General features: G+C 62.7%; 108 protein-coding genes, 2 other RNA genes and 1 pseudogene (2 of these 111 only partly in view). 64 read left to right on the top strand and 47 right to left on the bottom strand.

The window, feature by feature from the left end; genetic code table 11:
* On the top strand, positions 1-476 hold the 3' portion of the coding sequence (locus ABMA32_RS11670; RefSeq protein ID WP_349013928.1) for an ABC transporter permease. The gene continues 286 nt to the left of window position 1, outside the view; the window shows 476 of its 762 coding nt (coding positions 287-762); the start codon falls outside the window, past its left edge; the stop codon is at positions 474-476.
* Here ABMA32_RS11670 and ABMA32_RS11665 read toward each other — a convergent pair.
* Both ABMA32_RS11665 and ABMA32_RS11660 read right to left on the bottom strand, forming a co-directional pair.
* The gene (locus ABMA32_RS11665; protein ID WP_349013927.1) at positions 473-793 is read right to left on the bottom strand and encodes an alpha/beta fold hydrolase; all 321 of its coding nucleotides are present in this window, start codon (positions 791-793) and stop codon (positions 473-475) included. The two genes, ABMA32_RS11670 and ABMA32_RS11665, sit on opposite strands and share 4 nt — an antisense overlap.
* Entirely contained in the window at positions 794-1,234 is a 441-nt protein-coding gene (locus ABMA32_RS11660) for a glyoxalase superfamily protein (RefSeq protein WP_349013926.1), read from the bottom strand.
* 254 nt (positions 1,235-1,488) lie between these two features.
* Between ABMA32_RS11660 and ettA the strand changes: the two genes are divergently transcribed.
* The gene (gene ettA / locus ABMA32_RS11655; RefSeq protein WP_349013925.1) at positions 1,489-3,138 is read left to right on the top strand and encodes an energy-dependent translational throttle protein EttA; all 1,650 of its coding nucleotides are present in this window, start codon (positions 1,489-1,491) and stop codon (positions 3,136-3,138) included.
* A 61-nt stretch (positions 3,139-3,199) separates the two neighbouring features.
* On the opposite strand, the gene ABMA32_RS11650 is transcribed toward ettA, so the two are convergent.
* From ABMA32_RS11650 to ABMA32_RS11640, 3 genes are read right to left on the bottom strand one after another with little or no spacing between them, the layout of a single operon-like run.
* On the bottom strand, positions 3,200-4,012 hold the full coding sequence (locus ABMA32_RS11650; protein ID WP_349013924.1) for a hypothetical protein: 813 nt from the start codon (positions 4,010-4,012) through the stop codon (positions 3,200-3,202).
* Positions 4,013-4,049: 37 nt separating this feature from the next.
* Positions 4,050-4,310 (bottom strand): phosphopantetheine-binding protein, encoded by a 261-nt coding sequence (locus ABMA32_RS11645; RefSeq protein ID WP_349013923.1) that lies wholly within the window; start codon positions 4,308-4,310, stop codon positions 4,050-4,052.
* Entirely contained in the window at positions 4,303-5,232 is a 930-nt protein-coding gene (locus ABMA32_RS11640) for a hypothetical protein (RefSeq protein WP_349013922.1), read from the bottom strand. Before ABMA32_RS11640 ends, ABMA32_RS11645 begins: the two co-directional genes overlap by 8 nt.
* A 257-nt stretch (positions 5,233-5,489) precedes the next feature.
* Here ABMA32_RS11640 and ABMA32_RS11635 point away from each other — a divergent pair, with 257 nt between their 5' ends.
* The gene (locus ABMA32_RS11635) at positions 5,490-6,107 is read left to right on the top strand and encodes an MOSC domain-containing protein (RefSeq protein ID WP_349013921.1); all 618 of its coding nucleotides are present in this window, start codon (positions 5,490-5,492) and stop codon (positions 6,105-6,107) included.
* Positions 6,108-6,130: 23 nt separating this feature from the next.
* Here ABMA32_RS11635 and ABMA32_RS11630 read toward each other — a convergent pair whose 3' ends face one another.
* Together ABMA32_RS11630 and tsaA are read right to left on the bottom strand one after the other, a co-directional pair.
* Entirely contained in the window at positions 6,131-6,445 is a 315-nt protein-coding gene (locus ABMA32_RS11630) for a DUF2293 domain-containing protein (protein WP_349013920.1), read from the bottom strand.
* Positions 6,442-6,951 carry a tRNA (N6-threonylcarbamoyladenosine(37)-N6)-methyltransferase TrmO gene (gene tsaA, locus ABMA32_RS11625; RefSeq protein WP_349013919.1) on the bottom strand — a complete coding sequence of 170 codons (510 nt, stop codon included), beginning with the start codon at positions 6,949-6,951 and terminating at the stop codon, positions 6,442-6,444. The genes ABMA32_RS11630 and tsaA overlap by 4 nt, the downstream gene beginning before the upstream one ends.
* 122 nt (positions 6,952-7,073) lie before the next feature.
* Between tsaA and ABMA32_RS11620 the strand changes: the two genes are divergently transcribed.
* Both ABMA32_RS11620 and metF read left to right on the top strand, forming a co-directional pair.
* Positions 7,074-8,072 carry a metalloregulator ArsR/SmtB family transcription factor gene (locus ABMA32_RS11620; RefSeq protein ID WP_349013918.1) on the top strand — a complete coding sequence of 333 codons (999 nt, stop codon included), beginning with the start codon at positions 7,074-7,076 and terminating at the stop codon, positions 8,070-8,072.
* The gene (metF, locus tag ABMA32_RS11615; RefSeq protein ID WP_349013917.1) at positions 8,072-8,986 is read left to right on the top strand and encodes a methylenetetrahydrofolate reductase [NAD(P)H]; all 915 of its coding nucleotides are present in this window, start codon (positions 8,072-8,074) and stop codon (positions 8,984-8,986) included. The genes ABMA32_RS11620 and metF overlap by 1 nt, the downstream gene beginning before the upstream one ends.
* Positions 8,987-9,383: 397 nt before the next feature.
* Here metF and ABMA32_RS11610 read toward each other — a convergent pair whose 3' ends face one another.
* Positions 9,384-10,265 carry a DMT family transporter gene (locus ABMA32_RS11610; RefSeq protein ID WP_349013916.1) on the bottom strand — a complete coding sequence of 294 codons (882 nt, stop codon included), beginning with the start codon at positions 10,263-10,265 and terminating at the stop codon, positions 9,384-9,386.
* 249 nt (positions 10,266-10,514) lie between these two features.
* Between ABMA32_RS11610 and ABMA32_RS11605 the strand changes: the two genes are divergently transcribed.
* On the top strand, positions 10,515-11,735 hold the full coding sequence (locus ABMA32_RS11605; RefSeq protein WP_349013915.1) for an alanine racemase: 1,221 nt from the start codon (positions 10,515-10,517) through the stop codon (positions 11,733-11,735).
* 6 nt (positions 11,736-11,741) lie between these two features.
* Here the strand turns inward: ABMA32_RS11605 and ABMA32_RS11600 are convergent, their stop codons facing one another.
* From ABMA32_RS11600 to ABMA32_RS11575, 6 genes are all read right to left on the bottom strand, one after another.
* Positions 11,742-13,502 (bottom strand): saccharopine dehydrogenase family protein, encoded by a 1,761-nt coding sequence (locus tag ABMA32_RS11600; RefSeq protein WP_349013914.1) that lies wholly within the window; start codon positions 13,500-13,502, stop codon positions 11,742-11,744.
* Positions 13,478-14,227, bottom strand: coding sequence for a glycoside hydrolase family 25 protein (locus tag ABMA32_RS11595; protein ID WP_425475540.1), 750 nt, complete (start codon positions 14,225-14,227; stop codon positions 13,478-13,480). The genes ABMA32_RS11600 and ABMA32_RS11595 overlap by 25 nt, the downstream gene beginning before the upstream one ends.
* A 248-nt stretch (positions 14,228-14,475) precedes the next feature.
* Positions 14,476-15,132 (bottom strand): class I SAM-dependent methyltransferase, encoded by a 657-nt coding sequence (locus ABMA32_RS11590; RefSeq protein ID WP_349013912.1) that lies wholly within the window; start codon positions 15,130-15,132, stop codon positions 14,476-14,478.
* Positions 15,132-16,376 (bottom strand): BtaA family protein, encoded by a 1,245-nt coding sequence (locus ABMA32_RS11585; protein ID WP_349013911.1) that lies wholly within the window; start codon positions 16,374-16,376, stop codon positions 15,132-15,134. Before ABMA32_RS11585 ends, ABMA32_RS11590 begins: the two co-directional genes overlap by 1 nt.
* 68 nt (positions 16,377-16,444) lie before the next feature.
* The gene (locus ABMA32_RS11580) at positions 16,445-17,005 is read right to left on the bottom strand and encodes a cupin domain-containing protein (protein ID WP_349013910.1); all 561 of its coding nucleotides are present in this window, start codon (positions 17,003-17,005) and stop codon (positions 16,445-16,447) included.
* A gap of 71 nt (positions 17,006-17,076) precedes the next feature.
* The gene (locus ABMA32_RS11575) at positions 17,077-20,721 is read right to left on the bottom strand and encodes a hydantoinase B/oxoprolinase family protein (protein ID WP_349013909.1); all 3,645 of its coding nucleotides are present in this window, start codon (positions 20,719-20,721) and stop codon (positions 17,077-17,079) included.
* A 101-nt stretch (positions 20,722-20,822) separates the two neighbouring features.
* On the opposite strand from ABMA32_RS11575, the gene ABMA32_RS11570 reads away from it, so the two are divergent.
* Positions 20,823-21,344 carry a winged helix DNA-binding protein gene (locus ABMA32_RS11570; RefSeq protein ID WP_349013908.1) on the top strand — a complete coding sequence of 174 codons (522 nt, stop codon included), beginning with the start codon at positions 20,823-20,825 and terminating at the stop codon, positions 21,342-21,344.
* Positions 21,345-21,472: 128 nt separating this feature from the next.
* Entirely contained in the window at positions 21,473-21,745 is a 273-nt protein-coding gene (locus ABMA32_RS11565) for a hypothetical protein (RefSeq protein WP_349013907.1), read from the top strand.
* Between the two features lie 33 nt (positions 21,746-21,778).
* On the opposite strand, the gene ABMA32_RS11560 is transcribed toward ABMA32_RS11565, so the two are convergent.
* The gene (locus ABMA32_RS11560) at positions 21,779-22,717 is read right to left on the bottom strand and encodes a DMT family transporter (protein WP_349013906.1); all 939 of its coding nucleotides are present in this window, start codon (positions 22,715-22,717) and stop codon (positions 21,779-21,781) included.
* A gap of 126 nt (positions 22,718-22,843) precedes the next feature.
* Here ABMA32_RS11560 and ABMA32_RS11555 point away from each other — a divergent pair, with 126 nt between their 5' ends.
* The 4 genes from ABMA32_RS11555 (at position 22,844) to rnpB (ending at position 25,612) form a co-directional block, all read left to right on the top strand.
* A complete protein-coding gene (locus ABMA32_RS11555) occupies positions 22,844-23,551 on the top strand; it encodes a TerB family tellurite resistance protein (RefSeq protein WP_349013905.1) in 708 nt (235 codons plus the stop codon).
* The gene (locus ABMA32_RS11550; RefSeq protein ID WP_349013904.1) at positions 23,548-24,312 is read left to right on the top strand and encodes an N-acetylmuramoyl-L-alanine amidase; all 765 of its coding nucleotides are present in this window, start codon (positions 23,548-23,550) and stop codon (positions 24,310-24,312) included. Before ABMA32_RS11555 ends, ABMA32_RS11550 begins: the two co-directional genes overlap by 4 nt.
* Positions 24,313-24,499: 187 nt before the next feature.
* Positions 24,500-25,159 (top strand): lytic transglycosylase domain-containing protein, encoded by a 660-nt coding sequence (locus ABMA32_RS11545; protein WP_349013903.1) that lies wholly within the window; start codon positions 24,500-24,502, stop codon positions 25,157-25,159.
* Between the two features lie 54 nt (positions 25,160-25,213).
* Positions 25,214-25,612: RNase P RNA component class A (gene rnpB / locus ABMA32_RS11540), an RNA gene on the top strand.
* A gap of 94 nt (positions 25,613-25,706) precedes the next feature.
* Here rnpB and ABMA32_RS11535 read toward each other — a convergent pair.
* Positions 25,707-26,816 (bottom strand): cystathionine gamma-lyase, encoded by a 1,110-nt coding sequence (locus ABMA32_RS11535; protein WP_349013902.1) that lies wholly within the window; start codon positions 26,814-26,816, stop codon positions 25,707-25,709.
* A 391-nt stretch (positions 26,817-27,207) separates the two neighbouring features.
* Between ABMA32_RS11535 and mraZ the strand changes: the two genes are divergently transcribed.
* From mraZ to ligA, 20 genes are all read left to right on the top strand, one after another.
* Entirely contained in the window at positions 27,208-27,678 is a 471-nt protein-coding gene (gene mraZ / locus ABMA32_RS11530) for a division/cell wall cluster transcriptional repressor MraZ (protein ID WP_349013901.1), read from the top strand.
* On the top strand, positions 27,675-28,691 hold the full coding sequence (rsmH, locus tag ABMA32_RS11525; RefSeq protein ID WP_349013900.1) for a 16S rRNA (cytosine(1402)-N(4))-methyltransferase RsmH: 1,017 nt from the start codon (positions 27,675-27,677) through the stop codon (positions 28,689-28,691). The genes mraZ and rsmH overlap by 4 nt, the downstream gene beginning before the upstream one ends.
* 5 nt (positions 28,692-28,696) lie before the next feature.
* Positions 28,697-29,089: a cell division protein FtsL gene (ftsL, locus tag ABMA32_RS11520; RefSeq protein ID WP_349013899.1), complete on the top strand. Its 393-nt coding sequence runs from the start codon at positions 28,697-28,699 to the stop codon at positions 29,087-29,089.
* Positions 29,086-30,792, top strand: coding sequence for a peptidoglycan D,D-transpeptidase FtsI family protein (locus tag ABMA32_RS11515; RefSeq protein ID WP_349013898.1), 1,707 nt, complete (start codon positions 29,086-29,088; stop codon positions 30,790-30,792). The genes ftsL and ABMA32_RS11515 overlap by 4 nt, the downstream gene beginning before the upstream one ends.
* A 62-nt stretch (positions 30,793-30,854) precedes the next feature.
* Positions 30,855-32,306: a UDP-N-acetylmuramoyl-L-alanyl-D-glutamate--2,6-diaminopimelate ligase gene (locus ABMA32_RS11510; protein WP_349013897.1), complete on the top strand. Its 1,452-nt coding sequence runs from the start codon at positions 30,855-30,857 to the stop codon at positions 32,304-32,306.
* Complete coding sequence (locus ABMA32_RS11505; protein ID WP_349013896.1) at positions 32,303-33,736, top strand: UDP-N-acetylmuramoylalanyl-D-glutamyl-2,6-diaminopimelate--D-alanyl-D-alanine ligase; 1,434 nt, start codon at positions 32,303-32,305, stop codon at positions 33,734-33,736. The genes ABMA32_RS11510 and ABMA32_RS11505 overlap by 4 nt, the downstream gene beginning before the upstream one ends.
* An 18-nt stretch (positions 33,737-33,754) precedes the next feature.
* Positions 33,755-34,837: a phospho-N-acetylmuramoyl-pentapeptide-transferase gene (gene mraY, locus ABMA32_RS11500; protein WP_349013895.1), complete on the top strand. Its 1,083-nt coding sequence runs from the start codon at positions 33,755-33,757 to the stop codon at positions 34,835-34,837.
* 6 nt (positions 34,838-34,843) lie between these two features.
* Complete coding sequence (gene murD, locus ABMA32_RS11495) at positions 34,844-36,247, top strand: UDP-N-acetylmuramoyl-L-alanine--D-glutamate ligase (RefSeq protein ID WP_349013894.1); 1,404 nt, start codon at positions 34,844-34,846, stop codon at positions 36,245-36,247.
* 47 nt (positions 36,248-36,294) lie between these two features.
* Positions 36,295-37,449 carry a putative lipid II flippase FtsW gene (gene ftsW, locus ABMA32_RS11490; protein ID WP_349013893.1) on the top strand — a complete coding sequence of 385 codons (1,155 nt, stop codon included), beginning with the start codon at positions 36,295-36,297 and terminating at the stop codon, positions 37,447-37,449.
* 1 nt (position 37,450) lies between these two features.
* Positions 37,451-38,566, top strand: a complete 1,116-nt coding sequence (gene murG / locus ABMA32_RS11485) for an undecaprenyldiphospho-muramoylpentapeptide beta-N-acetylglucosaminyltransferase (RefSeq protein WP_349013892.1) — start codon at positions 37,451-37,453, stop codon at positions 38,564-38,566.
* Positions 38,563-39,990 (top strand): UDP-N-acetylmuramate--L-alanine ligase, encoded by a 1,428-nt coding sequence (gene murC / locus ABMA32_RS11480; RefSeq protein WP_349013891.1) that lies wholly within the window; start codon positions 38,563-38,565, stop codon positions 39,988-39,990. The genes murG and murC overlap by 4 nt, the downstream gene beginning before the upstream one ends.
* Positions 39,987-40,952 carry a UDP-N-acetylmuramate dehydrogenase gene (murB, locus tag ABMA32_RS11475; protein WP_349013890.1) on the top strand — a complete coding sequence of 322 codons (966 nt, stop codon included), beginning with the start codon at positions 39,987-39,989 and terminating at the stop codon, positions 40,950-40,952. Before murC ends, murB begins: the two co-directional genes overlap by 4 nt.
* 392 nt (positions 40,953-41,344) lie before the next feature.
* Positions 41,345-42,271 (top strand): D-alanine--D-alanine ligase, encoded by a 927-nt coding sequence (locus ABMA32_RS11470; protein WP_349013889.1) that lies wholly within the window; start codon positions 41,345-41,347, stop codon positions 42,269-42,271.
* Entirely contained in the window at positions 42,259-43,197 is a 939-nt protein-coding gene (locus ABMA32_RS11465) for a cell division protein FtsQ/DivIB (protein ID WP_425475522.1), read from the top strand. The genes ABMA32_RS11470 and ABMA32_RS11465 overlap by 13 nt, the downstream gene beginning before the upstream one ends.
* Complete coding sequence (gene ftsA / locus ABMA32_RS11460; protein WP_349013888.1) at positions 43,194-44,501, top strand: cell division protein FtsA; 1,308 nt, start codon at positions 43,194-43,196, stop codon at positions 44,499-44,501. The genes ABMA32_RS11465 and ftsA overlap by 4 nt, the downstream gene beginning before the upstream one ends.
* A gap of 69 nt (positions 44,502-44,570) precedes the next feature.
* Positions 44,571-46,262: a cell division protein FtsZ gene (gene ftsZ, locus ABMA32_RS11455; RefSeq protein ID WP_349013887.1), complete on the top strand. Its 1,692-nt coding sequence runs from the start codon at positions 44,571-44,573 to the stop codon at positions 46,260-46,262.
* Between the two features lie 283 nt (positions 46,263-46,545).
* Positions 46,546-47,502 carry a UDP-3-O-acyl-N-acetylglucosamine deacetylase gene (gene lpxC / locus ABMA32_RS11450; protein ID WP_349013886.1) on the top strand — a complete coding sequence of 319 codons (957 nt, stop codon included), beginning with the start codon at positions 46,546-46,548 and terminating at the stop codon, positions 47,500-47,502.
* 258 nt (positions 47,503-47,760) lie between these two features.
* Positions 47,761-48,648 (top strand): outer membrane protein assembly factor BamD, encoded by an 888-nt coding sequence (locus ABMA32_RS11445; protein WP_425475539.1) that lies wholly within the window; start codon positions 47,761-47,763, stop codon positions 48,646-48,648.
* A gap of 88 nt (positions 48,649-48,736) precedes the next feature.
* Positions 48,737-50,404: a DNA repair protein RecN gene (gene recN / locus ABMA32_RS11440; protein WP_349013884.1), complete on the top strand. Its 1,668-nt coding sequence runs from the start codon at positions 48,737-48,739 to the stop codon at positions 50,402-50,404.
* A gap of 869 nt (positions 50,405-51,273) precedes the next feature.
* Entirely contained in the window at positions 51,274-53,442 is a 2,169-nt protein-coding gene (gene ligA / locus ABMA32_RS11435; RefSeq protein ID WP_349013883.1) for an NAD-dependent DNA ligase LigA, read from the top strand.
* Between the two features lie 18 nt (positions 53,443-53,460).
* Here the strand turns inward: ligA and ABMA32_RS11430 are convergent, their stop codons facing one another.
* The gene (locus tag ABMA32_RS11430) at positions 53,461-54,309 is read right to left on the bottom strand and encodes a VOC family protein (protein ID WP_349013882.1); all 849 of its coding nucleotides are present in this window, start codon (positions 54,307-54,309) and stop codon (positions 53,461-53,463) included.
* Positions 54,310-54,446: 137 nt separating this feature from the next.
* On the opposite strand from ABMA32_RS11430, the gene ABMA32_RS11425 reads away from it, so the two are divergent.
* A complete protein-coding gene (locus tag ABMA32_RS11425; protein WP_349013881.1) occupies positions 54,447-55,184 on the top strand; it encodes an AzlC family ABC transporter permease in 738 nt (245 codons plus the stop codon).
* Complete coding sequence (locus ABMA32_RS11420; RefSeq protein WP_349013880.1) at positions 55,181-55,477, top strand: AzlD family protein; 297 nt, start codon at positions 55,181-55,183, stop codon at positions 55,475-55,477. Before ABMA32_RS11425 ends, ABMA32_RS11420 begins: the two co-directional genes overlap by 4 nt.
* Before the next feature lie 3 nt (positions 55,478-55,480).
* On the opposite strand, the gene ABMA32_RS11415 is transcribed toward ABMA32_RS11420, so the two are convergent.
* The 4 genes from ABMA32_RS11415 to ABMA32_RS11400 all read right to left on the bottom strand — a co-directional run bounded on the left by ABMA32_RS11415 (position 55,481) and on the right by ABMA32_RS11400 (position 59,060).
* Entirely contained in the window at positions 55,481-57,325 is a 1,845-nt protein-coding gene (locus ABMA32_RS11415) for an aminopeptidase P family protein (RefSeq protein WP_349013879.1), read from the bottom strand.
* Between the two features lie 94 nt (positions 57,326-57,419).
* Positions 57,420-58,292: a 50S ribosomal protein L11 methyltransferase gene (locus ABMA32_RS11410; RefSeq protein WP_349013878.1), complete on the bottom strand. Its 873-nt coding sequence runs from the start codon at positions 58,290-58,292 to the stop codon at positions 57,420-57,422.
* Positions 58,292-58,870: an SCO family protein gene (locus ABMA32_RS11405; protein ID WP_349013877.1), complete on the bottom strand. Its 579-nt coding sequence runs from the start codon at positions 58,868-58,870 to the stop codon at positions 58,292-58,294. The genes ABMA32_RS11410 and ABMA32_RS11405 overlap by 1 nt, the downstream gene beginning before the upstream one ends.
* A gap of 28 nt (positions 58,871-58,898) precedes the next feature.
* On the bottom strand, positions 58,899-59,060 hold the full coding sequence (locus tag ABMA32_RS11400; RefSeq protein WP_349013876.1) for a hypothetical protein: 162 nt from the start codon (positions 59,058-59,060) through the stop codon (positions 58,899-58,901).
* A 112-nt stretch (positions 59,061-59,172) separates the two neighbouring features.
* Between ABMA32_RS11400 and ABMA32_RS11395 the strand changes: the two genes are divergently transcribed.
* Positions 59,173-59,655, top strand: a complete 483-nt coding sequence (locus ABMA32_RS11395) for a CreA family protein (RefSeq protein ID WP_349013875.1) — start codon at positions 59,173-59,175, stop codon at positions 59,653-59,655.
* Positions 59,656-59,697: 42 nt separating this feature from the next.
* Positions 59,698-60,333, top strand: coding sequence for a DapH/DapD/GlmU-related protein (locus tag ABMA32_RS11390; RefSeq protein ID WP_349013874.1), 636 nt, complete (start codon positions 59,698-59,700; stop codon positions 60,331-60,333).
* A 5-nt stretch (positions 60,334-60,338) separates the two neighbouring features.
* On the opposite strand, the gene ABMA32_RS11385 is transcribed toward ABMA32_RS11390, so the two are convergent.
* Entirely contained in the window at positions 60,339-61,199 is an 861-nt protein-coding gene (locus ABMA32_RS11385; protein WP_349013873.1) for an SDR family NAD(P)-dependent oxidoreductase, read from the bottom strand.
* A 255-nt stretch (positions 61,200-61,454) separates the two neighbouring features.
* On the opposite strand from ABMA32_RS11385, the gene ABMA32_RS11380 reads away from it, so the two are divergent.
* Entirely contained in the window at positions 61,455-62,075 is a 621-nt protein-coding gene (locus tag ABMA32_RS11380; RefSeq protein WP_349013872.1) for an aspartyl/asparaginyl beta-hydroxylase domain-containing protein, read from the top strand.
* 67 nt (positions 62,076-62,142) lie between these two features.
* Positions 62,143-62,424: a hypothetical protein gene (locus ABMA32_RS11375; RefSeq protein ID WP_349013871.1), complete on the top strand. Its 282-nt coding sequence runs from the start codon at positions 62,143-62,145 to the stop codon at positions 62,422-62,424.
* Between the two features lie 42 nt (positions 62,425-62,466).
* Here ABMA32_RS11375 and ABMA32_RS11370 read toward each other — a convergent pair whose 3' ends face one another.
* From ABMA32_RS11370 to ABMA32_RS11345, 6 genes are all read right to left on the bottom strand, one after another.
* Positions 62,467-63,843 carry a DUF2778 domain-containing protein gene (locus tag ABMA32_RS11370; RefSeq protein ID WP_349013870.1) on the bottom strand — a complete coding sequence of 459 codons (1,377 nt, stop codon included), beginning with the start codon at positions 63,841-63,843 and terminating at the stop codon, positions 62,467-62,469.
* Positions 63,844-64,123: 280 nt separating this feature from the next.
* Positions 64,124-66,679: an ATP-dependent helicase gene (locus tag ABMA32_RS11365; protein WP_349013869.1), complete on the bottom strand. Its 2,556-nt coding sequence runs from the start codon at positions 66,677-66,679 to the stop codon at positions 64,124-64,126.
* Between the two features lie 131 nt (positions 66,680-66,810).
* Positions 66,811-67,365, bottom strand: a complete 555-nt coding sequence (locus tag ABMA32_RS11360) for an OmpA family protein (protein WP_349013868.1) — start codon at positions 67,363-67,365, stop codon at positions 66,811-66,813.
* Positions 67,362-68,039: a L,D-transpeptidase gene (locus ABMA32_RS11355; RefSeq protein WP_349013867.1), complete on the bottom strand. Its 678-nt coding sequence runs from the start codon at positions 68,037-68,039 to the stop codon at positions 67,362-67,364. The genes ABMA32_RS11360 and ABMA32_RS11355 overlap by 4 nt, the downstream gene beginning before the upstream one ends.
* Positions 68,040-68,156: 117 nt before the next feature.
* Complete coding sequence (locus ABMA32_RS11350) at positions 68,157-68,357, bottom strand: hypothetical protein (RefSeq protein ID WP_292764333.1); 201 nt, start codon at positions 68,355-68,357, stop codon at positions 68,157-68,159.
* Positions 68,358-68,528: 171 nt separating this feature from the next.
* Positions 68,529-69,011 carry a thioesterase family protein gene (locus ABMA32_RS11345; RefSeq protein WP_349014721.1) on the bottom strand — a complete coding sequence of 161 codons (483 nt, stop codon included), beginning with the start codon at positions 69,009-69,011 and terminating at the stop codon, positions 68,529-68,531.
* A 99-nt stretch (positions 69,012-69,110) separates the two neighbouring features.
* Between ABMA32_RS11345 and ABMA32_RS11340 the strand changes: the two genes are divergently transcribed.
* The gene (locus ABMA32_RS11340) at positions 69,111-70,532 is read left to right on the top strand and encodes an FAD-binding oxidoreductase (RefSeq protein ID WP_349013866.1); all 1,422 of its coding nucleotides are present in this window, start codon (positions 69,111-69,113) and stop codon (positions 70,530-70,532) included.
* Positions 70,533-70,612: 80 nt separating this feature from the next.
* Positions 70,613-74,686 carry an AsmA family protein gene (locus tag ABMA32_RS11335; RefSeq protein ID WP_349013865.1) on the top strand — a complete coding sequence of 1,358 codons (4,074 nt, stop codon included), beginning with the start codon at positions 70,613-70,615 and terminating at the stop codon, positions 74,684-74,686.
* Between the two features lie 5 nt (positions 74,687-74,691).
* Here the strand turns inward: ABMA32_RS11335 and ABMA32_RS11330 are convergent, their stop codons facing one another.
* The 5 genes from ABMA32_RS11330 to ABMA32_RS11310 form a co-directional block, all read right to left on the bottom strand.
* Positions 74,692-74,949 (bottom strand): ribbon-helix-helix domain-containing protein, encoded by a 258-nt coding sequence (locus tag ABMA32_RS11330; protein ID WP_349013864.1) that lies wholly within the window; start codon positions 74,947-74,949, stop codon positions 74,692-74,694.
* Entirely contained in the window at positions 74,946-75,140 is a 195-nt protein-coding gene (locus tag ABMA32_RS11325) for a DUF4169 family protein (protein WP_349013863.1), read from the bottom strand. Before ABMA32_RS11325 ends, ABMA32_RS11330 begins: the two co-directional genes overlap by 4 nt.
* Before the next feature lie 10 nt (positions 75,141-75,150).
* Positions 75,151-75,699 carry an SspB family protein gene (locus ABMA32_RS11320; protein ID WP_349013862.1) on the bottom strand — a complete coding sequence of 183 codons (549 nt, stop codon included), beginning with the start codon at positions 75,697-75,699 and terminating at the stop codon, positions 75,151-75,153.
* A gap of 76 nt (positions 75,700-75,775) precedes the next feature.
* Positions 75,776-76,471: a hypothetical protein gene (locus ABMA32_RS11315; protein WP_349013861.1), complete on the bottom strand. Its 696-nt coding sequence runs from the start codon at positions 76,469-76,471 to the stop codon at positions 75,776-75,778.
* 82 nt (positions 76,472-76,553) lie between these two features.
* The gene (locus tag ABMA32_RS11310) at positions 76,554-77,201 is read right to left on the bottom strand and encodes a TetR/AcrR family transcriptional regulator (protein WP_349013860.1); all 648 of its coding nucleotides are present in this window, start codon (positions 77,199-77,201) and stop codon (positions 76,554-76,556) included.
* Between the two features lie 163 nt (positions 77,202-77,364).
* On the opposite strand from ABMA32_RS11310, the gene ABMA32_RS11305 reads away from it, so the two are divergent.
* Positions 77,365-78,573, top strand: a complete 1,209-nt coding sequence (locus ABMA32_RS11305; protein WP_349013859.1) for a multidrug effflux MFS transporter — start codon at positions 77,365-77,367, stop codon at positions 78,571-78,573.
* 11 nt (positions 78,574-78,584) lie between these two features.
* On the opposite strand, the gene ABMA32_RS11300 is transcribed toward ABMA32_RS11305, so the two are convergent.
* Both ABMA32_RS11300 and ssrA read right to left on the bottom strand, forming a co-directional pair.
* Positions 78,585-79,130 carry an AAA family ATPase gene (locus ABMA32_RS11300; RefSeq protein WP_349013858.1) on the bottom strand — a complete coding sequence of 182 codons (546 nt, stop codon included), beginning with the start codon at positions 79,128-79,130 and terminating at the stop codon, positions 78,585-78,587.
* A 64-nt stretch (positions 79,131-79,194) separates the two neighbouring features.
* Positions 79,195-79,550: a transfer-messenger RNA gene (ssrA, locus tag ABMA32_RS11295) on the bottom strand.
* Positions 79,551-79,650: 100 nt separating this feature from the next.
* Between ssrA and folD the strand changes: the two genes are divergently transcribed.
* From folD to ABMA32_RS11260, 7 genes are all read left to right on the top strand, one after another.
* Complete coding sequence (gene folD, locus ABMA32_RS11290; RefSeq protein WP_349013857.1) at positions 79,651-80,514, top strand: bifunctional methylenetetrahydrofolate dehydrogenase/methenyltetrahydrofolate cyclohydrolase FolD; 864 nt, start codon at positions 79,651-79,653, stop codon at positions 80,512-80,514.
* A 100-nt stretch (positions 80,515-80,614) separates the two neighbouring features.
* Entirely contained in the window at positions 80,615-81,412 is a 798-nt protein-coding gene (locus tag ABMA32_RS11285) for a thymidylate synthase (protein ID WP_349013856.1), read from the top strand.
* Positions 81,412-81,933, top strand: coding sequence for a dihydrofolate reductase (locus ABMA32_RS11280; RefSeq protein WP_349013855.1), 522 nt, complete (start codon positions 81,412-81,414; stop codon positions 81,931-81,933). Before ABMA32_RS11285 ends, ABMA32_RS11280 begins: the two co-directional genes overlap by 1 nt.
* Positions 81,934-82,049: 116 nt before the next feature.
* Complete coding sequence (gene hflK / locus ABMA32_RS11275; protein WP_349013854.1) at positions 82,050-83,156, top strand: FtsH protease activity modulator HflK; 1,107 nt, start codon at positions 82,050-82,052, stop codon at positions 83,154-83,156.
* On the top strand, positions 83,156-84,151 hold the full coding sequence (hflC, locus tag ABMA32_RS11270) for a protease modulator HflC (protein ID WP_349013853.1): 996 nt from the start codon (positions 83,156-83,158) through the stop codon (positions 84,149-84,151). Before hflK ends, hflC begins: the two co-directional genes overlap by 1 nt.
* A 9-nt stretch (positions 84,152-84,160) precedes the next feature.
* Entirely contained in the window at positions 84,161-84,346 is a 186-nt protein-coding gene (locus ABMA32_RS11265; protein ID WP_349013852.1) for a DUF2065 domain-containing protein, read from the top strand.
* 176 nt (positions 84,347-84,522) lie between these two features.
* Positions 84,523-85,980, top strand: coding sequence for a DegQ family serine endoprotease (locus ABMA32_RS11260; RefSeq protein ID WP_425475538.1), 1,458 nt, complete (start codon positions 84,523-84,525; stop codon positions 85,978-85,980).
* 27 nt (positions 85,981-86,007) lie between these two features.
* Here the strand turns inward: ABMA32_RS11260 and ABMA32_RS11255 are convergent, their stop codons facing one another.
* Positions 86,008-86,568, bottom strand: a complete 561-nt coding sequence (locus ABMA32_RS11255) for a GNAT family N-acetyltransferase (protein ID WP_349013850.1) — start codon at positions 86,566-86,568, stop codon at positions 86,008-86,010.
* Positions 86,565-87,452: a phosphoserine phosphatase SerB gene (gene serB / locus ABMA32_RS11250; protein WP_349013849.1), complete on the bottom strand. Its 888-nt coding sequence runs from the start codon at positions 87,450-87,452 to the stop codon at positions 86,565-86,567. Before serB ends, ABMA32_RS11255 begins: the two co-directional genes overlap by 4 nt.
* Between serB and miaA the strand changes: the two genes are divergently transcribed.
* Positions 87,436-88,389, top strand: coding sequence for a tRNA (adenosine(37)-N6)-dimethylallyltransferase MiaA (gene miaA / locus ABMA32_RS11245; protein ID WP_349013848.1), 954 nt, complete (start codon positions 87,436-87,438; stop codon positions 88,387-88,389). The two genes, serB and miaA, sit on opposite strands and share 17 nt — an antisense overlap.
* A 67-nt stretch (positions 88,390-88,456) precedes the next feature.
* Complete coding sequence (locus tag ABMA32_RS11240; RefSeq protein WP_349013847.1) at positions 88,457-89,248, top strand: GGDEF domain-containing protein; 792 nt, start codon at positions 88,457-88,459, stop codon at positions 89,246-89,248.
* 43 nt (positions 89,249-89,291) lie between these two features.
* Here ABMA32_RS11240 and ABMA32_RS11235 read toward each other — a convergent pair whose 3' ends face one another.
* Entirely contained in the window at positions 89,292-91,118 is a 1,827-nt protein-coding gene (locus ABMA32_RS11235; RefSeq protein ID WP_349013846.1) for an ATP-binding protein, read from the bottom strand.
* Positions 91,119-91,481: 363 nt separating this feature from the next.
* Between ABMA32_RS11235 and ABMA32_RS11230 the strand changes: the two genes are divergently transcribed.
* Positions 91,482-93,278 carry an acetolactate synthase 3 large subunit gene (locus ABMA32_RS11230; protein ID WP_349013845.1) on the top strand — a complete coding sequence of 599 codons (1,797 nt, stop codon included), beginning with the start codon at positions 91,482-91,484 and terminating at the stop codon, positions 93,276-93,278.
* Between the two features lie 59 nt (positions 93,279-93,337).
* Complete coding sequence (gene ilvN, locus ABMA32_RS11225; protein ID WP_292764397.1) at positions 93,338-93,910, top strand: acetolactate synthase small subunit; 573 nt, start codon at positions 93,338-93,340, stop codon at positions 93,908-93,910.
* A gap of 19 nt (positions 93,911-93,929) precedes the next feature.
* On the opposite strand, the gene ABMA32_RS11220 is transcribed toward ilvN, so the two are convergent.
* Positions 93,930-94,679, bottom strand: a complete 750-nt coding sequence (locus ABMA32_RS11220; protein WP_349013844.1) for a hypothetical protein — start codon at positions 94,677-94,679, stop codon at positions 93,930-93,932.
* Between the two features lie 140 nt (positions 94,680-94,819).
* Between ABMA32_RS11220 and nthA the strand changes: the two genes are divergently transcribed.
* Genes nthA through ABMA32_RS11205 form a run of 3 tightly spaced genes read left to right on the top strand, consistent with a single transcriptional unit; the run spans position 94,820 to position 96,454 of the window.
* Positions 94,820-95,449, top strand: a complete 630-nt coding sequence (gene nthA / locus ABMA32_RS11215) for a nitrile hydratase subunit alpha (protein WP_349013843.1) — start codon at positions 94,820-94,822, stop codon at positions 95,447-95,449.
* Complete coding sequence (gene nthB, locus ABMA32_RS11210) at positions 95,446-96,105, top strand: nitrile hydratase subunit beta (RefSeq protein ID WP_349013842.1); 660 nt, start codon at positions 95,446-95,448, stop codon at positions 96,103-96,105. Before nthA ends, nthB begins: the two co-directional genes overlap by 4 nt.
* A 19-nt stretch (positions 96,106-96,124) precedes the next feature.
* Positions 96,125-96,454 carry a nitrile hydratase accessory protein gene (locus tag ABMA32_RS11205; RefSeq protein WP_425475537.1) on the top strand — a complete coding sequence of 110 codons (330 nt, stop codon included), beginning with the start codon at positions 96,125-96,127 and terminating at the stop codon, positions 96,452-96,454.
* A 9-nt stretch (positions 96,455-96,463) separates the two neighbouring features.
* Here the strand turns inward: ABMA32_RS11205 and ABMA32_RS11200 are convergent, their stop codons facing one another.
* Positions 96,464-97,168 (bottom strand): gamma-glutamylcyclotransferase, encoded by a 705-nt coding sequence (locus ABMA32_RS11200; protein ID WP_349013840.1) that lies wholly within the window; start codon positions 97,166-97,168, stop codon positions 96,464-96,466.
* Between the two features lie 159 nt (positions 97,169-97,327).
* Here ABMA32_RS11200 and ABMA32_RS11195 point away from each other — a divergent pair, with 159 nt between their 5' ends.
* The gene (locus ABMA32_RS11195; RefSeq protein WP_349013839.1) at positions 97,328-98,455 is read left to right on the top strand and encodes an ATP-dependent DNA helicase; all 1,128 of its coding nucleotides are present in this window, start codon (positions 97,328-97,330) and stop codon (positions 98,453-98,455) included.
* Here the strand turns inward: ABMA32_RS11195 and ABMA32_RS11190 are convergent.
* A complete protein-coding gene (locus ABMA32_RS11190) occupies positions 98,418-99,281 on the bottom strand; it encodes a glycosyltransferase family 25 protein (protein WP_349013838.1) in 864 nt (287 codons plus the stop codon). The genes ABMA32_RS11195 and ABMA32_RS11190 overlap by 38 nt on opposite strands.
* Positions 99,282-99,455: 174 nt before the next feature.
* Here ABMA32_RS11190 and ABMA32_RS11185 point away from each other — a divergent pair, with 174 nt between their 5' ends.
* Positions 99,456-101,372 carry a potassium transporter Kup gene (locus tag ABMA32_RS11185; RefSeq protein WP_425475521.1) on the top strand — a complete coding sequence of 639 codons (1,917 nt, stop codon included), beginning with the start codon at positions 99,456-99,458 and terminating at the stop codon, positions 101,370-101,372.
* 50 nt (positions 101,373-101,422) lie between these two features.
* On the opposite strand, the gene ABMA32_RS11180 is transcribed toward ABMA32_RS11185, so the two are convergent.
* The gene (locus ABMA32_RS11180) at positions 101,423-102,310 is read right to left on the bottom strand and encodes an SDR family oxidoreductase (protein WP_349013837.1); all 888 of its coding nucleotides are present in this window, start codon (positions 102,308-102,310) and stop codon (positions 101,423-101,425) included.
* A gap of 129 nt (positions 102,311-102,439) precedes the next feature.
* Here ABMA32_RS11180 and ABMA32_RS11175 point away from each other — a divergent pair, with 129 nt between their 5' ends.
* The 3 genes from ABMA32_RS11175 (at position 102,440) to ABMA32_RS11165 (ending at position 105,536) form a co-directional block, all read left to right on the top strand.
* A complete protein-coding gene (locus ABMA32_RS11175) occupies positions 102,440-102,844 on the top strand; it encodes a winged helix-turn-helix transcriptional regulator (RefSeq protein WP_349014720.1) in 405 nt (134 codons plus the stop codon).
* A gap of 65 nt (positions 102,845-102,909) precedes the next feature.
* Complete coding sequence (locus ABMA32_RS11170; RefSeq protein ID WP_349013836.1) at positions 102,910-104,199, top strand: adenylate/guanylate cyclase domain-containing protein; 1,290 nt, start codon at positions 102,910-102,912, stop codon at positions 104,197-104,199.
* A 119-nt stretch (positions 104,200-104,318) separates the two neighbouring features.
* Positions 104,319-105,536 (top strand): FAD-dependent oxidoreductase, encoded by a 1,218-nt coding sequence (locus ABMA32_RS11165; RefSeq protein WP_349013835.1) that lies wholly within the window; start codon positions 104,319-104,321, stop codon positions 105,534-105,536.
* A 9-nt stretch (positions 105,537-105,545) separates the two neighbouring features.
* Here ABMA32_RS11165 and ABMA32_RS11160 read toward each other — a convergent pair.
* Positions 105,546-105,893: pseudogene (locus ABMA32_RS11160) on the bottom strand (ribbon-helix-helix domain-containing protein); the annotation flags it as partial.
* 29 nt (positions 105,894-105,922) lie between these two features.
* Positions 105,923-106,516, bottom strand: coding sequence for a DJ-1/PfpI family protein (locus ABMA32_RS11155; RefSeq protein WP_425475520.1), 594 nt, complete (start codon positions 106,514-106,516; stop codon positions 105,923-105,925).
* A 196-nt stretch (positions 106,517-106,712) separates the two neighbouring features.
* Here ABMA32_RS11155 and ABMA32_RS11150 point away from each other — a divergent pair, with 196 nt between their 5' ends.
* Positions 106,713-107,360, top strand: a complete 648-nt coding sequence (locus ABMA32_RS11150) for a TetR/AcrR family transcriptional regulator (RefSeq protein ID WP_349013833.1) — start codon at positions 106,713-106,715, stop codon at positions 107,358-107,360.
* A 25-nt stretch (positions 107,361-107,385) separates the two neighbouring features.
* Positions 107,386-108,405 carry a ketol-acid reductoisomerase gene (ilvC, locus tag ABMA32_RS11145; protein WP_349013832.1) on the top strand — a complete coding sequence of 340 codons (1,020 nt, stop codon included), beginning with the start codon at positions 107,386-107,388 and terminating at the stop codon, positions 108,403-108,405.
* A 119-nt stretch (positions 108,406-108,524) separates the two neighbouring features.
* On the opposite strand, the gene ABMA32_RS11140 is transcribed toward ilvC, so the two are convergent.
* Positions 108,525-108,818 (bottom strand): PilZ domain-containing protein, encoded by a 294-nt coding sequence (locus ABMA32_RS11140; RefSeq protein ID WP_349013831.1) that lies wholly within the window; start codon positions 108,816-108,818, stop codon positions 108,525-108,527.
* Positions 108,819-109,064: 246 nt separating this feature from the next.
* Between ABMA32_RS11140 and ABMA32_RS11135 the strand changes: the two genes are divergently transcribed.
* A complete protein-coding gene (locus ABMA32_RS11135; protein ID WP_349013830.1) occupies positions 109,065-110,177 on the top strand; it encodes an endonuclease/exonuclease/phosphatase family protein in 1,113 nt (370 codons plus the stop codon).
* An 11-nt stretch (positions 110,178-110,188) separates the two neighbouring features.
* On the top strand, positions 110,189-110,899 hold the full coding sequence (locus ABMA32_RS11130; RefSeq protein ID WP_349013829.1) for an NUDIX domain-containing protein: 711 nt from the start codon (positions 110,189-110,191) through the stop codon (positions 110,897-110,899).
* 7 nt (positions 110,900-110,906) lie between these two features.
* On the opposite strand, the gene ABMA32_RS11125 is transcribed toward ABMA32_RS11130, so the two are convergent.
* Complete coding sequence (locus tag ABMA32_RS11125; protein ID WP_349013828.1) at positions 110,907-112,115, bottom strand: ABC transporter permease; 1,209 nt, start codon at positions 112,113-112,115, stop codon at positions 110,907-110,909.
* Positions 112,115-112,117, bottom strand: partial view of an ABC transporter ATP-binding protein gene (locus ABMA32_RS11120; RefSeq protein ID WP_349014719.1) — the 3' portion only. The gene runs 714 nt beyond the window's last position; only the last 3 of its 717 coding nucleotides appear in the window; the start codon falls outside the window, past its right edge; its stop codon occupies positions 112,115-112,117. The genes ABMA32_RS11125 and ABMA32_RS11120 overlap by 1 nt, the downstream gene beginning before the upstream one ends.

Below are 112,117 nucleotides of genomic sequence, written 5' to 3'. Positions count from 1 at the left end.
CGGTGTCGTTCATCGAAGTGGTCATGGCCTATGTCGGCGCGGCGGCCACCAAGTCGATCATGATCGGCCTGATTATCCTCGCAACCGCTTTCGTCTTCGTGCCGATGCGCATTGAGCATCCCGGCTTCATGTTGCTGTTTCTCGTGTTGACTGCCGTCACCTTCAGCTTGTTTGGCTTCATCATCGGCATCTGGGCTGACAATTTCGAGCGGCTGCAGCTCATCCCGCTGCTCGTCGTGACGCCGCTCACATTTCTTGGCGGCAGCTTTTATTCCATCGACATGCTGCCGCCGGCCTGGCGCACGATCAGCCTTTTCAACCCGGTGCTCTATTTGGTCTCGGGCTTCCGCTGGAGCTTCTTCGGTGAATCCGACGTCAGCATAGGGATCAGCCTCGGCATGACATTCGGCTTCCTGGCCGCCTGCATTGCCTTCGTCTGGTGGATTTTCAAGACCGGTTGGCGGATCAAGAGCTAGAGCGGCGCGAAGCTGGATCTGATCGCCTCGGCTACAAGCGCCGGCTGTTCCCAATGGACATTGTGGCCGCGGTCTTCGAGGCGAACGACGGACGCGTTCGGGAAGGCCTGCGCCAGTGCTCGCTGTTGCTCATCCCCGAAAAGGGGATCGTGCCCGCCGCCGATCATGAGCGGAGAAAACTTCCCAAGTTTTCCGGCCGAATCGACAAGATTGGCATTCTGGATCGCTCCAGGATACCTCTCCACCGTGCGGCCGGCATGTTTGACGCTTCCTCCGCGGGCCGGCAGATAGAGCGCCGCCGGTTCCTGCCATCTCATTCAGGCCCGCGCCACACGCATGTGCGGATGGCCGTCGCTGGTCTTTGCCGCCGAAACTCCGTCTGAGCCGATGGTTGCGGTGACGCGATGACGAAACGCCGAGAAGCTGTCGAAGGTCACGACGTCAACCGGTTCGTCGAACTGCAGCGTGATCTCGTAGGAACCGCCGCCATAGACTTCTCGTACGCCAAGGACGCGACCCGCGAAGGGCTTTTTCAAATAGCTGCCGGCAACCCGGTCTCCGACCTGCAACGGGACTTCGGGCAGGTTGGAAAGCCGCGCCGAAGCGGTGTTCCAGTCTCGATAGCCGAGTTCCGCGGCGACCTTTTCGAGCGCCGCGGAGTGGCTGATGGCTACGTTTCTGGCCGCGTGCTCGGCACGTATGGCCTGGGCGCGCAGTTTGGCTTGTTCCCGCGTCGCGGGCAGGGTTGGAGTATGCATGGCAAGCTTCCGTCATCCATGCGGTCGATGTCGCGGGTGCTCGCCTTGCCGCATGACCGCGATGATCGGGTCTCGCGAAGATTGGCCGGCGTTTGCCGGGAGGCTTCACCCTCGGAGCAAGTCCGGCGAGCGGCAGGCGCCTCTGGCCCGGCGCTCAGATAGGCTGATGCGATGGTGCCGTCAACCATTGCCGTTCTGCCCGCCATCGCCTAAATAGCGCGCAACTCTCCATCCAGATCAGGGATATCGCGCGCGTGGCACGCCAGTTCATCTATCACATGGCCGGGCTGAACAAGGCCTATGGCACCAAGAAGGTCCTCGACAACGTTCACCTGTCCTTCTATCCGGACGCCAAGATCGGCATTCTCGGCCCGAACGGCTCGGGTAAATCCACGATCCTGCGCATCATGGCAGGTCTGGACAAGGATTTTCAGGGCGAGGCATGGCTGGCCGAAGGCGCGACCGTCGGCTACCTGGCGCAGGAGCCGCAACTCGATCCGACCAAGACGGTTTTCGAGAACGTCATGGACGGCGTCGCCAAGAAGACGGCCATCGTCGAGCGCTACAACGAATTGATGATGAACTATTCCGACGAGACGGCGGAAGAGGGCGCTAAGCTCCAGGACGAGATGGACCGGCTCAACCTCTGGGATCTCGAGCAGCAGGTCGAGATGGCCATGGAGGCGCTGCAGTGCCCGCCGGGCGACTCCGAGGTTACCAACCTCTCGGGCGGCGAGCGCCGCCGCGTCGCGCTCTGCCGTCTGCTGCTCGAACAGCCAGACCTGCTGTTGCTCGACGAGCCGACCAACCATCTCGACGCCGAGACGACGCAGTGGCTGGAAAAGCACCTGCGCGACTATCCCGGCTCGGTGCTGATCATTACCCACGACCGCTACTTCCTCGACAATGTCACCGGCTGGATTCTCGAGCTTGATCGCGGCCGCGGCATCCCCTACGAGGGCAACTACACCAAATATCTCGACGCCAAGGCCAAGCGCCTCATCCAGGAAGGCCGCGAGGACGACGCCCGCCAGAAGGCGATCTGGCGAGAGCGCGAGTGGATCGCGTCGTCGCCCAAGGCGCGCCAGACCAAGTCGAAGGCGCGTATCAGCGCCTATGAGGACCTGCTGGAGCAGGCGCAGAACCGCAAGCCGACCGATACGCAGATCGTCATCCCGTCGTCCGAGCGACTCGGCAACCGCGTGATCGAACTCGAAGGCGTCAACAAGGGCTTTGGCGAGGAGCAACTGATCGAGAACCTGTCGTTCCGCCTACCGCCGGGCGGCATTGTCGGCGTCATCGGCCCCAACGGCGCCGGCAAGACCACGCTGTTCAAGATGATCACCGGGCAGGAAAACCCGGACGCGGGAAAGATCACCGTCGGCGAGACGGTGAAGCTCGGCTATGTCGACCAGAGCCGCGACGCGCTAGATCCCAACAAGACCGTCTGGGAAGAAATCTCCGGCGGCGCGGAGGTTATCAAGCTCGGCAAGCACGAGGTGAACAGCCGCGCCTACTGCTCGTCCTTCAACTTCCGCGGCGGCGACCAGCAGCAGAAGGTCGGTAACCTCTCGGGCGGTCAGCGCAACCGCGTGCACCTCGCCAAGATGCTGAAGAACGGCGGCAACGTGCTGCTGCTCGACGAGCCGACCAACGACCTCGACACCGAAACGCTCGGCGCGCTCGAAGACGCGCTGGAAGCCTATGCCGGCTGCGCCGTCATCATCAGCCACGACCGTATGTTCCTCGACCGCATGGCGACCCACATGCTCGCCTTTGAGGGCGATGCGCATGTCGAGTGGTTCGAGGGCAATTTTGAGGACTACGAAAAGGACAAGGCCCGCCGGCTCGGCCCGGAGGCAATGGTCCCCCACCGCATGACGCACAAGCGTCTGACGCGCTGAGGTTCGAAGAGGCCGGGAATTCCCGGCCTTTTCTTTTTTTGGCCTTCGCGACCGACGCACGTCAGATATCGAAGTAGAACGTTCGGCGTGGATCGAACCGTGACCTCTTCCTGACCAGCCCTTTCAGGACCTCCGCATCAGGCTTGCGGTCGAGGTCGAACAACTGGCGGTGGTATTCGTCCAGCCGCCGCGCCTTGTGCATCTCCTGAGGGAAGTTGTGCTCGTCCGATTGGATCGGCACTATGGTGCAGGCGGGAAAAACAGCTTCCAGGCGTCGCGCGTCTTCGGCGTCGTCGGCATCGCTCTCGCTGAACAGCGCGTAGCTCTCCACCGTCGAGTCTTGCCTGCAATGGCACAGGAGGTCGAACGACTGGGCGTAGGGCCTCCCTTGCAACATCCTGCCAATATTCCAGCTAAAGCGCCCGCCGGCGCTTATGGCGCGGTCGGCCTTCATCAACTGCCCCATCCGCAGGCCGACCAGTCCTCCATTGCTGATGCCGTAGGTTACGACCCGAGAATATTGTTTTGCCTCGGCGAATGTAGACAGACGATCGGCAAGCTGTGGAAGGGAGAGAGCGTAGCCCTGTACGCCCTGGTCGTACTGGACGTTGCGCGGATCCCACACCGTCAGCAGGTCTAGGCGCTTGTAGTCCAGGGTCTGCAGAATCGCGCCCACCGGAAGAAACAACCTGTTACCGCGTCCGCAAAATCCGATGATCAATGTCTTTGCTTCGCGATCGGCGGTGTAGAAGTTCACGTTGGCGGACAAGGTCTCCCGGCGGTATGGCTTGACCTGCCAAGGCATGACGAGCGGTCTGTGGCCGAACGAATGGCTCCAGACTTTCCTGTCCCGGTAAAGCTCCTGCGGCGTCATCAGCCCGACGTCGAAGGACTGGGGCTGTCGCTTGAAATTAATCACGCTTGGCAGCGTCGATCAGCGCCACCAAATCACGAAGGTTTTTGCAGCCGTTCACGGCTTCTTCGTTCAACTCCACCTCGAACGTCTCTTCGACCGCCATGATGAACTCCATGGTATCGAGGCTGTCGATGCCGAAGGACTCTATCGCCGCCGAGAGAATATCTTCGTCCGACATAGCGGCGCCGCGTTTTGAAACGTCCAGCCCGGTGATCTTTCGAAAGATTCCGACGCTGGTAACTGCGGTGTCATTCATGAATGCTGAGCTTCGCATGTTCAGGATAGGTGAAGGCGTAGTCTCCACGCCTCAATGTCATTTCGCCGAGCGTGAACTGCAAGGGAAGCGATGACAGCGCCTTGGTGACGCTGCGCCAGATGATAAGCGTCATAGGCTTGCCGATGCAGAGGTGCCTCCCTTTGCCAAAGAACAGATCGGCTTCGTCCCCCGTTACCTGCCGGGAGGTCGCGTCAATCATCAGGCGCACCTTCTGGTCTTTCGCGACCTTGAGTTCACCCATCTCGACGTCACGGTTTGCGACACGCTCGATGAAAGGGACACTGGTGGCTGGCAGGTTGGCAGGGAACGCGATGTCGCATAGGCGCACGCCGGGATTTTGCTCGAAAACATGCCAGAGGGAGAGCACAAGCGTACCCATCAGCGCGTCGTTGCCGAGGACATTCATCGCGACGGCGAATTCCGGTGTTGTCGGTATGAGATCGCGTCGTTCGGCAAAGGCGCAAGTAAGGTGCCGCAGGTCATGATTGACCTTCTTGCGTCTGTTCAGGCTCATGGCGCCGTCGAAAACCTGGGAAATATTCGTCTCCTTCAGGAACTCTCGTTCGTCGACCTTGAGCCAGCGGGAAAAAAGTTCGTAGAAAATCGGCCTTGCGAGGTGTCGCACCATCTCGATGTCCGCGCCGGCAACAAAAAGCGTCTCGGTCAAATCGCCTGCGAACTTTTCCATACCGTCGACGTTTTTGCGTGAGTCGGCGGACACGACCGCCATCATCTCTGTTCTCAGCCTTCGGTGCTCATCGCCTTCCTTGGAGAAAGGAATGTGGTCGAGCGCATCGATGGAGGCTTGCAAGTCGAGGCCGGTACGATCCGCAATCGTCCGATAGTGGTCAGCAAAGGCATTGATCCGGAAATCTTCTGACCGGAAGATGGCGGCGATCAAGTCCTTGTCGTATACGCAGATCAAGCCAAGGCTCTCGTCAAACCGAAAAGGCCTCAGCGCCGCATAGCGCTCCCGTCTGTCGGGTTGATGGTGCAGTGTGAGCATGCCTTGGGGGGACAGCCTGCTGGTTGTGGGCGGTCGCAAGTTAGCCTTTGAACCATCGAGGTGCAATCGCCGCCAACGGATCGATCAATCCATTTGGCTGGACCTAACCGTTGCAGTCTTCCATTTTTGGGGAATGAAACTCGAGACCCAACATGCCCGCTACTCTTTTTCCATCCGGCGATACGATCCGGATCGCGCCGGCCCGCAAGCTTGCGGCTCGCTTGGCCGGTCTTTATGCGGCTTTCAAGGGTAGCTTTCAGACCGAGCCGGTCGCCGAACTCGTGCTCGGCTTCGACGGGATCGCCGGCGACTACCATGCCGGAGAAACCCGGCGCTCGGGCGGGCGCGAACCCTGGTACGCGCGTGGCACGGAAATCCGCAACGAGCGACAGTTTTCGATCGTCTCAGCCGAAGAGCTTTCCGTCATCGCCTCGCGCATGGATCTGGCCGAACTGAAGCCGGAATGGATTGGCGCCAACCTCGTCATCGACGGCATTCCACATCTTTCCATGCTGCCCGCGGGCACCATGCTGTTTTTCAAAGGCGGCGTTACGCTCAAGATTGATGGGCAGAACCATCCGTGTCGGCTGGCGGGCCGTTCCGTGGCCGACAATGCCGGCATGGCCGACCGGGAGGCGGGGTCGCTGCTCTTTCCGAAGGCGGCAAAGCGCCTGCGCGGTCTTGTCGGCTGGGTCGAAAAGCCTGGAACGGTTGCGACAGGCGAAGAGATTTCCGTCCGCATACCCGAGCAATGGATTTACCACGCCTAGATGTGCGGGGAGGACGGCTGGACTTAAGCGCCCTCGTCGTCCGGATCGAGCAGGCGGGTGGCCCGCCACGAGGTCAGAACCTCGTTGGTGCGCTCCACCACAAAGAAGCGCGCCGAGTCGCGATCATAGCCTTCTGCCAGCAACTGCTCGTAGTCCGTGTGCTGATGGCGCACATGGGCGACCGTCGAAAGCCACACCGCGATCGAGGGCGGCAGGTCGCGCTTGTGCTTCGTGCTGGCTTCGGCGCGGATCGCCTCGATGTCGGCATAGGGCGCACCGGGCAACAGCAGCGTCAGCGCTTCCGCGATTGCCTTGCGGCGTTTCGTCGTCGCGATCACGGCGCATCCCTGTGGCGCGGGGGCATGGCTTCGGGGAAGCTTTCGGTCGATGCGAAGTAAGGCTTGATGTCAACAACGGGCGTGCCGTCGAGCGCGTCGATTGCATCGAGCGTCAGCAGCCCGGCGGCTTCGTCGAGGTAGACAAGCCCCACGACGTGCAGGCCGATCGGGTTTGGCCGTACCGGCGAGCGCAACGCGAAAACGCCTTTTGCTTCAGCCGCGTGGCGCGGTTTCTGGATGATCAGATTCCGCGCTCCTTCGCCCAGCCAGGACAGCACCACGATATGGCTGACACCGGCCAGTCCGCGCAGTCCCGGTCTGTAGGGCGGGTCGATCGCCAGCGTCGCTTGCCGGCCGGTCGCGCGGGCCGCGACCATGTTCTTCGGGCATTCGCCGCGCGTCTGCCAGGGCGAGCGGATGCGGCCGATGAAGATCAGTCCGGCATCGGATGACATTCCCGCCGGGTCTTCTTTCAGGGCGACCTCGCCCTCGCGCTGTTCAGCCATGCGCCGTCGTCCTCCGGAGCATTCGCGCCATTTTCTTGTCAGCAAACGACATTTGGGATTGCCATTTTGATGTTATCGACATAAAGATATGTTTATATGTCAATTGAACGGATCGCAACGGTATGACTTCAACCCTCGACGGGCTGGTCGATACGCTCAAGGCTGCGGCGGAGACAAGCCGTCTGCGCATCCTTGTCCTCCTTTCGCGCGGCGATCTCACCGTGTCCGACCTGACCGAAATCCTCAACCAGTCGCAGCCGCGCGTTTCCCGCCATCTCAAGCTGCTGCTGGAGGCCGGGTTGATCGGCCGCTATCAGGAAGGCTCATGGGCTTTCTTCCGCATCGCCGACGACGAGGCGGCGCGCGACTTCGTGCATGGCGTCGTGACACGCATCGACGGAGGCGACCCGCAGGTAGAGCGGGATTTCGAACGGCTTGCCGCCGTCAAGAATCGCCGGCAGGCGAGGGCCGCCGAGTATTTCTCCGCGAACGCCGCAAGCTGGGACGAGATACGCTCGCTGCATGCTTCTGATCGCGCCGTCGAGGCCGCGCTGCTGAAGCTCGTCGGCAAGCGGCCGTTCCAGTCCATGCTCGACCTCGGTACGGGTACCGGTCGCCTGCTCGAAATCTTCGCGCCGCTCTACAGGCGCGGCGTCGGCATGGACATGTCGCGTGAGATGCTGGCTGTGGCCCGCGCAAATCTCGACAGGGCGGGCGTCGCCCATGCGCAGGTGCGGCAGGGCGACATTTATGCGCCGCCCTTCGAGCGCGACAGTTTCGACCTCATCACCATCCACCAGGTGCTGCACTATCTCGACGATCCCGCGCTGGCGATCCGCGAGGCTTCACGCCTGTTGCGGCCTTCGGGACGCCTGGTCATCGTCGATTTCGCAAGCCACGCACTGGAATTTCTGCGCGAAGAGCACGCCCACATGCGCCTCGGCTTCTCCGATCGCCAGATCGCCGACTGGCTCGCTGAGAGCGGCCTCGATCTGGAAGCCAGCGAGGAGTTCGAACCGCGCGGCGGCGGCGAAGACCGCCTGACGGTGAAGTTGTGGCTCGCCCGCGACCGCCGGCTGCTCATCGCCGAACCCGCACGAGCAGAGAGGGAAACGGTCTGATGAACGCGCCTCGCCTGTCCCGGCGCTCCGACATCGGCGCAAAGCTGCATGTCTCCTTCGAGTTCTTCCCGCCGAAGACCGACGAGATGGAGGCGCGGCTCTGGGACACCGTCCAGCGCCTGGAGCCGCTGTCGCCCGAATTCGTCTCTGTCACCTATGGCGCGGGCGGTTCGACGCGCGAGCGCACGGAGCGCACCGTCCGGCGCATCCTGACCGAATCGAGCCTCATCCCCGCCGCCCATCTCACCTGTGTCGATGCGACCAGCGCCGAAGTCGACAAGGTGATCGGCGAGTTCGCCGACATGGGGGTCAGGCGCTTCGTTGCGTTGCGCGGCGACCCGGCTGCCGGCGTCGGCGAGCGCTACCATCCCCATCAGGGCGGCTACGCCAACGCAGCCGCATTGGTCGCGGCGCTTAAAAAGGCCGGCGAGTTCGACATCTCGGTCTCGGCCTACCCGGAAAAGCATCCCGAAAGCCCGGACTTCGCCACCGACATCGAGATGCTGAAACGCAAGGTCGACAACGGCGCGACGCGGGCGATCACCCAGTTCTTCTTCGACAATGATCTTTACGAGCGTTACGTCGAACGTGTCCGGCGGGCGGGCATCTATATCCCGATCGTGCCAGGCATCCTTCCGATCCACAATTTCGGGCAGGTCGCGAACTTCTCCGCCCGCTGCGGCGCGCATGTGCCGGCTTGGCTTGCCGAGCGCTTCGATGGTTTGCAGGGCGATCCCCAAACCCATGCATTGGTGGCCTCCGCCGTCGCGGCTGAACAGGTTATGGACCTGATCGAGCGCGGCGTTTCCGATTTCCATTTCTACACGATGAACCGCGCGGACCTGGTTTTTGCCGTCTGCCACATGATCGGCATCCGCGCCGCGCATTCCGATGGCGCGATCGCTGCGGCCTGAGCACCGTATCCCAATACGAAAAGGCCGGGCGCGAGCCCGGCCTTTCTGATTTCCCAGCTATTCCGAAGCTGCAGCTTACGGAATTACTCCCATTATGAGGGCGCCAATAAAAGCAAACGCAGCGCAAATCATCAGTGCATTGATCGGCCGTGTCAGTCCCATGCTCTAGCCTCCTCATTAGAGAACTATGTCGCGAGTCTAGGGGACAATGAGCAACAGGCAAGCGCAAATTTTGCTGCATTGCGGCGTGATTATGGAAAAACCTCCCACCTCGGGCGCATAAGTCTAGGGAATTTATAGACAATCGCGTTTATGGCGGTTGTGGAAAAAATTTGGCGGGACTGAGGCAGCGCTGCCCATGAGTCACGGAATGCCGTTGGGGGAGGAGCAATAATTTCTAGTTTCGACGGAGAATCCTTCTGTCGATCGTCACGAGGCCGAGCCCGATCAGCACCATGCCGGCGACCTCGAACGTCTCCAGCCGCTCTCCCAGGAAGATGAAGCCCAGCAGGATGGCGCTGACCGGGACGACGAGCGTCACGAGTGACGCGTTGGTCGCGCCCGCCGATCGAATCAGGCCGAAATAGAGGATGTAGGCGAAGGCGGTTGAAATGAGCGCCAGTGCCAGCACTGCGGCCCAGACATGTGGGCTTGCTGCAAGCAATCCCGATGGACCGTTCCAGATCAGCACGACCGGCAGCATGATCGCGGCCGAGGCCGTCAACTGACCTGCCGCAACGATGATGGGCGGAATCGCCTTGAACCGCCGAGCGAAGATCAGCGCGAAGGCGTAGGAAAGCGATGCGCCGACCATTGCGAATTTCGCCCACACGGGACCGCCAAGGCTCGCGACAAGCCCTGGTCCAACCATGACGGCCACGCCTGCGATGCCAAGCAGGACGCCGACAACCTTGTTCCAGGAGAGCTTCTCGTCGGCGGTCAACGCGTTGGCCAGCATGATCGTCCAGAACGGTGTCGTCGCGTTGAGAACAGAGGCGAGTCCAGCGCCCATTGCGGTCTGGCCGGCAAAGATCAGCGAGAAGGGAATCACGTTGTTGATCAGGCCCATCAGCAGGAAACTCCCCGCCAGCGGCAGCGCCAGCCGAAAGGATGGTCCCCTGACCGCCAGGTAGACATGAAGCGCCGCGGCGGCGATTGCCACGCGGAACAGAACCAGCGTCAGCGGGTGCATCTCGGCGACCGCGATGCGTGCGAAGAAGAACGAACCGCCCCAGACGCCGCCGAGAAGAAGCAGCTTGGCCCAGTCCAACGCGGACATGCCCCTTTGCACAGGCGATGCTGGATTGACTGGCGTCACGGCGTTCTCACGGGCTGCTAACCCAGCTAACAGCGACCATGCCTGGCTTGCCACCCGTTTCAGGTGCCTGCCGCAATAGTTTTCAGTCGGTGGCCTTCCGCATCGGCAAATGTCATCAAGGCGTCGTCCAAGCCGTTTCTTTCCATCTTGGGCGCATTGCCCTAGATTCCGCCGCCGGTGCGGAAATCCGGCGATCCTCGGGAGAAGTCATTGCAGCGATTCGAGAATGCCCGCGAGGCGGCCCTGAAGCTTCGTCCGGATGAGCCCGTCTACTGCTTCCGGCCGGACGTCCTGAAGGCCGATGCACGGCAGTTCATGGACATGTTCCCCGGCAAAACCGCCTATGCCGTCAAGACCAATGGCGAGCAGATCGTCCTGAAGGCGCTGGTCGAGGCCGGCGTTACGGCTTTCGACGTTGCCTCGCCTGGCGAGTTCGCCGCCGTTCGCGCCGTATCAGCTGATGCCGAGATGCTGTACATGCACCCGGTCAAGGCGCAGTCCGACATCCGGCTTGCACTGGAAAAATACGCCATCCGCGTCATCGCGATCGATCATGAGGACGAGATCGCGAAGCTGACGCGGGTCGTGCGCGCCCTCGACATCGACCCGGGATCGCTCGACGTTTTCGTCCGTATCCAGACCAAGGGGTCGGCGGCCTACGAACTGTCGAAGAAGTTCGGCGCTGGACCGGCAAACGCCGTGGAACTCGCGGAGCGGCTCAATCGTAGCGGTTACAGGGTCGGCCTCTGCTTCCATGTCGGCAGCCAGATCGAGGACCCCGACACCTACGAGCGCGCGCTCGCCACTGCCGATTGGATCCGCAACCGGCTGACCTTTCCACTTGCAGGTCTTGATGTCGGCGGCGGCTTTCCCGCCGAATATGGCAACGACCCGAACCGCAAGCAGGTCGAGATGCCCTCGCTCGGGCAGATCATGTCGCGGCTGTCAGGCGATCTCAGGGAATACGGCTTCGACCAGATGCCGCTGGTCGCCGAGCCGGGCCGGGTGATCGTCGCGCGCTGCCTGTCGCTCATCGTGCGCGTCCTGCTGCGCAAGGGCAGGCGGCTCTACATCAATGATGGCATCTGGGCGTCGCTGTCAGATTCATGGACGGGCAAGATCACGCTGCCCGCCCGCTTCATCCCCGACCCGGCAATCCGCTCGCGTAACGGCAGCGAGAAGAACATCGTGCCGTTCAAGGTCTGTGGCGCGACCTGCGATTCGGTCGACATCCTGTCGCGGCCATTCTGGCTGCCGGAAACCGTCGATACCGGCGACTGGATCGAGATCGGCCATATCGGCGCCTATTCGCTATCGCTACGGACTCGCTTCAACGGCTTCTATCCCGACACGTTTGTCGAGGTGACGACGCCGTTCGACGAAGGCGACGCCCCGCAGGGCTTTGCCAGCCTGGAGACGATGGCCGACTGACGCCGCTCAGTCTGTAGCGGGCTCGAGCCTGCCTTTGTAGGCGACGATCAGGCCGATCAGCGGCATTGATATCTCGACGTTGAAGCAGAACTGCCCGTCTTCCTCCGCTTCGAAGGTCGACCCGCCGGGCAGCAGGAAGCGCGGCATCGGGATCCCGAGCACCGACCATCGTCGCGGAACAAGAAAGAGGCGACCCTCCTGCACCACAAGGGCGAGTGCGAAGGTCGCGATCCCAAAGCGCTCCATCAGCAGGTGTTCGTTCCTGCCGGTCCCTGCCCATTGCAGCGATGAGAAGGACTTGCCGTCGAAGGTGCGGGTCCAGCGTTCGGCATCGTTCTCCGGTGTAAAGGCAACCGTCACAGGCACGCGCGCCGCCGCTTTCGGAAATCCGACGAATGCCGCAGCGAGCGCGGCCAGAGGGCCGCGACCTCGCCGCACCTCGGCAAAGCCCCTCCATTGGCGGGGCTCTGTGCTGTCGTGCAATTGCTGCAGACGCGGAGGAAGTGCTGAGAAGGCCGTGCCGAGGACCTTGCGATAGAGCGGTGCATCTGCAATGCGCTCGCGAAAGCCGGTGAAGATGGTCCGTCGCCGAAACAGCGCGTCGTAGTCGGCGAGTTCAAGCGCGCGAACCGCCGACCGCGCGCCCGGCGCCGGCCGTTCGCCAGACAACATTTTGCGGATGACCCCTTCGGCAGCCATGGAAGGAATGTGCGGCCCCGCATCGCCCTCGGCCAGCATATGCCAGCTTCGCTCGACCTCTCGGCCATCCGCGATGCCGCGCGCCCGCGCGAACATGCCGCCGCGATGTTCGCCGAAGCGCATCCGGTTCAGCACCCAATGGAACAGCCCCGACAAAGGCTCCAATGAAGGAAGCCGGAGCCTGTATCGCGCTTTCGCAATCATGTTCAGGGCGCGGAGCAGGGTTTCGGGCATCGTACCTGCCCCCATCCAGATGTCCGTCATGGCAGGATGTTCGGGCGGTATGACCTGCAGGTCTGGCACGTCGACCAGCGAGAAACGGGTGTTGCGCAGCGGCAGTCGGCCCGGAACGGCGATCGTGAACCGCATGCTCTCGGCCAGGCCGATGCCGTACGATGGCCTTCCGTTCCGGCGCAGCTTGACTGGAGCGCCGGCGTAGCTCGTCACTGCACGCATCACGTTGAGCCCGATGCCAGCGCGAGGCGAGGGTGCGACGCCACCTTCGACCGATACGATATCCATGGTCTTCGCAATTTCGCGCAGGACTGCCGCCGTCAGCACCGGAAAGCTGCTGACCCCCGACAGCACGAAGGTGCCTGCGTCCTTCGCCGCACCGTCGAATTGCGACACGCCAGCCACGAAATCGGAGGCATCGGCAAAGTCGAGATAATCGATGCCTGCTTCGATGCAGGCCGTTATCACCCGATAGCGATCGGCCCCATAATCCTGGAATGGTCCGGACGCATCAACGACGAGATCAGGTTTTTGGGTACGCAGCGCCTTCACAATGTCGGCACGGTCCAACGCAAGTGGATGAACTTTGGCCGCGCCCTTGTACTGTGCGCAGAACGCGTCTGCCCGCGCGAGGTCGCGCCCGCAAATGATGAGATTGATGCCGGGGATGTCGGCCAGGAGTTCCGCAAGCCGCCCGCCGAAGACGCCGTAGCCTCCGAGGATCAGGATTTTCAGATGTGGACTGCGCGCTTGGCTGGAAGTTGTGTCGGCCCGACCCGCAAAACCATGCTGTTTTGCGGCAGTCTCCGTCACGTCGAATGCGCTTTCAGCCATTTCCTCCAGGCGGCCATGTCGCCGTTGAAGACGTTGATGTCGGCGTTGCCGCGTATGCCCGGAATGACGCCGGTGCCGGTGTACTGCCAGAAGGTGAAGGGGTGGTCGCCGTATTTTTCCGTCGGGTGGCCCGCCACCGAGCGCAGCCAGTAGGGATAGCCGCGAAACTTGGACAGTTCGTTGTCGTCGAAGAAATCGATCGATGTGTAGATGATCGGCTTCTTGCCGTAATGCTTCTCGACGATGTCGAGGAAGATCTTCATCTCCTTGCGCACCGTCTCCGCGTCGGGCCTCAGCTTGCAACTCGGCGACGTGTGGTTCCATTCCATGTCGAGCACGGGCGGCAGCGAGCCGCGTTCCCTAGGCACATGCTGGATGAACCAGCGCGCCTGCTCGGCGGCCGGCCGGCAGAAATAGTAGAAGTGGTAGGCGGAGCGCGGGATGCCGGCGGCTCGGGTGGCGCGCCAGTGTTCATCGAAATAGTCGTCGACGCGGTCGCCGCCTTCGGTCGCCTTGATGAAGGCGAACGAAATACCGCTCGCCTTTGCCTGCTGCCAGTCGACCGAGGTCTGGTATTTCGAAACGTCCGTTCCGTGCACGGCATAGTTCCAGGGCGCTCCGCCTTCCCACTCATGCGGGTCGGTGTCGCCGAAGCGCGGATTGCTGACGGCGACCTGTCCTGACGGGACCGACGTGGGTGCTGCTGAGGGCGTCGGCGAATCCATCGCCGAACAGCCGGCGAGGGCAAAAAGCGCGGCGACAGCGAGGGCGCGCCATCGCACGTCGCGTACGATATCAGCCATACCGTCGAAATGCCCTTGCGACATCCGCCCCCGACCCGCCTGCGGAACGAAACGTTCCGGTGCCTTCCGTGATCGGCCATCATGGTTGATTTTCCGTTGATGGCATGCCGGAAGGCCGCAAATTGCCAGAGGCAATGTCGACAAATCGATGGCGGAAGAATGGCGGCGGATTATGCTTTCGTCAGCACCGAATGCACCGCGTAGCCGCGATAAAGCGAATCAAATCTGAGGCTTTTGCCGGCGCGGCGCGATTCCGCTTCAAGCACTTCACGCAATGAATCGCGGGGCGAAACGTGGAATTTCGCCAGCCAAGCCCGCAGCGCGCCCTTGAACCAGCCGGGCAGGCGCTCCTGCCGTCCGAAGTCGACGACATGCAGCGAGCCGCCTTCGTTCAGCGCCTCGAGCGCGGCCGCGATGGTGCGCCGCCATTCGGGGATCATGGACAGCGAGTAGGAGATGAAAATCCGATCGAAGCCGGCGAGACCAAAAAGCTTTTCGGGATCGAAGGCCGTTGCATCGCCGCGGGCGAGGCCTACGCGCGAGGACAGGTCACGCTTGCCGATCGACACAGCAGCCGTCTCCAGCATCTCTGCCGAGATATCGAGGCCGTGAAAACGGGCGTCCGGATAAGCCTGCGCTGCCTGGATCAGGTTGCGTCCCGTGCCACAGCCGAGTTCGAGAACCGATCCACCTGGAGGGGCGTCCAGCCGATCGATCAGTCGATCGCGGCCGAGCAGGTAGTATTTGCGGGTCAGGTCGTAGAAATGGCGCTGGTGGCGATAGACGCCGTCCATCAGTTCGGCGTGGGAATGTTCGATGGCGCTCATCACGCGGCCTTTTCGTAGAGGTGGAAACCGCCATAAATCGCCGAGCGGTCCCGCGCATGGAAGCTGCGCGAATCCTCCTCGGCGTAGCGCCACTGCGCCAGCAGCGACTCCGAGATGCGGCCGGGCAGGACGCTGTCTTCGGCGGCTGTGCGGAAGATTACGCGCGCGCCGGGTGCCGCCGTGCGGCTGATCTCCGTCCACAGCGCGTTGAGCTGGTCGTCCGTCATCCAGTCCTGCGCATCAAGCAGGACGTAGCGGTCGACTGACGCGGCGGGCTTCTTCGCCAGCAATTCGGTGAAATTGATGTGATGGACGACGACGCGACCCGCGTTGGTTCTGATCTTGTCGTAGTTCTGCTTGTCGAGATACGCGGGCAGGGTGCCTTGGCCTTGCGCAGGGTAGCGGCGCGCGAAAGCCTGCCAGGCGAAATAGTTGTCCTTCAAGGGAAAGTCGCAGGCGAGCTTTTCCAGCCGCGCCTTCAGCACGCTCGCCATCGTCCCGTCGCCCGAGGTGATCAGCGAGTCATACTGCGCCGGCGGAATGCCGAGACCGAACAGCGAGGATTTGCGCGACAGGATCATCTTCATCAGTCGCTTCTCGAAGACCGGCGCCAGTTCCTCCTCGAAGAAGCGGCGCTGGGTCTCAATGTCGTTTGCCTTGAGAATTTCCGAAGGATCGACGCCGTACAGCTTCGCGGCGCGATGGCCGGCCGCGATGAACAGGCCAAGCAGGCCGGTCTGGTAGAAATTGCGATTAAAGGTCTCGATGCGCCGGCGTCCGCGCAGGTTGCGCTTTTCCCAATAGCGCCTTGTGGCGGCGTCGAGCTTTGGCGCGAGGAAGCGATCGTAAGCGACGGAATTGGTGCTGGTGCCGGCTTCGCCGAAGAAGCGGAAGAGGTCCGCCTGTGCCGGCAGGTGCGTCACAGCCGCGAGCTTCAGCTTGTTGAGCGCGATATGCGCGGTGTTGAGGTCAACCGCGTCGATTTGCGCCGGCGAGCGCGTGAGATAGGCGAGGATGTTGCAGCCGCCGGATGCGATCGTGACGATGCGATGGCCTTCGGCCAGTTCCATCGCCTCCATGTCGATATCCGGGTCTTCCCAGATTTGCGGGTAGACGAGACCGGTGAAGAGCAGCGCGAAAAGCCGCTCCGAGAGGCCTGCGCGCGACAGCGCCCTGTTCTGGTAGACGGCCTTTCCGAGATGGCGGTTCCTGCGGAAGCGAAGCTCGCTCGAAACGTCGGTCATGGAGGCCCGAATCCCCGTTGCACGTTCCGCAAGCGGGTATCGCGGGCCGATGACAGCCGCGTGACAGGCTAGGGCAGTGCTTCGTCGCAGCCGAGCAACGCCCTCAGCAATGGCCCGTCGTCACCCCAGACCGGATCGGTCAACGGCTTGGCGATGGCTTTGATCTGCCTGAGCATGGCATCGTCATAGCCAGAAGAATCCCGCACGACGGTGTAGTTCCCCTGGCCCGGGGGATACGCTCCGCAGATCAGGAAACCATCGCGCATTGCAAGGCGCCGGTGGCCGAAGCCGGGCGGCAGGATCATCACATCGCCGGCTTTGACTTCGACGGTCTCACCCTGCGGCCCGCCGAGCATCAGCGTCGCCGACCCTCGCGCGACCGCCAGCGCTTCGAAGGCATCGGGATGGAAATGATGATAGTCGAAGACGATCCAGCTCCACGTGTGGCCCCAGCCGTTGTGTTCCATCAGTCCGCGCACGGCCCGCTCGTCGTGCGCGCCTGCGAGCACGTTTCGTGCGATGACGGCCGGATGGTCAGAGTTGTTGGGTACCCGATCGCCCGCCGGAATTTTCAGGCGGACGATCTCGACCTGATCGATAGGCCGGGGAAGGGGGATTTGCTGGTTCATCCACGCATCCTCCGTCAAATCCCCTTGCAACTGCAACCCACGCAAATGACAGCGTTGCTGTCCGCTGCCGTCTAGGCTTTGCCGAACCCGCCCGCCGTTGGGGTCGTGACGATCACCGCCTCGCCGCGTTGCAGTACAGTCTGGTCGCAGGCCTTCAGAGTCTCTATGCGACCGTCAGCTCTGCGTACCTCGGTCTTGCCGGGCATGCCGTTGCCGCCGCCTGCGATCCCTTCCGGCGGGCGGTTGCGGTGCGACGAGAGGATCGCGCATTCCATCTTCTCGAGGAAGCGGATCGTGCGCTTGGTGCCGTCGCCGGCGCTCCACTTGCCCTTGCCGCCGGAGCCCTCACGGATGTGGAAGTCTTCCAGCAGCACCGGGAAGCGCAGTTCCAGCACCTCCGGGTCGGTCAGGCGCGAGTTGGTCATGTGCGTGTGTACGCCCGACGTGCCGCCAAAACCACGGCCGTCGTTCATCTGGCCGGCCGGCGAGCCCGAGCAGATCGTCTCGTAGTACTGGTAAGTCGCGTTGCCGTAGGTGAGGTTGTTCATCGTGCCCTGCGCATTCGCCAGCGCGCCCATCGCGCCGAACATGGCGTTGGTAACGTGCTGCGATGTCTCGACATTGCCGGCGACGACGGCGGCCGGATAGGACGGCCGCAGCATGCAGCCTTCGGGGATGATGATGTTGATCGGCCGCAGGCACCCCGCGTTCATCGGGATGTTGTTCTCGACCATGACGCGGAATGCATAGAGCACGGCCGCGCGCGCGACCGGCTCCGGCGCGTTGAAGTTGTTCTTCATCACCGGCGACGTGCCGGTGAAATCCACCGTCGCCTCGCGCTTGCTGCGGTCGACAGTGATCTTCACCCGGATCGCCTGGCCGGTGTCGGTCGGATATTCGTATTCGGAGCTGTCCGGCAGGCGTTCCAGCACGCGGCGCACGCTCTCGGCGGCGTTGTCCTGGACGTGGCCCATATAGGCTTCGACCACGTCCAGCCCGAAATGCGCGACCATCTTCCTCAGTTCTGCCACGCCCTTCTCGTTGGCGGCGATCTGCGCCTTCAGGTCGGCGATGTTCTGCGCAGGGTTGCGGCAGGGGTAGGGGTGGTCGGTCAGGATGCCGTGCAGTTCCTGCTCCATGAAGGTACCGCGATCGACGATGCGGAAATTGTCGATTAGAACGCCTTCCTCGTCCACCGTGGTCGCCAGCGGCGTCATCGAACCCGGCGCGCTGCCGCCGACATCGGCATGGTGACCGCGCGAGGCCGAATAGAAGAGGATTTCCTTGCCGGCGTCGTCGAACACAGGCGTCACGACCGTGATGTCGGGCAGGTGGGTGCCGCCATTGTAGGGCGCGTTTAGCGCGAACACGTCGCCCGGATGGATATCGCCCTTGTTCAGGCGGATGATCGTCTCGACCGATCGGTCCATCGATCCCAGGTGCACCGGCATGTGCGGGGCGTTCGCGACCAGCGCGCCGGTCCGGTCGAACACGGCGCAGGAGAAGTCGAGCCGCTCCTTGATGTTCACCGACGATGCCGTGTTCTGCAGCGTCACGCCCATCTGCTCGGCGATCGACATGAACAAGTTGTTGAACACTTCCAGCATGACCGGATCGGCTTCCGTGCCGAGCGCGGCCTGCCGTTGTTTCCTTTCCGTGCGTGACAGCAGCACATGGTCCTTGGCGGTGATTTCCGCGCCCCAACCGGGCTCGACGACGATGGTCTGGTGGCTCTCGATGACTAGCGCCGGCCCGGCAATCTTCTGGCCCGGCTTCAGCGCCTCGCGGCGGAACACGGCAGTATCGTGCCATTCGCCGGCGCAGAACATCTTGCGCGTCTCGGCCGCCTTGGCGGTCTCGCTGGAAATCTCCCGGTCGGTTTCGTCGCGACCCGAGACGCGGCCGTCCTGGCCCTGGATTTCCACGGTTTCGATCACCAGCTTCCGGTCCGGGTAGGTGAAGCCGAACTGTGCCTTGTGCGAGCTCTCGAACGCCCTGCGGGCGCCGGCTACAGAAAGGCCGGCATAGTTGATCGGCAAGGCCGTATCGGTGCCGTCGTAGCGAACATGCAGAATCGGCCGCCACGAGACCATGTCTTCCGGGACGCCCTGCGCTCCGAGTTCCGCAAACACTGGCTCACGCAGCGCGTCGATCGCGTCGTCGATCTCGACAGCGGTTTCGGCGGCCAGCGGCCGGATGAAGCCCTGCTGGCGTGACGCGAAGACGCCGGACATGCCGATGCCGTAGGCCGACAGCAGGCCTGAGAACGGATGGATCAGCACCGACTGCATGCCGAGCGCATCGGCCACGAGGCACGCATGCTGGCCGCCGGCCCCGCCGAAGCAGTTCAGCAGGTAGCCGGTCACGTCATAGCCGCGCTGCACGGAGATTTTCTTGATGGCGTTGGCCATGTTCTCGACGGCGATGGTCACGAAACCTTCCGCCACCGCCTCCGGCGTCCGCCCGTCGCCGATCTCGCCCGCAAGTGCGGCGAATTTCCCGCGCACCGTTTCGGTGTCCAGCGGCTGGTCCTGTCCGGGACCAAAGATCGCCGGGAAGAAGTCTGGTTGCAGCTTGCCGAGCATCACGTTCGCGTCCGTGACTGCCAGCGGCCCGCCGCGCCGGTAGCAGGCAGGGCCGGGGTTGGCTCCGGCTGAATCCGGACCGACACGAAAACGTCCCGCATCGAAATGCAGGATCGAGCCGCCGCCGGCTGCGACCGTATGGATCCGCATCATCGGCGCGCGCACGCGCACGCCGGCCACCTCGGTGTCGAAGGCACGCTCGTACTCCCCGTCATAATGGGCGACATCGGTGGACGTGCCGCCCATGTCGAAGCCGATCACCTGCTCGAAGCCGGCAAGCTTCGCCGTCTCAACCATGCCGACCACGCCGCCCGCCGGCCCCGACAGCAGCGCATCCTTGCCCTGGAACATGTCCGCCGCCGTCAGCCCGCCCGACGACATCATGAACATCAGGCGGGGGGTATCGGCTGAGTTGGAGACACCCAACTCTCCCGCCACCTGGCTTACATAGCGGCGCAGGATGGGCGACAGGTAGGCGTCCACAACCGTCGTGTCGCCGCGACCGACGAGCTTCACCAACGGCGACACCTCGTTGCTGACCGAAATCTGCGAGAAGCCCGCCTTGCGGCAGACCTTCGCGACCGCCTTCTCGTGGTCGGGGAATTTCCAGGCATGCATGAAGACGATCGCTACCGCGTCGATGCCGTCTTTCTTGGCCTGTTCGATCGCCGGTTTGACCGCCTCAATGTCGAGCAGCTTTTCCACGGTGCCGTCGGCGCGTACGCGCTCCTCGACCTCGATCACCCGCTCATAGAGCTGTTCGGGCAGGATGATCTCCTTGGCGAAGATGTCGGGCCGCGCCTGATAGGCGATGCGCAGCGCGTCGCGGAAACCCTTGGTGATCAGCAGCAGCACGCGGTCGCCCTTGCGCTCCAGCAGTGCGTTGGTAGCCACCGTCGTGCCCATCTTGATCTCGCCGACCGCACCGGCGGGAAATGCCTCGCCGGATTTCAGGCCGAGCAGGTCACGGATGCCCTGGATGGCTGCGTCGCGATAGGCCTCCGGGTTCTCGGAAAGCAGCTTGCGCGCATGAAGCCCGCCCTCTGGGTCACGTCCCACAATATCCGTGAACGTGCCACCGCGATCGATCCAGAAATCCCAGCTGCCTGAATCCCGGTTACTGGTCGACATCAGCGCTCTCCGAATGTCCCGTTGATTTTCTCGAGAAGTGGCGTACAAAGCAGAACGACGACATTTCGTCAACAATTTGTCGATAAAACGTGATTGTTGCCATGGCCAGATCAGCTTCCCCTCTCGGTCCCGTCGTGTCGGCCGCTCATCTGGCCGACGGCCAGATGCCTGCCTTGTCTGAGATCGAGTTCGCGCTGACCGTGCTGCACAACGCGTTCCAACGCTGGACGGTGCGGTGCATGGCTGCTGCCGGCGTGCCGGGACTTGCGCCCGTCGACATCCTCGTCCTGCACGCCTCCAACCATCGTGACCGCGAAAAGACGCTGGCCGACATCTGCATGATGTTCAACATCGAAGACACGCATGTCGTCGCCTACGCAATGAAGAAGCTTGAGGGGATGAAGCTGATTTCCACCGGCCGTCGCGGCAAGGAGAAGACCGTGAAGGTGACCAAGGCGGGCGCGGAAGCATGCCGTCGGTATCGCGAGGTTCGCGAAGGACTGCTGGCTCCCAGCGTCAAGGGCCTGTCCTTCGACGAGGAAGACATGAGCCATGTCGCCGCTCTCATGCGCACTTTGTCCGGTCAGTACGATCAGGCTGCGCGGGCTGCCGCAAGTCTTTGAAGGTTCCTTTCCGGGATTAACGAATTGTTAATTTCGGCAACCCGATGTGACGCAACGTACGCCCGGCTTCATCATTTCTAGCTTCGAACGCCCGCCTGACTGGGGGCGTCCCATGAAGGAGATATGTCATGAAAAAGCTTGTTCTCGCATCCGTATCGGCCTTGGCTCTGTTTGGCGTGGCCGCGTGCAGCGACGCCACCGACAGCACCACCACGCAGAGCGTTCCGGATACCACGGTGCAGCCGGCTCCGGTCCCTGCTGATCCGACCCCCGCAACGCCCCCGGAAGTCGATGACTCGACCACGCAGAGCATCACGCCTGCCCCGGATGCCGGCGAAATGCCTGATGTCGAGCCTGCTCCGATGGAACCCACTCCGGTTCAGCCGGCACCGGCTGAATAAGCTCTCGACCGTCACATCAGAAAGCCGCCGGCTTCAGGCCGGTGGCTTGTCGTTTGCGCGTAAACGATCGCCGTGAGTTGGGCGAGCCCAACGTCCAACCGAGACCACTGCCACGACCGCGAAGGCGAACAAAAGCGTCTCGCCGGTGACCACCTCTCCGAGCAGCACTGCCGAGATGGCGATCGTCACAAATGTCTGCAGCAGTTGCACTTGGCTGACATGCGCGATCCCGCCCATGGCGAGCCCGATGTTCCAGGCAAAGAAACCCAGCAGCATCGAACCCAGCCCTAGGTAGAAAAATGCTGCGATCTCCGCATGGGTGGCGGTGACGAATTCAGGCCGCCAAGAAAGCCAGGTTCCGACGATCGAAAATGGAGCCGAGATCACCAGCGCCCAGCATATCACTTCCCATCCCGGCATCTTCTTCGACAGTTTGCCCGAGACGACATAACCGAGACTGGCGGCGAGACAGGAAAGCAGGAGCCAGATGTCGCCCTGCGACAGCTGCATTCCTTCGTCGCGCAGCGCGAACAGCACGACCAGCACGGCGCCTACAACGCCGCATGCCCAAAAAAGCGGCGAGGGGCGTTCCCCGCTGATCAAAGCCGCGAACAGGCTGGTCGTCAGCGGCAGGATGCCGAGCACGACTCCGCCATGCGCCGCCGGAACGGTTTGCATTGCAATCGATGACAGGATGGGAAAACCGAACACAAGCAACAGTTCGATCAGGGCGAGCGCGCCGGCGTCCTGGCGTGGAAAGCGACGCTTGAGCACGAGCAGCAGGAGAACTGCCGCTGCCGCCGCCACTGTTGCGCGCCCAAAGGTAACGAACCCCGGATTGAACACACCTAGCGCAATGCGTGTCGCCGGCAGCGTGCCGCCAAAGACAAGCACGCCGAGAAAGCCCAGCGCGAGTCCTGCCGTCTCCCGTCGGACGCTCGGCTTGTTCTCTATCTTTCCGTCATTAGACATCGGCGCGATGGTTAGCGCCGTGGAGGCTATCGCGTCGCGCCAATTCGCTTGGGCCAGAACGCACGAGCCGCGCCGTGCGGCAATCGCTCCCTCGCCAAATCATGCGTTTCCCCTTAAGGAAACGACATGTCCATCTGGCAGTTCGTCAAGCGAGTCACGGCCTCCACCTCGTCCGGGATCGGCAGCGTGGTCGATGCGGTTCGCACGCTCTTCGGCGCCGATCCCGAACTGCGCAGGCGCGTCGCCTTCTCGGTCGCCATGATCGCGCTGTCTGCCAAGATGGCGAAGGCCGACGGCATCGTCACCCAAGACGAGATCCGCGCCTTCCAGCAGATATTCGAGATACCAGCCGCCGAACGTCATAACGTCGCGCGGCTCTACGATCTCGCCAAGCAGGATGTCGCCGGTTTCGAAAGCTATGCCGAGAAGATGGCTGGGCTATGCGGTTCAGGCCATACGAATTGCGCCATGCTCGAGGACATTCTCGACGGCCTCTTCCATATCGCGAAGGCAGACGGCGTGCTGCACGATCGCGAGAACGCCTATCTGCATCGCGTCGCCGAAATCTTCCGCATCGACGAAAACCATTATCAGAGCATCCTGGCGCGCCATGCCATTCTCGGCGAGGTGGATCCGTGGCTGGTGCTTGGGGTGGAACGCGGCAGCCCCTTCGCGGAAGTGCGCAAGCGCTATCGCTCGCTTGTCGCCGCCAACCATCCCGACAAGCTCATCGCCCGCGGCGTTCCTGAGGAGTTCATCAAGATCGCCACGACGCGGATCGCCGCAATCAACGCGGCCTATGAGATGATCGAGCGCGGCCTCAAGGTGATATGAGCGGTTTTTCGCCAGACCATTCCAAGGCCGAGGTGCGGGTATCTCCCAACTTCGGGCCGCGCGTCGGTGTCGCGCGACCGGACATGATCATCGTCCACTATACCGGCATGAAAACGGGCGAGGGTGCAGAGGCTTGGCTGTGCGCTCCGGAGTCGCAGGTCTCGTCTCATTATCTCGTGCACGAGGACGGCCGCATCGTGCAGATGGTGCGCGAAAGCGACCGGGCATGGCATGCCGGAAAAAGCTTCTGGGCCGGCGCCACCGACATCAACTCGCACTCCATCGGCATCGAGATCGTCAATCCCGGCCACGAGTTTGGTTATCGGTCCTTTCCTGCGAGGCAGATCGCGTCCGTGATAGACCTTTGCCGCGGCATCATCGGCCGCTATCCGATCCCGCCTCGACGAGTGCTCGCGCATTCCGACGTGGCTCCGGGCCGCAAGGTCGACCCCGGCGAGCGGTTTCCCTGGCGTCAGCTTGCCGATGCCGGCGTTGGTCATTTTGTCGCGCCGGCCCGCGCTGGCGGTAAACCCGTGTTGGCCGAGGGCGACAGCGGAAGCTCGGTCGAGAAGCTGCAATCGATGCTCTCTCTCTACGGTTATGGCATCGAGATAACCGGGTCGTTCGATCAGCAGACCGCTACATTAGTCTCTGCTTTTCAAAGACATTTCCGCCCGCGACGTGTCGACGGCCTGGCGGACCGCTCGACCGTCGACACGCTTTCGCGGCTTCTGGAAGCGTTGCCGGCTACGCAAACCTGAAGCCCGAAGTTCGTTCACGTATTTATTGCAGGATGTAACGTTTTGTTACTTTTCCGGCCTTTTTTGCCCCAAGGTTGATCGCCACTTCGCCCATTGAGCTTGCCGGCGACTGGTATCCGCGGTCCCGGTGTAAATTCCAAAGCGTCGCGCGCTTCCCCCTTTGCGCGGCCGGATAACAAAGGGACTCATGAAAAATCTGACCGTTTTAGCGGCAGCGCTGGCTGCCGGGCTGACGACTTTTGCCGCCTATGCCCAGGAGGAGGGGGTGTCCGTCGCGAATGTGCCGGGTGTTGGCGTCTGGACAAGCGACGCTGGCAAGGTGGAAACGAACGTTGCCGCGACCACGCGTGGATTGACCGCAGAAGAGGTTTTCCACGCCATCGAGGCGGTCGAGGAGGAGAAGAAACTCGCCGCCGCCACGCCTGAGGATCGCTACAAGCCTTTTATCGAGAAATACGCGCTGGAGAACGACGTACCCCTCGAACTGGCGCATGCGGTGATCACCGTTGAGAGTAACTACAAGGTCTATTCGCTCGGCAAGGCCGGCGAGGTCGGCCTCATGCAGATCAAGCCGACGACGGCGAAGATGATGGGCTATGAGGGGTCGACCACCGGCCTCTTCGATCCGGAGACCAACATCAAGTTCGGCATGAAGTATCTTGGCAAGGCCCGCAAACTCGGCGGCGGCACGACCTGTGGAACGATCCTGAAGTATAATGCCGGCCATGCCGCCAAGCGTATGAATGCCACTTCCCGCGACTATTGCGCGAAGGTGAAACGCCACCTGACCACGGCCGACGCTTCGACCCATTTCGTTTCGGAGCGCGAACTCGATCGGAGCGCTTAACTTTAACGTCGCGACCATATTGCCTTTCGGCCGGCGAACGCCTTTATACGCCTGCCAGCCGGCCGGGCGGCCGCACCCGCGAGAACCGAAAGGTTGCGGGTGAGGAAAGTCCGGGCTCCATGGAGACACGGTGCCGGCTAACGGCCGGCGGGGGCGACCCCAGGGAAAGTGCCACAGAAAGCAAACCGCCTCGATTCCTCGGGGTAAGGGTGAAAGGGTGGGGTAAGAGCCCACCGCGCGACCGGCAACGGAAGCGGCAAGGCAAACCCCACCGGGAGCAAAACCGAATAGGGGCGGTCGAGGGGCGACCCTCAGGGCTGTTTCCGGCCCACCGCCCGGGTAGGTTGCGTGAGGCCGTCGGCAACGACGGTCCAAGATGAATGGCCGCCACGTTCTCTGGTCCGCAAGGGCTGGAGGGCCATACAAAACCCGGCTTACAGGCCGGCTGGCATTTTTTCGAGATCGGCAAAAGCGGAGTCGCAGCAACATGTTGCCGCGATCCGCCAATCTTTTGATTCAACTCTGCCCCGGCTGTTGGGGGTAAGGCTTAGCTCCGCTCGAGCGCTTCTTCCAGCGCCCGCCACAGTTCCTCCACCGGCTCGCAGCCGACAGACAGCCGGACGAAGCCCGGCGCAACGGCGTCGCCCCAGCGGGCGCGCCGCTCGGCCGACGTGTGGACCCCGCCGAATGATGTCGCCGGCTGGATCAGATCACAGCCGTTTATGAAGGCCTCCGCGGCTTCTTCCGTTTCCAGCGTCAGGCCGATCAGGAAGCCGAACCGCTGCATCTGGACCCTGGCAAGATTGTGCGACGGGTCATTGGCAAGGCCGGGGAACCGCAACGCCTTGACCTTGGGATGCGCTAGCAGCCGCGCGGCGATCGTTTCCGCCGACGAGCACATGCGGTCGAAGCGCAGTTCCAGCGTTTCCAGCCCGCGATGCACCAGCCACGCCTCGAACGGGCCGGGGATAGCGCCTGACAGCTTTCGCCAGTCCTTCACGGCCGCGACGATCTTCTCGTCACGGCTGGCGACGTGGCCAAAGAGAGCGTCTGAGTGGCCGTTGGGGGCCTTGGTGTCGGCCGCCACGACGATGTCCGCGCCGAGGTCGAGCGGCCGCTGACCGTAGGGCGTCATCGTCGTGTTGTCGGCGACCACAGTTGCGCCTGCCGTGTGCGCGGCCTTGCAGGCCGCCGCGATGTCGCAGAAGTCGAGGCCGGGGTTGGCCGGCGTCTCGATGAACACCAGCCGGTAGCCGTCGAAGCCACCGTCGAGGAACGCGCCCGTCGGCCGCAGGTCGAACGTCACGCCCAACGGCTTCAGGAAGCGCGCGGCCAGCACGCGCGTCGTGTAGTAGCCATCGGAGGGCAGCAGCACGCGGTCGCCGGTCTTCAACTGGCTGAAGAACACCGCCGAGATCGCCGCCATGCCCGAGGGAAACGCCACCGCCTGCGCGTCCTCCAGATGCGACAGCATCTCTTCGACCGCATCCCATGTCGGGTTGTCGAAGCGGCCATACTGCGCGAACCCGGCCGGGGTGCCCGGCAGGTTGAACATCGACGCCATGGTCAATGGCAGCGCGACCGGATCTCCCTTCTTCAGTTTCCGCCGGCGCAGATGGGTTAGCTGGGCGGCACGGGCGTTCGGGTTGTCGGTCATGGTCGTTATTCCAGCTTGGCACTTGCCACCGCTATGCGCCGCGACTGCACGATCCGCAAGGTGGAGCAGAGCGCTCAAACAGGCCACTAACCGTTCGTTAGGCTTAATGGAGCATAAAGCGGTGGATGCCCGGGATTGCCTTTGCAGGCAGTTTCCGGGCGTGTGTACCTGTTGTTCCCGTTGACGCCCATATTGCCCCATGTTATCCCATACACACAATCAAGTTCCTGTTCCGGTCGAAGGTCAATCGAGCGCCAAGCGTGCGGCTGTCGGGTCGCGCGACGTGCTTTCGCATGGTCTCGAGCGGCACAGGCTTTGCGGCAGGGGCCGCGCCTCGGAGGCGCGGGCGAGATGACCGGATGGTTTTCGACGGAGACGGCTGTAGCGCGTGATGAGCCGGTTTCTGTCCAGTGCGGTGAACAGGATCGACGCCAAGGGACGGGTGTCCGTGCCAGCGCATTTCCGTTCGGTCGTGCAGCAGAGGGGCTACTCGGAACTCTATGCCATTCGCCAGTTGGACATACCGGCGCTCGACGTCGGCGGGCTCGACCTGCTCGACCGTTACGAGGCACGGATGAATCAGGAAGATCCGTTCCTGCAGACTGCGGACGACATGTCCTTCTTCGTGCATGGGGACGGCGCCTTCCTGAAGCTGGACCAGGATGGACGCATCACGGTGACCGATTTCATCCGCGAGCATACGGGGATCACGGCAGACGTGGCCTTTGTGGGGCGCGGCAATTTTTTCCAGATATGGGAGCCTTCGAAGCTTGCCGCCTATGGCGCGCAGGCGAGGGCGCGGCTTTCAAGGCTTCGGCAGGGGATGAAGGCCGGAGGGGAGACCGGGGAGCAACCGGAATGATGGCGGGCAACAGCGGGGGAGACCCTGCGGTTGGCGGACCGGCCCGCCACATTCCGGTTCTCCTCGCCGAGGTTGTCAAGGCGCTGCAGCCCGCGCAGGGCAAGACCATCATCGACGGCACGTTCGGTGCCGGTGGCTATACCAGGGCCCTGCTCGACGCAGGCGCGTCGGTCGTCGCGATCGACCGCGACCCCGATGCCATCGAGGCCGGCCGCGCGCTCGAAAAGGAGATGGGCGGCAGGGTCCGGCTTGTCCATGGCCCGTTCTCAGAACTTGACGCCGCGGTCGACCAGGTCGACGGCGTCGTGCTCGACATCGGCGTATCCTCGATGCAGTTGGACGAGGCCGAGCGCGGCTTCTCGTTCCGCTTCGACGGCCCGCTCGACATGCGCATGGCGCAGTCGGGTCCGAGTGCTGCCGACATCGTCAACCGTTTCAAGGCGAACGATCTGGCCCGTATCTTCGGCCTCCTCGGCGAGGAGCGTCATGCCGGCCGCATCGCGCGCATGATCGAAAAGCGCCGCGACAGCCGTCCGTTCGAACGCACTCTCGACCTTGCCGACGCCATCGAGACGCATGTCGGACGCAAGCCGGGCGACCGGATCCATCCCGCGACCCGCGTCTTCCAGGCGCTGCGCATCTTCGTCAACGACGAGCTTGGCGAACTGGCGAACGCCCTTTTCGCGGCCGAGCGCGTGCTCTGTCCCGGCGGCCGTCTCGCGGTCGTCACCTTCCACTCGCTGGAGGATCGCATCGTCAAGCGCTTCATCGCCGATCGCTCCGCAAATCCCGCAGGCTCGCGCCACCTACCGCAGACCCAGTTCCGGCCGGCGACTTTCGACAAGGCTGGCGGTGTGATCGACCCCGGCGAGGAAGAGATCGAACGCAATCCGCGCGCCCGCTCGGCGAGGCTGCGCGTTGCGGTTCGCACCGACGCGCCTGCGCGTGCGTCGGATCTGTCGCTCTTCGGGCTTCCGAAGCTTCCTGAAATCCGTGTGTCGGCTGAGAGGTAGTTCCAGTGTTTCGTACCAGCGACATCGTCCTGATTGCCGCAATGGTCGCGGCGGCGGCGTTCACCTACAAGACCAAGCACGAGGCGGAGGACCGCCAAACCCTCCTGCGCAAGACCGAGCAACAGATACGCTTCGAGGAAGACACGCTCGACTTGCTCAAGGCCGACTGGAGCCTTCTCACCCAGCCGTCGCGCCTGCAGAAACTGTCGGAGACCTATCAGGCCGAGCTTGGGCTGGCGCCGCTGGAAGCGCGCCAGATCGTCGGGCTCGCCGAACTGCCGGCCAAGCCCCTCAACATCGAGGACCTGTCGAGCCAGAATCTCGGCGGCATGGCGGACGGCGGCGCAGCCGCTTCGCCTGGACAGGATAACATCGTCACCGGAGGCGTCGTGCAATGATTTCGCTGTTGCGTGGGCGCAGGAAACCCGCTGGCGAAGCCTCGATCGTTGTCGAAGGCTCGCGAAAGGCGACCGGCGGCAAGCAAAAGAACCGCGTCGTCATGACGATGGCGGTCTTCTTCGGTATCTACGGCGCGATCGCAGGGCGTCTGGTCTATCTTGGCATTCAGGATCCCGAGAGCAGCGGCCCGCCCGCCAGCCGCGTGACCGCCGCGCGCCCGGATATCGTCGACCGCAACGGCGAGGTGCTAGCGACCGATATCAAGACGGCTTCCCTGTTCGCCGAACCGCGCCGCATCGTCGACGCAGACGAGGTGATCGAAAAACTTTCGACCGTGCTTCCCGACATCGACGTCGAGCAGACCTATCACAAGCTCAGGAGCGGAGCGGGCTTCGTCTGGCTGAAGCGCCAGCTCACGCCGCGCCAGCAGGCGGAAATCTTCCAGCTCGGCCTGCCAGGCATCGGCTTCCGAACCGAGAAGCGCCGCTTCTATCCGGCCGGCTCCACCGTCTCGCATCTCATCGGTCTGACCAACATCGACAATCAGGGCATCTCCGGCCTCGAAAAATACATCGACGACCAGGGACTGGCTGACCTTCAGGCATCCGGGCTTGCCGTTGCGAAGGACCTCCAGCCCGTCAAGCTTTCGATCGACCTGCGCGTCCAGCACATCGTTCATGACGAGATCACCCAGGCGCTGGAGCGCTACCATTCGATCGCGGCAGGCGCCGTGGTGCTGAACGCCAAGACAGGCGAGATCGTCGCCATGGCGTCGGTGCCGGACTACGATCCGAACAATCCCTACAACGCTCATGAGAAGGACCGGCTGAACCGCATTTCGGCCGGCACCTACGAGATGGGCTCGACCATCAAGAGCTTCACGACCGCCATGGCGCTGGATTCTGGCCTTGCCAATCTGGAAAGCCGATTCGATGCCTCGCGTCCGTTGCGCATCGGCCGCTTCACGATCAAGGATTTCCACGGCAAGGGCCGCGTTCTGACGCTGCCGGAAGTCTTCATCTATTCGTCCAACATCGGTTCGGCGAAGGAAGCCGACATGGTCGGCATCGAGGGACACCGCGAATTCCTGAAGCGGCTCGGCCTGCTCGACCGCCTGCGCACAGAACTGCCGGAAGTCGCGACCCCGACCGAACCGAAGGAATGGAAGAAGGTTAACTCCATCACGATTTCCTTCGGCCACGGCATGTCCACGACGCCGCTGCAGACGGCCGTTGGCGCGGCGGCGCTGATGAATGGCAGGCTCTTGCCGCCTACCTTCCTGCCGCGCACGGAAGCGGAGGCGGCCGAGGTCGGCCATCAGGTCGTCAAGGACAGCACGGTGGAGCAGATGCGCTATCTCTACCGGCTGAACGCCGAAAAGGGTTCCGGCAAGCGGGCTGAAGTTCCCGGCTTCCGCGTTGGCGGCAAGACGGGTACGGCCGAAAAGGTGGTCAACGGGCGGTATTCCAGCGACAAGCGGTTCAACGCCTTTCTGGCAGCCTTTCCCATGGATGATCCGCAATACATCGTGCTTTCCATCATCGATGAGCCAAAGCCCGAAAAGCCCGGGATGGCGGCCACTTCGGGCCTGAATGCGGCCCCGGTCGTGGCAAACATCATCCGTCGGGCCGGCGTCCTGCTTGGCGTAACGCCGGAATTCGGTCATGAAAGCGCCGCGACGGTCGTATCCTATCGCGATTGATTCTAGGGCGGCCTTGGAGAGGGTGGCCTGTTTTGGCTGTTTTTGATCGGACATTGCTTTAGATGAAGCTTAACGACCTCGCCGGCCTGATCAGCGCCGAAGGTGGCACAACCGCTGCCGAGGTTACCGGGGTGACTTCGGATTCCCGCAAGGTCGCACCGGGCGTTGTTTTCGTCGCCGTGCCCGGTGCGAAGGCAGATGGCGCTTCATACGCTGCCGATGCCGCCGCGCGTGGCGCTGCGGCAATCGTCGCCGCAAAAGGCGCGCAGATTGCGGCTGGCCCGACGCCCGTGTTCCTCGTCGACGATCCGCGTCTCGCGCTGGCGAAACTCGCCGCGAAGATATTCCCGCGCCAGCCGGAAACCATGGTCGCGGTCACCGGCACGAGCGGCAAGACCTCGGTCGCGTCCTTCACGCGCCAGATCTGGGAGCAGACAGGGCAGGCCGCAGCCAGCATCGGCACCACCGGCGTCGTCGCCCCCGGCCGCGACGAATACGGCTCGCTCACGACGCCCGACCCCGTCGCCCTGCATATCCTGCTCAACGAGCTTGCTGACGCGGGCGTCACGCATGCGGCGATGGAAGCTTCCAGCCATGGACTCGACCAGCGCCGGCTGGACGGCGTCAGGCTCTCGGCCGGCGGCTTCACCAATCTCGGCCGCGACCACATGGATTATCATCCGACCGTCGAGGAGTATCACCGGGCCAAGCTCCGGCTCTTCGACAGGCTTCTGCCGAAAGGCGCGCCGGCCGTCATCTTCGCCGACGATCGCTGGTCGCAACCGACGATCGATGCCGCAAAAGCCGCCGGCAATCATGTGCTGACTGTCGGCCGGCATGGCGACTTCCTCACGCTGAAGCGCGTCGAGCATGAGCGCTACCGCCAGCGCGCCGAAATCGTCGCCGGCGGCACGCTCTACGAGATCGACCTGCCGCTGGCTGGCGACTTCCAGATATTCAACGCGCTGGTCGCCGCCGGCCTCGCCGCCTCCACCGGCACGCCGGTCGCCAAGGCGCTGATGGCGCTCGAGCATCTCAAGGGCGCGCCCGGCCGTCTCGATCTGGTCGGCACCACCCCGTCAGGCGCTCCGGCCTATGTCGACTACGCCCACAAGCCTGACGCCTTGGAGAATGTTCTGGCGTCGGTGCGCCCCTTCACCACCGGCCGTGTGGTTGTCGTTTTCGGTTGCGGAGGCGACCGCGATCGGGGAAAGCGCCCGATCATGGGCGAGATCGCCACCCGGCTCGCCGACATTGTGATCGTCACCGACGACAATCCGCGCTCGGAAGTCCCGGCCGACATTCGCAAGTCCATCCTCGCCGCCGCGCCCGGCGCCATCGAGATCGGCGACCGCCGGCAGGCGATTCAGCATGGCGTCGCCGCGCTCAAGGCCGGTGATACGCTGATTGTCGCCGGCAAGGGGCATGAGGAAGGCCAGACCGTCGGCGATGTCACGCTGCCGTTCTCTGACCATGAGGAAGTGCGCAAGGCGCTGAAGGACTACGCGACATGAGCGCGCTCTGGCTGGCTGACGAACTGATCCAGGCGACGGGCGGCCGTCCGCTCGGGACCATGCCGCAGTCGGTCCTGGGCATTTCCATCGATACGCGCAGCCTCGTTCCCGGCGACGCGTTCTTCGCCATCAAGGGCGAGGCGATGGACGGCCATGATTTCGCGACCGCCGCCGTCAAGGCCGGCGCCAGCCTGCTCGTTGTCGCGGAAGGAAAACTTCCCGCGCTCGGTCGCCTCACCGCGCCGATGATCGTCGTGCCGGACGTGCTGGTTGCGCTCGAAAAGGCAGGGCAGGCGGCGCGCGCGCGATCGCGGGCGAAGATCATCGCCGTCACCGGTTCGGCCGGCAAGACCAGCACCAAGGAGGCGCTGCGTCACGCATTGTCCGCCGTCGGTAAGGTGCATGCTTCGGCTGCATCCTTCAACAATCACTGGGGCGTGCCGCTGACGCTCGCCCGCATGCATGCCGATTGCGACTATGCCGTCTTCGAGATTGGCATGAACCACGAGAACGAGATCCGCCCGCTGGTCAAGATGGTCCGGCCGCACGTCGCTATCGTTACGATCATCGCCGCCGCCCATCTCGGACACTTCCAGTCGCTGGACGACATCGCCCGCGCCAAGGCCGAGATTTTCGAGGGGATCGAGCCCGGCGGGGCGGCGCTTCTAAACCGCGACGACGAGCGCTTTGAGTTGCTGTCGCGCATCGCGCGAGACCTCGCGGTCGACAGGATCGTCGGCTTCGGCGAGAGCGAGGTGGCGGACTATCGGCTCACCAACCTCTCGCTCCACCCCGACCATTCGCTGATTTCCGCGTCAGTCGCGGGCAGGGAGGTCATCGCCCGCATCGGCGCACCGGGCCGCCATGTCGTGCAGAACGCACTCGCCGTGTTCGGCGCGGCAGACCTCGTCGGCGCCGACGTAGAGAAGGTCGCCGAGGCGCTCGTCACGCTCTCGGCCGAGGAGGGACGCGGCAAGCGCCATGTGCTCAGGCACCCGGATGGGCCGGTCACTCTGATCGACGAAAGCTACAACGCCAATCCCGCCTCCATGAAGGCTGCCATGTCGCTGCTCGACGCCACACCTGTCACAGGCGAGGGGCGTCGCATCGCCGTTCTCGGCGACATGCTGGAGCTTGGCGCGCATTCGCAGGCGCTGCATTCTGGCCTCGCCGACCTCATCGCTGGCACCCGCACCGATCTCATCCTGCTGGCCGGGCCCGAGATGAAATCGCTTGCCGAGGCCCTTCCCGAAGGCCTGCCTTTCGAGTATCGCAGCGGCGCCGATGACCTGAAGCCCGTTCTGATCGATACAATCCGGCCGGGCGACGTGGTCATGATCAAGTCGTCGAAGGGGATCGGCTTCTCAAAGCTCGTCGATGCGCTCATCCGCCAGTTTCCGGGCGACGCCGGAAACGCCAAGCCGTCCTGATCGTCCGGGGGACCACGCATGCTCACCCTTCTCGTTGCATTCGCCGATGATGTCTCGGCGTTCAACGTCTTCCGCTACATCACCTTCCGGACCGGCGGTGCGCTCATCACCTCTGCGCTGATCGTCTTCATCTTCGGGCCGGCCATCATCGCGTCCCTGCGCATCAGGCAGGGCAAGGGCCAGCCGATCCGCGCCGACGGCCCGCAGACGCATTTCAAGAAGGCGGGGACGCCGACCATGGGCGGCCTGATGATCCTGACCGGCATCCTCGGCTCCAGCCTGCTTTGGGCCAACATTCAGAGCGTCTATGTCTGGGTGGTGCTGCTTGTGGCGATCGGATTCGGGGCGATCGGCTTCTATGACGACTACCTCAAGGTCACCAAGCAGTCGCATCTTGGCTTCTCAGGCAAGGCGCGTCTCGCGGTCGAGTTCCTGATCGCCGCCATTGCCGCCTATGTCATCATGAATGCCGGGCAGGCGCCGTTCTCGTCGTCGCTCACCTTCCCGTTCATCAAGGATTTCATCATCCACCTCGGCTGGTTCTTCATCCCGTTCTCCTGCTTCGTCATCGTCGGCGCGGGTAATGCGGTGAACCTGACCGACGGCCTCGACGGTCTGGCCATCGTCCCGATCATGATCGCTGCCGCCTCCTTTGGCGTCATCGCCTATCTCTCGGGCAACGCCGTCTTCGCCGAGTATCTGCAGATCCATTTCGTGCCCGGCACCGGCGAGCTTGCCGTCATCCTCGGCGCGGTCATCGGCGCGGGCCTCGGCTTCCTATGGTTCAACGCGCCGCCCGCCGCCATCTTCATGGGCGACACCGGGTCGCTGGCGCTCGGCGGCCTTATCGGCGCGATCGCCGTCGCCACCAAGCACGAGATCGTGCTCGCCATCATCGGCGGCCTCTTCGTCATGGAGGCGCTGTCGGTCATCATTCAGGTCGGCTTCTTCAAGATGACCGGAAAGCGCGTCTTCCTGATGGCCCCTATCCACCACCATTTCGAGAAGCTCGGCTGGACCGAGAGCCAGGTCGTGATCCGCTTCTGGATCATCGCGGTCATTCTGGCGCTCATCGGCCTGTCGAGCCTGAAGCTGAGGTAACCTTCCATGATCCCGGCCCGGTCCTTCGCAGGCAAGCGTGTCGCTCTTTTCGGTCTTGGAGGTTCGGGTATGGCGACTGCGCTCTCCCTCAGGGAGGGCGGAGCGGACGTGCTTGCCTGGGACGACAATCCCGACAGCGTTGCGAAGGCCGCCGCCGAAGGCATCGCGACTGGCGACCTCAGAACGGCGGACTGGTCGGGCTTTGCGTCCTTCGTTCTGTCTCCAGGCGTGCCGCTCACCCACCCCAAGCCGCACTGGTCTGTCGAACTCGCTCGTGGCGCGGGCGTCGAGATCATCGGCGATGTCGAGCTCTTCTGCCGCGAGCGCGCGCTTCAGGCGCCCAATGCGCCCTTCATCGCCATCACCGGCACCAACGGGAAGTCGACCACCACGGCGCTCACCGCTCACATCCTGAAAGCTGCCGGCCGCGACGCTCAGATGGGTGGCAATATCGGCCGCGCGGTGATGACGCTCGATCCGATAACGCCGGATCGCTTCTATGTGGTCGAGTGCTCCTCCTATCAGATCGACCTCGCGCCCTCGATCAATCCGACCGCCGGCATCCTGCTCAACCTGACGCCCGATCATCTCGACCGCCACGGCACCATGCAGCGCTATGCCTCCATCAAGGAGCGGCTGGTTGCAGGCAGCGAGACGGCCATCGTCGGCGTGGACGACAGCTATTGCGTGCAGATCGCCGACCGGCTCGAGCGTGCCGGCCACCACGTCATCCGCATTTCGAAGCGCCTACAGATCACCGACGGCTATTTCGCCGACGGGACCGATCTGATGGAGGCCGAGCACGGCCGCTACAGCCGGGTCGGCTTCCTCGAAGGCATCGGTTCGCTGCGGGGCCAGCACAATGCGCAGAATGCGCTCGCCGCCGTCGCCGCATGCCTAAAGGTCGGGCTGGACCTCGGCGAGATCCAGTCCGGGCTGGAGGCCTTTCCGGGTCTTGCCCATCGCATGGAGCAGGTTGGCAGGAAAGACAATGTCCTCTTCGTCAACGATTCCAAGGCGACCAACGCCGACGCCGCAGCGCCTGCGCTGTCGTCCTTCCCGCGCATCTACTGGATCGCCGGCGGCCTTCCCAAGGAAGGCGGTATCGAATCCCTGCGCGGCTATTTCCCCCGTATTGCCAAGGCCTATCTGATCGGCGAGGCCGCGCCGGCCTTCTCGGTGACGCTGGGCGAGGCGGTGCCCTATGAGATTTCCGGTACTCTCGCGGCCGCCGTCGAACACGCTGCGGCCGATGCGGCTGCCGATCCGACAAGCGATGTCGTCGTCCTGCTGTCTCCAGCCTGTGCCAGCTTCGACCAGTTCAAGAACTTCGAAGTGCGCGGCGAGGCCTTTAAGCAAGCTGTCGGTAAGATTGAGGGCGTAAGGTCAATCGGAGGTAAACCGGAATGATTCGATTTTCCGGGAAAGATGCAACGCCAAGCTAGGATGATGCTCCGATGAAGAGCCGTCTGGACACAAGCCCCGTCGCTACCTGGTGGTGGACCGTCGATCGCTGGTTTCTTGCCGCGTTCCTGTCGTTGATGGGGCTTGGCATAGTCCTGTCGTTCGCCGCCAGCCCGGCGGTCGCCGAACGCATCGGCCTCGACAGCTTTCACTTCGCCACGCGCCAGATCGTGTACATGATCCCGGCCCTGATCGCGATGCTGGCGGTGTCCTTCTTGAGCGCGCGCCAGATTCGCCGCTTCTCGCTCGCCATGCTGGGCGTGATGCTGACGATGATGGTGGCGGTTCTGTTCATCGGCGTCGAGGTCAAGGGCGCGCATCGCTGGCTGTCGTTTGCCGGCGTTTCCGTCCAGCCGTCCGAATTCCTCAAGCCAGCCTTTGTCGTCATCTGCGCCTGGCTGTTCGCCGAGCATCGGCGCCAGCCCGATATTCCCGGCAATTTCTTCGCCATGCTGCTGCTCGGCGTCGTCCTTGCGCTTCTTGTCGCGCAGCCCGACCTCGGCCAGACGATCCTCGTCCTCGGCACTTGGGGCGTCATGTTCTTCATGGCAGGAATGCCGTGGCTCTGGATCGTCGTCATCGGTGGTTTTGGCGTGGCGGGCGCGCTTGGCGCCTACACCGTGTTTCCGCATGTCGCCGGGCGTATCGACCGCTTCCTGACCGGCGAGGGCGACACTTTCCAGGTCGACATGGGTCGCGAGGCTGTCGTTAACGGCGGCTGGTTCGGCGTTGGCCCGGGTGAGGGCACGATCAAGCGCATAATTCCCGACAGCCATGCCGACTTCGTGTTCTCCGTTGCGGGCGAGGAATTCGGCATCGTGCTTTGCCTGCTCATCATGTCGATCTTTGCCTTCATCGTTCTGCGCGGTCTTATGACCGCTTTGAAGGAAGAGGATGATTTCACCCGCTTTGCGGTTGCCGGGCTCGTCGTCGTGTTCGGCTTCCAGTCGGTCATCAACATGGGCGTGAACCTGCAACTCATGCCGGCCAAGGGCATGACGCTGCCCTTTATCTCCTATGGCGGTTCCTCGCTGATCGCGATCGCCATCTCGATGGGCATGGTGCTGGCGCTGACGCGTCGCAAGCCTGAGAAGCGCAAGTCGGTAGATTTCGAGCGCGCGCCCGGCCATATGATCCCGGCGGAGTAGGATGCCCAAGGGGACGATTCTTCTCGCTGCGGGCGGAACCGGCGGTCATCTTTTCCCGGCCGAGGCGCTGGCGCATGAACTGATTGCGCGCGGCTGGAAAGTGCATCTCGCCACCGACGACCGTGCCGAGCGTTTTGCAGGCCATTTTCCGGCGAGCGAAGTTCAACCCATCGCGTCGGCCACCTTCGGTTCGAAGAACCCGATCGCGCTGACGAAGTCCTTCCTGACGATCTGGCGCGGTGTGCGCCAGTCTTCGCAACTGATCCACCGCATCAAGCCATCGGTCGTCATCGGCTTCGGCGGTTACCCGACGCTGCCGCCGCTCTATGCCGCGACCCGTCGCGGCGTGCCCACCATGGTGCACGAGCAGAATGCCGTGATGGGCCGCGCCAACAAGGCGCTTGCCGCAAGGGTTACGGCCATCGCGGGCGGCTTCCTGCCTGATAGCAAGGGGCAATACGCTGCCAAGACCGTCATCACCGGAAATCCCGTGCGTCCGGCCGTGCTGCAGGCCGCGGCCACGCCATACAAGGCCGCTCGCCAGGGCGAGCCGTTCCGGCTTCTGGTCTTCGGCGGCAGCCAGGGCGCGCAGTTCTTCTCCGACGCCATCCCTGCGGCCATCGCAGCGCTTCCGCAGGAGTTGCGCACCCATCTCCTCGTCACCCAGCAGGCTCGCGCCGACGATGTCGGCCGCGTCAAGGCTGCCTATGCCGAACTCGGCATGGTGCCGGAGGTGCTGCCCTTCTTCAACGACATGGCCGCGCGCATCGCCGCCGCCAGTCTCGTTGTCTCGCGCTCCGGCGCATCGACAGTCTCGGAAATTGCGGTCATCGGTCGTCCGGCTTTCCTCGTGCCGTACCCCTATGCGCTTGACCATGACCAAGCGGCCAACGCCGCAGCGCTCGCAGCGGCGGGCGGGGCGGAGGTTCATCCACAGTCCACCCTTTCGACCGAGCGGCTCGCTTCCCTCATCGGGGACGCCATTTCACAGCCGGAAAGGCTTGAATCCATGGCTGCTGCCGCCAAATCGGCGGGGAAACCGGACGCTGCGCGGTTGCTCGCTGACGTTGCAGAGGCTATTGCCTCAGGCAAGTCCGTGGAGGAATTCAGATCATGAAGATGCCTCAGAGCATCGGGCTGGTGCATTTCATCGGCATCGGCGGCATTGGCATGAGCGGCATCGCAGAGGTGCTGCACAATCTCGGCTATCGCGTGCAAGGCTCCGATCAGTCCGAGAGCGCCAACATCCAGCGCCTGCGCGAAAAGGGCATCGAGTGCTTCGTCGGCCACGCGGCCGAAAACCTCGGGGCGGCCGAAGTCGTAGTTGTGTCGACCGCCATCAAGAAGTCCAATCCCGAGTTGAAGGCGGCGCGGGAAAAGGTGCTGCCCATCGTGCGCCGTGCCGAGATGCTGGCCGAACTGATGCGTTTCCGCAATGCGATCGCCATCGGCGGTACGCACGGCAAGACCACGACCACCTCGATGATCGCGACGCTGCTCGAGGCCGGCGGGCTCGATCCGACCGTCGTCAATGGCGGGATCATCAATGCCTACGGCACCAACGCGCGCATGGGCGCGGGCGAGTGGATGGTGGTCGAGGCCGACGAGAGCGACGGCACGTTCCTCAAACTGCCCGCCGACATCGCTGTCGTCACCAACATCGATCCCGAGCACCTCGATCACTACGGCACTTTCGACAAGGTGCGCGAGGCGTTCCGCCAGTTCGTCGAGAACGTCCCGTTCTACGGCTTCGGCGTCATGTGCACCGACCACCCTGAGGTGCAGGCCCTCGTCGCTCACATCGATGACCGCCGCGTCATCACCTATGGCGCCAATGCGCAGGCCGATGTCCGCTTCACCAACCATCGCATGGAAGGCGCGACGTCACGCTTCGACGTCTTCATCCGCAACCGCAAGACGGGCGAAGATACGTTGATCGCTGATCTCTCGCTGCCGATGCCGGGTCGGCACAACGTCTCGAACGCGACCGCCGCGATTGCAGTAGCCCATGAGCTCGGCATCTCGCCCGACGCCATCAAGCGTGGCCTGTCCTCCTTTGGGGGCGTCAAGCGCCGCTTCACCCATACGGGCTCGTGGAAGGGCGTCGATATCTTCGATGACTACGGCCACCACCCCGTCGAGATCAAGGCTGTGCTCAAGGCCGCGCGGGACGCATCCTCGGGCCGCGTCATCGCGATTGCCCAGCCGCATCGCTACACGCGCCTGCGCGATCTGTTCGACGAATTTTCCGCCTGCTTCAACGATGCCAACGTCGTCGCCATCGCTCCGGTCTATGCAGCCGGCGAGGACCCGATCGACGGCGTCAATTCCGAAAAGCTCGTCCACCGCATCCGCTCCGGCGGCCATCGCGATGCACGCTATCTCGCCGATCCCCAGGCCATCGAGCCGATGATCCGCGAGATCGCCAAGCCGGGCGACTTTGTCGTCTTCCTCGGCGCGGGCAACATCACGCAATGGGCCTATGCCTTGCCGAAGGAACTCGCGGCCGGCGACGAGGATTCTGGCGGGGCGGCTGCATGATCCGGGGCGAAGCGCTTCTCGCCCGCCTCGGTGACCGGCTGAAAGACATTCGCGGCCGCATCACGCCCAACGCCGAGATGGACAAGATTACCTGGTTCCAGGCCGGCGGTCCGGCCGAGGCGCTCTACCAGCCTGCCGACGAGCAGGATCTGGCCGCTTTTCTCAAGGCCGTGCCCGAGGACATTCCGCTTACTGTTGTCGGCATCGGCTCCAATCTGCTGGTGCGCGAAGGCGGCATTCCAGGCATCGTCATCCGGCTGTCCGCGAAAGGCTTCGGCGAGGCGAAGGTGATTTCGCCCGTGCGCATCAGCGCGGGCGCCGCCATTCCCGACAAGCGCGTCGCAGCGCTTGCACTCGATGCCGGCATCGGTGGCTTCCATTTCTACCACGGCATCCCCGGCGGCATCGGTGGCGCGTTGCGCATGAACGCCGGCGCCAACGGTGTCGAGACGCGCGAGCGTGTCGTCGAAGTGCGCGCGCTCGACCGCAAGGGCGACGTCCACACCCTCTCAAACGCCGAGATGGGCTACGCCTACCGCCACTCCTCGGCGTCCTCCGGCCTCATCTTCGTGTCGGCCGTCTTCGAGGGCTATCCTGAGCAGAAGGACAAGATCAAGACGGACATGGACGCGGTGCAGCATCATCGCGAGACGGTGCAGCCTATTCGCGAGAAGACCGGTGGCTCGACCTTCAAGAATCCCGAGGGAACGTCCGCCTGGAAGGAGATCGACAAGGCAGGCTGCCGCGGTCTCATGATCGGCGGCGCGCAGATGTCGCCCATGCACTGCAACTTCATGATCAACACCGGAAACGCCACCGGCTATGATCTCGAATATCTCGGCGAGACAGTCCGCGCCCGCGTGCTCGAGACCTCCGGAATCCGCCTCCAGTGGGAGATCAAGCGCATCGGCCTTTTCAAGCAGGGGCGCGAGGTGCAGGAGTTTCTGGGGCTCCTTCTCTGACCTTCTGAATCAACGCCTTCGCGAACTGATTCATCGCGCTCTTCCAACCTCCTGATCCTGAATCGAATTTCCCGATTCTGCTCGTTCCCTGCCGTGATTTTTGTTGCTCCGGGCTCTTTGCCCTTCATGATTTGGACAGGCCCTAAGGGCCTGTCCAAATCTATGTCGCCCCGTCGGCCGGCCCGTGAGGTGAGTCAAAAAAGCCATAGCCGAATCAAGAAATTGCGCCTCTGGCAATTCCCCGCTTGCGCCTGAGTCAACTCTCTGATTCTTTCGGTTAACAGCGTTTCCTGATTTGAGTCGGCCGCGTCGTTTCGCCCGGGCAGTTTCGCCGGAGGACTCGGACTCTGCCTGAAATTTGGGAGCGCGCTGCGAGGGGATTTGCAGGGCGAATGAAGTCGAAACACGTTGCGGTGTTGATGGGGGGATTTTCGTCGGAGCGGCCGGTGTCGTTGTCGTCGGGAAAATCCTGCGCCGACGCCCTTGAGGCGGAAGGCTACCGCGTCACCCGCATCGACGTGGATCGCAATGTCGGCTCGGTCCTTGCCGAGCTGAAGCCCGATGCGGCCTTCAATGCTTTGCATGGCCCCTTCGGCGAGGATGGAACCATCCAGGGCATCCTCGAATATCTCGGCATTCCCTACACGCATTCCGGCGTCCTTGCCTCGGCTCTGGCCATGAACAAGATCCAGGCCAAGAAGATCGCCAAGGCCGCGGGTGTTCCCGTTGCGGAATCGAAGATCGTCAACCGTTTCAAGGTGACCGACAAGCATCCGATGCCTGCGCCCTACGTGGTCAAGCCCGTGGCGGAAGGGTCGAGTTTCGGCGTCGTCATCGTCAAGGAGGATCGGTCGCATCCGCCGCAGATCATCTCGGCTGCCGAATGGCGTTACGGCGACGAAGTCATGGTCGAGCGCTACGTGCATGGTCGCGAATTGACCTGCGCCGTCATGGGTGATGTGGCGCTGGGTGTCTGTGAGATCGTTCCGACCGGTCACGCCTTCTACGATTATGACTCCAAATACGTGCCCGGCGGCTCAAAACACGAGATACCGGCTAAAATTTCACTAAATATTTACCAAAAGATTCAGACACTGGCGCTTAAGGCGCATCAAGCAATCGGCTGCCGGGGTGTTTCCCGATCTGACTTTCGTTACGACGACCGTCATTCGGAAAATGGCGAGCTTATCTGGCTCGAAGTTAACACCCAGCCCGGCATGACTCCGACGTCGCTCGTGCCCGAAATTGCCGCGCAAGCGGGGCATTCGTTTGGCGAATTGTTGAGTTGGATGGTGGAGGACGCTTCGTGTCTGCGTTGATGTCCGAACATAGCGGGGAAGCCGGCGCGGCGCGGCCCGCGATCTTCGGCCTGTCCCTTCCGGTTGGGCGCTTCGTGCTGCCGCGCGTACTGCGCAAGCCAGTGCGTTTCATTGGCCGGTTCTGTGAGGGCGACTATCAGCCGCCGCGCTATTTCGGCGTCGCCGCCTGCGCGGTCTTCCTGTCCGCAAGCTCGATCTATGGCGCATGGTTGGGCGGCCAAATTCCAGCGGCGGCCCAGGCGGTCACCGCGCGGCTTGGTTTTGCGGTCGATCAGGTTCGTGTCTCCGGCAACCGCCAGACCTCCGAAATCGACATCCTCGAACAACTCGACCTGAGCGGCTGGACCTCTCTGGTCGGCTTCGACGCCGAGGTTGCGCGCGAACGCATCGCTTCGCTTCCCTGGGTCAAGGTCGCCTCGGTTCGCAAGGTTTATCCGGACGAGCTGGAAGTCAGGATCGAGGAGCGCGAGCCGTTCGCGATCTGGCAGCATGGCAGCCAACTGGCGATCATCGAGCGCGACGGCCGCGTGGTCACGCAGTTCGATGTCAATCGCCATTCGGTGTTGCCGCTGGTCATTGGCTACGGCGCCGACAAGGGTGCTGATTTCGTCGAGAAGGTCAGGCGCTACCCCGAGCTCGCTTCGCGCGTGAAGGGGTTCATCCGCGTCGCTGGTCGCCGTTGGGATCTTCGCCTCGAGAACGGCATCACCATTCGCCTGCCGGAGAACGGCGAAGACGCGGCGATCGCCGAAGTGGTTCGACTGGATCGCGAGGATGGGTTGCTATCGCGCGACATCGCGGTGGCCGACCTCCGCCTCGAGGATCGTCTGGTGGTCCGGCTCACGCCCGAGGCCATGGAGCGCCGCACGGCTGCACTGGCCGATCAGGCCAAGGCTGCCAAGAAGAAGCCGGGGAAAAGCATATGAGCTGGCTCGGCGGACAGAAGAATTCCTCGCAGCGTTCCGGCATCCTCACCGTACTCGACGTGGGGTCGAGCAAGGTGTGCTGCATCATCGCCAAGCTCAGCCCGCGCGAGGCAAGCCCGGTGCTGCGCGGCCGCACCCACGAGATCAAGGTCATCGGCATCGGCCATCAGAAGTCGCATGGCGTGAAGTCGGGCGTCGTGGTCGATCTCAATCGCGCCGAACATGCCATCCGGCTGGCGGTGGACGCTGCCGAGCGCATGGCTGGCCTCACCGTGGACTCGCTTATCGTCAATCTGACGGCGGGCCGCCTCAAGAGCACAACCTATTCCGCCACCATCAATCTCGGCGGCCATGAGGTCGAGCCTGCCGACATCCGTCGCGTGCTCGCGGCCGGCGCCAAGCAGGCGCTGAAGGCCGAGCGCGAGGTCGTTCATTCGCTGCCCGTCGGCTTCTCGCTCGACGGCGAGCGCGGCGTGCGCGATCCGCGCGGCATGGTGGGCGACGCGCTCGGTGTCGACATGCATGTCCTCACCGGCGACGCGGCTCCGCTGCGCAATCTCGAACTCGCCATCAACCGCGCGCACCTCTCGGTCGAGCGCATGGTGGCGACGCCTTATGCGAGCGGCCTCTCGGCTCTGGTCGATGACGAACTGGAAATGGGTGCGGCCTGTATCGACATGGGTGGCGGCACGACGACGATTTCGGTTTTCTCCGACGGCAAGTTCGTCTTCGGCGATGCCCTGCCTGTCGGCGGCAATCACGTTACGATGGATATGGCCAAGGGGCTTTCGGCCCGCCTCGAACACGCCGAGCGCCTGAAGGTCATGCATGGCTCGGCGCTGCCCGGCAGCGCCGACGATCGCGAGACGATCACCATTCAGCCGATGGGCAATGATGATGGCGAGGTGCCGCTGCAGGTGCCGCGCTCCGTCATGACACGCATCATCCGCGCCCGCGTCGAGGAGACGCTGGAAATCATCCGCGACCGGCTTGGCAAATCCGGTTACGGCAGCGCCGTCGGCAAGCGTGTCGTGCTCACGGGCGGCGCTTCTCAGCTTCAGGGGCTGCCGGAGGCGGCGCGCAGAATTCTTGGTCGCAACGTGCGTATCGGCAGGCCGCTTGGCGTTGCCGGTCTGCCCGAGGCGGCCAAGGGGCCGGCCTTCGCTGCGGCGGTTGGCCTGATGATCTATCCGCAGGTGGCGGGCTTCGAGAGTCGCGAGGGGAAAGTCGCGTCGAGGCTGCGTATGACCGGCACCGGTGGGCGGTTCAACCGCATGAGTCAGTGGATCAGAGACAGTTTCTAATCAGGGGGCAAACCCCATAAGGGCCGTGACGGCGACACGGCGGGAAAGGCAAAGGACGAGGACCAGCACATGACCATCAATCTTCAGAAGCCCGACATCACTGAATTGAAGCCCCGCATCACCGTGTTCGGCGTCGGCGGCGGCGGTGGCAATGCCGTCAACAACATGATCACGGCCGGGCTTCGCGGCGTCGAGTTCGTGGTCGCCAACACCGACGCGCAGGCCCTGACCATGTCGAAGGCCGAGCGGCTCATCCAGCTTGGCGCGCATGTCACCGAAGGCCTCGGCGCTGGTTCGCAGCCGGAAGTCGGCCGCGCCGCCGCTGAAGAATGCATCGACGAGATCATCGACCACCTTTCCAACACGCATATGTGCTTCGTCACCGCTGGCATGGGCGGCGGCACCGGCACGGGCGCCGCACCGGTCGTGGCTCGCGCAGCCCGCGAGAAGGGCATCCTCACGGTCGGCGTCGTCACCAAGCCGTTCCACTTCGAGGGCCAGCGCCGCATGCGCACCGCCGACCTGGGTATCGAGGAACTGCAGAAGTGTGTCGATACGCTGATCGTCATCCCGAACCAGAACCTCTTCCGTCTGGCCAATGACAAGACCACCTTCGCCGACGCCTTCGCGATGGCCGACCAGGTGCTCTACTCGGGCGTTGCCTGCATCACCGACCTGATGGTCAAGGAAGGCCTCATCAACCTCGACTTCGCCGACGTCCGCTCGGTGATGCGCGAGATGGGCAAGGCTATGATGGGCACCGGCGAGGCTTCGGGCGAGGGCAGGGCGATGGCCGCTGCCGAGGCCGCGATCGCCAATCCGCTGCTCGACGAGACCTCGATGAAGGGCGCCAAGGGCCTGCTCATCTCCATCACCGGCGGCCGTGACCTCACCCTGTTCGAGGTGGACGAGGCTGCTACCCGCATCCGCGAGGAAGTCGACCAGGACGCCAACATCATCCTCGGCGCGACCTTCGACGAAGAACTGGAAGGCGTCATCCGCGTGTCGGTCGTCGCCACCGGCATCGACAAGTCGGCCGAGCAGATCGCCGCCGCGCCGATCCAGATCCGCCAGGCCCCGGCCAAGCCGGCTGCCCCACAGCCGCAGCCGCGTCCGGTCGCAGCGCCGGTCACCGAGATGCGCACCACGGCACAGGCCGTTCAGATGGAAGCCCCGGCTGCCGCCGACCCGGTTGCCGACGCCATCCGTCAGGCCGAGATCAACGCCGCGGTGATGGCTGCCCGTCAGGCTCAGCAGCCGGTCCAGCATCATGCCGACGACTTCCAGCCGACCAGCAGGATCTTCCAGCAGCCGCAGCCGGCGCCTGTCCAGCAGGCGCGTCCCGTCGCGGCCGCGCCCGCCCCGGAAATGAGGCAGGCCGCTCCGCAGCCGATGCAGGCGGCTCCCCGCATGCCGAAGGTCGAGGACTTTCCGCCGGTCGTGAAGGCCGAGGTTGCGGCCCGCAACAATCCCGCGGATCATGAGAACAACGGCCCGATGGGACTGCTGAAGCGGCTGACGACCGGCCTGACGGCCCGCCGCGAGGAAGAGCCTGCGCGTCTGCAGCCGGCCGCCCCGCGCGAGCCCAAGCTGCGCCAGCCGGCGCCGGAGGCACGCCGCATCGCGTCGCAGGACCCGCAGCTCTACGCACCGCGCCGTGGCCAGCTCGATGAACACGGCCGCCTGTCGCCCCAGCCGCGCAGCGTGCAGGAAGACGATCACCTGGAGATTCCGGCGTTCCTTCGCCGGCAAGCGAACTGAGCCCTCTAAAAGGCTCCCCGATATGGTCGGCGGACGGAAATAGTTCCGCCCGTCGACTTGAAAAACCGTTCAGATTCAGTCGCTTGTGATTCGTGGAATATGTGTTTGCAGTAACATAGAGTAAGAAAGCGTGATTTGTTGTCGACCCGCCCGCGGACTATCTTGCGACCATCAAAAAGGTCGACGCGCGGCCGGATTCGGGGATGAGATCCAGCCAGCCGCGTCAGCCAGGGGGCGCAAGTCCGCAACTGTCCGTTCAGTTGCCGGCCGAACGTCCGGATCGATGGGCACGGGGATCAAGTTGCACGACTACCAGACCACAATCAAATCGCGCGCGGTTCTCCATGGCTTCGGCGTCCACAGCGGCAAGCCGGTTTCCATAAGCTTCCTCCCCGCCGATCCCGATACCGGTATTGTTTTCCACCACATGAACGCGGCTGGTGACGTGCGCGAGATTCGCGCTGTCGTGTCGGAAGTCGGGCGCACTGACCTTTGCACCGCGCTCGGAGACCCGGCCGGCCATCATGTCGGCACGGTCGAGCATGTCATGGCCGCGCTCTTCGGCCTCGGCATCGACAATCTGATCATCGAGGTCGATGGCGACGAGATGCCTATCCTCGACGGCAGCGCGGCGGGTTTCGTCGACGCGATCGACCTGGCCGGCGTTGAGACGCTCGACGTCAAGCGTCGCTATATTCGCGTCCTCAAGCCCGTGCGCATCGACAGCGGCGCCTCCTTCGCCGAGTTCCTCCCGCATGAGGGGACCCGCTTCGAGGTCGATATCGATTTCGAGAGCCCGGCCATCGGCCGCCAGTCCTTCGCTGCCGATGTCGATGCCGAAACCTTCCGCCGCGAGATTTCGCGCGCTCGCACCTTTGGCTTCATGAAGGATGTGGAACGCCTCTGGGCCGCGGGCCACGCGCTGGGCTCGTCGCTGGAGAATTCCGTTGTCATCGGCGACGACAGCCGCGTCATCAATGTCGAGGGCCTGCGCTACAAGAACGAGTTCGTGCGCCACAAGATGCTCGACGCGATGGGCGACCTGGCGCTTGCCGGTGCGCGCTTCATCGGCTGCTACCGCTCCTATCGCGGCGGCCACAGGCTCAACGCAGCCGCGCTGCGCCATCTCCTGTCCGACCGCTCGGCTTTCGAGGTGGTCGAGACGACCCGCCGCGAGCGCGGGCGTTCGGCCGAAATGGTCGCGGTCAGCGCGGCTGTCTACGCTCCCTGGGTTCTCTGATCCCCTTTTGCACGGCTCGCCGCTGTGACTTTTCTGCCGCGTTCGGGCAGAAAAAACACGGTTTGCGAATTCCTGCCGCGCCAGTGATTTGTTAGCGAAATCCGTGCCATAAAATTGCGCCATTGCCGGGCAATGGCGTTGTCGCTGAAAAGCGTTTATGATCATACGTGCGCGCTTGTCCGAGCCGGTCTGTGCCCTTTGTGGGAGAGGGTTCCGGTGGTGGAAGTGGCGACGCGCCGGGAAGGGCTCTGTTCGGTTATGTATTTTGTGAAGAAGGCTCACGCGGCTGGCCAGGCTAAATGTATTGGACGGAAGGTGATTTCCGCCGCCGTTATCGCTGCGATGCCGGTGTTCGCTGCGGGCTGCATGTCCAAGAACGACGACATCAACCTCGCTACCTATGTCGAGCAGACCGACCCCGCCGACCAGCTTTACAATCAGGCGCTGGCCAACCTGAATTCCGGCAACCTCAAGGAAGCAAGCCGCAAGTTCGATTCGCTTGATCGACAGCACCCCTATTCGGAATACGCGCGCAAGTCGCTCGTTATGAGCGCCTTCACCAACTACCGCCAGGGCGCTTACCAGGAGGCGATCAACGCCGGGCAGCGCTACGTCCAGCTCTATCCTTCTTCGGAGGACGCCGCCTACGCGCAGTATATCGTCGGCCTCTCCTATTTCCGCCAGATCCGCTCGGTCACGCAGGACCAGAAGGAATCGCGCCAGGCCATCGAGGCTATGGAAGAGGTCGTTCAGCGCTGGCCCGATTCGGAATATGTCGAGGACGCCAAGAGCAAGATCCGATTCGCCCGTGACCAGCTTGCCGGCAAGGAGATGCAGGTCGGGCGCTACTATCTGGAGCGGCGCGAATACATCGCCGCCGCCAAGCGGTTCCGCTTCGTGGTCGAGAACTATTCCAACACCCGCCACGTCGAGGAAGCCCTCGCGCGCCTGACGGAAGTCTACTACGCCATGGGCCTTACCTCCGAGGCGCAGACTGCGGCTGCCGTGCTTGGCCAGAACTATCCTGACAGCCAGTGGTACAAGGATTCCTACAAGCTCCTTCAGTCGGGCGGGCTGCAGCCGCGCGAGAATTCCGGCTCGTGGATATCCAAGGCCGGCAGTCTTTTCGGCGGCAGCGGGGCCTGACGCGGCCGGCGCGACCTTGCACCGACGGCCAGCCTGATGCATGTCTCCCGGATGTAACTGGTTTCGGGAAGCCCGGGAAAACGCCTGAATGCTCGCGCGCCTGTCGATCCGCGATATCGTCCTGATCGAACGGCTGGATATCGACTTCGCGGCCGGCCTTTCCGTGCTGACTGGCGAGACAGGCGCCGGCAAATCCATCCTGCTTGATGCGCTTTCGCTGGCACTCGGCGCACGCGGCGACGCCTCGCTTGTGCGTCATGGCGCGGGGCAGGGGCAGGTCACCGCCGTCTTCGACGTACCGCGCAACCATCCGGCCCGTGCCATCCTCACCGAAAACGCCATCGAGGACGACGGCGACATCATCTTGCGCCGCATACAGACGTCCGACGGCCGCACCCGCGTCTTCGTTAACGACCAGCCCTCCAGCGTCACGCTGATGCGCGACATCGGCCGTGCGCTGGTCGAATTGCACGGCCAGCACGACGAGCGCGCCTTGGTCGATCCGGCCGCGCATCGCGACCTGCTTGATGCTTTTGGCGGTCATGTCGGCGAGGCGGACAATTGCGCGGGAGCCTGGCGCTTCTGGCGCGATTGCGAACAGCAGCTTGGCCTCCACCGCGCGCGTGTCGATGCGGCTGCGCGCGAGGCGGACTATCTGCGCGCCTCGGTGGCCGAGCTGTCGCGGCTCGACCCGCAGCCCGGCGAGGAAACGGAGCTCGCCGAAATCCGCACCGCCATGATGCGGGCCGAGAAGGTCGCATCGGAGGTTCAGGACGCGCAGGACGTGTTCTCCGGCCAGAATTCGCCGCTGCCCCAGCTTGCCAGCCTGTTGCGCCGCCTTCAGCGCAAGTCGAGCGAAGCGCCCGGCCTGCTCGACGAGGTCGTGAAGTCGCTCGACGAGGCGCTGATCCACCTCGACGCCGCCCAGTCGGCGACGGACGCCGCACTGCGGGCGACCGAATTCGATGCCCAGAAGCTGGAGCGCGCCGAGGAACGGCTTTTTGCGCTGCGCGCCGCAGCGCGCAAGTTCTCGGTCACCGTGGACGACCTCGCCAAGACCCGCGATACAATGGTCGCCGATCTGGCCGACCTCGACGCCGGTGAGGAGAAGCTCGCCGCGCTCGAGAAACAGGCGGGCGCCGCTCGCGATTCCTACGATCGCGCCGCCAAGCGCCTCACCGAACTGCGCACCACCGCTGCTTCGGCGCTCTGCAAAGCGGTGATGGCGGAGCTGCCGGCGCTGAAACTCGACCGCGCCGAGTTCCTTGTCGAGATATCCACCGAGCCCGACAACCGCACCGAGGCCGGCGTTGATCAGGTCGAGTTCTGGGTGCGCACAAATCCCGGCACGCGTGCCGGTCCCATGATGAAGGTCGCGTCCGGGGGCGAGCTCTCCCGCTTCCTGCTGGCTCTGAAGGTTGCGCTTGCCGACCGCGGCTCGGCGCCGACGCTTGTCTTCGATGAGATCGACACAGGGGTTGGCGGCGCGGTCGCCGATGCGATCGGCCAGCGCCTCGCAAGGCTCTCGTCACGCGTCCAGGTGTTGTCCGTCACGCATGCCCCGCAGGTCGCCGCCCGCGCCACGACGCATTTCCTCATCTCCAAATCCGGCAAGAAAAGCGTATCGACCAGCATCGCCGAGATCGATGCGGCCGGCCGTCAGGAAGAACTCGCCCGCATGCTCGCGGGTGCCACCATCACCGACGAAGCCCGCGCCGCCGCCGCCCGCCTGCTGGGCGAAAGCGCGGGGGCTTAGGTAGCCTCCCTTCTCCGCTTGAGGGAGAGGATTGATCCGTAAAAGAGTGCTGCCTTCTCTTCGTCATCCTAGGGCAAGCGCCGCGAAGCGGCGCGCGACCCTGGGATCCATGCCGTGACAGCGCGGCAGCGCATTGACGGTCCAGAACCGGCGCCCGACCTCTGCCGCCCGTACCTATTATTATCAACCTCACGGAATGGATCCTCGGGTCAAGCCCGAGGATGACCAATGGAGAGGTGCAGGTGTGGAAACTCTTTCAGCTTAACTCATTGATTTCATTTTGTGGCGTAGAATAATTCACCCGACTTATCCACGCGCTCTCAACCTCCCACATACTCCCCTGCATCGTCCTCACGGGAACCTGGTGCGCACCGGGTATCAGGGAGGGCGGCGGTGTACGGGCCGGCCGTGCCGGGGCTGATCGCGAAGGCGGGAAACCGCTCCTGGCGACCATGCTCCATCGGTAGCGCGGTTTAGGGAGACGATCCCCAAGACCCGGGCCCCGGTGAGGGTCAGCGGTGGAGCCGCGAATGCCAAGTCGACCCCATCGTCACCGGAGGTGACAGCACCGGCGGGGCGCGGGAACCGCGCCACGTACTAATAATTGAGAGGCTCGGCCCCGTGCCCCGCTTCCCGACTACTCCCTCCGTGGCAGGGAGCGTTCTTTGAATGGCCAGACTGCAAAATCAGGGCGTGGCAATGAGAAGGTGCGTCGACATCCAGGGCAAAGAAGGGAGCCCGGCCGCCCTCGCGCAAGACGACCACACCCCTGGCGCACTTCGTCACCAAATGGCAGCAGTCGGCGTCCCGGCCTTGAACCTTTGGGCAGACTGCGCTTCATAGTCCGCCCAGAATACGGAAATCCTTGCATGCCAAAGCTCGAAACGCCTGTCGAAACGCTGACACAGGAAGACGCTGCGGCCGAACTGAAGCGTCTCGCGGATGAGCTCGCGGCCCACGACCGCCGCTACCACGGCGAGGATGCGCCGACAGTTTCTGACGCCGAATACGACGCGCTGAAGCTGCGCAACGCGCAGATCGAGGCGCTTTTTCCCGAGCTGATCCGCGAGGATTCGCCCTCGCGCCGCGTCGGCTCCGCACCGTCCACCGCCTTCGCGCAGGTCCAGCATTCCGTGCCGATGCTGTCGCTCGACAACGTCTTTTCCGACGAGGACGTGGCCGATTTCGTTGGCAGTGTACGCCGTTTCCTGAGCCTCGCTCCTGATGCCGGCCTCGTCTTCACCGCCGAGCCCAAGATCGACGGGCTTTCCATGTCGCTACGCTATGAGCGACGAAAGCTGGTCACGGCGGCGACGCGCGGCGACGGCGCGACGGGGGAGAATGTCACCGCCAACATCCGAACCATCGGCGAAATCCCGCAGCAGCTTCCGCCCGACGCGCCCGACATCGTGGAGGTGCGCGGCGAGGTCTATATGCGCCGGGACGACTTTCTCGACCTGCAGAAACGCATGGCAGAATCGGGCCAGACGTTTGCCAACCCGCGCAACTCCGCCGCCGGCAGCCTGCGCCAGAAGAACACCGAGGTGACCAAGTCGCGGCCGCTGAAATTCTTCGCCTATGCCTGGGGCGAAGCGTCCGAACCACTCGGCGCGACGCAGTACGAAGTGGTGCAGCGCTTCCGTGACTGGGGCTTCCCCGTCAACGACCGCATGGTGCGCTGCGTCTCGCTGGAGGAGATGCTGACGCAGTATCGCGCCATCGAGGCCGACCGCGCCGAACTGCCCTATGATATCGACGGCGTGGTCTACAAGGTTGATAGTCTCGCGCTACAGGAACGCCTCGGCTTCCGCTCGCGCAGCCCGCGCTGGGCGACCGCCCACAAGTTCCCGGCGGAAAAGGCGACGACCGTGCTCACGGCGATCGACATCCAGGTCGGCCGCACCGGCGCTCTGACGCCGGTGGCGCGGCTGGAGCCGGTCACCGTCGGCGGCGTCGTCGTCGTCAACGCGACGCTGCACAACGAGGATTATATCAGGGGCATCGGCACCACACGGCCGGAAGGACACGACATCCGGGTCGGCGACACCGTCATCATCCAGCGCGCCGGCGATGTCATTCCGCAGATCCTCGACATCCTGCCCGAAAAGCGCCCGGCAGGCTCTGTGCCCTACGTCTTTCCGGCCGAATGCCCGGCCTGCGGCAGCCACGCCGTGCGGGAGGAAGGAGAGGCGGTGCGCCGCTGCACCGGCGGCCTCATCTGCCCTGCGCAGGCCGTCGAACGTGTCAGGCATTTCGTCTCGCGCAATGCCTTCGACATTGAGGGTCTCGGCGAAAAGCAGATCGAATTCTTCTTCAACAACGACAAGCCGGCGCTCAGGATTTCCACGCCGGCCGATATTTTCACCCTGCGAAGGCGCCAGGAGGGGCTTCCCGCGACGCTGGAAGGCTCGTTGGAAAAGCTCGAGAAGATCGAAGGTTTTGGAGCCGTCTCGGTCAAGAAGCTGTTCGATGCCATCGACGCCCGGCGGCAGGTCGCGTTCTCGCGCTTCCTTTTCGCGCTTGGCATCCGCCATATCGGCGAGACCAACGCAAAGCGCCTCGCGCGTCACTTCCTCAGTTTCGACGCTCTCAAAAAGGCTGCCGAGGCTGCGAAAATCCCGGAAGGGAAGGGTGATCCCGGCAACGCGGAATGGCAGGAGATTGTCGGCGTCAACGGCATTGGCGGGATCGTTGCCGAGGCGCTGGTCGACTTCTTCGCCGAGGAACACAACCGCGAAGCCGTCGATGCCCTGCTGAAGGAGGTTACGCCCACGGACGAAGAGCCGATCGCCGCCGTCTCGTCGCCGGTCGCCGGCAAAACTGTCGTCTTCACCGGTTCTCTGGAAAAAATGTCGCGCGATGAGGCCAAGGCCATGGCCGAACGGCTCGGCGCGAAGGTCGCCGGCTCTGTGTCGAAGAAGACCGATCTGGTCGTCGCCGGTCCGGGCGCAGGATCCAAGCTCAAGCAGGCCACCGAACTCGGTATTGAGGTAATCTCGGAGGACCAGTGGTTCGAGCGCGTCGGCCGCGAGGCATGAGGCCGGCCGATGTATCTTTCAGCGCTGCTTCGTGAAGCCGACCGCCGTCCCGAAAGCTCGGTCCGACGGCAGCACCAGCCTTTCCCCGACGATTGCGAGGCCTTTGTCCGTGAAACTGTTGAGGGAAGCGCAATCGATGGTGAAGCCGCCGAGATGCGGGCCATCGCTGGGGTTGGGAGGCTCGCCGCCAAACGCCTGCCGAAAGTTCTCCGCAGTCGACAGCACGATCCTGCCTCTCTGCGTATCAAAGACATAGCGCCCCGGCGCTTCCGCAATTCCTTCCGCACCGACGAAAACGCGCATGTGGTCGACAAGTCCGAGTGCGCCCTCTCCGGTGATCCAGACGTCGCGGATGGCATGCGCCGTATTCGCATGCGTCAGGAACTGTGGCTGGGCGAAATACTCGGGCGCATGGTGCTGGCAGGCGAAATGGCCGAACCACGGCGCGCCGGGCGTGGACGTGTAGGCCAGCGAAAAGCCGATGCGCTTTTCCTCGCCGCCCGGAAAAGTCGCCAGCCGCGAAAAATCGAACGGCGCGTAGGTCTGAAAGCCTGCCTCACGCCACGTTTCGATCGCTGCCGACGCATCGCTGGTGCCGAGCACCAGCATGGAGAAACCTTCATGGCGGGCGAGATAGTCGCGGTTGAACGCGGAGAAAGAGAACTCGCCGGGGCCGGGCTCGATCACGTCTTCCGGCTTGGTCACGGACAGCAGTTCGAGATAGCTGCCATGCAGCTGGATCGCTGTGTTGCCCGTCCCGAACGGATGCTGCGCGCGCGGCGTCATGGTGAAGCCAAGCCACGCATAGAGGTCGCGCATGGCGTCAAGATCGTGTCCGGCGAGGACGAGATGGTCGATGCCTTTCATAGGAACTCCCGAGGCGATGCCGCTACATGCACGGCGCGCCATCCCATCACAAGCATTGAACGCTGGCTCAAGCGAATTCGGCTGACAGGTCAGGATCACTGACCTATATGTCGTCGCGCAACGGGAGGCCGGCCGAAATGTCCGTCGAAGCGACGCCTGAAGGCGCGACGCAGCCAACGACCGCGAGCGAGTTCCTTGCCGGAGCCAAGCTCGGGTTTCCCGTGGTGGTGGCGTCCGCGCCATTCGCCTTCCTGTTCGGCGCGCTGGCCGCGAAGAACGGCTTCACCGTTGCCGAGGCAACGCTGATGAGCGCCACCATCTTCGGCGGCGCCAGCCAGATGGTCGGCATCGATCTCTTCGGCCAGAAGATCGCACCATGGCTCGTGGTCTTGTCGATCTTCGCCGTCAACTTCCGGCACGTGCTCTATTCCGCGTCCATCGGGCGCACGCTGTCGCACTGGCCGGTTCTTCATCAGGCGATCGGCTATTTCTTCCTGACCGATCCTCAGTTCGCGGAAGTCGAACGCAAGGCCGAAAAAGGCCTGCCGGTGACGTTCGCGTGGTATGCCGGTATGGGTGTCACGATCTACGTGCCCTGGGTAATCGAAAGCGGATTGGGGGCCTATTTTGGCAATCTCATCCCGGACCCGCACGCGATCGGCATGGATTTCCTGCTGCCGATCTATTTCTTCGGGCTGGTGATGAGTTTTCGCAGCCGCGCCAACTGGCTGCCGGTCGTGATCGTCAGCGGAATTGCCTCGATCATCGCCTACAAGACGGTCGGTTCTCCTTGGCATGTGTCGATCGGCGCGGCGGCTGGTATCGCGCTGGCGACGATGCTCCCGATCCGCAACGGACAGGCGTCTCGACCATGAGCGCGACTGCCTGGATCATCCTGTGGGGCGCGGTGGCGACCTATCTCACCCGCATCGGCGGGCATCTGGTGCTGTCGCGCTTCGAGAGGGTTCACCCGCGCGTGGAAGCCGCACTGAACGCCGTGCCGGCTGCGGTTCTGACAACTCTCGTTGCGCCGGCGGCGCTGACGGCGGGTCCAGTCGAACTGGTTGCGCTGGCTGTCGCCGGACTGATGTCGCTGCGCTTCGGCATGCTGCAACTTTTCCTGGTGTCCGCCGCCGTACTCATCGTCGGACGCCAGATCTTCGGCTGAGCCTCAGTCCTTCTCATCGCGGGGCAGTGGAGCGGTGGCGTTTTCGAGCCAGGCAAGCACCTCGCCATTGACCATCGGCCCGATCTCGGAAAGCACGCGGGCGTGGTATTCGTCGAGCCAGTGCAGTTCGTCGCGCGTGAGCAGGCTCGTTCGCAGCATCTGCTTGTCGAAGGGCGCCAGCGTCAGCGTCTCGAAGCCGTGCATGGCGATGTCGCCGTCCGGCAGGTTTTCGGCGGGGGTCACGAGGATCAGGTTTTCCAGACGGATGCCGTAGCTGCCAGGCTTGTAGTAGCCCGGCTCGTTGGACAGGATCATGCCGTCCAGCAGCTTCTCCATGCCCGTCCTGGCAATCCTCTGCGGCCCCTCATGGACCGACAAATAGGAGCCGACGCCATGACCCGTTCCATGCGCGTAGTCTAGGCCGTCCTTCCACAGAGCGAGCCTCGCAACAGCATCGATGTCGGCGCCTCTGGTCCCCGCGGGAAAGCGCAGGAGAGAGATGTTGATCAGTCCCTTGAGTACTAGCGTGTAGCGCGTCCGCATTTCCAGCGTAGGCTCCCCGATCGGGACGGTACGGGTGATATCTGTCGTACCGTCCTGATATTGGCCGCCGGAATCGAGCAGGAACAGTTCGCCGGCCTTCAAGGGACGGTTGCTCGCGGTTGACACCCGGTAATGCATGATCGCGCCGTTTGGTCCGGCACCCGCGATTGTCGCGAATGATACCTCGCGCAGGGGCATCTGGGTTTCGTCGCCGGTAACGCGGCGCATTTCCTCCAGCTTCGTCACCACGGCGATCTCATCCAGCGTGTCCGGCTGCTGCCGGTCGAGCCAGCAGAGTAGCTTGGCCACGGCGGCGCCGTCGCGGCGGTGCGCGGCCCGAGCGCCTGCGATCTCGGCGCTGTTCTTGGTCGCGCGAGGGATGCGCGCCGGGTCGGCGGCCTTGACGACGCTCCCGCCGCCCTCGGCGATCAGCATGCGCAGCCGCTCAGCCGCAAGAACCGGGTCGAGCGCGATCTTCGCGCCGCCCTTCGCCAGCGTCGTGATCTCGGCCTCCAGCGTCGATGGCGTCCGGAGGTTGGCGAGTTGCGTCAGATAGGCTTCCGTCCGGATCGGCAGCTTGCGCTTGTCCATGAACAACAGGTGCGGGCCTTCCGCAGCCAGCACGGCAAAGCCTAGAGCGAGCGGCGTGTGCGGTACGTCTGAGCCGCGTATGTTGAAAGCCCATGCGACGGAGGATGGGTCCGTCAACACCGCGTGGGTTGCGCCCTCCCTGGCGATTGCTGCGGCAAGGCGGGCGAGCTTGTCCTTGGCGAGTTCGCCCGCGAACTCGATGGGGTGGATTTCGACGGGCTGCGGCGGCGGCTTGGGCTGATCTGGCCAGATTGCGTCGACCGGATTGATTGAGACGGGAACAAGCTCGACGCCGACTTTTTCGGCTGCTTCCGATAGCGCCTTGACCTCGCCGATCGTGTGCAGCCAGGGATCGTAGGCAAGCCGGGTTCCGGCGCGCAGATTTTCCTTCAGCCATTTGGCCGGCGGATTGTCGATCAGGCTTTCGATGGCGAAGATTTCCGGGTCGGCCTGATCGCGCACCTGCAGCGTATAGCGTCCGTCGACGAAGATGACGGCCCGGTTCGCAAGCACGATCGCGACACCGGCGGAACCAGAGAACCCCGTCAGCCACTTGAGGCGTTCGGAATGGGCGGGGACGTACTCGCCCTGATATTCGTCGGCGCGGGGTACGATGAAGCCGTCCAACCCCTTTTCAGCGAGCCATTCGCGCAGGCGCGACACACGCTCCCTGCCTTTGGATGGGTCGCTTACCTCGTCGAAATCCTGGAACATGGAGACCCGCTTTGGCGTGGGAACAGGGGCGCGAATCTAATGCCGCGGACGATGGGTTGCAACGCGTGCCGCTTGTGCCACCGGTAGTGGGCGTTCAGCGTTTCAGGTGGATGGTCACCCAGCCTTCGCGCCAGAGCGTGCGCACCTGCCTGAACTGTTGGCCCACATAGGCCGCGAGAACGGCGTTTCGCTGGCGCTCCAGAATTCCCGATAGGATCAAAGATCCTCCGGGCCTGACGGAACGCGCCATGTCTGGCGCCATGCGCATCAGCGGCCGCGCAAGGATATTGGCCACGATAAGGTCGAATGGAGCGCGCCGGGCAAAGATCGGGTCGTGGAAACCGGCCGCGGTACTGGTCTCGATATATCGCGAAACATGGTTCAGCTTCGCGTTTTCGTGTGCGACTGTCGTCGCCACTGGATCGATGTCGGTCGCGAGGACCGGAATATGCGAAAGCTTGGCGAGCGCGATCGCTAGGACCGCACTGCCGGTTCCGAGGTCGAGAGCGTTTTGTGGCTTCTCTCGCCGGGCGACCATCTCGATCATTTCGAGACAGCCCGAAGTCGTTCCGTGATGGCCGGTGCCGAAAGCCAGACCGGCTTCGATCTCGATCGCCAGATCGCCGGGCCTGCGTTTGGCCCGGTCGTGCGAACCGTGGACAAGGAAACGGCCGGCGCGCACGGGCTGCAAGCCTTCAAGCGACTTTGCTACCCAGTCAATATCGGGAAGAGTTTCCCGCTCAATCGGAGTTGCGATACCGATGTCGTCGAGGATGGCGCGCAACCGTTGCTCGGCCGCATCCACTTCACCATCGGCATAAAGCGAGATTTCCTTTATGCCGTTCGCCTCGTCGAGGTCGAACAGCGAAAGCGGCAGGCCGTCTTCCTCGAAGGCTGCTTCCAGAATGGGAAACAGCCGGTCGGCAGCGGCTGCGTCCGTCGCGACGTGGAGGCGCGTCTGTGGCATCAGCCTTTGGCCGCGAGGCGCTTCAGCTTGGCGAGCGCGGTGTCGGAATTTTCTTCGTATGCGATCGTACCGAAGAAGTCGCCTGAGCCGTCCAGCAACAAGACCGAAGCCGTGTGATCCATCGTATAGTCGCCGCCCTCCAGATCGACTTTCCGCCAGAATATGCCAAACGACTTCGCCATCTCGTGAACCTTGTCGGGTTCGCCCGTGATGCCGGTGATGCGGTTGGAGACGTTTCCGACATAGCGATCCATGATCTCTGCGGTGTCGCGCTCGGGATCAACGGTCACGAAATAGGCACGGATGCCCTTGCCTTCGTCGCCGAGCTGCTTCAGCCACCCGTCCATTTCGAAAAGCGTGGTCGGGCACACTTCGGGGCAATGCGTGAAGCCGAAGAACACCGCGCTGGGCTGGCCCCGGAAAGCGGCTTCCGTGATCGGCTGGCCCTTCTGGTCGACCAGCGTGAAAGACGCGCCATAAGCGGTCGTGGCAAAACGCATCTGGTACCACTGGAAGGCGATCACGCCCATCACGGCGGCCATGAGCACCAGAATGCCGGAAATCACGAAACGCATCATGAGGGGGTCCCGGTCGCTATAGGCTTTGTCAGAAGCACCAGGCCAGGCCGGCCTCGACACTCGTCATGAAAATGGCAGCGCCCTTGTCGATCCACGAGGCAAACGCCAACCCTGTCGCACCGGCAAGCAGAGCTACGCCGAGGGCGATCTTCGCGATGTTTGCGGCCGGCAGGTGCGAGAACTGCTTCATTCGTTAGATATAACGTGGCGCATCGGCACAAAAAAGAGCCATGATGCCGCGCACGGCTTGCACGATGCCTATCCAGAACCCAATTCATCGCCAGGCAATTCGGGAGACTTCGATGCGCATACTTCTTTTTGTTGCGATTGGCGCGTTGACGGCAGCCGCTCCGGCGGCGGCACAGCAGGTGGGCGAGGTCGGAGTCGACTGGCTGGGCAACGACATCGTCGTCGAAGCGATCAAGGACCCGGAGGTCGAGGGCGTCACGTGTCATGTCTCCTATTTCGACCGGGGCGTGATCGATCGTCTGCAGAAGGGCAACTGGTTCGAGAATCCTTCCGACACGGCGATTTCCTGCCAGCAGACCGGACCGATCAAGATCGGCGACATCGCGCTCGGCGAGGGAGGCGAAGAGATCTTCAAGCAGGGCATCAGCCTGATCTGGAAGGAGCAGGTGGTGAACCGCATCTACGACAAGGCGAACGACACGCTGATCTACCTCGCTCACTCCCGGCAGGTGCAGGACGGCTCGGCAAAGATGTCGATGACCACCGTGCCGCTGTTCAACCAGAATGTGGTCTGGACGAAGGGCAAGCCGCAGTAAGGTGCGCTTGCCGCTTCGTCGCGGCCGGCGTAGAGCCGGGGCATGGACAGACCTGACGACCTTCGATTCAAGGATCCGGAGCCGCGCATCCATCCGACGGCGGAGCTGAAATCCTGCCGGCTCGGGCGCTATGCGGCGATTGGCGAGCGCGTGGTGTTGCGCGAAGTCTCCGTCGGCGATTTCTCCTATTTCGAGCGCAACGCAGAGGCCATCTACACCGAGATCGGCAAGTTCTGCTCGATCGCGGCAAACACGCGCATCAATGCGCTGGAGCATCCGATCGAGCGCATCACGCAGCATAAGGTGAGCTACCGGCCGAACGAATATTTCCGCTGGTTGGGCGTCGATGCGGATTTCAGGGCGCGGCGTCAGGGGCGGAAGGTCCGCATCGGCCACGACGTGTGGATAGGCCACGGCGCGGTCATCATGCCGGGAGTATCGATCGGCAATGGCGCGGTTGTCGGGGCAAACGCCGTCGTCACGAAAGATATCGACGCCTTTGAGATCGTGGCGGGCACGCCGGCGCGCAGGTTGCGTCGGCGTTTTTCCGTGGAAATCTCCGATCGCATAGAAGCTACCGCATGGTGGGATTGGCCGGTCGCGAAGCTGGCCGACGCAATCCCCGACATGCAGAGCCTTTCGATCGAAGAATTCCTGGAGCGCTGGTCCGAACGCTGACAAGCTCAGCTTTTCATATAGTCAGCGAAGGCTCCGCCGTAATCCGGATGCCAGCGCGACAGGGCAGGGCGGTTTTCGATGATGTCGCCCACTGCCCATGCCATGCGCTTCTCGTCGGTGCGCCGCTCCGTCTCGTTGTCCGGGCAGAGGATGTAGAAGTCGCCACGCTTGAGGGCGTCGAGCATGAAGTCGACGACCTGCTCGCCGGTCCATGCGCCGGGTGCCTTGGTTCCGACGCCGCCACTCATGCCGGTGAAGGTGAAGCCCGGGATCAGCAGATGGGCCGATATCATGCCGCCGGGCTCGTTGCGCAGCGCGTGCGACAGCCCTTCGGTGTAGGTCTTCAGCGCCGACTTGGAGACGTTGTAGGCGAGGTTGCCGGGCGGCGTGGTGATACCTTGCTTCGAGCCGGTGTTGACGATGATGGCCGGCTTGCCCTGCGCCAGCATTCTTTCGCCGAACGCCTGAACGCCGTGCACCACGCCCCAGAAGTTGATATCGATCAGTTGCTTCCAGGCATCGAGATTTTCCCACGGCTTGCCCGGATTGTTGCCGACGCCGGCATTGTTCATCAGGAACGACACCTCACCGAATTTTGCGAAAGCCTTGTCGGCCAGCGCGGCGAGATCGGCAGGATTCGCGACATTGCAGGCGACGGAAAGCACATTCTCCGCACGGCCTGATGCCTGTATGACCTGAGCTGTCGCTGCGTCTAGTGCTGTGCCGCCAAGATCGGCGAGTGCGACTTTCATACCGGCCTGTGCAAGTCGGGTGGCTGCGGCTAGACCTATTCCGCTTGCACCGCCTGTGATCACCGCGGCGCGGCCGGCTGAAAGGGCTGGTATGTCGGCGATGGCCTTGGTCATTGTTATCTCCGGTCGGCGCTTTGGGGCAGTCCAGCGGCGCGTGCTGACGGCTTCACTTTAGCCTTCTAGGGCGTAGCGATGGCTTCCCGGTACACATTGTTTTCCGGTCAGGCAACATACCTATCATTTCAGCGTTTGGAGGCCGGCAGCGCTTAGTATCTGCGCCTTTCTCGCCAGAAATTTCTGAATTAGATTGATCGGGGCGCATCGAATGGGATTGATGACGATGCGACGGCACTGCCTAGGAGGGCAATAATGGATTTGGGCGTTCCACTCAAGGAATACGGCTCGGCCGACATCACGCAGCTGCTTGAAGTGATGAAGGCGCAGCCTGATTCCTTCTGGCTGATTGATCGTGAGAGCCGTGTTGCACTCGCAGGTGCTAGGCCCGGAAATGCGGTCTTTTTCTACAATGACAAACCAGCGTTTTCCAAAAGACGACCGGTCGATGAAATCCAGACAGGAACCCTCAATGTCTTGCGACATGTGAATCGTCCCCTGTTCAAAGAGATTGAGGCGGTAATTCAAATATTTGTAAAGCCGGCGTTTCCGGACTGCCATCCGATCCGGGTGCAACTGGCGGAACTCCCACCGGGGCAGATCATAACGCCACATCGCGATGTAGGAATTTTGACAATGATCCATCGCTTGCATGTGCCTCTCGTAACTCACAAGGATGTCACCTTTATCATACAGGGCGGCAGGTTCTTTCTCGAGCCGGGTCACCTCTATGACCTGAACAATGTGGTCGTGCATTCAGTCGAAAACAAAAGCGATGTCATGCGCGTCCATCTCCTGATCGACATGCTGCCCAGCACGATCGCACGTCCCGTCTACCACGACAGTGAAGATGCAATGCGCGCGGTCGTCGCATGATGCGGCGACTTTCGGATGGCCGATTCCGCTTTCGAGCTGCCGAGTTCGGCAAAGCGGCGACAGACCTGTGACAGACTGGCTGAAAATACTGGATGACGAAATCCAGTCTGGCGACAAGATGCTCAAGGCCGTGCCCAAGGTGCTGAACGATCCCGACATCAGCCTGGATCAGGTCAAGGCGCTGTTTTCCGAGCTCGAGAGGCAGGCGCAGTTCATCGAAAAGCTGAGGGCTGCACTCGAGGCGATGGGCCATGATTTTCCCGTTGTCGACAAGGCGACAGCGCTGGAGGCCCGCTACGCCGATCTCGCGGCGACCGCAGCCGAAAAGCTCAAGGAATTGCGACAGTAGCAGCGTCGCGACAAACCTCGATCTGCCAAAGCGCTTGGAAGATTAGGTGTCGCGACCGTTCGAGACGAGCTGGACCTTCGGCATCTTCGAAAGGCTGGGCACCACGATGATGTGGGTGACCTTGCCCTGCTTGAAGGCCTTCAGGAAACGGTTGTAGTCCTTGAAGGCGACGCAGCCGTGGGACTCCGCGCGTCCGCCGCGTAGAAGGTAGGAATGTGCGAGTATGCCGTCTCGGCCATGCATCGTTTCCTTGCCGATCGGCGTCATGCGGACCGCCTCAACGCCATGGAAGCGCTTCTCGCGCATCGACAGCTTGTAGGTGTTCGGCGGCGTCGGACCGTTCATCTTGACGTGAACGAATTTCGGATTGTCCGCCATCTTGCCAATGCCCGAATGAGCTTCGAGCTTGGTGCCGTCGGGCATGTGAACCACGGCCGCGGAGATGTCGTAGATCGCCACGCCCTTGCCTGCCTTCGGCGTGTTGAACAGGTTCTTGAACGCGCCGACCGCCGGCTTGTCGGGCCGGGCGAATGCCATCATCTGCTGGGAGTCTTCCCGATCGGAATTGCGAAGCTTGCGCTTCGGCGCGGCGGGCTCCTCGACGACTTCCGCAGGCTCTCGCTTCGGCTTTGCCGTATCCCTGGCCGTGTCCTTCGCGGGCTTTATGGATGGCCTCGCCGGCGGCGCTTCTACGCTGTCAGGCATATCTTCGGCCGACATGCCGATATAGGCGTCGGTATCGACAGGGTCGAGGTCGAGGGACGCCAGCGCAAGCTGCATCGGTTCAATCGGACCTGCCTCCGTGGAAGCGTATGCGAGTTCGACATTCAGGCCGGTCTGGCCGAGTGCAATCGTGGAGAAAGGATCGGCGGCTTCTTCAGCGTCCTGCTTGAATTCAGAGGCCTGCGCCAGCCCGAGAAAACGCTCGGCGCTCGGCATCGCGAGCATGTCCACGTCTGCCACCGCCTCTTGTTCGAGAGACGCGATCTCCATGCCGGCTCCCGCAAACGCCGTCAGCAGCTTTTCGCGGGACAGCTTCGCTTCGAGGACGACCCTCGCGAAGGGATCTTCCGCAGCCTTCGGCGGCGAAGGTTCCTGCGCTTCGGGAATCGAACGGGTAAAATGCTCCTTCGGTTGTGCCTGACCGACGGCAGCGAGCAGGGTGGTCTTGCCTGTCGCGGACTGCTTTTCGATCCGCAGCTTGGGCTGGAGGAACAGGCTGGCCTGCTCGAAACCGCCGGCGCGCGAGATGGTGCCTGCGGCGTGCAGGCTGGCGACGGTCGCAGCCGACCAGCCGATCACCGCGATGCCGATGCAGGGAACGGCAACCCAACGCAACGTATTCAGCAGAATGGCCGGGAAGCGGCCGGAACCGACTTGCGGATGGTTGTCCCCCATCCCGTCACGCAGATACGCCATGCAACCCGTCTCTCTCAACGCATACCGGGCGCGGCCTGACAGACCACACCATCGACATGGGAAGGCGCAGCCTGGATGGCCGACGCCGGCTCACTGCCGACAGCGTGAATTGTGGACAAAGATGGTTAACCAACCCTTTGTCTCGTCCCCGATAGTGCGGGCTAAGCCCGTCTGATGTTGTTCGCGAGCGGATCGCGACCCCTAACCCCAAGGGATTGGTGTCAACGAATCAAGGATTTTTTGCGACGCAATCGTGGCGTGCTGGCGGTGGAGACGGAAGTCACGCCGCCTGGACGAACCCGTCCAGCACTTTCTTCTGGCCGGCCTTGTCGAAATTTACGGTTAGCTTGTTGCCTTCGACCGCGGCGACATTGCCGTTGCCGAACTTCTGGTGAAAGACGCGGTCGCCGATCTTGAAGGGGGAGGGCGTGTCCGACACGGACTTGGCGACGAGTTCGCCGTCGATCGTGCGCGATTTCACCGAGGTACGGCCAGCGCCGTAACCGCTGTCGGTTTCCCCATAGCCGATGCGCTCGACCTGATGGCCGGAGCGCGTGCCCCAGTTGCGGTCCGTCGATTCATTGCGGTTGGCCTGCGCGCGGGCCCAGCCGGGCGTGGCGTAGGTGTTCGAGAAGGCGCCGCCGCCGCTGCCGACATTGTCGAAACGCGACGCGCCGTAGGGGTTCTGCCGGCCGCCTCCGCGCCCGGCCGCGAAACCTCCGCCGCCATAGGGGTTGCCATAGCCGCCGTAGGAGTTGCCGGCCTCGGCCACTTCGACATGCGCTTCGGGCAGTTCATCGAGGAAGCGCGAAGGGATGGTGGATTGCCAGAGGCCGTGGATGCGCCGGTTCGAGACGAACCATATGTGAAGGTGCTTCTTGGCGCGCGTCAGGCCGACATAGGCGAGGCGGCGCTCCTCCTCCAGACCGGAACGGCCGCCTTCATCGAGTGCGCGCTGGTGCGGAAAAAGGCCTTCTTCCCAGCCGGGGAGGAAGACGGTGTCGAATTCGAGCCCCTTGGCCGAGTGCAGTGTCATGATGTTGACGGCGTCGAGCTCGGCGTTCTGCTCGGCGTCCATGACCAGCGCGACGTGTTCGAGGAACGAGCGCATCGACTCGTATTCCTCTATAGAGCGGATGAGTTCCTTGAGGTTTTCGAGCCGGCCCGGCGCTTCGGCCGAACGGTCGTTCTTCCACATGTCGGTATAGCCGGACTCCTCGAGGATCGTCTCCGCGAGTTCGGTGTGTGGGGTGCTTTCGAGCGCGGCCTGCCAGCGGGCGAAATTGGCGGCGACCTCGCGCAAAGCCGCGCGGGGCTTTGGTTTCAGCTCGTCGCTTTCGGCAAGGATTCCGGCGGCGGCCAGCATGGGTACGCCGAGGCCGCGCGCCGTGTCGTGAATCTGGCGGATCGTCGCTTCGCCAAGACCACGCTTGGGAACGTTGACAATGCGCTCGAAAGCGAGGTCGTCCGCGCCCTGAGCCACGACCCGGAAAAAGGCCATTGCGTCGCGAATTTCCTGCCGCTCGTAGAAGCGCGGGCCGCCGATGACGCGGTAGTTCAAACCGATCTCGATGAAACGGTCTTCGAAGGAGCGCGTCTGGAACGAGGCGCGCACAAGGATCGCCATGTCGTTCAGGTTGTGGCCGCGTCGCTGCGCCTGCTCGATCTCCTCGCCAACGGCTCGCGCTTCTTCGTCCGAGTCCCAGGCGGCGTGCACCATGACCTTGCCGTCTTCGGGCTCGTTGCGGTCGGTGAAGAGCGTCTTGCCGAAACGACCCTCATTGTGGGCAATGAGATGGGAGGCTGCGCCGAGGATATGCGCGGTCGAACGGTAGTTGCGCTCCAGCCGGATGATGGTCGCGCCCGGAAAATCCTTGTCGAAGCGCAGGATGTTGTCGACCTCCGCTCCGCGCCAGCCGTAGATCGACTGATCGTCGTCGCCCACGCAGCAGATGTTGACGGGTTCGCCAGTGGGGCGCTGCGCCAGCAGGCGCAGCCATAGATATTGGGCCGTGTTGGTATCCTGATACTCGTCGACGAGGATGTAGCGGAATTTGCGGTGGTATTCCTTCAGCACATCCGGGTTTTCCCGGAAGATCCTGATCGGATGGCATAAAAGGTCGCCGAAGTCGCATGCGTTCAGGGTCTTCAGCCGTTCCTGATAGGCGCGGAAGAGTTCGCGGCCCTTGCCGTTGGCGAAGCTGCGCGCATCGCCTTCCGGAATCTGGTCCGGGCCGAGGCCCTTGTTCTTCCAGCCGTCGATCATCATCGCGAACTGACGCGGCGGCCAGCGCTTGTCGTCGAGGTTTTCGGCTTGGATGAGTTGCTTCAGCAGTCGGATCACGTCGTCTGTGTCGAGTATGGTGAAGTCGCCTTTCAGCCCCGCCATTTCGGCATGACGGCGCAACAACTTGACGCCGATGGAGTGGAAGGTGCCTAGCCAGGGCATGCCCTCGACGTTCTCCTCGCCGATCAGCATGCCGATGCGGTGCTTCATCTCGCGCGCCGCCTTGTTGGTGAAGGTGACGGCGAGAATCTGCGACGGATAGGCCCTACCGGTAGCGAGGATATGGGCGATGCGGGTGGTCAGCACGCGCGTCTTGCCGGTGCCGGCGCCCGCAAGCACAAGCACCGGGCCTTCTGTCGTCTCGACGGCCAGTCGCTGTTCGGGATTCAGGCCTTTTAGGTAATCCAGAGGTTCTGGCCGGCCATGCCTCGCGGCCATAGCGCGCGCGGCAATTCCCGAAGGCTGGCGCGCGGGCGGGACATGCACGGCCTCGCGGCGATGAAACGGCTCCTCGTCGAAGAAGGGCATATCGTCGGGAAAGTCCACCATTTGTTCCGAATGTAGTGATTCGGGACCGAAAGACCAGAAGTGTTCAGGCTCAAGCCGGGATACCGTCCGCCGTCCGAAAAAGAAAAACGCGCCTGACGGCGCGTTTTTTGTGTCGGCTTAAGCCGGAAAAATCAGTCTTCGCGCTGCAGGCGCAAATTGGTGACGACGCGGCGATTCTGCACCTTGCAGGCGCGCTCCGAGCAGGATCGCACCTCGCGGTCCTTGCCGTAACCCTTGGCCCAGAGACGTCCGGGAGCTATGCCGCCGGCGATCATGTAGTTCATGACGGCGTCAGCGCGTTGCTGCGAAAGCTGCTGGTTGTTGCCGGGATCGTCGGCGAAGCCCTGCAGCTTGGCGAACCATTTGGGATATTTCTGCAGGAAAGCGATCTGGTTGTTGATCGTCGCCTTGGCCGTATCGTCCAGCGCCGCTGAACTCTGCGCGAAGTAGATGCGCCGGCCGGCCGTCAGGATAAAATCCTGCTCCGAGCCAGGCTGTACATTCTCGAATCCGGCGGCCACGTCGTCCGTATAGCCACCAGCCTGGTTCGGCAACGTATCAGACGGGTTGGATGGCGTGAGGCCGCCGCTGTCCGTTGTCGAACATGCGCTGGCGAACGCTAAAAGGCCGGCGAATACGCCGGCCTGTATGATTTTCGGAAACAATGTCATCAGATTCTTGCTCATCCGTTCTGAACGTCGTCGGCAGGAGGAGCACGATCCGCAATGTGCGGGAGAACCTGCACGGCGGTGCCGAGCGGGCAGCGCTGGTAGAGATCAATGACGTGTTCCGGGAACATGCGGATGCAGCCCGAGGAGACGTCCTTGCCGATGCTGCCCGGCTCAAGCGTTCCATGCAGGCGGTAGCCCGTGTCGCCGCCATCGAACAGGTAAAGTGCCCGGGCGCTGAGAGGATTGGTCGGTGCGCCGCCGTCCACGAATTCGGGAAGATTGGGCTGACGCTTGCGCATTTCCGGCGGAGGCGTCCATTTCGGCCACAACGCCTTGCGGTCGATATTGGCGCGACCAAACCATTGGAAGCCGTCGCGCCCGACACCGACGCCGTAACGGATGGCGGTACCGTTCTCCATGATCAGGTAAAGGAAATGATGGCGCGTATCGACGACGACGGTGCCTGCCGGCTCCGACGACTTATACTTCACCATCTGCTTGTGCCACTGCTTGTCGATAACGGCGAAGTTCGTCGTCTTGAACGTGACCCCGTTGTCGACTGCGGTTCCGGCGAACCAGGACGTCTTCTTTCCCGTCGTAGCCTTCTGGGCTGATGCGGGAAGTATGCCGGCTGCCCCGGCGACGACTGCCGTCGCGCCGAAGATTACTTCACGGCGGTTGAATTCCATGTGACCCCTCCACGATAGGTCTATACAAGCTCTATTAGTAGGTCGTGGTTAAGCATACAATAATGATGTTTTTCCGGCAACTTGGCCCAGACCTCAAAGTCGTGTGACCGACGTTCGTCAGCAGGGGACACCGCGACGGGAGCGGGCCTGCTTGATGATGGCCCGCCAGCGGATCATTTCCATGGGGATCGGCTGACGGTCGTCCGCGATCCTGTAGATCTCGTTGTTCAGGTTTTTCAGCGCGCGCCAGAAATCATAGTCGCTGATGCGCTGATCGTCGGCCAATCGATGCGCAACCGCGCCGATATCCTGTTTCATCAAGCCCCGCTTCGGCCCGGTCTGTTACCGGGCGCACACTGCGGGGGTGATTTCTGACGAGTCGAGCTTCGTTAGCAATCGCGGAGAAGTGTCATCCGCGCATTAACCGTTCATTAAGGTTAATTTTTCTGGCGACTGTTGCCGGTCCGCTATAGGGCGGGCAGGCGGCAGTCAGGCTTTCCGCTTGATGCCGATGGAGCGGCCAGCTCTTTCCGGCCGTGGCAAGGCAGCGTGGGCGGCGCGCATAGCCTCCATGTTAGCGAGGATGTCGGGCGGAAAAGGCGTGACCTTCGGCCCGGCCATGTCGACATGCAGGGTCAGGCTTTCCGAGGTGGCGGCAAGCCAGCCTTCCTCGTGGCGGATTTCCTGATAGGCGTGAAAGCGCTTCTCGTCATGGTCCAGCAACTGGAAGGTCACCGTGACCCTGTCGCCCAGGTGCAATTCCCTGACGTAGCAGACGTGAACCTCGGCGGTGTAGGTCGTGAGGCGTCGCTCCCGCGCGTAGGCTGCGCCAAGACCCACCAGTTCGGCCGCGTCGTCGCCGCCGCGATCGAAGATGACGTTGTAGTAGGCCATGTTCAGGTGGCCGTTATAGTCGATCCAGTCCTTTTCGACTTCGATGACGCGGGATACGAAGGGCGAGGCTATTTCGATCATTTCTAGTTCCTGAGCCGCTGGACAAGATGCGCGCGTGACACTACCCGTCCGTAACCTCACGACAAGCGCCGCGCTGTCCGAAAAGCGGAGGAATCAGTGGCTCTGAGCGACCTGAACATCGTCGAACGCAATGAGCCGGGCATCGCCGCCGTGCTGGGCATCCTGAAACAGCGTTTCGGCGAACGGTTCCAGACCGGGCAGGCAATCCGCGAGCAGCATGCACACACAACCACCTATATCCCGAACCAAGCTCCCGACGGCGTGGTGTTTCCCGACAGCGCCGCTGAGGTGCAGGAGGTCGTGCGCGCCTGCGCGGCGTATCGCGTGCCCGTCATCGCCTTCGGCGCCGGCACTTCGCTCGAAGGAGCAGTCAACGCGCCGGGCGGCGGCATTTCGGTCGACACGTCGCGGATGAACCGCATCATCGAGGTCAACCCGCAGGATCTGGACTGTATCGTGGAGCCGGGCGTGACCCGGCATCAGCTCAACGACTATCTGCGCGATACCGGCCTGTTCTTCCCGATCGATCCCGGCGCCAATGCGACGCTCGGCGGCATGGCCTCGACGCGGGCGTCCGGCACCAATGCGGTGCGCTACGGGACCATGCGCGAGAATGTCCTGTCGCTGGAAGCCGTGGTTGCGAACGGCAGCATCGTCCATACCGGCAAGCGGGCGCGCAAGAGTTCGGCAGGCTACGACCTGACACGGCTTTTCGTGGGCGCCGAGGGAACGCTCGGAATCATTACCTCGCTAACCCTGAAACTCGCCGGCATTCCACAGGCTATTTCCGGCGGTGTGTGCCCGTTCCCGACCCTCGAGCAGGCCAGCGAGGCTGTCATCGCGACCATCCAGATGGGCATACCGGTGGCGCGCATCGAACTGGTGAACGCACTTCAAATGCGCGCGTTCAAGAACTACTCCAAGCTCGACTATCCCGAGAGCCCTTGTCTGTTCGTGGAATTTCACGGCAGCGACGCAAGCGTTGCCGAGCAGGCAGAGTCGTTCGGCGAGATCGCGGCCGAATTCGGCGGCGGACCATTCATCTGGACCAGCGTTGCCGAGGAGCGCGCCAAGCTGTGGAAGGCGCGCCACGACGCCTACTGGGCGACGTTGACGCTGCGTCCGGGCGCGCGTGGTCTCTCGACCGACGTCTGCGTGCCCATCTCGCGGCTTGCCGAGTGCATCGCCGAAACCGAAGGCGATATCGCAGAGCTTGGTCTGATCGCGCCGATTGTCGGGCATGCCGGAGACGGCAATTTCCACACCATGATCCTTATGGATACGAATGATCCGAAGGAGATCGAACTGGCCGAGGAATTCTGTGCGCGCCTGAACGCGCGCGCCCAACGCATGGACGGTACCTGCACGGGCGAGCATGGGATAGGGCAGGGCAAGATCGGTTTCATCGAAGGCGAGTTGGGATCCAAAGGTGTCGATCTGATGCGATCGATCAAGACTGCGCTGGATCCGGACAACATTTTCAATCCAGGCAAGATCTGGCCGCAGCGCCGCTCCTGAAACTCTTTTGAAATCGCCACTTTATCGACACGCTGTAACGGTTAAACTGGCGCTGGTTTCAGGCACATCCTTCGGACCTAATGCTGGCACGACTGTTCGTGATCTTCGGGGGGCTTTTTGTGCTGGCGCTCACCGCGGCGCTGGTGGGGCCTTATTTTGTCGATTGGTCAAGCTATCGTGCCGATTTCGAGCGCGAGGCGAGCGCGATCCTTGGCCGCAAAGTGATCGTACACGGCGAAGCCGAGGCAACAATCCTTCCGTTTCCATCCGTTACCTTCTCCGACGTTGAAGTCGGCGGCGGACGCGGTGGTGAGCCGGCGATGACTGCCGAGACGTTTTCAATGGATGCCGAACTTGCGCCGTTGCTCAGCGGCGAGTTCCGGATTTTCGACATGCGGCTTGTGCGGCCGAAGGCTGTCATCGAGGTGGCTTCCGATGGGGCTATCGATTGGGCGGTCAGGCCGTCCACGCCTTTCGACGCAAGCCAGATTTCGATCGAAAAGCTGACCATCACCGAAGGGCAGGTCAGCATTCACCATGCGACAAGCGGCAGGATTCACCGGTTGACGGAGATCAACACGGAATTGTCCGCGAAATCGCTGGCAGGCCCCTGGCGGATGGCGGGAACGATGCGGGCCGACGGGTTGCGCTCGAACGTCGTCGTGAATGCCGGCCGGGTCAACAACGGCGCGATGCGGCTGCGTGTGCAGGTCGAGCCTGAGGTTCATCAGGTGTCTCTGGAGTTCGACGGTGACGTGCGGTTCGAGGAAGGCGCTTCGGCGCGATATGCCGGCGACTTCAGGCTGGCCTCGCGCCAGGCGGCGGAGGCTGACAAGGCCTCCGCGACGGCGGCGTCGGCGCAGGGGCCGGGCTTTCGGATCAAGGGCAAGTTTGACCTTGATAGCGAAAAGCTGGCCTTCGAGTCGTTCCGGTTCGAGACCGGACCGATCGACAATCCCTATTCGGCGGACGGCAGGGGTGCGATCGAATTCGGGGCGCAACCGCGTTTTGCGGTCACCCTCGACGGCGCGCAGGTGCGTTTCGACGAGGCGCTCGGAGACAATGCCGCTGCCGGTGGCCTGTCGTTGTCACAGCGGCTCGCGGCACTTCACGAGACGTTGCTCGATCTGCCGAAACCATCGATACCGGGTACGCTGGAGGTCAACCTGCCGGCGGTGGTGGCCGGCGACACGACCATCCGCGATGTCCGGCTCTCGGCGGAGCCTGCCGGTGAAGGCTGGACGCTGAAGGCACTCAACGCGACGCTGCCCGGGCGCACGACGCTCGAGGCGAACGGGCTGCTGAGGACAGAGGGGGAGTTCGGCTTCAAGGGCTCACTGCTTCTGGCAATCGGCCAGCCGTCCGGCTTTGCGTCCTGGGTCGCGCGCGATGTCGACGAGCCGATCCGTCGGCTGCCGTCCGCAGGTTTTCAGGCCAATGTCGATCTCACGCAGCAGCGGCAATCGTTCACCGATCTCGAACTTGCGCTGGGCAGCGTGGTCTTTCGGGGACAGGCGGCGCGCAGCCAGCCGGCGGACGCCCGTCCCTCAACGGTGTTGAAGCTTGAAGGCGGTGCGCTGGATTTCGATGGCCTTGCCGCTTTCGCCTCGCTTTTCGTCAGCGATGTCGGCGTCAGCCGCTTTTCCGAGGGCGATCTCGACCTGCAGGTCAAGGCTGGGCCGGTCGATGCAACAGGGCTCACGGCACAATCGGTGGACGCGGCCGTCAGGTTGCGTGACGGGCTTCTTGAGATCGATAGGCTGTCGATCGTCGATCTTGCGGGCGCAACCGTCAGCGCCACAGGCACGATACGCGATTTCCCCGCCAATCCCTCGGGCAACATTGACGCCTCGCTTGTCGCCGTCGACCTGTCGCCACTGATCGCCGAGGCCTCCGAGCGGTTCCCGAACAGTGTTGCGGTCCAGGCGCTGCAGGCGCGGGCTTTGGCATATCGGGGCTTGTTCGAAGATGCCAGACTGGACCTTGTGGCCACGGCGGCTGCGAATGGAGACGGAAGTACCGGCGCGGCGATCAGCGCGCAGGGAAATATGGGTGGTACCGCTCTTTCGGCCACGCTGTCGGCCAAAGGTCAGTCGGACCGGATCGGAGATGCCGACATTTCCATCGCCGTTTCGGGCCGCAACGACGATGCGACCGAGCTGCTGGCGCTTTATGGCCTGCCTGTGCTGCCGCTTGGCGTTGTCGGCGCAGGCGAAACCGATTTTTCTCTGAAAGGCAGATTGTCGGGCGACATCGCGACCTCGATCGACATTCGCGCGGACGATTTCTCGGCCGGTTTTGCCGGAACCTCGCGGCTTGCCGACGCCGGAGCGGCGCTGAAGGGACAAGCCCGGATTAACGCGGCCGACATCGAGCCTTGGCTGATGACCTCGGGCGCGACGCTGCCGGCCATGGGCGCTGGAACGCCCGTCGAACTGGAAGCAAATGTCGATTTTGGGAACGGCGTGCTGGTTCTCGATGACCTGACCGGGACCGTAAACCAGGGTTCGGTCGCGGGCGCCCTGAATGTTTCCGCAAAGAATGGCAGGCCCGTGTTCTCTGGGCAGCTCACGCTTGACGAACTGAACCTCGAACCACTGGCGGCGATGGTGCTCGGCGAGGACGCACTGGAAAGCGCCGGCGAAGCCTGGTCCGCCGTACCTTTCGCACCCCGGGTGTCGGCGCCCTTCGAGCTCGATCTCGGCGTCGCAGCTGGAACGCTTACGGCCGGCCCGGGACTGACGGCCTACGACGCGAACGTGAGGCTCAAGCTGGACGACGAGGCGCTGCGGCTCACGGACCTGTCGGCGAAGCTTTTCGGTGGCGACGTCTCGGGTCTCTTCGAAATAAAGAACAATAGCGGCACCGGACTGCTTTCCGTCCAGATGCGCCTTGCCGGTGGGGACATCCCGGCGATCCTGGGCGACAACGCAGGTCTCGTTGGAAACGCGGACGCCTCGACCGCGCTATCGGCAAGCGGCAAGTCGATCGGCGGCTTGGCGTCAACGCTGTCCGGTTCGGGCACGGCTGCCTTTCGCGACCTCGTTGTGAATGGCGTCAATGCCGCTGCGTTTCCGGAATTGATCGCGAGGGCGGACCAGTTTGGCAAGGATATCGATGTCGCCCGCACGGCAAGCTTCGCGCCGGAGCTCGTATCCTCGGGCAAATTCACTGCCGATCCCGGTGAAGTGGCGTTTACAGTCGCAGCGGGCGTGTTGCGCGCTCCTCCGCTCGAATTGAAGAATGCTGCCGCGGAGATCGGCGTCAACCTTCAGTCGGATTTCAATACCGGTGAAGTGAATGCCAGCGGCGACATCGTCTATGATCCCGGCGTAGAGGCGCTGATCGGGTCGGAGCCTGCCGTGCGGTTCACGCTGACGGGTCCGCTCGCGACGACGACGAGCAGTTTCGACAGCGAACCGCTGGCGCAATTCCTGACGCAGCGCGCGCTGGAGATCGAGCAGGCGAGGGTCGAGGGCATGCAGTCCGCGCTGCTGGAGAAGCAGAGGCTGCGGCGCGAGGTTCGCTACTACGCTGCCCTGCAGGACGAGCACGACAAGGTCGTCGAGGAATGGCGAAAGCAACAAGAGGAGCTGCGCCGCGCGGAGGAAGAGGCGCGCCTGAAGGCGGAGGCCGAGGAACAGGCACGCCAGGCAGAGATCGAGAAGGCGCGTCTGCAGGCCGAGGAGCAGGCGCGCAAGGAGGCGGAAGAACGCGCGCGCCTAGCGGCAGAAGAGGCGGCGAAACAGGCGGCCGAAGCGGCGCGGCTCGAGGCGGAAGCGGCCGCGAAGGCCGAGGCTGAAGAGAAGGCGCGCCTTGAAGAAGCGGCTCGAGTACAGCGCGAGGCCGAGGAGAAGGCGCGGCTGGATGCCGAAACCGCACGCCGCGAAGCAGAGCGCGCTGCGCGGACTGAGGCCGAGACCCGTGCACGCATTGAGGCGGACGAGCGGGCTCGGATAGAGAGCGAACAGCAGGATGCTGCGCGCAGAGCGGCCGAAGAGCGGCGTGCCGCTGAAGCTGAAAGGGCGCAGAACGACACGTCGGCTACCGAGGAAGCGCCGCCGCGTCCGCGCGGCGACGTGGGCAAGCCTGCGCAACGCGAGACGCCGCCAAAGCAGGACGGTTTTTTCGAGATGCTGTTCGGTAGTCCCTGATAAAGTCAGTCGGTCGGCGGAGCGCTGTCGCTTCCGGACGAAACAATCGCTGTTCGCTGAGCCTCTCTAAGGACGAACACCCGTAGGGCGGATGACAGGTTCGCATCGCGCGGGCGTTCCTCGTCGATGGCCGCGATCAGCGCGGCGAGGGGCATACCGCGAGTCTCTGCGATCTTGCGCAATTCATCCAGGAAGGGCTGTTCGATCGAAAAGCTGGTGCGGTGACCGCGAATGGAGACTGAGTGCTTTCGGACAACGCTCACGGCTTGTTGAGGTCAGTCTGGTCGAGCCGATGCGCTTCGATGAATGCTTCAGCCTTGTTCTTCCTGGCAAGGTCGAGTTGTCGTTCCGCTTTCGACCTTCCGTGAAGCGTACGATTCTCGGCAGCAACCGCCTCCTTTTCCGCTCGCTCCTTGCGTTTGCGGGCGAGGCGGAGGTTGACGACATTCGACATCGAGGACGAGCTACTTCTTGCGGAAAGCGTCGAGAGATACGACGTCGGCGCTCTTGGCCGCAGGCGTCTCGGAGTCAGTGGACTCTTCCGCCGCCGGCTGTGCCGGCTTCTTCCTGGCATCGGACTTCTTGGCCGCCGCCGGCGTCTTGGCGACCTCCGCTGGAGGCTTGATGGTTTCGATTTCCGCTTCGGTTGCTGGTTCCGTCTTGACGTCGAATTCCAGCTCGAAATTGACCGACGGATCGTAGAACCCGCGCACCGCCGCGAACGGAATTTCCAATCGCTCCGGCACATCGGAGAAGGAGAGGCCGACCTCGAAGCCGGTGTCGGTGACCTTCAGATCCCAGTACTGAAACTGGATCACGATCGTCATTTGCTCAGGATATTTTTCGCGCAGACGCGGCGAAATGCGCACGCCGGGAGCACCTGTCAGGAAGGTGATGAAGAAGTGGTGGTTGCCGGGCAAGCCTGTCCGCGCGACCTCGGCCAGCACCTTGCGCATGACGCCGCGCAAGGCCTCCTGGGCCAGGATGTCGTAGCGGATATGGTCTTCGGCCATGCGGCGTGGCGCCTGTTGAATCGTGCAATAGCTGTAATGAAGCTTTGGCCCGGCGTAAACAAATTATGGTGGTGGTTCAAGTGCACGCAGCTTCCAGCGCCAGCCAGCCGACCAGCAGGCTCGCGCAGACCATCTCGCCGCCTTCCTCGATCACGGTCAGCACGTCGAGCGCGGGCGGATAGATTTCCCATGCCATGATGTGGAGCATGTCCACGCCAACCGCGAAGAAGGCAAAAAGCAGGACCCAGCCGATCAGCCATTTTGTGACATGTCTCTCGCGCTGCGCTGCCTGATCCGGCCAGAACAGATAGAGCGCCAGGGCAATTGCCGTTGCGACAGCCAACGCGACGATCAACTCGCCGAAGTCCTCGCCGCGCAGGAAGAAGTATTCGAAATTCCGGTGGTAGATTTCCTCGACATCCCGCAGGCGAAGCAGCGGGACGAGACGTTCACCCATGGCCTCGTGCAGCGACTGTGAATCGTCGATCAACAGGTAGAGGAACACGGCTGCCCAGACGGCGTAAATCGCCGCCCGTCTCCTCCAGGCGAGAATGAGCAGAAGCAGTACAGCCGCGCTCCATTTCAGATACTGAAAGGTTTCGCCATACCCATTGTCCGCTTCGATGTCCCAGACCCAGTCGTCCTCGAACCAGAGGATGTGAAGGCTGATCAGGACGACATCCGTCGCGAGCAGCAGGAGAAGCAGACAGATCGCCAACGTCCTGAGACGTGCGTGCCAGGTGTCATCCGGGATCGTCTGGTGCGCGGTCATGAGGCGCTCCGGTCTTTCGCTTTATCCGCTTAGCCTACGCAGCGGCCGCAAACCAAGAAAGGGGTACGAAATCTGAGGGGGCTCAGCGCTTGCCGTAGGCGCGCATGAAAGTCCTGATGGCGTTGGTCGCCGACTCCCGGATGCGGTCTTCTCCGAGTTTGTCCCCCAGCGCCATCGACACATGCAGGTCGGCATTGATGAGTGCTAGGAACTGGCGGGCGGCGACGTCGGGGTCGTCGATGTCGAGGTGGCCGGCATGGGCAAGGCGCGCGAAACGCGCGGCAAGTGCTGCCCACGTCTTGCTCGGGCCGTCCTCGCGCCAGCCGGTGAACAGTTCGGGGTAACGCTGGCCTTCCATCTCGATGAGCTTGCGCAGGAATTTGCCGTCGCCGCTGCAGATGCAGTTGCCATTGAGGCGGATGGCGAAGTCCACGAGTTCAGAATTAAGGTCGGCGGGCTGGTCGGGGAAGGTTGCCAGCGTGGCGAAAATTCCAGCGTTGGTACGCTCGGTCAGCGCACGCACGACAGCGATGAAAAGCTTTTCCTTGTCGCCGTGATGGTTGTACACGGTCTGCCGCGATACGCCTGCCTCGGCCGCGATCATGTCGATGTTCGCGCCTGCATAACCCTCGCGGCAGAAGACGTAAGTGGCAGCTTCGAGCACGGACATCCGTTTCGCCGCATGGCTGCGGGGCGGGAGCGTGTCAGGAGAAAGCTCGGTAAGCGTCATGAATGTCCATAGCGCGGATTGACGATTTGGACAATACTGTCTAAAAAAATGGACGATGGTACCGAGTGGTCGGAGGAGTCGGCTTGGTGCCTGATCAAACGTCCTTGGGGCGGCGGGCGGCCTGATAGAGACAGTGCCCGCGGAATTGCAAGGTTTGACTTCCATGACATCCGGATTCCTCCGCATCGCGATCGTGCTCGGCCTCGTGTCGGCCATCGGACCCTTCGCCATCGACATGTATCTGCCGGCGCTGCCGACCATCGGCGCGGATCTCGGCGCGAGCCCCATGGCCGTGCAGATGAGCCTCGTCGTCGTGTTCCTGTCCTTCGCCGTCGGCCCGATGGTGGTCGGACCGCTGGCCGACATGCATGGACGCAAGCCGGTGCTTTACGGCGGACTTATCGTGTTCGCGCTGGCGAGCATCGGCGCCGCGCTGGCGCCCAATGTCGAATGGCTGATTTTCTTCCGTCTGCTTCAGGGCCTCGGGTCGTCCACCGGCATGGTGGTGCCGCGCGCGGTCGTGCGTGACCTGCACACCGGCCCGGAGGCGACGAAGCTGATGTCGCTGCTGATGCTGGTGTTCAGCGTCTCGCCGATCCTGGCTCCGCTCACCGGCAGCTTCATCATCGAGGCCTTTGGCTGGCGCGCCGTCTTCTGGGCGGTGACGGTCGCGGCCGTCCTCGCCTTCTTCCTGCTGATGTTCGGGCTGGAGGAAACGCGACCGGCCGACCGGCGCGTCGGAAGCTCCTTCGGAGCGGCCTGGGCGGGATATCGCTTCCTGGCGCGCGATCGCAATTTCCTGGGCCTGTCGATGATCGGCGGCTTCGCTCTCTCCAGCTTCTTCGTCTATCTGGCGAATTCTTCCTTCGTCATCATCGACCACTATGGCCTCTCCCCGTCAGGCTACAGCATATTTTTCGCGCTCAACGCGATCTCGTTCTTCGGCGTTTCGCAGACGAGCGGCTGGCTGACGTCGAAATACGGGCTCACCCGCGTTGTCAGGCTTGCGGTGTTCGGGTTCGCCGGGGTCATCCTCGTCGGCTGGATCGCAATGGTAGTTGGTTTCGACTCGCTGCCGGTGCTCGCGGCCACGCTGTTTGTCGGCTACGGGTTGCTAGGTCTCGTCATCCCGACGACTTCAGTTCTTGCGATGGAGGATCATGGCGAGATCGCCGGGACGGCCGCGGCGCTGATGGGGACGCTGCATATGCTGACCGGCGTCATCGCCATGACTCTCTCGAGCTTCTTCGCCAATGGCGATCCGCTGCCGATGGTGACTGCCATCGCCATCTGTGCCGCGCTTGCTCTCATGTTGACGCTGTTGACCCTCAAAAGGGGAGGCGAGGCGGAAGCGCCTGTCCCGGCCGAATAAGGTTCGGGATATCAGACGGTCAGGGATATCAGAAATTCCGCGCGGTCGTTGACGCTGCCGCGCGGCAGTTCGAAAAGCCGATAACCCAGTTCGTCATAGGTTTCGGCCATGATCTCGTAGGTTCGCACGGCGACCTCCCAGCTTTGCCGTCGTTCCTCGTCCTTGCCGTAGATGTCTTTCCACGGCGGTGCGATGATTGCCTGCGGGTTGTAGCGGAGCCGCCAGGCATCTTCTTCCATGGCAGACGGGACGGGCAGGCCCTCAAGCCTGAGATAGCCGATGGTGTCGGGCAGGCCACGATCGAAGAACACCGGGCCCGATGTCCGTTCCGCCGAGCGGTAGGAGCGAAGCTCCCATTCGAACATGCGCTCCGCGAAACGCTCTGGGTCGATCCACGGCAGTGCGTCGCCGCCATGTTCAAGCTCCTCCCGGATGACGCCTCGTCCGGCCTCGTCGGTGGTCGCGTAGCCACGGCGCTGCATGGCTTCGATGAGCGTTGTCTTTCCGGAGCCCGGACCGCCGGTGAGGACGAAAAAGCGATCGTGATCTGTCTGCATGAAATGGCCTGCAAGCGCGTGGTTGCTGAACGCGGAAGCGGATTCGGTTGGGGAAGAAAGGGAAGGTGGAGGTTTCTGTTGCCAGGTACCTCCGAACCCCGCCTGCCGGTGCTAACCGACAGGGCTTAATTCGAGACTATCGCGCCGCATTAAGCAGCGAGACGTGCCTCAGCATAGTTGTCGTTGGCAACTATAAGTTTAGCCCGATAACGGCGGTACAATGCCGGGCAAAAGAACGATCTTTACACCTTCGTCGATCCTATTTCGCCCCCAGCAGAAGCCGCCCTTTATCGGCGGCTTGTGGTGGAGGCGCCGGGTACCGCCCCCGGGTCCGAACGGCTTATTACATCGCCTGTTTATCACCATAGTCAGCAAGCTGACGGCCCCAATATAGGGAGCCGCCGAACCAATTGAAAGCGCAAAACCGCTGTCTGCGTGCGGGACCGGCTGCGTCGACGTGGCTTCTTGTGTTTCAGCCTACGTCCCTGCATGTAGGAAAGAAATTTTAATGAGGTGAAACGTGCCGGCGAAAATCATCAGCGGCAACGCCGTTGCCAAAAGCATCCGAAACGATTGCAAGGAGCGCATCTCGGCGCTCGGCAGGCGCGCCGGCGTCGTGCCGGGTCTTGCCGTGGTGCTGGTCGGCGACAGCGCTCCCTCGCGCGTCTACGTCCGCAAGAAACTCCACGCCGCGCAGGAAGTCGGCATCGTCGCGCATCTGTTCGAATTTCCAAGCAACGTAGCGCCCGAAGCGGTGCTGGCAAAGATCGACGAACTCAACGCCGATCCACGCGTTCATGGGATTCTCGTGCAGCTTCCGCTGCCGCCGCAGTTCAGCATCTTTGAGGTGCTGCACCGGATTTCGCGCGACAAGGACGTCGATGGCTTCCATCTCTACAATGTCGGTGGCCTCGTGGTCGGCGACACGATCTTTCCGCCATGCACGCCGTTCGGCGTCATGAAGATCCTTGAGCATGAGAACATCCCGATCGAGGGGCAGAATGTCGTGATCGTCGGCGCGAGCAACATCGTGGGCAAGCCCATGGCGTTGATGATGATGCAGGCGGGCGCAACGGTGGCGGTCTGCCACGCCAAGACGCGCGACCTCGCACAGTTTACAATCCTTGCGGACATCCTCGTGGTGGCCGCCGGCGTGCCCGGTCTGATCCTGCCACAGATGGTCAAGACCGGATGTGTGGTTGTCGATGTCGGCATCAACCGGCTTGCCGATGGCCGCATCGTGGGTGACGTCGATTTCGAGGGCGTGGTGAAGAAGGCATCCTACATCACGCCGGTGCCGGGTGGCGTCGGGCCGATGACGGTGACGATGCTGCTCTCCAACACCATCACCGCGGCCGAAAAGAGCACGATGGCGCCGATCTGAGCCGCACACTTCCGCACTATCCCCGCAATACACGCATGGCGGTCGGTGCATGCCGGCGGAGAATGCCCTATATTGCGTTCATCACGAATCGAAGGGCGCCATGCGTCAATATCTTGATCTTCTCCAGCACGTCCTCGACCATGGCGTCGATCGCTCCGACCGTACAGGAACGGGCACGCGCGGCGTTTTCGGCTACCAGATGCGTTTCGACCTCGCCGAGGGCTTTCCGGTTCTCACCACCAAGAAGCTGCACCTGCGCTCGATCATCTACGAACTGCTCTGGTTCCTGAAAGGCGATACCAACGTCAAATATCTGCGCGACAATGGAGTCACCATCTGGGACGAATGGGCTGATGAGAACGGTGACCTGGGCCCGGTCTATGGCAAGCAGTGGCGTTCGTGGCCGACCGGCGAGGACGGCAAGTCGATCGACCAGATCAAGAACCTGCTCGTCCAGCTCGAAAAGAACCCGTATTCGCGCCGGCTGATTGTTTCAGCCTGGAACCCGGCCGAGGTGGAAGCGATGGCGCTGCCGCCCTGCCATTGCCTGTTCCAGTTCTACGTCGCCGACGGCAAGCTGTCCTGCCAGCTCTACCAGCGCTCGGCCGACATCTTCCTCGGCGTGCCGTTCAACATCGCTTCCTATGCGTTGCTGACGATGATGATCGCACAGGTCAGGGGGCTGGCGCTCGGCGATTTCGTCCACACGCTGGGCGACGCGCATCTCTATTCAAACCATTTCGAGCAGGCGCGCGAACAACTGAAGCGGGAGCCCAAGCCGCTGCCGACGATGTGGATCAATCCGAAAGTGAGGGACCTGTTCGCCTTCGAGTATGAAGACTTCCGGCTGGAAAACTACGTGGCGGACGCCAACATCAAAGCGCCGATCGCCGTCTGATGCATGTCGCGATCTACGTCGCCATCGCGGAAAACGGCGTCATCGGCCGTGACGGCGGGCTTCCCTGGAAGCTATCGACCGATCTGAAGCGCTTCAAGGAAGGCACGATGGGCAAGCCCATTGTCATGGGCCGCAAGACTTGGGAGAGCTTTCCCAAACGTCCATTGCCCGGTCGCCTCAATATTGTCGTCACACGCGATAAAACCTACCGCGCCGAGGGCGGCGAAACCGCGCAGTCTCTCGAGGATGCCATCGCGCTCGCCACTATCCGCGCTCGCTGCATGGCCAATGTCGATGAAATCTGCGTGATCGGCGGGGGCCAGATTTATGATCAGGCTCTGCCCTTAGCGGATCGACTCTACATCACGCATGTGCTCGCAAGTGTCGATGGCGACACGGTTTTTCCGCCTGTAGACCCTGCGGTCTGGCGGCTCGTGAGCGCCGAGGACTATCCTGCCGGCGAGAGGGATTCGCATTCGACGCGCTACGCGGTTTACGAACGGCGCGCTTCAGTGCATTGAAATCCAAAGAAAAGCGGCGCGTTGAAAGCGAGGCCGCTGATCCCTATAGAGGGGTCACAAGGGAGGCACGCGGGCCATTCGGCCGCGCGTCCGGGTAAAAACGCGAAAGGACATTTATGCCCTGGAACGACAAGAGCGGCGGCGGCGGCCCGTGGGGCGGCGGCGGCAACAACAATGGGGGCAGTGGTGGCCCATGGGGCCAGGGACCGCGTGGTCCGAGCGGCCCGCAGGGTGGTCCGCCCGATCTCGAGGACATCATCCGCCGCGGACAGGACCGGTTGAAGCAGGCGCTTCCCGGCGGCGGAGGCCCGAGCCCGGCGTTGTTCGGCCTGATAGGCCTGGCGCTTGTCGCCTTCTGGCTGTGGCAGTCAATCTACACCGTACAGCCGGACGAACTCGCAGTCGAATTGCGCTTCGGCAAGCCGAAGGAAGAAATTTCTGAGCCCGGCCTGCACTTCCATTGGTGGCCGATTGAAACGGTCAAATACGCGAGCACGGCTGAAAAGCTCATTCAGGTAGGCGACACCCGAGGCGCTCAGTCGTCGGGCCTGATGCTGTCCGGCGATCAGAACATTGTCGATGTTCGCTTCTCGGTCGCCTATCAGGTTGCCAATCCCGAAGAGTACCTGTTCAGGGTTGCAGATCCCGACGACATGGTGCGCCAAGTGGCGGAAAGCGCCATGCGCGAGGCAGTCGGACGCCGCCCGGCCCAGGATATTTTCCGTGACGATCGTCAGGGCATCGCCGACGCTGTGCGCGGGATCATCCAGACCACTGTCGATGAGTATGGCGCAGGTATCGCCATCAACGCCATTTCCATCGAGGATGCGGCGCCGCCGCGTGAAGTCGCCGACGCGTTCGACGAGGTGCAGCGCGCCGAGCAGGACGAGGATCGCTTCGTGGAAGAGTCCAACCAGTATTCAAACCAGCAGCTCGGCCAGGCTCGAGGCGAGGCTGCGCAGATCCGTGAAGAGGCGGCCGCCTACAAGAATCGGATTGTCCAGGAAGCCGAGGGTGAGGCGCAGCGCTTCATCTCGGTCTACGACGAATACGCCAAGGCGCCCGACATCACCCGTGAACGCCTTTTCCTGGAAACGATGGAGAAGGTGCTCAAGGATTCAAACAAGGTGATCATCAATCAGGACGGATCGGGAGTCGTGCCATACCTGCCGCTGCCTGAACTGCAGAGGCGTAACCAGACTCCGGCGCAGGGGGCGAACTGATGGCCAACCGTCTTCCCTTCATCGCCATCATCGGCGCCGTCGTCCTTTTCCTCGTCTATTCCGCGATCTTCGTCGTGAATGCGGGCCAGCAGGCCATCGTGTTGCGCTTCGGCGAAATCGTCGACGTCAAGACGGAGCCCGGCATCTACTTCAAGGCGCCGTTCCCGTTCTTTGAGGCGGACAACGTGCAGATCATCGAGAATCGTATCCTGCGCTTCGACCTCGACGACATCCGCGTGCAGGTTTCCGGCGGAAAGTTCTACGAGGTCGATGCCTTCGTGGCGTATCGCATCTCGAATGCGCGGACGTTCCGACAGGCGGTTTCGGGCAGCGTCGCGCAGGCGGAAGCACGGCTTCGCACCCGTCTCGACGCGGCCTTGCGCCGGGTCTACGGCGTACGCGGCTTCGAGTCGGCGCTGTCGGAAGAGCGCGCGTCGATGATGCGCGAGGTTCGTGACCAGCTCCGGCCGGACGCTGCCTCGCTCGGCCTCGAGATCGAGGATGTCCGCATCCGTCGTACGGACCTGACGGCAGAAGTCTCGCAGCAGACCTATGACCGCATGAAGGCCGAACGCCTTGCCGAAGCCGAGCGCCTGCGCGCTCGTGGTCGCGAGGCGGCGCAGCGTATTCGCGCCCGCGCCGACCGCGAGGTGGTCGAGATCGTCGCCGAGGCACGCAAGGAATCGGAAATCCTGCGAGGCGAGGGCGAAGCCCAGCGCAACGGCATCTTCGCCGAGGCCTTCCAGCGTGATCCTGGCTTCTTCGAGTTCTATCGCTCGATGATCGCCTATTCGAACGCGCTGCTTGGCACCGGCACAACCATGGTGCTTTCGCCGGACTCTGACTTCTTCCGGTATTTCGGCAGCGCCCAGGGCAACCGGGCCGTGGCTCCAGCGGCACCCGCCGCGACCCCGGCACCGCCTGCGCCTACGGGCGCAACGACCGGTGCGATAACCGCCCCGGCTCCGTCGGACACGACAGCGGCCAGCCCGTAAGGGTTGGCCGTGTCCGATTTCCTGGCGGCAATCGGCCTCGTCCTCGTGGTCGAGGGCCTTGTGTATGGCGGCTTTCCCGGTCTTGCCAAACGGCTTGCCGCCGAGGTTCTCAGTACGCCAGAGAACCTCCTTCGTATCGCCGGCCTCGTGTCGATCGCGGCAGGGGTCGGCATCGTCTGGCTGGTGCGAGGATAACGCAGGATTTATTCTGCGTCCGATGGTCAAAGTCCTAAACAGGCCTTATTTCTTGCGAACATGACCGCGAGCCCTGCCAAGGGCGTTCTCCAGACATGGACCGGAGCCGCCGTATGAAGTCCCAACGTAACTCACCATGGCTGCGCCGGACGTTGTTTTCGGCTGCGGCGGTCGTGATGCTGGGGGGCGGCGTGGTGCCGTCATTTTCCCAGACACAGCCTGATCCCGTGACGCCAAACCGGACGCAGGCCGGGCCTGCTTCGGTCGCCGATCTCGCCGAGGGGCTGCTTGACGCCGTGGTTAACATATCGACCTCGCAGAACATCAAGGGGACCGAAGGGCCGGGCAGCGTGCCGATGCCGCAGGCGCCGGAAGGCTCCCCCTTCCAGGATTTCTTCGATGAGTTCTTCAAGGACCGGCAGGGAGGAGATGGCGGCCAGCGTCAGGTCCAGTCGCTGGGTTCGGGCTTCATTATCGATGCCGCGCAGGGCATCGTCGTCACCAACAACCACGTCATCGCCGACGCCGACGAGATCGAGGTCAACTTCGCGGACGGGTCGAAACTCAAGGCCGAATTGGTCGGCACGGACACCAAGACGGATATCGCTGTCCTCAAGGTGGATCCGACGCTGAAAAAGCTGAAGCAGGTGAATTTCGGCGATTCCGACACGATGCGTATCGGCGACTGGGTGATGGCGATCGGCAACCCGTTCGGCCTCGGTGGATCCGTTACTGTCGGTATCATCTCGGCTCGCAACCGCGACATCGACGCCGGTCCCTATGACGACTTCATCCAAACGGACGCGGCTATCAACCGGGGCAATTCGGGCGGGCCGCTGTTCAACATGTATGGCGAGGTCGTCGGCATCAACACGGCCATCATCTCCCCGTCCGGCGGTTCGATCGGCATCGGCTTCTCAATACCGTCGGAGATGGCGATCGGCGTTGTTGCGCAGCTTCGCGAGTTTGGCGAGACCCGACGCGGCTGGCTCGGCGTTCGCATCCAGCCGGTCACTGACGAGATCGCCGAAAGCCTCGGCCTCAAGCTTGCGCAAGGCGCGCTGGTTTCCGGCATCATCAAGGGCGGGCCGGTCGACAACGGGACGATCGAAGTCGGCGACGTCATTCTCAAGTTCGACGGGAAGGACATCAAGCAGAGCCGCGAATTGCCGCTTGCCGTGGCTGAGAGCCCGGTCGGTAAGGAAGTCGATGTCGTCGTCGTCAGGAAAGGCGAAGAGAAGACCGTAAAGGTCACGCTCGGCCGACTTGAGGAAGGCGAGAAGCTTGCCGAGGCCGAAGGCACACCGCCGGAAGAGGATGGTGGTCCAGTGGCCACTGCCTCTGTGCTTGGAATGACCGTCGGCGAACTCAATGACGAGGCGCGCAGCAAGTTCGGTATCCAGCCGGATGTTTCGGGCGTAGTGATCACCGAGGTTGCGCCGGACTCCCTCGCTGCCGAGCGTGGCGTCACCGCAGGCGATGTCATCACGGAGATCGCTCAGGAATCAGTGTCGACGCCGAAGGATGTGCTCGACCGTATCGCCGCGCTGAAGGAGCAGGGACGCAAGAACGCGTTGCTCATGCTTGCTTCCAAGACCGGCGAACTGCGCTTCGTCACGATCCGGATGGATTGATGGCCGCGGGCAGTTTCGGCTGCCCGCCTACAGGCTGTGACGACGCTGCCATTCCTCGCGCCGAATTCTGTAGAGCACATGCCGCTTCAGAGCCGGGTCGATGACTTTCGGATGATCGAAGTCGCCGGACGGATCGCGTTGCATGCCGATGCGCTCCATGACCGAGGTTGAGCGCGTGTTGCTCCATACCGCGAACGAGATGATCTCTGCGAGGCCAAGCTCTGTGAAGCCGAAGGCGAGAAGCGCGTTCGCGCCCTCGCTTGCGTAGCCCTTGCCCCAATGCTCGGGCACAAGCCGCCAGCCGATCTCGAAGGTTCCGTCGGAGGCAATTCCGGGAATCTCAACCGGATGGAGCCCTATGAAGCCGATGCATTCGCCAGCCGCAGCTATCTCGGCCGCCGTCCAGCCAAAACCGTCGCGCGCGATTTCGCCCGTCAGTTGATCCATGAAGCTGTCGGCTGCAGGCGCGTCACGACGGAAATCGAAGAATTCCATCACCCGGTCGTCGGAGTTGATGCGGCGGAAGACGGTCCGGTCGCGCTCTTCCCAGTTTCGCAGGATGAGCCGGGACGTTTCGATGGGTTTCACGCGGCGAACTCTTCCTCGCGATAGCCCTGCAGGTAGAGAAGAGCGGTCAAGTCGCCATGGTCTATGCGGATTTGCGACTGGGCCGCAACTGAAGGCTTGGCATGCAAAGCAACGCCCATGCCGGCCAGCCTTATCATGTCGAGATCGTTGGCGCCGTCGCCGACTGCGATGACGTCGTCGGCGTCCGCGCCGTGCGCGATGGCTATTTCGCTGAGTGCCTCGGCCTTGGCCGCGCGGCCGAGGATGGGTTCGGCCACTTCGCCGGTCAGCAGCCCATGGGCTTCGATCAGGCGGTTTGCACGGTTTTCGTCGAAGCCCAGCATTGCGCCGATCTTTGAGGTGAACACGTCGAAACCGCCGGAAACCAGCGCAGTCCAGGCGCCGTTCCCGCGCATGGTCCGGACCAAGGTCTTGCCACCTGAGGCCAGTGTCAGCCGGTTTTTGACGATCCGGTCCACCACCGAGAGTTCCAGGTCCTTCAGCAATGCGACGCGCTCCCGCAAGGCCGGTTTGAAGGCGATTTCACCATTCATCGAGCGCGCCGTTATCTCGGCGACGCGGTCCTTAAGTCCAACCTCGTCGGCGAGTTCGTCGATGCATTCCTGGTCGATCATGGTGGAATCCATGTCGGCCAGAAGGATTTTCTTGCGTCTGTTAGCGGCGTTGTGGACGACGATGTCGATGGGGTGGTTGGCCAGCGCTTCGCGCAGACGCGCGTCGGCGTCCGCTTTGTCGAGCCCCTCGGAAAGCGTCAGGTCACAAGCGATCCCGCTGCCAAGCCACGAGATCGCGCTTGCGCCGATCGCATCGGAGGCGATAGTCGCGAGCGCTGGCGTCAAATGGCGCTTGGCAGGATGGGAAATCAGCGTGGCGACGAGAGGCATCGGGCAATCCGGCGGACATCAGCTTATCAGGAACGCGATCCTGATAGCCGGGCCGACCGCGAGCGGCAAGTCGCGGCTGGCGCTTGAGCTTGCCACGCGGCTGGGAGGCACGGTGGTCAATGCCGATTCGATGCAGGTCTATTCTGTCCTCGACATCCTGACCGCCCGCCCCGGCGAAGAGACGGCGCAGATACCGCATGTGCTTTACGGACATGTCCACCCCAGTGTCGCCTATTCCACGGGAGCATGGACACGGGATGTCCTCATGCAGGCTGGGCCGGACATGTTTGGTGGGAGGCGTCCGATCTTCATCGGAGGGACGGGGCTGTATTTCCGGGCGCTGGAGGAGGGCATGTCGCGGATGCCCGAGGTGCCCGACCAGATCCGGACGAAATGGCGGGGCGAACTTGCGGACAAAGGAGCGGATGCCTTGCACGGCGTCTTGTCACGAATGGATCCACGATCCGCGGAAACCCTCAAGCCCGGTGACAGCCAGCGCATCGTGCGTGCACTGGAGGTTTTCGACAGCTCCGGGCGGTCGATCCTGGACTGGCAGGCCAAACGCGGCCGGCCGCTGGTCGATCGCGACAGCTCCAGCTTTATTGTTCTTGAGCCGGAGCGCGAAGAACTCGTCGCCCGCATCAACAGGCGCCTCGATGACATGATCGCGGCAGGTGCGCTTGACGAGGTCAGGGCGCTGGCTGCGCTCGATCTGGATCCCGCGCTTCCCGCCGTGAAGGCGATCGGCTTCCGCGAGCTCCGCGCGGCACTCTCCGGGAAGACGACCATCGCGGAGGCCATAGAGCGCGCCAAGATCTCCACGCGCCAATACGCAAAGCGCCAGTCGACCTGGTTCCGCAATCAACTGGGGCCGCATTGGCGGCGCATTTCCGGCGGCGAGGATATCGCAGCGCAACTGGGTCCAAGCGCTTTGTAACCTTGCGATTAACGCTCCGTAAGGTCCCGGGTGTCATAAGCGGGTCGGTGCCGTCAGCGGAGTGTTCATGCGCTTCCACAAGTCAGAAGCCGCTTTTTTTGTCTTCATTGCGGTCATCCTTGCGGCGGGCGTGATCATCTTTCACGCCTACGACCTTCTTTTTTCCATCGCTCAGGGCCTCGGCCAGTCCGAGCGCTTCGGCGACATCGCCTACCTGTCAAAGCTTCTTTTCGGTGCGGGCCTGTTGCTCGCGACAGGCCTTTTCTTCGGTCTGTTCTTCATCTTTCCGCTCATACGGCGCCAGGTACGCGAGGAGAACAAGCTTCGCGCCATGACCGAAACCCTGTCTGCGCATTCGCGCAGCCTCGAACGGGCGGCGCTGACGGATTCGCTCACCGGGACGCAGAACCGACGCTACTTCGATGACGCGCTGAAGGAATATCTGGATGAATTCAGGCGGGTAAACAGGCCGGTCGGCCTGATGATCGTCGACCTCGACCATTTCAAGCAGATCAACGACACGCATGGACACGACGTTGGCGACGAAGTGCTGAAGGCCGTCGGCAACTGCCTCAAGGACATGACGCGTTACCACGACGTGGTTGCGCGTTTGGGAGGCGAGGAATTCGCAGTCGTTGCGCCCAACATGGACATGGAGATGATGGTGCGGTTCGCCGAGCGTATCCGCAAGGCGATCAGCGGCATGGCCATCGTCTCAGGCAACGTGCGGCTGAAGATTACGGCGAGCGTGGGACTTGCGGTCTGGGACCGCAGGGAGCCGGCCGAAGCGCTCTACAGGCGCGCCGACCAGCAGCTCTATCAGGCGAAGAAGACCGGACGAAACCGCGTCTGCGCCTGAGCCGTCAACTCAATTTGCGTCGACAGTTTTGACGTCCGGCTTGTCAGCCTCGTGAGCCGAAGCGACCAGGCTTCAGGCCGTAGCCGAAGTCCAGGTCGTCCTGACCGGCTGGCTGCCGCTGAGCAGCAACTGGCTCCGGCTTGCGATAGCCGGGGTCGCCGGGCTGAAGCTGAGCGCTGACCGGTTCGGCGAAGGCGAGGTTGGTCGGGGCCTTCGGCACATTGCGCAGCCGCTCGACGATGTGAATGAGATCCACGTCGTCGCTGCCGCCGGATTTCTCGCCTTCTTCCGGCTTTGCCGTTCCGGGAATAAGGTTTGCGGCGAGGCGCTCGAATTTCAGGCGCATCGTCGTTGCCACGCCTTCGCCGAAGGCGATCGCCTCGCGCTGGCCCATGGACGAAAGGAAGGCGAGGCTGGACGCGGAGGAATCCGCGATTGCCGAGCGGATGATTGCCTGGTCGTGCTCGTTGGCCAAACGCATGGCGAAGAAGGTCGAACACTGCGACAGGATCGTCGGATCGAGTTCACCAGGGCGCTGCGTGATGACGCCGAGATAGCAGCCGTACTTGCGGCCTTCTTTGGCGATACGCGAAAGCGCATGCCTCGTGGGCGCGAAGCCGAGACGCGGATCGGCCGGCATGTAGCGGTGCGCTTCCTCGCACATGACCAGAAGCTTCAGCTTGCCCTCGCTCCACAGGGCAAGATCGAAAGCCAGGCGTGCCAGGACCGAACAGACGGAATTCACCACTTCCGAGGGCATTCCGGCCATCTCGAAGCAGGTCACGCGCCGGCCGTCATGCGGGACACGGAAGATGTTGCCGATGGTCTCGTGGATCGTGTCCTCGATCAGCCGCGAATTGAACATGAACTTGTAGCGCGGGTCGGCGACAGCGGATTCAATGCGCGTCCTGAGCGACTTCAAAGTCGGGCGGTCGTTCTTGCTTTCAAGCAGGCCCATACGCTCGTCTATCTGCTTGATGAGATCTGCCATGCGGTAGGGCACCGGCGTGTCGGCCGTCAACGCGTCGCTTCCGCGGCGAACGAATGCGCCCGACCCCGGGTTGCGATAGAGATTTTTCGCGATCGGTATCAGGTCGCGCAGCACGTCCACTTCCTCCGGCTCGGACTCGCGGCCGCGGAACAGCACCTCGGTCAGTTCCTCCAGCCGGAACATCCAGAAGGGAAGGTCGAGCGAATTGGCATCGACGCGTACGCAATGTTCGGGCAGGGATGCCGCGAACTCGTTGTGCGGGTCGAGGATAAGAATACGAAGGTCAGGGCGGGCCTCGATGGCCTTGCGCATCAGAAGCGAAACGGCGGTGGACTTGCCGACGCCGGTGGTGCCGACGATCGCGAAGTGCCTCGCCAGCGTGTCGTCGATGGCGATGCGCGCCTCGATTGACTCATCCTGCGACAACTGGCCGATCATGACGGAACGGCGTCCCGCGAGGTCGTAGACGGCCTGCAGGTCGCCGGTGCGGATGCGATGTGCGACCGCGCCGATATGCGGGTAGATTGTGATGCCGCGGTCGAAGATCGGCGGCTGCGGCGCCTCGCGGTCGCGAACCTCGCCGACCAGTTCGACACTGACCTGGATGGCGTTCCGTTCGCCGGGACGCCACGAAAGGTCGCCCTTGTTGATCGCGTAGACAAGGCCCACAGTGCGTGCGATGCCGAGATTGATGGAGATCATCCGGCCGACAGTCCACTGTTCCGTTACCGTCCCGTCTTCCTCATCCGCATAGGCGGTGATCGTGGCGCGCGCGCCATCGCAATGCACGACATGACCGAGGATGCGCTTGTCGTTTTGCTGATCGTCGCGGCGCTCCTGCGACGTGGTCTCTCCACGGGAGATGTCCTGTGCATACATACCGCGATGTCCCCTAAGCCTATGTTCCAGAACCTAACAAATGGCGGTTAAAGCCACGTGTGGCGGGATGGTTGAGGAGAGGTTTACGCGCACGGTAAAATTGCATGTTGTCTGCGTGTCGCTCGCGGAGCTTTCATTTCAAAACACCTAAAAAACCCGATTGACTCGCGGCGGTTTCCATACTTATTGTCCGCGCCCATGAACACGGCACTCATTCTCGTAGTAGGATTGCGCATGGGCAGGGCGGTATAACCGCCGGGCGACAGCACCCCATGCGCAAAGACGAAGGCTCCCTCGGGGGCCTTTTTTGTTATTCGGACCAAGACAAAACAGAATACCGATCAGAAAAACGGAAGCAGGACGATGACCAACGGACAGAGCGAACAGCGCGAGGCGCCAAATCTCGAAATGACCGGCGCCGAGATGGTTGTCCAGGCGCTCAAGGACAACGGCGTCCTGCATCTTTTCGGCTATCCAGGCGGCGCGGTCCTGCCGATTTATGACGAATTGTTCCAGCAAGATGCAATCCAGCACATCCTTGTCCGCCACGAACAGGGTGCGGGCCATGCAGCCGAGGGTTATGCCCGCTCGACCGGCAAGCCGGGCGTCGTGCTCGTCACGTCAGGTCCTGGCGCGACCAACGTCGTCACTGCGTTGCAGGACGCCCTCATGGATTCCATCCCCCTCGTCTGCCTCACCGGGCAGGTGCCGACCGCGCTCATCGGTTCGGACGCGTTCCAGGAATGCGACACGGTCGGCATCACGCGCCCCTGCACCAAGCACAACTGGCTGGTGAAGGATGTCAACGACCTCGCGGCGACGATTCACGAGGCGTTTCACGTCGCCACGACAGGTCGTCCCGGCCCGGTCGTCGTGGACATTCCGAAGGATGTGCAGTTTGCCAAGGGCACCTACACGCCGCCGCAGACCGCGCCCCGCACCTCTTACCACCCCAAGCTCCAAGGCGACCTGGGGAAGATAAAGGCGGCTGTCGAACTGATGGCCGGCGCAAAGAAGCCGATCATCTATTCCGGCGGCGGCGTCATCAATTCCGGTCCGCAGGCAAGCCAGTTGCTGCGTGAACTTGTCGACCTCACCGGCTTCCCCATCACCTCGACCTTGATGGGGCTCGGGGCGTATCCGGCGAGCGGCAAGAACTGGCTCGGCATGCTCGGAATGCACGGCACCTACGAGGCCAACATGGCCATGCACGATTGCGACGTGATGGTCTGCATCGGCGCGCGCTTCGACGACCGGATCACCGGCCGGCTGAACGCGTTCGCGCCGAATTCCAAGAAGATCCACATCGATATCGACCCGTCCTCGATCAACAAGAACGTGCGCGCCGATATCGGCATCCTGGGCGATGTCGGCCGCGTGCTCGAGGATATGGTGCGGCTGTGGCGAGCTTCCGCCAAGACCGACAAGAGGACGCTGCACCCCTGGTGGGAGCAGATCGCGCGCTGGCGCGCCAGGGATTCGCTCGCCTACCGTATGAGCGACGACGTGATCATGCCGCAATACGCGATCCAACGGCTTTTCGAACTGACCAGAGGCCACGATACCTACATCACGACGGAGGTCGGCCAGCACCAGATGTGGGCGGCCCAGCATTTCCATTTCGACGAGCCCAACCGCTGGATGACGTCGGGCGGCCTCGGCACCATGGGTTACGGCCTGCCGGCGGCTCTTGGTGTCCAGATCGCGCATCCGGACTCGCTGGTTATCGACATAGCCGGCGATGCCTCCGTGCAGATGACCATGCAGGAGATGAGCTGCGCCGTTCAGTACGAAGCGCCGATCAAGATCTTCATCCTGAACAACCAGTATATGGGCATGGTAAGGCAATGGCAGCAATTGCTGCACGGCAACCGGCTGTCGCATTCCTACACCGAAGCGATGCCCGATTTCGTGCTGCTGGCGCAGGCCTATGGCGCACACGGCATTCGCTGCGAGAAGCCCGGCGACCTCGACGATGCGATCAAGGAGATGATCGACGTGAAGAAACCGGTGCTGTTTGACTGCCGTGTCGCGGCGCTTGCCAACTGTTTCCCGATGATCCCGTCCGGCAAGGCACACAATGAGATGCTGCTGCCCGACGAGGCCACCGACGAAGCCGTTGCGAACGCCATCGACGCCAAGGGCAGGGAGCTGGTGTAGGGACGAAAGCCCTTGCACAGCAACCCGTTAGAGCCAGTTTCCGAGACAGAGATTCAAAAATGAACGCCCAGCTACAACCTACCGGTTCCGCCTATTTCATCGCTAAGGAGACCGAGAAGCCGGAGACGCACACGCTATCTGTGCTCGTCGACAACGAACCGGGCGTCCTTGCCCGCGTCATCGGTCTTTTCTCCGGGCGCGGCTACAATATCGAGAGCCTGACCGTCTCGGAAACCGAGCACGAAAAGCGACTATCGAGGATAACCATCGTGACGCGGGGCACACCGCATGTGCTTGAGCAGATCAAGCATCAGCTCGAGCGCATCGTGCCGGTGCATGGCGTCGTCGACCTGACGGTTCGGGCAAAGGAACTTGGGCAGGAACGGCCGCTGGAACGCGAGCTTGCTCTGGTCAAGGTCGCCGGCAAGGGCGACGAGCGGGTCGAGGCGCTGCGTCTTGCCGACGCTTTCCGCGCCAGCGTGATCGATGCCAACACCGAGCATTTCATCTTCGAGATCACCGGCAAGGGCTCGAAGGTCGACCAGTTCATCGCCATCATGAGGCCACTTGGCCTTGTGGAAATCTGCCGGACCGGCGTGGCCGCCATGAACCGCGGCCCACAGGGGATGTGATCTCGATTTCCTGTAGGCGTCAGAAGCCGACGTCTTCGTTCACGTAGAAGGTGTTCAGCAGTGACTCGCGCGGATGGTCGATCGGTGTGGTGATCTTCGAGCGGCCATGCCAACTCATCTTCATCAGTGAATGATAGGCCTTCAGGACAACGAAGGCGTAGCCGACATTCGGCAGGAAGGGCAGGGTCTTGACTGGCTCCAGCCCGTAGGAGCCGACATGCAGCAAGCCCTTTAGCGACGCCTGGTAGAGCGTTGTGCCGAGATCCTTCTGGCTCCCGTCCGGCGGGCAGTAGAGCTGCATCGTGAGCACCTTCTTGCGGGCGTCGGGATGCGGCTTAATCTCGTAGCCGTCCTTGTCGTTGTAGAGGACCGGCTTGGCGACGAGCTTCAACTTTTCGGGGGCGCCCACCTTGTCGCCCTTGGCGCGGATCACGAGCCCCTCATGCAGTTGCCGGCGGATGGCGTCTTCGACTTCGCGGGATGTCAGCATCTCCGAGACGCCCGCCCACATCGCACGGATATCGGGATCGATCTTATCGACATTCTCGCCGTAGAGGCGCAGGCCGCTACGCGTTGCCGTTATGGGCGCGTAGCCCCTGGACGGGATGGAACCGAGCAGTTCGGTGTAAAAGTCATTCGGGAAGAAGTCGCGGAAGAAGATGTGGGGAAACGGCAGCGAGAACTGATCGGCCGCGTCAATGCTTCGGACAGCGCTTGCGATCAGTTCGCGTGTGAGGCTGCTCTCTTCGGCTTTGGCCGCGATGGACATGCGGTTCCCTTGTCCTTGCCCGGATGGCCGGGATTCTTGGTCAAGCCAGCCGCAAAACACAACTCTTTTATTCAAGTTTAGTGGCTCTGGCCCGATAGTCTTAGCTTGCTGCTGTACAGGCAAACTCGTAATTTCCGGGGATGTCTCACGATCATGATCACGACCATGACAATGAACTGGACCCGATGGCCGCGCGGGTACGGGCGCTGGAAACCATCCTGACGCAAAAAGGACTGATCGATCCAGCCGCCGTCGATGCCATTGTCGATGCCTACGAGACGAAGGTGGGGCCTAGGAACGGTGCGAGGGTTGTGGCACGGGCCTGGGCGGATCCTGAATTTGCAGAATGGCTCAGGAGGGACGCGACAGCCGCTATCGCCTCGCTTGGCTTTACCGGTCGGCAGGGCGAGCACATGCAGGCCACATTCAACACCGACGAGACGCACAACCTCGTCGTCTGCACGCTGTGCTCCTGCTATCCGTGGAGCGTGCTCGGACTGCCGCCTGTGTGGTACAAGGCGCCGCCTTATCGCAGCCGCGCCGTCATCGACCCACGTGGAGTTTTGGCGGAGTTCGGCTTGAGCCTTCCGGCCGACACGAAAATCCGCGTTTGGGATTCGACCGCAGAACTGCGCTATCTCGTCGTTCCGCAAAGGCCTTCCGGGACGGAAGGCTGGAGCGAGGAAAAGCTTGCCAATCTGGTAACCCGCGATTCCATGATTGGAACGGGCCTCGCGCGGGAGCCCGACGAAGGATCGATAGCGGCATGAACGGCCCGCACGACCTCGGCGGCCAGATGGGACTCGGACCTGTTGCCCCGGAACAGGACGAGCCGATCTTCCATGCCGCGTGGGAGAAGCGTGCGCTCGGCCTGACGCTCTGTGCTGGTGCCATGGGAGCATGGAACATCGACGAGAGCCGCCACGCCCGGGAGAACCGCCATCCGGTCGACTACCTTTCGTCAAGTTACTACGAAATCTGGATCAAGGGACTGGAACGGCTGCTTACGCGTCACGGTTTCCTCAGCGAGCGCGACCTCGCGGAGGGCAGGGCGGTCGACGGCGCTTCGCAGCCCAAGCGCGTTCTGCAGGCAGCCGACGTGCCCGCCGTACTGGCGCTGGGTGGCCCATGTGACCGGCCGGTTGCAACGCCGCCCCGGTTCAGGGCAGGCGACAGGATCGTCACGCGCAACTTCAGTCCAACCGGACATACGCGGCTCCCGCGATACGCCCGCGACAAGCGGGGGGTGGTGGAGGCCGTGCGTGAGGGCTTCGTTTTTCCGGATACGAACGCCCGGGGCGCGGGCGAGAACCCTCAATGGGTATATACGGTGGTGTTCGACGGTTGCGAGATCTGGGGCGACGATGCTGATCCGACGCTGACGGTGTCAATCGATGCCTGGGAAAGCTATCTTGAACCGGCCTGACTCCGACGGTCCGTCAGACATGCCCAACGCTTTGGACGCTCCGGTTTTTGCGGAGCCGTGGCAGGCGCAGGCCTTTGCCCTGACTGTCGCACTGCATGAGCGCGGCCTGTTTTCATGGAGCGAATGGGCGGACGCTTTGTCGGCCGAGGTGAAAAAACCTGACGCGGCAACCGATGGCAGCGACTATTACGAGCGCTGGCTTGCTGCTCTGGAGGGGTTGCTTGCCTCAAAACATCTCGCGCTCAGGTCAGATGTCGATGCCGTCGCTGCCGCATGGGAGCGGGCTGCCCATGCGACCCCGCACGGAAAACCGATCCTGCTGGAAAACGATCCGTTGCACCGTAGCTGAGGCCATCCCTTAACCGTTGGTCCCGCCACCTCTCAGCCGTCCAATCTCCACCGCCACAAGCTCCTGCAGGTGCCACAGATTGCGGTCGTGGATGCCGAATTCCTCGAGCTTGACGATGGTGTTGTAGAGATAGGCGGCGTTGGAGCCGAGATGTCCGCAGGCGCGGGCGATCCGGCGTGCGGCCTCTTCGGGTTGCAATTTCAGGAACGGAAAGCCGGGCGTTGGGGCGGCCCAGAAGGCAAGCGCCCTGAGCCTGCCATTGTCAGTCTCGACGTGAAGCCAACGCGTGTTGTCGAGATCGCCCTGATATTCCGCTTCGCGATAGAGCATGCGGAAAAGCTGCTGTCGCCGATCCTTGTCGGGCATGCGCAACGCGACGCCGTGGCACGTTCCTCCCCGCTCGATCACCATCATCTGGCCGGGCTGGTCGGGCGAGCCACGCCAGCGCGGCAGTTCCATGGAAAAGGACCGATGCCATCCATGCGCGGTGGCGCGGATCGTCTCGACGGCCTCGAATTCCGGCTTCCAGATCAGAGAGCCATAGGCAAAAAGCCAGAGCTGTTCGCCGGCATCTTGGTCGAGTTCGGCGGCCTTGGCGGAGACTTCGGCGTCGGTCAGCTGCATATAGCGCGGATCGGGGCCTGGATCTGCAACGTCGCGTTCGCAAAGCGCGACCAGTCCGGCTGTGAGCGAAAGGGCGCGCCGCTTTGGCATGACCTGATTCCCGCCTGTCCAGGGCATGCTATCCGGGCTTTCGGGGGTGTAAAGCGCTTGACATGGCCTGAATACAAGTTCACTTTTTGTTCTTTCGATGAGCGATGCATGCAGGATTGTGTCCTTGCTCCGTCGGCCCGAATCTTGCCAGTCAGGCGCATGGAATTTTCTCCCCAGCAGGATGATGCCCTGAAGGCCGTGGCGCGGTGGCTGAAGGCAGGCCGGCCACAGATTTTTCGGCTGTTCGGCTATGCGGGGACAGGCAAAACCACGTTGGCCCGCTATTTTGCCGAGCATGTCGATGGTCAGGTGCAGTTCGCCGCCTTCACAGGAAAGGCCGCACAGGTCCTGCGTTCCAAGGGCGCCACTAACGCCCGCACAATCCACTCGTTGATCTATCGGCCGCGTGGAGAGGAGGCCGTCGAGGACGAGACGACAGGCAGGACATCGATGTCACCGACCTTTGCGCTCAACCGGCAGAGCCCGGTGGCGCGCGCGAAACTCATCGTCGTCGACGAATGCTCTATGGTGGATGAACAGCTTGGACGCGATCTGCTGTCGTTCGGGACGCCGATCCTCGTCCTGGGAGATCCGGCGCAGCTACCGCCGATATCGGGCGGCGGGTTTTTTACCGAGCATGAACCCGACGTGCTGCTCACCGAAATCCATCGTCAGGCGCGCGACAATCCGATCATCCGGCTGGCGCTCGATGTTCGCGAGGGGCGGGAGTTCATGCGCGGCGACTACGGTACGGCGCAGGTAATAGGACGCGAGGATGTCACACAGGATCTGGTCCTCAAGGCCGATCAGGTGCTGGTCGGCACCAACCGGACTCGCCGGCGCTACAATTCACGGCTGCGCGAGTTGAAGGGGTTTTCGGCGTCTTATCCCCAGGCCGGCGACAAGCTCGTCTGCCTTCGTAATGACCCCGCCAAGGGCCTGCTCAACGGCTCCCTGTGGAAGGTCATGACGTCATCACGGGAGACTGTGAAGCCGGGGATCAACCTGCTGGTGTCGCCCGAGGAAGACGATCCGGATCGCGGCGTTGCCAAGATCAAGTTGCTGAAGGCGGCGTTTGACGACCCCGACGGGGAAATCGCGTGGCAGCAGAAGAAGCGATATGACGATTTCGACTACGGCTACGCGCTGACAGTCCACAAGGCGCAGGGCTCGCAATGGAACGAACTTGTGCTTTTCGACGAAAGCTTTGCCTTCAAGGATACACGCCAGCGCTGGCTCTACACGGCGATTACCCGGGCCGCCGAACGGCTGACTGTTGTGCGCTGACCCCGCTGTCGGCAAAGGGAACGACCATTCGCTTCGACCATAGCCAGTACCATGCGGGTTTGGGGCCATTCGCAAGCTGGCGCAGGAGTCTGAGGATTTCGCGGCCGATCCTTTCGCGCAGGGGCGGCCTGCTTCGTTTCTTTTCGTCCTGCTGGCGCTTGCCACGGCTCGGCTGTGCGTCGCTTATGAGTATACTTTCGGGAACGTCGAATTCCGGCGAAGACTCCCACCGGAATATCGCCATGCCCGGAACCGTGCAGCGTATGCGCTTTACATCTCGAAACGGGCTTCGTGGGGAGTAAAGGATGTCGTCGACCGGCATCGCAAAGCGCTTCGGGGATGAGAGGATCCGGCGCGCATAATCCGCTGAGATGATGTAGGCTCCGGCGCCGGTCTGGTAACCGACGGGCATGTACAGGGATGTTCCGAGTGGTCCCGGTTCGGCCCATCTGCGCAGCCTCACACTGCAGAGTTGTGCCTCAAGCCTCAGCAACCCGACATCCGGCTTCTTCCAGTCGAAATCCGTCAGGAAAGCGGCGAGGCGTGACGAGAGCTTGTGATCGTCCTCGATTACCAGCACATGGTCGCGACCTTCGTCAAACATGTGCTTCCAGGCCCGGAAGTGGCTGACCGATATGGCGACTTCCACAGGCGACATCGTTTCGCCGATTGCGGCAAGGGACAGGGGCGCGATGTCGTTGCTGGTGAGGGTGTCGGGGGTTGTCGCAGGCAGCCGCTGTATATCGAGACCGAGAGCGACAAGTTGCTCTTCCATGAAGGCGCGCCGGTCGGTTCTCCTGTCGAGATTGATGTAAAACGCCAGCACTTTGCCCGCTCCTCCGTGCTGCAAAGCTGCTTATCCGAGTTAGGCGAGCCTTGTCACGAGACGGTTTCCGCTGCGTGAATTGCGCTAAGCGTGAAACGCGTCTATTGCAATGCAACAATTGCCAAAGACAGGCCGCTCGTGTAGAGCCGCGCCCGTTTTGCGGAGTAGCGTTTCATGACGCAGCAACCAGCCGGCGGCGAGGTCGATGCAGGAGGCCATGCCGACCATCCCCGCGGGACGGGCAGGACCGGCGTGCTCATGCTCGGTGCGCTTGGCGTTGTCTACGGTGATATTGGCACGAGCCCGATCTATGCGTTTCGCGAAGCGCTGCATGCCGCGTCCAGCGGCGAAGCGGTCAATCGTTCGGAGGTGTTGGGCGTCCTTTCATTGATAGTCTGGGCGTTGACGCTGATCGTCACCGTTAAATACGTGATATTTGTCCTGCGTGCCGATAACGGAGGTGAGGGCGGAACGTTGTCCCTTATGGCACTTGCGAGACGAGCCTACCCCCGCGCAAGCGGGGCTATTCTCGTCACCGGCATCTGCGGTGCAGCCCTATTTTTTGGCGATGCGATCATCACGCCGGCCATTTCGGTGCTCTCGGCGGTGGAGGGCCTGAAGGTCGTAACCCCAGCGTTTGATCCCTATGTGGTCCCGATCACATTGCTGATACTCGCGGCGCTTTTCGGCGTACAGCGGTTCGGCACCGGAAGCGTGGCGAGTGTGTTCGGTCCAATAACGCTCTTATGGTTTGTTTCTATCGGCGCGGCCGGGATCTCCCACATAGTGGATGATCTGAGCGTCTTTCTTGCGATCAATCCTTACTACGCGATCGCGTATCTCGTTGGGCAGCCGGAAGTCGCGTTCGTAACCATAGGTGCAGTTTTTCTTGCGGTCACAGGTGCTGAAGCGCTCTACGTGGACCTCGGTCATTTTGGCCGGCGCCCAATCGTGCTCGCGTGGGCCTGGATCGTATTTCCCTGCCTGTTGCTAAACTATTTTGGCCAAGGCGCTTTCATCCTGGCGCACGCCGGGACACCAGAGAATCCATTCTTCGAGATGCTGCCGGAATGGGGACTGCTGCCCATGGTCGGCCTTGCAACAGCAGCAACGGTGATCGCCAGCCAAGCCGTGATATCGGGTGCGTTTTCATTGACACGGCAGGCAGTACAACTTGGCCTGCTGCCGCGCTTTGTGGTTCAGCATACGTCTGAGATGCAATCCGGGCAGATTTACATGCCTCGGGTAAATTTCATGTTGGCAATTGGAGTGATGCTTCTCGTCGTTGGGTTCGGAGCTTCCAGCAACCTTGCTTCCGCTTACGGCATCTCAGTCACAGGCGAGATGCTGGTGACTACAATTCTCCTTTTCGTGGTGATGATCCACCAGTGGAAATGGAAACTGCCAGTGGCGGTTAGTCTGATAGCGCTCTTTGCGGTGATCGATACGGGCTTTTTTGCCGCCAACATTGTCAAGGTCGTAGAAGGTGGTTGGGTCTCTATCTTGGTTGCCGTAGGCATGTCCCTTGTCATGTGGACCTGGATTCGGGGCACTCGCCACCTGTTCGACAAAACGCGCAAGAACGAGATCCCGATCGATTTTCTCGCCGGCAACCTCGCCAAGAAGCCACCGAGCCTGGTGCCCGGTACCGCCGTCTTTCTCACGAGCGACCCGCTCAGTGCTCCGACTGCCCTGATGCACAGCCTCAAGCACTACAAGGTGCTCCATGAGCAGAACGTCATTCTTTCCGTCATTACGGCGCAGCAGCCGACCGTTCCCGAAAGCGAGCGCGCAACGCTGGAGCAAATCAACGACCTGTTCATGCGGGTGACGCTGAAATTCGGCTACATGGAACAGCCGAATGTTCCGAAGGCGATGGCGCTGTGCAGGAAGCAGGGCTGGAAGTTCGACATCATGACGACTTCCTTCTTCCTGTCGCGACGCTCGCTGAAGCCCGCGGCAAATTCGGGCATGCCTTTATGGCAGGACAAGCTTTATATCGGTCTGGCGCGCTCGGCGGCTGACGCCACGGAATATTTCCAGATTCCGACGGGCCGTGTGGTCGAGATCGGCACGCAGGTCGCCATCTGATTTCGGATCGGATTGGCGCGAACCTTCGTCCGTGCCAATCCATTTCCCGATCAGCCGAGGAACGCGGACTTGCTGGCCTCGAAGAACGCCTTGAGCGAGCGCGACTTGCGGCCCGAAAGCGTTTCGACGTCCTTGGTTACTTCGGAAAGGTCGCCGGCGCGCGTGGCAGTGTCGAAGGAGACGAAGGTCGGAATATAGGCTTCCGGTACGCCCGCGGCCTTCATGCCGCCCGCGAGTTGGTCATCGGTCAGGTTGACGACCTGGATGGGCTTGCCGAGGATTTCGCTCGCCAGCTTGGCAATCTCATCGTTCGTGAACGCCTCAGTGCCAGTCAGCGTGTAGGTCGTGCTGGCTGCGGGCGGGTTGGCAAGCGCGCCGGCGATCGCGGCCGCGATATCGTCGCGCGCGACGAACGCCGTGCGACCGTCGCCGGCCGAGGTGTACCACTGGCCGCTCTTCAGCGCCGACGGCAGGCTCATGAAGGCATTCTCCTGGTACCAGCTGTTGCGGAAGATCAGGTGGGGCAGGCCGGTCGCCTTTATGGCCTGTTCGGTACCGAAGTGGTCCGGCGCGAAGCTCACCTTTGAGGATTCGGCCTTGGGCAGCGACGTGTAGGCCAGTCGCTTGACGCCCGCCTTGGCAGCGGCCGCGACGGCAGCCTTGTGTTGGCGCAGGCGTGTTCCCGCTCCGTCCAGGGCATCGGTGGAGACAATGAGGACCGTCCCGGCCCCCGAGAACGCCTTTTCAAGGCCGGCACCGTCATCGAAATCTGCCTTGCGCACCGTAACACCCTTGGCGGCGAGGTCGGACAATTTGTCCGGGCTGCGCGACCCGGCGATGATGCGCGAGGGAGCGACGCCCTGATCCGCCAAAAGATGGTCGATGATGGCGCGGCCGAGATGGCCTGAGGCGCCGGTGACGAAAATGGTTTCGGTCATAGCAGTTGTCCTGTCGGTTACGGATCGGTATAAGCTCTCAAAAAGAGACCATCTCTAGATTAGTAATTGCCCAGCCGGCGTAAAGAGGGCAGTTTTCCGGCAGGTAGTTACGTAAAAGGTACCGCCTTCATGGACGCAAGAATCTCATCCGCCCGCCAGAAAATCGAGATTTACCGGGCCGATGTCGCGCAGGGCGGTCTGGCGAATTGTCCGATCCGCAACGTGGTGCAGAACATCTTTGACAAGTGGAGTTCGCTTCTGCTGATGGCGCTGGCGGAAAAGCCGTATCGATTCGGCGAATTGCGTCGCCTCGTGCCGGACATTTCGCAACGTATGCTGACGCAGACGCTGCGCGACCTGCAACGCGACGGCTACGTGAATCGCGAGGTCTTCCCAACGAAGCCGCCGAGCGTTGAATACAGCCTGACCGAAATGGGTCACCAGATGTACGACTCGCTTCAGCATGTACTGCATTGGGCCGAGAACAATCATGGTCGGGTGCGCGAAGCGCGCGCAAGTTTCGACGCAGGCTGACCATAGGCGTCACTCCCTGAAGCGTTATGCTTGCAATGGCATCACGCCCGGACGAATAGTTATCCATGCGCCACGTTCCCGTCGATCCGGCACCAAGACGTTATCCCGAAACAGTCACGTTGATGCGCCGGCTTTCCGGAGGGCGCTTGTCCGCGCCGGCGGCGCTAACCGTCGATCAGGTCGAAGAATGGCTGCTGGGCGAGGCGGTCGGATACTCCGATCTCATCGTGCTGTTCGAGGCGTTCGTCTGGAGGCTGGTGGCGACCGGACTCCCGCTCGACCGGGCCAGCCTGCATGTCGGAACGCTGCACCCGCAACTCCTGGGGTTCGCCTGGAACTGGAATATCGCGGATGGATTTTGCGACGAAATCAAGGTCGCGGAACAGTCGCTTGGGACAGAAGCCTACCTGCGCAGTCCGCTGGCAATCGTTCTGGAAAAGGGTGAGGTGGTCGATCTTCTCACGGACGATCCGGCCGCTGACGAGCGTTTTTCGCTGACGGCGGACCTGAAGGCGATAGGGATTACGCATTATCTGGCGCTTCCACTCGGCGGCGCGGGCTACCACAATGTGGCAACGGTCGCGACCAGGCAGGCAAGCGGCTTTTCCGACACCCAACGCGTGACGCTCGAGCGATTGCTGCGCCTTCTGGCTCTGCACGTCGAGCGGCATATCGCGATGCGGATCGCGGAAAACGTCCTGGAGACGTATCTGGGCAGACTCGCCGGCCAGCGCGTCCTCACCGGATCGATCAAGCGCGGTGCAGGCAGCCGCGTCGAGGCGATTATCTGGGTATCGGACCTGCGTGGGTTCACCGACCTGTCCGACCGCCTGAAGCCGGCCGAGATGCTGTCCGTGCTCAACGCCTATTTCGAGGAGATCGCAGGCGCGGTCATCGCCAACGGCGGAGAGGTGCTGAAATATATCGGCGACGGCCTGCTCGCGATCTTTCCCTTCGATGACGTGTATGCCGAACGAAATGCGGCCTCCGCTGCCACTGCGGCTGCCATCGCCGCGGAAGCGGCGCTCAATGAACTCAATCGGCAGCCGCCAGCACATCTGGCCGACACCGAAGGCTGGCGACCGCTTCGTTCCGGAGTTGCTCTCCATGCCGGCGATGTTTTCTTCGGCAATATCGGCGCGCCGGAAAGGCTCGATTTCACCGTCATCGGCGCGGCCGTCAACACGGCGAGCCGTGTGGAGGCGATGAGCAAGCAACTCGGCCACTCGATCCTCATGACCGCTGACGTTGCGCGGAACCAGGATCGCGCCGTCAAGTCGCTGGGCTCGTACGCATTGCGTGGCGTGAGCGAGCCTATGGAGATTTTCGGGCTGGAGAAAGAGCCGGGAGGCTGACGCTCCAGGCGATGGCGCGAGCTGAACAAGTTCTGTGACTGCTCTTGATCGGATTTAAGCGTCAGGTCTTTCTGTCCTCCCGGGGGTATATGACGGTTCGGAGTCGAGGCGGGGACGCATTGAAGAAACTGGATATCGCCATCGCCGGCGCGGGGCCGGCCGGGCTCGCTGCGGCGCTGTTCCTGCACAGGGCAGGGCATCGCGTTACGATTTTCGAGCGTTTCGACAAGCCGGCTTCGGTCGGGTCGGGCCTCATTCTCCAGCCGACCGGCCTGACCGTTCTTGGCGGCCTTGGCCTGCTCGACGAGATCATGATGCTGGGCAGCCGGATCGACCGCCTATACGGCGCGGATGCGCGCAGCGGCCGGACGGTGCTTGATGTCCGTTATGATGCCCAGCGCGGCGGCCGGTTCGGGGTGGCGGTACACAGGGCAGCACTTTTCGGTGTGCTTCATCGCGCAGCTATCGGAGAAAACATCGCGATCGAAACCGGCATCGATCTGGATGGGGTCGATGTTGGCAGCAATGCCGTTATTGCTGGCGGAGGAAGAAAAGTCGGCACGTTTGATCTGGTCGTCGACGCCAGTGGCTCCCGCTCCAAATTGCGCCGCTTTGCCTTCCATCCCGAGGAGCCAAAGCCGCTGCCCTATGGCGCATTCTGGGCGTCGCTCGATTGGCGCGGCGAAGGTTTCGAAGACAATGCGCTCGTGCAGCGCTATCAGCGCGCCAGCGTGATGATTGGCGTGCTGCCGATCGGCAGGCCGGAGGCATCAGCGGAGAAGATGGCGGCGTTTTTCTGGAGCCTGAAACCGGACGAGGCGGACCGGGTTAGCTCTGAGGGCCTCGACGCCTGGAAGGCGCGTGTCTGCGGCCTCTGGCCCGAATGCCGTGCCTATATCGATCAGATCGACAGCTTCGACCAACTTACGCTCGCGCGCTATGGCCATCACACGCTGAAGCTGCCGATTGGTCCGCGCCTTGCCATTATCGGCGACGCCGCCCATTCGACCAGTCCCCAACTGGGGCAGGGGGCGAACATGGCGCTGCTCGACGCCGCGGCGCTGGCCCATGTCCTTGCGCAGACCTCGAACATCGATGACGCCCTCGACGCCTATGCCCGCGCCCGCCGTTGGCATGTGCGGGTTTTTCAGGCGCTGTCGTCGATGTTCACGCCCTTCTACCAGTCGGATTCGGCGACGCTTCCGTTCCTCCGCGACCGACTGATCGCCATCGCCGCCCGCATACCGCCAGGGCCGCAGTTCCTGGCCTCGATGGTCGCCGGGACGGCCGTCGATCCGTTCGGGGCGGTGGGGTTGCGCGAAGCCGACTGGGTATAGTCTCGGCTGGTGGTACTTCTCGCGCTCCCGTCCCAGGATCGCCCGGGCGTTCAGCCCGGCGATCGGCCTTGAGACGTCTGTCGGTACGTCGCCCGTCAGTTGCAGGTCGAGATATCGGGCGCAGCAGACGCGCAGGAACGAGGTGAAGTTGCCGAGGTCGTGACCGGCGTCGATCGATTCATGGTGCAGCTTCGTAATGAGCTGCACGACGTTCATGGAATCGCGACGCGCTATCTCTTCCAGTTTCGCCCAGAAGAAATTCTCCAGCCTGACGCTCGTCACCATCCCGTCGATTCGCAGCGAGCGCGTGGTGGATTCCCACAGGCGCGTGTCGGCCTTGATGAAAAGTTCGCACATTGTCTCCTCCCGGGACGTTCGTGCTTCTGTCAGGCGGCCTTGTCGGTGACTGCCCCGCCTGCGGCCAATACCGCCATGAACTGCTTCAGCCAAGCAGGATGCGCGGGCCATGCAGGCGCGGTGACCAGATTGCCATCGGTGACCGCGCCGTCAATGGGGATATCGGCGTAGGTGCCGCCGGCAATTTCCACCTCGGGGCGGCAGGCTGGATATGCGGAGCAGGTCCGGCCCTTGAGCACCTTTGCAGCCGCCAGGAGTTGTGCGCCGTGGCAAATGGCAGCGACAGGCTTTCCGGCTTCGAAGAAGTGGCGGATCATGGCGATCACCTTGTCGTCGAGCCGCAGGTATTCGGGTGCGCGTCCACCGGGCACCACCAGCGCATCGTAGCTGGCGACGTCGATCGAGGCGAAGGTGGCGTTGAGCGCGAAATTGTGGCCGCGCTTTTCCGAATAGGTCTGCTGGCCCTCGAAATCGTGGATCGAGGTTGCGACTGTCTCTCCGGCCTTCTTGCCCGGGCAGACGGCGTCGACCTGATAGCCGCAGGCGAGCAGCGTCTGGAAAGGAACCATCGTCTCGTAGTCTTCGGTGTAGTCGCCCGTGATCATGAGAATTCTGGCGGTCATCACATTCCTCCTTCTGTGTCTGTCGCTTGAAGAAGGCTAACAGAGCCCTGCCACCAGCGGGTATTATCTGACTACTACGGCTCGATTTTCGATCTTTGGCACGCGAAAGGGCCATACCGGGTGCGACTTCCCGCATTGACGGGTGAGCACATTCCGGCTAGTCAGCCGAACCGTAACGTACGGTACGGTTATCAGATTGACCTCGACTGCCGAAAAAGAGACCCCGACGGAGCGCCAGAAGGCGGTGCTTGACGCCGTGCTCGACCTTCTGGTCGAGGGCGGTGACCAGCTTACCATGACTGCGGTGGCGCGGCGTGCGAGCTGTTCCAAGGAAACGCTCTACAAATGGTTCGGCGACCGCGAGGGATTGCTCGCGGCAACCGTCCGGTGGCAGGCGTCCAAGGTCCGCGCGGGCAACTACGACCGGCAGAAACTCGACGCCGAGGCCCTGCGTGACAGCCTCGAGGCCTTCGCTGCCAATTGGCTTAAGGTCATTTCCAGCCGGACGTCCGTCGCGCTCAACAGGGTGGCGGTCAGCCATGCCGCCTCGGGCAAGAGCAACCTCGGTGCGATCGTGCTGGCCAACGGCCGGTTCGCGATTGGCGAACGCCTGAAGCCGCTGCTCGAGGCGGGCAGGGCGGCCGGACTTCTCGTTTTCGAGGATGTGGAAGACACGTTCCGCACATTTTTCGGACTGGTGGGGCGCGACGTGCAGATCCGCCTGCTACTCGGCGATCCCCTCAAGCTCTCACCAGCGGCGATCGAGCAGGACGCCAGGAGGGCTGTCGAACAGTTCTTCGTTCTTTTCGGCGCGCCGTCGCGCGTCAAAATTCGTCAAACCTGAAATCAACAAGGAAGGAAACGTATCCATGCGTGTTTATTACGATCGCGACGCCGATCTCAATCTCATCAAGGGCAAGAAGGTCGCCATCATCGGCTACGGCTCCCAGGGACGCGCCCATGCGCTGAACCTCAAGGAATCCGGCGTCAAGGACATCGCAATCGGTCTGAAGCCCGGTTCGCCGACCGCCAAGAAGGTCGAGGCCGACGGCCTGAAGGTCATGACGGTGGCGGAAGTCGCCAAGTGGGCTGACCTGATGATGATGGCTGCTCCCGACGAATTGCAGGCCGACATCTACAAGAACGAAATCGCCGACAACATCCGCGACGGCGCCGCGATCGCTTTCGCACACGGCCTCAACGTGCATTTCGGCCTCATCGAGCCGAAGAAGACCGTCGACGTGCTGATGGTCGCGCCGAAGGGCCCGGGCCACACCGTGCGCGGTGAATACCAGAAGGGCGGTGGTGTGCCATGCCTCGTGGCCGTCCATCAGGATGCCTCCGGAAACGCGCTCGACCTCGGCCTGTCCTACGCCTGCGGCGTTGGTGGTGGCCGTTCGGGCATCATCGAGACGAACTTCAAGGAAGAGTGCGAAACCGACCTGTTCGGCGAGCAGGTGGTGCTTTGCGGCGGTCTGGTCGAGCTCATCCGCGCCGGTTTTGAGACGCTGGTTGAGGCCGGGTATGCGCCGGAGATGGCCTATTTCGAGTGCCTGCACGAGGTGAAGCTGATCGTCGACCTCATCTATGAGGGCGGCATCGCGAACATGAACTACTCGATCTCCAACACCGCCGAGTGGGGCGAGTATGTGTCTGGCCCGCGCATCATCACCGCCGAGACCAAGGCCGAGATGAAGCGCGTCCTCAACGACATCCAGACCGGCAAGTTCACCTCGGAGTGGATGCAGGAGTACCGCTCGGGCGCTTCCCGCTTCAAGGGCATCCGCCGCATGAACGACAGCCACCAGATCGAAGAGGTCGGCGAAAAGCTGCGCGGCATGATGCCGTGGATTGCCAAGAACAAGCTGGTCGACAAGGCGAAGAACTAAACGATTCACACCATTCTGTCTTTGCGTCCCCGGACCTCGCCCAGCAGGCGCAAGGACAGAAAAAGAATCGCCTCCCAAGGCATGGTCGGCGGAGAAATCCGCCGGCCTTCTTGTTGGCATCAGCCGTAGTACCAGGATGGCTTGGGCTCGGTGCCGTGAAAGCTGACACCGCAGCGATCGCGTTTGCGCCAGCGTAGCTCGGCGCGATAGCCAATGTTGTCGAGTGGCACGAACAGCAGAAATTCCCCGGGAACTCGCGCCTCGGCATGCACGACAAGTTCCGCTCCATGTTCGTGCATGTTGCGGATCGTGCATTGCACGACAGAGTCGTTTATGCCCGAAATGATCGCCGCCCTTTTCAGGACGCGGCGCCGGTGTTCCCTCGGCGGGGGAGCGTCGGTCGGTCCGGGCATACCGGTCCTCCGCTTCTTCTTGATTCATTCGGGTCCGAGTATCACGCCGTCTCCCGCACCCGTAAACGGGAAAATGCGTCGTGGGTTGCAAATTCCGCTGCAAAATCCGTGGGATGCGCGGCTTTCGTGCAGCTGGGGCAGGAAGGCTCAACCATAGCGCGATTGTTGCGGCCTGATTTTTGATCCCTAGCCAGAAGCGGTCGCAATACTTGTGTTCGCCGACAGTTGTGGGCAAAGGTCGAGCCCATGTCGCTGCGCATCGCCACCTTCAATGTCGAGAACCTGATGAACAGGTTCGACTATTCCGGCTATCGTAACCAGTTGCAGCAAGACCGGACGCTGGCACTCTTCGAGATCGCCAACGAGGCCGAGTACCGGGCGCTTGAGCAGGCGCGGACGATCGCGCACGCCGACGACACGCGCCAGCTGACCGCGCTCGCCATCGCGGCCACGCGGGCCGACATCCTGTGCCTTCAGGAGGTCGACAACATGGAGGCCTTGAAGGCATTCGAATACGGTTATCTATTCAAGATGGTCGGGCAGGGTTATCGCCAGAAGTACACGACGTCAGGCAACGACTCGCGCGGCATCGATGTCGCCGTTATGCTGCGTTCGGAAACGGCGCACGGCCAGCCGATAGAGTTCGTGCGCATGACCAGCCATGCGCATCTCACCTATGCCGACCTCGGACTGCATACGCCCGAACTCGCAGCGCTCGGCGAGGAGCCGCATGAGCGCATCTTCAGGCGGGACTGCCTGGAGATCGACGTTACCGTCGCTGGCCGCCCGCTGACCATCTATTCCGTGCACTTCAAATCAATGGGCAGCCCGCGCAACGGAATGGACGGACGCCAGGCCACCATGCCGATCCGCCACGCGGAGGCGCTGGCAGTACGTCATATCATCGAGGAACGCTTCGGCAAGGAACACGCCGGAAGCGAGCGGTGGATGATTTGCGGCGACCTCAACGACTATCGCGAAAGGGTAGTCATCGGCGGAGACACCTTCGGCGACTTCACCTTCGAGCCAACGGAGGAGACGGCATCGAGCGTCCATACGCTGGTTGCCGGCGGTTTCTGCGAAAACATCGTCGAACGCCGGCCAACCCTGGACCGCTGGACGTTGTATCACACGCGCGGGCCGCAGGAGCGCCATCTGTGCCAGCTCGACTACATCCTGTTGTCGCCGTCACTTGCCGCCCGCAACGCCACCGCCGTCCCCGATATCGTGCGCGGCGGCCAGCCCTGGCGCACGCCTTTTCCGCCGGGCCAGGACGTCGAGCGCTATCCCCGCACCGGCTGGGATCGTCCCAAGGCGTCCGATCATTGTCCGGTTGTGGTCACGCTGGATATAGCCTGAGGATCGCCGCGTTGAGCCATCCCCTGCCGCTCGATGTCATACTGCCGGTCGACCACATCGACGTGAGGCTCGATACGTCCCCGCATCCTTTCGTGCAGGGCCGGGAGAAGGCCATTGCCGAAAACTGGGCGCTGGAGGTACGGGAGAAGCCGGCGGTCTTCAACGGAACGGTCGTGCTGCTTTCCGAGTTCGGCTATGCCGACGGGCGTCTGTACGGCCGTTGCCATGCGGTCAGCTACTCGACCTTCCTTTACTGGCGAAAGGATCGTGTCGCCACCGTTGCCCACGCCTTCGCGCATCCGATGCTGGTGTCGAGCGACAATGCGCTGATCGCCATCCGCATGGCCGCACACACCGTCAATGCCGGCAAGGTCTATTTCGCGGCGGGTTCCTTCGAGCCGGAAGATTTTCCGGATGGCAAGGTCGATGCGCACGGCAACATGGTCCGCGAGGTGAGGGAAGAGACCGGTATCGATATCTCGGATGTGCGTCGCGAGGAGCGATACCATGCGCTCGCCACCGAGCGCGGCACCGTCATCTTCCGACGTTATTTCGTCGAAGAGGACGCGGAGAGCATCACCTCACGCATCCGCGATTTCGTCGCTGCGGAGAGCGAGCCGGAAATTGAGGGACCGGTGGTCATCCGCAACGCGCGCGACCTGGCGGAAGGGCTGATGGAGCATATGAAGCCCATGATCGACTGGCATTTTTCAGGGACGTAATAGCACCCTACTCATGCCGCAGGGCTTCGATTGGGTCCAGTCGGGCGCCCCGGAGCGCCGGGAAGAAGCCGAACACCATGCCGATCAGGGCGGAGAAGCCCACGGCAAGGAGGATGATCGATATGCTCGGCGCGAAGGGTATCGAGAGCAACGCCGTCGCAACGCCAGCGAGAGACAATCCGAGTGCTATTCCAATCAATCCTCCAAGCAGCGACAGGACAGTCGCCTCGACGAGGAACTGGATCAGGATGTGCCTTTCATGCGCGCCGATGGCCAGCCTGATGCCAATCTCGCGGGTGCGCTCGGTCACCGACACCAGCATGATGTTCATGATGCCGATGCCCCCGACCAGAAGGCTGACACCCGCCACCGCGCCAAGCATGCCCGTCATGGTCGTGGTGGCGCTCGCCATGGCGTCGGCGATCTGTGTCATGTCGCGGATCTCGAAATTATCGTCGGCGCCAGGCGCTATCCGGCGTGTCTCGCGCAGGATCGTCTCGATCTCGGCCTGCACGTCGGACGTCGCGACGCCATCGGCCGCCGCAACGAAGATCGAGCCGATGTCGCGGTTTCCGGCGATGCGACGCTGGAAACCCGAGAGCGGCATCATGACCACATTGTCCTGATCCTGGCCGAAGCCGGACGTACCCTTGGACTCGAGCACGCCAATCACCGTGCAGCTCGAGCGGTTCACACGGATGGACTGGCCAAGGGGGTCGCCGGATCCGAAGAACTGGCTCCGCACGGTCGCGCCGATCAGGCAGACATTCGTGCCGCCGCGAATCTCGGATTCAGTAAAGGCGCGACCCGACTCCACGTTCCAGTCCCGCGCGGTGAAATAGTCGTTCTCCGTGCCCGTAACCTGCGCCGAGATGTTCTGCGAGCCATAGACCACACGAACGGATTTCTGCGCCGAGGGAGCGACTGCCTTTGCAGTCGCCAGCCCCTTCTTCAGCGCCTCAACGTCCTTGGCCTCGAGTTGCTTGGGCGTGAATGAGGTCGAGCCGGAACGGTCCGGTCTTGCCGCCTGCACGACCAGCAGGTTGCTACCGAGCTTGGATATGTCGCTACGAACCTTTTCGGTCGTTCCCGAGCCGATGGTGATCATGGCGATCACTGCCGCGACGCCGATGACGATGCCGAGCAGCGTGAGGAACGAGCGCAGGGCGTTGCGCCATACGGAAAGGAGCGCGAGGCGAATGGTTTCCCACAACATCA

The organism is Mesorhizobium quangtriensis, from assembly GCF_040081925.1.
GTDB lineage: Bacteria > Pseudomonadota > Alphaproteobacteria > Rhizobiales > Rhizobiaceae > Mesorhizobium_K > Mesorhizobium_K quangtriensis.
Note: the sequence above shows the minus strand (reverse complement) of the source record. Positions and strands in the feature narration are given on the sequence as shown.

Excerpts from the sequence above, each read along its gene's own strand:
- ABMA32_RS11665 (WP_349013927.1), bottom strand. The coding sequence starts at position 793 with ATGAGATGGCAGGAACCGGCGGCGCTCTATCTGCCGGCCCGCGGAGGA.
- ABMA32_RS11660 (WP_349013926.1), bottom strand. The coding sequence starts at position 1,234 with ATGCATACTCCAACCCTGCCCGCGACGCGGGAACAAGCCAAACTGCGC.
- ABMA32_RS11650 (WP_349013924.1), bottom strand. The coding sequence starts at position 4,012 with ATGACGCCGCAGGAGCTTTACCGGGACAGGAAAGTCTGGAGCCATTCG.
- ABMA32_RS11645 (WP_349013923.1), bottom strand. The coding sequence starts at position 4,310 with ATGAATGACACCGCAGTTACCAGCGTCGGAATCTTTCGAAAGATCACC.
- ABMA32_RS11635 (WP_349013921.1), top strand. The coding sequence starts at position 5,490 with ATGCCCGCTACTCTTTTTCCATCCGGCGATACGATCCGGATCGCGCCG.
- tsaA (WP_349013919.1), bottom strand. The coding sequence starts at position 6,951 with ATGGCTGAACAGCGCGAGGGCGAGGTCGCCCTGAAAGAAGACCCGGCG.
- ABMA32_RS11620 (WP_349013918.1), top strand. The coding sequence starts at position 7,074 with ATGACTTCAACCCTCGACGGGCTGGTCGATACGCTCAAGGCTGCGGCG.
- metF (WP_349013917.1), top strand. The coding sequence starts at position 8,072 with ATGAACGCGCCTCGCCTGTCCCGGCGCTCCGACATCGGCGCAAAGCTG.
- ABMA32_RS11610 (WP_349013916.1), bottom strand. The coding sequence starts at position 10,265 with ATGTCCGCGTTGGACTGGGCCAAGCTGCTTCTTCTCGGCGGCGTCTGG.
- ABMA32_RS11600 (WP_349013914.1), bottom strand. The coding sequence starts at position 13,502 with ATGGCTGAAAGCGCATTCGACGTGACGGAGACTGCCGCAAAACAGCAT.
- ABMA32_RS11595 (WP_425475540.1), bottom strand. The coding sequence starts at position 14,227 with ATGGATTCGCCGACGCCCTCAGCAGCACCCACGTCGGTCCCGTCAGGA.
- ABMA32_RS11590 (WP_349013912.1), bottom strand. The coding sequence starts at position 15,132 with ATGAGCGCCATCGAACATTCCCACGCCGAACTGATGGACGGCGTCTAT.
- ABMA32_RS11585 (WP_349013911.1), bottom strand. The coding sequence starts at position 16,376 with ATGACCGACGTTTCGAGCGAGCTTCGCTTCCGCAGGAACCGCCATCTC.
- ABMA32_RS11580 (WP_349013910.1), bottom strand. The coding sequence starts at position 17,005 with ATGAACCAGCAAATCCCCCTTCCCCGGCCTATCGATCAGGTCGAGATC.
- ABMA32_RS11575 (WP_349013909.1), bottom strand. The coding sequence starts at position 20,721 with ATGTCGACCAGTAACCGGGATTCAGGCAGCTGGGATTTCTGGATCGAT.
- ABMA32_RS11570 (WP_349013908.1), top strand. The coding sequence starts at position 20,823 with ATGGCCAGATCAGCTTCCCCTCTCGGTCCCGTCGTGTCGGCCGCTCAT.
- ABMA32_RS11565 (WP_349013907.1), top strand. The coding sequence starts at position 21,473 with ATGAAAAAGCTTGTTCTCGCATCCGTATCGGCCTTGGCTCTGTTTGGC.
- ABMA32_RS11560 (WP_349013906.1), bottom strand. The coding sequence starts at position 22,717 with ATGTCTAATGACGGAAAGATAGAGAACAAGCCGAGCGTCCGACGGGAG.
- ABMA32_RS11555 (WP_349013905.1), top strand. The coding sequence starts at position 22,844 with ATGTCCATCTGGCAGTTCGTCAAGCGAGTCACGGCCTCCACCTCGTCC.
- ABMA32_RS11550 (WP_349013904.1), top strand. The coding sequence starts at position 23,548 with ATGAGCGGTTTTTCGCCAGACCATTCCAAGGCCGAGGTGCGGGTATCT.
- ABMA32_RS11545 (WP_349013903.1), top strand. The coding sequence starts at position 24,500 with ATGAAAAATCTGACCGTTTTAGCGGCAGCGCTGGCTGCCGGGCTGACG.
- ABMA32_RS11535 (WP_349013902.1), bottom strand. The coding sequence starts at position 26,816 with ATGACCGACAACCCGAACGCCCGTGCCGCCCAGCTAACCCATCTGCGC.
- mraZ (WP_349013901.1), top strand. The coding sequence starts at position 27,208 with ATGAGCCGGTTTCTGTCCAGTGCGGTGAACAGGATCGACGCCAAGGGA.
- rsmH (WP_349013900.1), top strand. The coding sequence starts at position 27,675 with ATGATGGCGGGCAACAGCGGGGGAGACCCTGCGGTTGGCGGACCGGCC.
- ABMA32_RS11515 (WP_349013898.1), top strand. The coding sequence starts at position 29,086 with ATGATTTCGCTGTTGCGTGGGCGCAGGAAACCCGCTGGCGAAGCCTCG.
- ABMA32_RS11510 (WP_349013897.1), top strand. The coding sequence starts at position 30,855 with ATGAAGCTTAACGACCTCGCCGGCCTGATCAGCGCCGAAGGTGGCACA.
- ABMA32_RS11505 (WP_349013896.1), top strand. The coding sequence starts at position 32,303 with ATGAGCGCGCTCTGGCTGGCTGACGAACTGATCCAGGCGACGGGCGGC.
- mraY (WP_349013895.1), top strand. The coding sequence starts at position 33,755 with ATGCTCACCCTTCTCGTTGCATTCGCCGATGATGTCTCGGCGTTCAAC.
- murD (WP_349013894.1), top strand. The coding sequence starts at position 34,844 with ATGATCCCGGCCCGGTCCTTCGCAGGCAAGCGTGTCGCTCTTTTCGGT.
- ftsW (WP_349013893.1), top strand. The coding sequence starts at position 36,295 with ATGAAGAGCCGTCTGGACACAAGCCCCGTCGCTACCTGGTGGTGGACC.
- murG (WP_349013892.1), top strand. The coding sequence starts at position 37,451 with ATGCCCAAGGGGACGATTCTTCTCGCTGCGGGCGGAACCGGCGGTCAT.
- murC (WP_349013891.1), top strand. The coding sequence starts at position 38,563 with ATGAAGATGCCTCAGAGCATCGGGCTGGTGCATTTCATCGGCATCGGC.
- murB (WP_349013890.1), top strand. The coding sequence starts at position 39,987 with ATGATCCGGGGCGAAGCGCTTCTCGCCCGCCTCGGTGACCGGCTGAAA.
- ABMA32_RS11470 (WP_349013889.1), top strand. The coding sequence starts at position 41,345 with ATGAAGTCGAAACACGTTGCGGTGTTGATGGGGGGATTTTCGTCGGAG.
- ftsA (WP_349013888.1), top strand. The coding sequence starts at position 43,194 with ATGAGCTGGCTCGGCGGACAGAAGAATTCCTCGCAGCGTTCCGGCATC.
- ftsZ (WP_349013887.1), top strand. The coding sequence starts at position 44,571 with ATGACCATCAATCTTCAGAAGCCCGACATCACTGAATTGAAGCCCCGC.
- lpxC (WP_349013886.1), top strand. The coding sequence starts at position 46,546 with ATGGGCACGGGGATCAAGTTGCACGACTACCAGACCACAATCAAATCG.
- ABMA32_RS11445 (WP_425475539.1), top strand. The coding sequence starts at position 47,761 with ATGTATTTTGTGAAGAAGGCTCACGCGGCTGGCCAGGCTAAATGTATT.
- recN (WP_349013884.1), top strand. The coding sequence starts at position 48,737 with ATGCTCGCGCGCCTGTCGATCCGCGATATCGTCCTGATCGAACGGCTG.
- ligA (WP_349013883.1), top strand. The coding sequence starts at position 51,274 with ATGCCAAAGCTCGAAACGCCTGTCGAAACGCTGACACAGGAAGACGCT.
- ABMA32_RS11430 (WP_349013882.1), bottom strand. The coding sequence starts at position 54,309 with ATGAAAGGCATCGACCATCTCGTCCTCGCCGGACACGATCTTGACGCC.
- ABMA32_RS11425 (WP_349013881.1), top strand. The coding sequence starts at position 54,447 with ATGTCCGTCGAAGCGACGCCTGAAGGCGCGACGCAGCCAACGACCGCG.
- ABMA32_RS11420 (WP_349013880.1), top strand. The coding sequence starts at position 55,181 with ATGAGCGCGACTGCCTGGATCATCCTGTGGGGCGCGGTGGCGACCTAT.
- ABMA32_RS11415 (WP_349013879.1), bottom strand. The coding sequence starts at position 57,325 with ATGTTCCAGGATTTCGACGAGGTAAGCGACCCATCCAAAGGCAGGGAG.
- ABMA32_RS11410 (WP_349013878.1), bottom strand. The coding sequence starts at position 58,292 with ATGCCACAGACGCGCCTCCACGTCGCGACGGACGCAGCCGCTGCCGAC.
- ABMA32_RS11405 (WP_349013877.1), bottom strand. The coding sequence starts at position 58,870 with ATGATGCGTTTCGTGATTTCCGGCATTCTGGTGCTCATGGCCGCCGTG.
- ABMA32_RS11400 (WP_349013876.1), bottom strand. The coding sequence starts at position 59,060 with ATGAAGCAGTTCTCGCACCTGCCGGCCGCAAACATCGCGAAGATCGCC.
- ABMA32_RS11395 (WP_349013875.1), top strand. The coding sequence starts at position 59,173 with ATGCGCATACTTCTTTTTGTTGCGATTGGCGCGTTGACGGCAGCCGCT.
- ABMA32_RS11390 (WP_349013874.1), top strand. The coding sequence starts at position 59,698 with ATGGACAGACCTGACGACCTTCGATTCAAGGATCCGGAGCCGCGCATC.
- ABMA32_RS11385 (WP_349013873.1), bottom strand. The coding sequence starts at position 61,199 with ATGACCAAGGCCATCGCCGACATACCAGCCCTTTCAGCCGGCCGCGCC.
- ABMA32_RS11380 (WP_349013872.1), top strand. The coding sequence starts at position 61,455 with ATGGATTTGGGCGTTCCACTCAAGGAATACGGCTCGGCCGACATCACG.
- ABMA32_RS11370 (WP_349013870.1), bottom strand. The coding sequence starts at position 63,843 with ATGGCGTATCTGCGTGACGGGATGGGGGACAACCATCCGCAAGTCGGT.
- ABMA32_RS11365 (WP_349013869.1), bottom strand. The coding sequence starts at position 66,679 with ATGGTGGACTTTCCCGACGATATGCCCTTCTTCGACGAGGAGCCGTTT.
- ABMA32_RS11360 (WP_349013868.1), bottom strand. The coding sequence starts at position 67,365 with ATGAGCAAGAATCTGATGACATTGTTTCCGAAAATCATACAGGCCGGC.
- ABMA32_RS11355 (WP_349013867.1), bottom strand. The coding sequence starts at position 68,039 with ATGGAATTCAACCGCCGTGAAGTAATCTTCGGCGCGACGGCAGTCGTC.
- ABMA32_RS11350 (WP_292764333.1), bottom strand. The coding sequence starts at position 68,357 with ATGAAACAGGATATCGGCGCGGTTGCGCATCGATTGGCCGACGATCAG.
- ABMA32_RS11335 (WP_349013865.1), top strand. The coding sequence starts at position 70,613 with ATGCTGGCACGACTGTTCGTGATCTTCGGGGGGCTTTTTGTGCTGGCG.
- ABMA32_RS11325 (WP_349013863.1), bottom strand. The coding sequence starts at position 75,140 with ATGTCGAATGTCGTCAACCTCCGCCTCGCCCGCAAACGCAAGGAGCGA.
- ABMA32_RS11320 (WP_349013862.1), bottom strand. The coding sequence starts at position 75,699 with ATGGCCGAAGACCATATCCGCTACGACATCCTGGCCCAGGAGGCCTTG.
- ABMA32_RS11315 (WP_349013861.1), bottom strand. The coding sequence starts at position 76,471 with ATGACCGCGCACCAGACGATCCCGGATGACACCTGGCACGCACGTCTC.
- ABMA32_RS11310 (WP_349013860.1), bottom strand. The coding sequence starts at position 77,201 with ATGACGCTTACCGAGCTTTCTCCTGACACGCTCCCGCCCCGCAGCCAT.
- ABMA32_RS11305 (WP_349013859.1), top strand. The coding sequence starts at position 77,365 with ATGACATCCGGATTCCTCCGCATCGCGATCGTGCTCGGCCTCGTGTCG.
- ABMA32_RS11300 (WP_349013858.1), bottom strand. The coding sequence starts at position 79,130 with ATGCAGACAGATCACGATCGCTTTTTCGTCCTCACCGGCGGTCCGGGC.
- ABMA32_RS11285 (WP_349013856.1), top strand. The coding sequence starts at position 80,615 with ATGCGTCAATATCTTGATCTTCTCCAGCACGTCCTCGACCATGGCGTC.
- ABMA32_RS11280 (WP_349013855.1), top strand. The coding sequence starts at position 81,412 with ATGCATGTCGCGATCTACGTCGCCATCGCGGAAAACGGCGTCATCGGC.
- hflK (WP_349013854.1), top strand. The coding sequence starts at position 82,050 with ATGCCCTGGAACGACAAGAGCGGCGGCGGCGGCCCGTGGGGCGGCGGC.
- hflC (WP_349013853.1), top strand. The coding sequence starts at position 83,156 with ATGGCCAACCGTCTTCCCTTCATCGCCATCATCGGCGCCGTCGTCCTT.
- ABMA32_RS11260 (WP_425475538.1), top strand. The coding sequence starts at position 84,523 with ATGCTGGGGGGCGGCGTGGTGCCGTCATTTTCCCAGACACAGCCTGAT.
- serB (WP_349013849.1), bottom strand. The coding sequence starts at position 87,452 with ATGCCTCTCGTCGCCACGCTGATTTCCCATCCTGCCAAGCGCCATTTG.
- ABMA32_RS11240 (WP_349013847.1), top strand. The coding sequence starts at position 88,457 with ATGCGCTTCCACAAGTCAGAAGCCGCTTTTTTTGTCTTCATTGCGGTC.
- ABMA32_RS11235 (WP_349013846.1), bottom strand. The coding sequence starts at position 91,118 with ATGTATGCACAGGACATCTCCCGTGGAGAGACCACGTCGCAGGAGCGC.
- ABMA32_RS11230 (WP_349013845.1), top strand. The coding sequence starts at position 91,482 with ATGACCAACGGACAGAGCGAACAGCGCGAGGCGCCAAATCTCGAAATG.
- ilvN (WP_292764397.1), top strand. The coding sequence starts at position 93,338 with ATGAACGCCCAGCTACAACCTACCGGTTCCGCCTATTTCATCGCTAAG.
- ABMA32_RS11220 (WP_349013844.1), bottom strand. The coding sequence starts at position 94,679 with ATGTCCATCGCGGCCAAAGCCGAAGAGAGCAGCCTCACACGCGAACTG.
- nthA (WP_349013843.1), top strand. The coding sequence starts at position 94,820 with ATGTCTCACGATCATGATCACGACCATGACAATGAACTGGACCCGATG.
- nthB (WP_349013842.1), top strand. The coding sequence starts at position 95,446 with ATGAACGGCCCGCACGACCTCGGCGGCCAGATGGGACTCGGACCTGTT.
- ABMA32_RS11205 (WP_425475537.1), top strand. The coding sequence starts at position 96,125 with ATGCCCAACGCTTTGGACGCTCCGGTTTTTGCGGAGCCGTGGCAGGCG.
- ABMA32_RS11200 (WP_349013840.1), bottom strand. The coding sequence starts at position 97,168 with ATGCCAAAGCGGCGCGCCCTTTCGCTCACAGCCGGACTGGTCGCGCTT.
- ABMA32_RS11195 (WP_349013839.1), top strand. The coding sequence starts at position 97,328 with ATGGAATTTTCTCCCCAGCAGGATGATGCCCTGAAGGCCGTGGCGCGG.
- ABMA32_RS11185 (WP_425475521.1), top strand. The coding sequence starts at position 99,456 with ATGACGCAGCAACCAGCCGGCGGCGAGGTCGATGCAGGAGGCCATGCC.
- ABMA32_RS11180 (WP_349013837.1), bottom strand. The coding sequence starts at position 102,310 with ATGACCGAAACCATTTTCGTCACCGGCGCCTCAGGCCATCTCGGCCGC.
- ABMA32_RS11175 (WP_349014720.1), top strand. The coding sequence starts at position 102,440 with ATGGACGCAAGAATCTCATCCGCCCGCCAGAAAATCGAGATTTACCGG.
- ABMA32_RS11170 (WP_349013836.1), top strand. The coding sequence starts at position 102,910 with ATGCGCCACGTTCCCGTCGATCCGGCACCAAGACGTTATCCCGAAACA.
- ABMA32_RS11155 (WP_425475520.1), bottom strand. The coding sequence starts at position 106,516 with ATGACCGCCAGAATTCTCATGATCACGGGCGACTACACCGAAGACTAC.
- ilvC (WP_349013832.1), top strand. The coding sequence starts at position 107,386 with ATGCGTGTTTATTACGATCGCGACGCCGATCTCAATCTCATCAAGGGC.
- ABMA32_RS11140 (WP_349013831.1), bottom strand. The coding sequence starts at position 108,818 with ATGCCCGGACCGACCGACGCTCCCCCGCCGAGGGAACACCGGCGCCGC.
- ABMA32_RS11135 (WP_349013830.1), top strand. The coding sequence starts at position 109,065 with ATGTCGCTGCGCATCGCCACCTTCAATGTCGAGAACCTGATGAACAGG.
- ABMA32_RS11125 (WP_349013828.1), bottom strand. The coding sequence starts at position 112,115 with ATGTTGTGGGAAACCATTCGCCTCGCGCTCCTTTCCGTATGGCGCAAC.